This is a genomic window from Dongia sp. (assembly GCF_041905885.1).
Lineage (GTDB): Bacteria > Pseudomonadota > Alphaproteobacteria > Dongiales > Dongiaceae > Dongia.
The window spans coordinates 1-89003 of the sequence record NZ_JAYRKD010000024.1 but is presented as its reverse complement, the minus strand read 5'-3'; the positions used below and the strand labels follow the sequence as shown (position 1 = coordinate 89003).

The following is an 89003-nucleotide window of genomic DNA, read 5'->3' as shown; positions in this document are numbered from 1 at the left end:
CCCTCGCCCAAGGACCCGCCTTCGAACACGTCGAAGATCGAGACCGCGGTGATCAGTGCCTTGTCGGCCTGTTTCGCCGCTTTGATCAGCTTCTCGGCCGAGACATCGCTTCCCACCACGAAGGCGAAGTCGCGCGCCAGCGGCTGGAAGCTCGACGCGTCGAGCAGCGGCCGCGCCGTGCCTTTGGCGCGCGGCATCGGCACGCGGTCGAGGAAGATTTCGAAGCCGACCGCAGGGCCCTTGAGATCGAGCGCCTTCATCACCTTCGGGTGAATCTCGCCGAACACCGCGAGCACGTTGGGCCCGAGGCGCAACGAAGCCGAGCGGCCGGGATGGAAATACCCCGGCGCGTCCGAGGTGGCCTGTAGATTCTCGACCGGCGCGCCGAGGCTTTCGAGCAAGGCCACGGCATCGCCCTTGGCGTCGAAGGCATCGACGTTGCGCGGCTTGCCGCTCCAATGTCGCTCGGTGTAAGCGCCGACCCGGATACCGGTCGCGACGGTGAGCTGACCCTTCGGCGTTTCGTTGGCGTAAGCGGGGCCGACCTCGTACATCGCCGCGTCGGGGATGCCGCGCGCCGCATTGCGCCCGGCCGCCTGCAGCAGGTTGCCGAGGATCGAGGGCCGCATCACGTCGAGATCGGCGCTGATCGGGTTGGCGAGCGGGATCAGCGCATTGTCGCCGGCGAAGAGCGCAGCGACCGTGCCCGGCATGAAGCTGAAGGTGACCGCTTCCTCGATGCCGCGGCTGGCCAGGATCCGCTTCGCCACCTGAACCCGCTTCTGCGCGGGCGTCACCGCCACCTTCGGCAATGCGGCGTCGCGCGGCATGGAGACCGGCGCGATCTGGTCGAAGCCGTTGACGCGCAGCACCTCTTCGACGAGGTCGGCTTCGCCTTCGACATCGGCGCGCCAAGTCGGCGTCGTCACCTGCCAGGCGGCGCTGGCCGGAATCACCGAGAAGCCGAGCGCCTGCAGGAATTGCCTCTGCTTCTCGGTGCCGACCACGCAGCCGCCGAGCGATTCGACCCGCGCCGGGCGATAGGTGATGGTGCGGGTGCCCTTCGGCATCGTGCCCGCCGCGGTGACCTCGCTGGCCTCGCCGCCGCAGAGCTCGAGGATGAGCTGGGTGGCGATATCGACGCCCCAGCCCGCGGATTTCGGATCGACGCCGCGTTCGAAGCGATAGCGCGCATCCGACAGGATGCCGAGCTTGCGCCCGGCGCGCGCCACCTGGATCGGGTCGAACAGGGCGACTTCGAGGAAGACGTCGGTGGTCTCCAGCGAGCAGCCGGATTCCTCGCCGCCCATGATGCCGCCGATCGCCTCGGGGCCGCGGCTGTCCGCAATGACGATCATCCCGGCTTCGAGCGTGTAGTTCTTGCCGTCGAGAGCAAGCACGGTCTCGCCGTCCTTGGCCGCGCGCATGGTCGGGTCGCCCGCCACTTTCTTTGCATCGAAGACATGCAGCGGGCGGCCGAGGTCATAGGTCACGAAATTGGTGATATCGACCAAAGCCGAGATCGGACGCAGCCCGATCGAGGTCAGCCGGTCCTGCAGCCATTGCGGGCTCGGGCCGTTCTTCACGCCCTTGAAATAGCGCCCGGCCACATAGGGGCAGCCGGTCGCCGCCGAGGGGTCGATCCGCCACTGGATCGGGCTCTTGAAGGTGCCGGAGAGATGCGTCGGCGCGAAGGGCTTCAAGGTGCCGAGGCCGGCCGCCGCGAGGTCGCGGGCGATGCCGCGCACGCCCAGGCAATCGGCGCGGTCCGGCGTCACCTTGATCTCGATGACCGGGTCGTCGAGGTTGCGATACTTCACGAAGCTCATGCCGATCGGTGCATCGTCCGGCAGCTCGATAATGCCGTCATGATCCTGGCCCAGGCCCAGCTCGCGGGCGGAGCAGAGCATGCCGTTCGAGGCCTCGCCGCGGATGTTGCCGGCCTTGAGGTCGAGGCCGGTGCCGGGGATATGCGTGCCCGGCGGCGCGAACACGCCTTTCATGCCGGTCCGCGCATTGGGCGCGCCGCAGACCACCTGCACGTTACCCTTGCCGGTATCGACGCGGCAGACGCGCAGCCGATCCGCGTTCGGATGCTGTTTGGCTTCCGCGACGTAGCCGACCACGAAAGGCGCCAGCGCCTTGGCCGGATCGTCGATGCCTTCGACCTCGAGCCCGAGCGCGGTCAGCGCCTTGGCGATCTCGGCTGCGTCGGCGCGGGTCTCGAGATGGGTCTTCAGCCAGGAGAGGGTGAATTTCATCGGGTCAGCCCTCCCACCACCGAAGGCACGTCGAGCGGCAGGAAGCCGTAATGCTTCAGCCAGCGGAGATCGGCGTCATAGAAGGTGCGCAAGTCGGGGATCCCGTATTTCAACATGGCGATGCGCTCGATTCCCATGCCGAAGGCGAAGCCCTGGTATTTTTCGGGATCGAGGCCGCAATTCTTCAAGACCTTGGGATGCACCATGCCGCAGCCCAGGATCTCCAGCCAATCATTGCCCTGGCCGAGCTTCAGCTCGCCGCCGGAACGATCGCAGCCGATATCGACCTCGGCCGAGGGTTCGGTGAAGGGGAAGTAGCTCGGGCGGAAGCGGAGCTTGAGGTCATCGATGCCGAAGAAGGCGCGGCAGAAGTCCTGCAGGCAGCCCTTCAAATGCCCCATATGCGTCTTCTCGTCGATCACCAGGCCTTCGACCTGGTGGAACATCGGGGAATGGGTCATGTCGCTGTCGACACGGTAGGTGCGGCCCGGGCAGATCACGCGCAGCGGCGGCTGCTCGCTCTGCATGGTGCGGATCTGCACCGGCGAGGTATGGGTGCGCAGCACCATCTGGCTGCCGTCGGGCTTCTGCGGCAGGTAGAAGGTGTCCTGCATCTGCCGCGCCGGATGGTCCTTCGGGATATTCAGCGCCTCGAAGTTGTGGAAGTCGTCCTCGATGTCCGAGCCTTCGCGGACGCCGAAGCCCATCTCGCCGAAGATCGCGATGATCTCGTCGATGGTCTGGCTGATCGGGTGGATGCGGCCGACCTCGCCCGGTCGCGCCGGCAGCGTCATATCCAGCTTCTCGGTGGCGAGCCGTGCCTCGATCGCCGCGTCACCGAGCGCCGCCTTGCGGGTTTCGATCGCCGCGGTAACGGCGTCCTTCACCAGGTTCAATTGCTGGCCGAAGCTCTTGCGCTCTTCCGGGGCCAGGGTCCCGAGCGTCTTCATCAGCCCGGTGATCTCGCCTTTCTTGCCGAGCGCCTCGACGCGGATCGCCTCCAGCGCGTCCACGCTGCCGGCGGTCTCGGCGGCGCCCTTCCACTTGGTTTCCAGCTCGGTCAGGTTCTGCATGATCCCACTCGCGCCCCCTTGGCGCATTCCCCAATAAGAAAGGGGGAGGTCCGGATAACCGGCCTCCCCCAATCCCGTCAACAGGATGAAAGCCGGCCTATTCCAACTGCATCAAAAACAGGGCAAGGGCGCCGGACAGCATGTCCTGCTTCTTGCCGTCCACGATGGCGCCGTCGAAGGCCACCTTCTTGGTCTGCCGGTTGTTGATGAACTCGAGCTCGACTTCGTGTTTGTTGCCGTTGCTGCCGACGCGCTTGATCACGGCCTGGACGCCGACGATGTCGGAGCTCTCGTATTTCGGCGCGGCGCCGCCCTTCCACTCGACGGTGCCGCGGGCGCCGGCGATCTCGACCGCCAGCGCTTCGTTGCTCTTGCCGGGTAGGATGCTCTCGGCGCGCTTCACCGTGTCGATGTCGTCGGCGTAGCGGTCGCAGCCGGTCAAGGCCGCAACCGCGACGACGAGGATCAGGGCGAGACGTGCCGGGGCCACGCGGTCCAGCGCCTTACTTTACGAGCGCCTACTTTACCAAGGCCTCTTGGGCCTGGCGGCAGAGCTGCGCAAAGGCCGCCGGCTCATGGCCGGCCAGCTCGGCGAGGACCTTGCGGTCGATCTCGATGCCGGCCTTCTTGATGCCGTTCATGAACTGCGAGTAGGTCAGGCCGTGCTCGCGCACGCCGGCATTGATGCGCTGGATCCACAGACCGCGGAAATTGCGCTTCTTGGCGCGGCGGTCGCGGTACGCATACTGCAGGCCCTTCTCGACCTTCTCGATCGCGATCCGGTAGTTGGTGCCGGCGCGGCCGACATAGCCCTTGGCCATGTCGACGATTTTCTTGTGACGGGCGTGCGAGGTGACGCCGCGCTTGGTGCGTGCCATTTCTGATGCTCCTCTCTAGATCCGCGTTGCTTAGAGGCCGTTCGGGATAAAGAACCGACGAACCTTCTTGGCGTCGGGCTCGGCCATGACTTCCATGCGCCGGCTCTGCTGGCGCATGTCGGTCGGGCGCTTTGACATCCCGTGCTTCTTGTTGGCCGGCTTGAACTTGACCTTGCCGGTCGCGGTCAGGGAGAAGCGCTTCTTGGCGCCGCTCTTGGTCTTCATCTTGGGCATTTTGCTTCCTTCAGGTACGGGTTGCTCATCGGCGACATGGGCATGCCCTATCTATGAGCCGGTGCCGCCTTTCCCTCAGCTCTCAGGCCGGGGACGCGGGGTTATAGCGACTGGGGGCTTTGGAAACAAGGGGATAAGCGGGACAAAGCGCCGCTTGACAAATTTTGCCAACTGCCAATATTCTAATGATAACAATGGAGTAGCGCAATGCCGACGATGAATGTCAGCCTGCCCGCCGCTCTCGCCGAGTTCGTCGAGAAGGAAGTCGCCTCCGGCAACTACGCCACCGCCAGCGAGGTGGTCCGCGACGGCCTCCGAATGCTGCGCGAGGAGCGGGCGGTTTATGAGGAAAAGCGCGCCATCCTGCGTCGCGAGATCCAGATCGGCTTGGATGAGGTCAACGCTGGGAAGTATTCCGATAAGACGGTGATGGAAATTCTGGCTGAAGTTCAAGCCGAAGACGAAGACAAGCGCTGAGCAGCGCATGCGTCCGAGATATCGGTTCGCGCCACAAGCTGCCCATGATCTTGCGAACATCTTGCGAGATTCAACCCGAATGTTCGGGCCGCTGCAGCGGGACCGCTACGCTGAGCTGATTGATCGCGCTGTTCTGCTCATTGCGCAGAATCCCAAGCGCCCGGGATCAGTGTCACAAGATGATCTTGGTCCAGACCTTCGATCATTTCCGGTCTCACGCGCCGCCGCGCGCGACGGCGCGGCATCGCATATTCTCTACTATCGCGTTGAGTTGATGCATGACGGTAATCCCGGAATCGTGGTGATCCGCATCCTCCACAACCACATGGATCCCGGCCGGCACATTCCCGACGACTCCTAGCCCAGCAGCCCCAGCACCCGTGCCAGCCACAGCACGCCAGCGAGGCCCCAGAAGAAGGGATCGATCGCCAGAGCCGCGATCGCCGAGAGGATGCCGATCAGGCCCCAGCCCCATTGCCGTTTCAAACAGGCGAGCAGGCCGGCGATCAGCGCCAGAGGTGCCAGCAGCAGGGTCGCCTTGTAGAAGGCGGTGACGCCGAAAATGACGCTGAGCGCGCCGAAAACCGGCGGCGAGAAGCTCGGCCGCTGCGTCTCCGGCCCAGTCCAGGGCCGCAATTCTTCCAGCAAGGTGGGCTTGGGCGGCAGGGCGGGTGGCGCCGGCGTGAAGCCGGCATCCACCGCCTGGCCGAAGACCCGCGCCGGGAGGCGCGGGTTCTGGTCGTTTTCCGGTTCCGAAGGGGGGCGCGGATCGTTCATGTCTGCCTAACCCGCAGGGTAGGCGTTGGTGGCGCTATTTCGGCGCCACCACCATGACCATCTGGCGGCCTTCGAGCCGCGGGTGGGATTCCACCTTGGCCACCGCGTCGAGATCGGCGCGCACCTTGTCCAGCACCTTCATGCCGATTTCCTGGTGCACCATCTCGCGGCCGCGGAAGCGCATGGTGACCTTCACCTTGTCGCCTTCCTCGAGGAAGCGGTGCACCGAGCGCATCTTCACGTCGTAGTCATGCGTGTCGATGCCGGGGCGCATCTTGATCTCCTTGACCTCGATGACCTTCTGCTTCTTGCGGGCCTCGTTCTTGCGCTTCTGGGCCTCGTATTTGTACTTGCCGTAATCGAGGATCTTGGCGACCGGCGGGCTCGCCGTCGGCGAAATCTCGACCAGGTCGAGACCGATCTCCTGGGCCATCGAGATGGCCTCACGGGTCGAGATGACCCCGTGCATGGTGCCGTCCTCGAGCACGAGGCGGACTTGCGGAATGTTGATCATTCCATTGACACGCGGACCGGATTCCCTCGGCGCGTTGTCTTTCTCGGGTGGTCTGGCTATGGCCAACTCCTGTTTCGGTTCAGAAAAAATAAAAACGCCGCTCGCCGCGGGCGCTGAGAGGTCTCAGGCCCGACGGTAGGCGGCGCTCAAACGATGTCACTCAAAGGACGTCATCCAGCCCGTATTATGGCAGATGTCCCATAGGACTCGCAATTCGGGTCCTGGTGCTCTCAATGAGTATTTTCCAGCGGCGAGCGGGCCTGCTCGGCCAGGGTCCGGACCGCTTCGTCCAATGGCAGGACCTTCTGGCTTTCCTCGCCCAGATACCGCAGTGCAACAGTGCCGCCTTCCTGGTCGCGCTTGCCGACGGCGAGCACGACCGGGACCTTGGCGAGGCTGTGCTCGCGGACCTTGTAGCCGATCTTTTCGTTCCGCAGGTCGAGATCGACCAGGAGACCGGCCTTTTCCAGCGCCTCTTTGACCTGCTGGGCATAGCCGTCCGCATCCGAGACAATGGTGCAGACCACCACCTGGAGCGGCGAGAGCCAGAGCGGGAACTTGCCGGCGTAATGCTCGATGAGAATGCCGATGAACCGCTCCAGCGAGCCGAAGATCGCGCGGTGCAGCATCACCGGCCGGTGCTTCGCCCCGTCCTCGCCGACGTAAGAGGCGTCGAGCCGCTCGGGCAGCACGTAATCCACCTGGAAGGTGCCGCACTGCCAGTCACGGCCGATCGTGTCGCGCAGCACGAACTCCAGCTTCGGGCCGTAGAAGGCGCCCTCGCCGGGGTTGAGGCTGAACTCGACACCGGCCGCGGCCGTCGCTTCCTTCAGCGTTGCCTCGGCGCGGTCCCAGACCTCGTCGGAGCCGGCGCGCACTTCCGGACGATCGGAGAGCTTCACCTTCACATCGGTAAAGCCGAAGTCGCGATAGACCGAGAGCAGCAGGTCGCAGAAATTCTTGCACTCCGACCCGATCTGGTCGTCGGTGCAGAAGATATGCGCGTCGTCCTGGGTGAAGGCGCGCACCCGCATGATGCCGTGCAGCGCGCCCGAGGGCTCGTTGCGATGGCAGGAGCCGTATTCCGAGAACCTGAGCGGCAGGTCGCGATAGCTCTTCAGCCCCTGGCGGAAGATCTGGATATGGCCCGGGCAGTTCATCGGCTTCACGGCGAGCGTCTTGTCCTCGCCGTCCTGCACGATGAACATCGCGTCGCGGAACTTCTCCCAGTGGCCCGAACGCTCCCACAGGCTCCGGTCCAGGATCTGCGGCGTCTTCACCTCCTGGTAGCCGGCCTTGTCGAGCCGGGCGCGGAGATAGTTCTCGAGCTTGCGATAGAGCCGCCAGCCCTTGGGATGCCAGAAGATGGCGCCGACCGCTTCTTCCTGCTGGTGGAACAGCCCCATTTCGCGGCCCAAGCGGCGATGGTCGCGCTTCTCGGCTTCCTCGAGCTGTGTCAGATGGTCCTTCAGCTGCTTCTCGTCGGCGAAGACCGTGCCGTATATGCGCTGCAGCTGCGGGTTCTTCGGATCGCCGCGCCAATAGGCGCCGGAGACCCGGAGCAGCTTGAAGGCCTTGCCGAGCTTGCCGGTCGACGGCAGATGCGGGCCGGTGCACATGTCCAGCCACTGGCCCTGCTTATAGATCGAGATCTCCTCGTCGGCCGGGATTTGCGTCACCCATTCGGCCTTGAAGCGCTCGCCATGGTCCTCGAACCACTTGACGGCCTGGTCGCGCGACCAGATCTCGCGGGTGATCTTCTCGTCGCGATCGACGATCTCCTTCATCTTCGCCTCGATCGCCGCGAAATCCTCCGGCGTGAACGGCGCGTTCCTGAAGAAGTCGTAATAGAAGCCGGTCTCGATCGCCGGGCCGAAGGTGATCTGGGTCCCGGGGAAGAGCTCCTGCACCGCTTCCGCCAGCACATGCGCGCAGTCGTGGCGCAGCAATTCGAGCGCTTCCGGGCTGGTCTTGGTGACGATCGCGACCTTCGCATCCTGGGTGATGACATGCGAAAGGTCCTTCACCTCGCCATCGACGCTCACAGCGAGCGCCGCCTTGGCGAGACCCGGACCGATCGACGCGGCCAGTTCCGCTCCGGAAACCGGCCGTTCGAAGGGACGCTTGTCCCCGTTCGGCAGGGTGATCGTCGGCATAATCCCAGTCCTCAAAGACGAAAAACCGGCCCAAACGGCCGGAATCCGGGAATTTAGTGGGATTCAGGGGGGTGTCAAGGAAGGCGGGCGGACCCACCGGTCAGCAGAAGTAGTAGGGGCCCAAGAAGGAGGTCAGGCGAAGGGCCAAGAAGGCGATCGCGCCGCCAATGCAAATGCTCGTCTTGAAACCGACCCTCCCGCGGGAGTTCGCTGGCCAGCGAAGAGTTGCGACACTCAGAACAACGACGCCGACGAGTGGGAGAAACCGAAGTATGCGCCAGAACTCGGTGGTTGGCGTCGGGAGAAAAGACAGAATGCCGTCGCGCCAAAAAGGATAGGACGCAGGCCCCGGCGGCGGGATGTAGCCCGGTTCATGGAAGACGGGGCAAACAACATCCGTAAACGGCCGTTGCCAGAGGTCTTGGATGATTATACCGCCAAGCAAGATCACGGCCAGCGCGCCGAATCTTGCGGTGGCAACCCAAACTGTGCGCATGCGGGCTGCGCGCAGGCTACTCCCACCCGACGCAGTAGGGCTCCGGTCGCATGTCCTCCGGCTCGCCGATCTTGTCCGGCTGTGGGAAGCGCGCCTTGAAGGTGAAGGCCTCCGCCGTCGGCCCTTCGGCATTGAGCTTGGCGAGCTTGGCCAGGCCGTCCTCGACGGTCGGCTCATGGCCTTCCGGAACCCACCAGAGCACTTGGTACGCGCCTTCGGGGCGCTGGAACCACTCGCGGCGGCGGGCCATCACCAGGCGGTGGGCGCTCTTATAGGCGAAGTCGAACAGGCTCTCGACGTCGGCCCAGACCGACATGTTGACGATAAACCTGGGGTCGGCGCTGGCCTGGATGTCGGTGGCGTTGCCGCTGTCGCTCTGCAGCCGCCAGACGAAGCCCGGGCTGCCATCGGCCAGCGCATTCACCGCATCCAGCTGCGCCACGAAATCGGCGAGCTGCGGATGGTCCAGCGCCTCGACCGCGGTGGCGACGTTGATTTGTGCGATATGCCAGCCCATGGCTGCGCTCCCCCGAAAGGCTGCCTCGAATGGCAACTATATCGGGAGACCGCAGCAGATGGTCAAGTCTGGGCGGAAGCTAGGCCGCCAGCGTCTCGGTGGTCCAGCGGGTGGCGTGGCGTGGCTGGTGGAAGATCGGCGCCGCGGCATGCTCGGTCAGCCAGTCGCCGGTCTTGGCCATGCCCGCCGCTTCCAGGAAGGCGGCGTAGATGCCGGGATGAGCCACGACCAATACGGGCCCGGGATGGGCCAGCGCCGTGTTCATCGCGGTGATGCCGCGGTGGCGGAAGCGCTTCAGCGACTCCGCCCCATCCGGCGTTACGCCGAGGCGCCATTCGGTGAACCAGTCACCGGCCGCGGCGCCGTCATGGTCGCCGAAGCAGCAATCCTTCAGCCCCTCGATGGTCACGATCGGCGCATGGATCTGCGCGGCGACGATCTCCGCGGTCATCAGGGCGCGGTCCTGGGGGCTCGAGCAGATGGTGCGGATGCCGCTCCCACGCAGCATCTCGCCGGCGCGGCGCGCCTGGGCGAGGCCGCGGCCATTCAAGGGCGCGTTGATGCGGCCGGCGAGCTTGCCGTCGCGATCCCACTCGGTCTCGCCGTGATGCAGGAAGAAGAAACGGGTGCGGTGCAGGTTGGCGGCGATGGTCATTGCAATTCTCCCACTCTCGATCATCGTCTCATTTCGATCCCGGAGCGGATAACCATCCCCACCGTTCCGCGATCGCTGCAGTCCGGTCACAACGACCGCGGCCTGCATTGGTTTCCTACGCGATTGCGTGATCAACCATGCGCTTGAGATTATTCATCGAATGCGGCGCGAATGCGGCACAGGCTTGACGATGACGAGACATCGTGCGCGGCGTCACAGCCGCACGCAATGCAGCATCACGGAATGATTCGGAATGTTTCAGATACGCTGACGCGCAGCTGACTCTAGGCCGCGGCCGCGGCGCCGGGACGCAGGCGCTGATAGATGTCGAGTGCCGCGCCGCACATGCGCTCGCGGCTGCGATGCTCGCGCATAATATCGATGATATGCCGGCTCAACTCCTCGCGACGGTCGATGGCGAGGCCGAGCGCTTCGCGGATCGCCCAGGAGAGCGCCATCGCATCGCCCGGCGGGGCGAGCCAGGCCATCTCGTTGCCGGTGAGCATGTCGTGCATCACCGGGAAATCGCTGGCGACGATCGGCCGCCCCAGGGCCAGCGCCTCGATCACCGCGCGGTTATGCGCGCCAGGCTCGAGAGTGGGCGCCACCACCACGTCGGCCAACATCAGGGCGGCCGGCATGTCGCGGCATTCCTCGGCCAGCAGCACCCTGTCGGAGAGGCCCTGGGCGGCGATCTCCTTGCCGAGCTGGTGGCGGAAGGCGGGCCCCTCGGCATCGGGGCCGACCATGATGCAGCGCAGATCGACGTCGCGGATGAGGCTCAGCGCCTCGACCAGCACGCTGTGGCCGCGCGCCTTGGCGAAGCGCCCGGGCAGCATCACCACCGGCCGGTCGTCCGGCACGCGCCAGAGCTGGGCCTGCTGGATCACCCGGTGGGCGGAGACCTGGGCGGGATCGAAACGGCTGAAATCGATGCCGAACGGGATCACGCTGACGCGGTCCCTGAGGTTCGGGATGGCGCCGAGCAATTCGCGGGCGGCGAGCTCGGACAGCACGGTGACCTCGTCGGCGCTTTCGAGCGCCGCGCGCTGGCGCTTCGAGAGGCGCGCGACCCGTGCCGCATCCTCATAGAAACCGATCATCAGCTTCACGCCGGCTTCCGCCGCCGCGGCGCGTGCGATCAGCAGCAGATCCAGTCCATGCGCGTGGAGAATTTCGACATCGCTTTCGGCGACCAGTTTCGCCAGACGCTTCGCCGCGCCGAAGCCGCTGAACGGCGCGCGGCCGCCAAGCTTCACTTCGACCGGCTGGATGCCGTGCCGCTGCAATTCATGCGTCGCCGATGCGGCGTGGTAGGCGATGGCCGCGCGCCCGCCGATGTCGTTCAACGCGGCGGCGAACTCGATCGCCATGCGGGCCTCGCCGCTCTGGTCGAGCCGGCGCAGCAAATGGAGGACGGTGGCGGCGCGCGCCGGCCGCTTGGCCGAGCCGCGGCTGCTCAAAGCAGGGGTTCCGATGGCGCTGTCGATTGACATGGTGCTGAATTTCGCTGGTCAGGTATTTTACCGGGATGCCGGAGACCAATCCATTGCAAATCGATCCCGAGCCCACACGAAAAGGCGAGTCGGGCATCGCACAGTTGCAGATCGAACACGGTTGCTTTCTTGCCTATCGCCGACGTTTTGCCGTTGGGGACGGCGCAAAAAGCCCCGGAATCGTTTTCCTCGGCGGCTTCAAGTCGGACATGTCCGGCACAAAGGCTTCTGCGCTCGACGATTTCTGCCACGCGCGGGGCCTTGCCTTCCTGCGCTTCGACTATTCGGGTCATGGTGAATCGAGCGGCGATTTTCTCGACGGGACCATTTCTCGGTGGTTCGCCGACGCACTGGCGGCTTTCGATCGCCTGACCGAGGGCCCGCAAATCCTGATCGGCTCCAGCATGGGCGGCTGGATCATGCTGCTGCTGGCGCTGGCAAGGCCCGAGCGAATCAAGGGGTTGATAGGCCTGGCCCCGGCGCCGGACTTCACGGAAGACCTGATCTGGCAGGCATTATCGCCGGTCGAACGCGAGAAGCTCTTGCGCGACGGAAAACTCGAACAGCCTTCGGACTATTCGCCTGAGCCATACGTTATCACTCGGGCGCTCATCGAAGACGGGCGCAGACATCTGCTGCTCAGCGACAAACCTGGGGCCGCGATCGGCATCGATGTGCCGGTCCGGCTGTTGCACGGTCTCACCGATCCGGATGTGCCGCCTGCGGTGTCGCTGCGGTTGCAACAAAAACTGACCTCCGACGATGTCGTCGTCCAGTTGATCAAGGATGGCGATCACCGCCTGTCGCGGCCGCAGGATCTGCAGCGGCTCTACGCCGTGGTCGAGGAGCTGGTTGCGCTTTCCGTCGCGAGCAGCGCCGTCAATCCGGCGCGGTAATCCGGGTATTTCAGCGTGACGCCGAGCTCGCGCTTGATGCGGTCGTTCCGCACCCGCTTGTTGTCGTCGTAGAAGCTGCGCGCCATCGGCGAAAGCGCGGCTTCGGCGAAGGGCACCTCCGGCGGCGGCGCGACGTTCAAGAGCTTGCAGGCATAGGCCGTGACCTCGGCCGGATCGGCGGCGTCATCGTCGCAGGCATTGTAGGCAGCACCCGGATTGGGATGCGCGAAGGAGGCGAGCAGGATCTGCACGATGTCGTCGCGGTGGATCCGGCTGAACACCTGGCCGGGCTTCAGCACCCGCCGCGCCTTGCCGGCGCGGATGGTGTCGAGCACCGAGCGCCCCGGCCCATAGATCCCGGCGAGGCGGAAGAGATGCGCGGGTTGCGGCAATGCCAGCCAGGCGGTCTCGGCATCGAGCCGGCGCTGGCCGCGCTCGCCGCTGGGGGTGAGCGGGCTCTGCTCATCGACCCAGCCGCCCTGCCGGTCGCCATAGACCCCGGTGGTCGAGAGATAGCCGATCCATTTGAGCCGCGGCGCGGCCTCGGCGAGGGTGGCGCCATGCGCCTGGAGCACCGGATCGCCCGCGGCGCCCGGCGGCACCGAGCTCAGCAGATGGGTGACGCCGGCCAGGCGCTGTGCGAGACCTTCGACCGGATGATCGGGGTCAAAGATCACGATTTCGAGACCCAGCGCCCTGGCTTCCTCGGTGTTGGAAGTCGAGCGACAGGTCCCCGTCACCCGCCAGCCCTGTTGCTTCAACACGCGGGCCAGCGCCAGGGCCGTGTAGCCGAGGCCGAAGCAGAAGAGATGCGGCTGTTGCGTCATGTCCTTCCGGCTTGCTTTTTGGGCGCGCGGCCCCGATGTTCACGCCGCTGCTCAATATCCGGGCAGCCGGTTCCTGACAAGGAGTTGTCCCTGGAGGAGTTGTCCCTGAAGCCCATGCGTCGCCTTTGGATCGCCCTGCTGCTCGCGCTCGCCGCCGCACCGGCCTGGGCGCAGTCCGACAACCAGGACCAGGCCGCGCAGGAGAAGAAATACCAGGCCTGCATGAAGCTCGCGAGCAAGACGCCGAAGGCGGGGCTGAAGCAGGCGATGGAATGGGAAAAGTCCGGCGGCGGCGATGCCGCGCGCCATTGCGTGGCAGCCGCTTATATCGGCCTCAAGCAATATGACGACGCGGCGATGGAGTTGGAGCGCATCGCCCAGACCTTACCGCAGGTCAAGGCGCCGCTGATGGCCCAGCTCTTCCTGCAGGCGGCGCAGGCCTGGGTCAATGACGAGCAGCTTGACCGTGCTTTCAACGACGTCAACCAGGGGCTCAAGGTCAGCAAGAACAGTGTCGAACTCCTGGTGTTCCGCGCCCAGCTCTATGCCAACCAGGACAAATACTTCGAGGCTCTGGACGACCTCAACGCCGCCTACGATCTCACCTCCGATCGCGGGGCGATCCTGACGATGCGTGCGACCGCCTATCGCAAGCTCGGGCAACCCGATATCGCCCGGGACAATGTCGAAATGGCGCTGAAGACGGATCCCAACGATCCCGATGCGCTGCTGGAACGCGGCACGCAGCGTGCCGAGGCCGGCGACAAGGACGGCGCGCGGGCCGACTGGCGGAAGCTGCTGGAAGTCGCCCCGGATTCCTACGCCGCGGAAGAAGCGCGCGCTGGAATCGCGGCCATCGAAGTCAACGCGAACTAGAAATCCAGGTCCGCGTAATGCGGCGGGGGCGGGGCGCCGGGCAGGTTGTCGGCGAGCAGTGAGCGGAAGCTCGGCCGCGACTTCAGCCGCGCATACCAATCCTTGGCGCCTTCGTGATCGTCCCAAGGCACGTCGCCCAGATAGTCGATCGCCGAGAGCTGCGCCGCGGCCATCAGGTCCGCAAGGCTCAGGGCCGGGCCGGCCAGCCAGGCCCGCCGCTCGGTGAGCCAGGCGATGTATTGCAGGTGGATGGCGATATTGGCCTTGCCCGCCCGTATGGCACCCGAATCCGGGCCGCCGCCGGCATTCGGCATGAAGCGCTTGAATATCTTCTCGTGCAGCAGGTTGCGGGTGACCTCGCGCTCGAACTTGCCGTCGAACCAGTTGATTAGCCGCCGCACCTCGGCGCGTTCCTGCAGGGTGCGGCCGAGCAGCGGCATGCCGTTGCCGGCGGTGTCCGGATAGGCCTCCTCGAGATATTCGAGGACCGGTGTGAAACCGCAGATCGCCGTGCCGTTCTCGTCGATCAGCACCGGGACTTCACCGGCGGGATTGACCCGCAGGAACTCGTCGCGCCGGTCCCAGGGCCGCTCGACCACGAAATCGGCGTCCAGCTTCTTCTCCGCCAGTTGCAGGCGAATGAGGCGGGATTGTGGCTGCAGCGGATGATGAAGGAGGCATCGCATGATTCGCGGCGGAACATAGCAGCGGCGCGTGGCCTTCGCCAGTCCGCGCGCCCGCGGATTCGGGCCGGCGGCGCAACCGATCTCCGCTGCGGCGCTTGTTCCTGAAATGATTTCGATCCAGGAGACGCGGATGTCCGCCCAACCGAAACCGAAGCAGCCCGAGATGCCGGGACATACGCCGAAGCGCCCCGAAGTGACCGGCCCCGATAAGACCGGAAGGGGCAAGCCCGGAACGATGCCCGAGAATCCCGCCAGCATCGATCACGAGCATGAGCCCGCCGGCATCGACCCCGGCACCGACCGCACCCAGCAACACGACCAGAAGCGAGGCAGATCATGAACACGACCAGCAGCAAGATGGGCAACGGCATGGAAGCCGCCCGCGAAACCTTCTCCCACGCCAGCGCCCGCGTTGACGAAGCAACCCAGGATGCGCGCAAGGCGGCGTCGGAGAAGCTGCAGGAAGGTGCGGCTTACGCCCGCCAGCACGCCGGCGAAGCGCTGGACGCCGCCCAGGGCCTGGCCAAGTCGGCCAGCCGCTACGCTCGGGAGAATCCGGGACAGGCGATCCTGATCGGCCTCGGCGGGTTGCTATTGGCGAGCCTGCTGTTCCGACGCCGCTAGAATCTAGACGCGCAGACCCCGTGTGGTGAGCGAGAGGCCGGGAATGAGCCCGGTCCTCGCGCCGGGGAGGATCAGCCCACGCTGATGCGTGTCGCTCAAGTCCGCGCCGCGGAGATCGGCGGCGGTCAAATTGGCCTCGGACAGGTTGGCGCCTTTCAGATCGGTGGCGAGCAGCCAGGCATCCTTCAGGTTGGCCCGCGCCAGCAGGCAACGCACCAGCTTGGCCGCGCCCAGATTGACCCCGCGCAGGTCGAAGCCGGACAGGTCGAAGCCTTCGAGCTCCAGCCGCCGGCCGTTGCGACCGAGGCTGTCCACCCATTGCGCATGATCGCCCAGCCGCTTGCGGACATCGGTCTCGCTCAAGCGCGGCGCCGAGCCCACCGGCAGCGATGCGGCCAGCACCTGGTCGCGCGTCGCCTCATCGACCGCCGCGGCGGCGGTGAAGTCGGCACCTTCCAGCTCGGCGCCGGCCAACCGGATCCCCTGCAGCTGCGCCGAGGCGAAACTGGTGCGCCGGAGATCGGCGCCGGAGAAATCCGCTTCGAGCAGGAAGGCGCCGGCGAAATCCACGCTGATCAGCTTGGCGCCGACAAAGGCGGTCTGCTCCAGCCTCGCGCCACGAAACCGGCAGGCCGCGGTGGGGTTCTGCTCGGCACCCTGTGAAAAGTCCTTGCGCAGATCGGCGGCGCTCAGCGAAGCGCGCGTCATGTCGCTGCCGTGGAACACGGCGCCGCGCAAGTCGGCGCGCTCGAAAACCGCGCCGGTGAGATCCGCCTCGTCGAAGCTGCTGCCGGTCAGGATTGCATCACGGAAGACGGCGCCGCGCAGGCTCGCGCGCTCGAAATTGCAGCGCAGGAAATAGGCGTCGGTGAAATCCATCAGGCTCAGGTCGAGCTTCCGGAGATCGCAATCGGCCAGCATCATGCGCTGGCTGCGCGGTCGCCCGAGTCGCCAGTTGCGATGCAGCTCCTCGAGCCGGCGCATCGCGCCGACATCCAGAGCCAAGCCTTTGAGAACCTTTTGTCCCTGCGCTTCCAAGCTGGGCATCCTTAGGCGCCGAGTCCGATACGCCATCATGGTGCCGCCAGCGGCCCCGCAGCACAAGCCAAGAACGCACACGCGGATGCGCGTCGAGTCGCGAAGCTTTGTTTATGCAAGAGCATTCGAGTCGAGTTTTAGCGACTCGTCTCGCGCCCTAAGCCGTAATCGCCGAAGGCGGGGTGGGCTGGTCGCCGAGCAGCGTGATCCGCCAAGCCCCGCCGGAAGCCGCCGGCGGGTCGAAACGCGCGACCACGGCATTGGGCGCATGCGTGAGATCGGCAAAGCCGAGCAGCCGCTGCAGGGCCCAGAACACGCCGCCGTGTGCCACGATCAGCACCGGGTGTTCGAGGGTGAGTGCCGCGATCGTTCCGGCCAGCACCCGCTGCCTGAAATCGCCGAAGCTCTCCGGGCCTTCGACGGCGCCGTCGGCGAACCAGCGGTCCAGCCAGCTGCCGTCGGTGCTGCCCTCATAGGGGCCGACGTCGAACTCGCGCAAGGAATCGTAATGCGTCATCAGCAGGCCGAGATCGCGGTTGACGATCTCCGCGGTGCGACGCGCGCGGGACAGCGAGCTGACCGCGATCGACTTCAAGCCCAACCCCGCGGCGATCGCGCGCGCCAGCTCGGCCTGCGCTTCGCCGCGCGCATTCAGCGGCACGTCGGTCAGGCCCTGCAGCTTGCGCGCCTTGTTCCAGTCGGTCTCGCCATGGCGCAGGAAATAGAACGGCCGGCGCGGCAGCATCGCTAGAGCAAAGCCTCCAGGCGCTTCCACAGGCCGGCATCGGTGAAATCGGTGATGGCGGCCACCGCGCCCGAGCCCAGCAGTGCGTCGTCCGGATGCGCGGTGCGAATGCCGTAGGTCGCGATCCCGGCGCCATGCGCGGCGCGGATGCCCGGCAGCGAATCCTCGAAGGCCAGCGCGCGTCCCGCCGTGGCGCCCAGCCGCTGCAAGCCGGTGCGATAGGGCAGGGGATCGGGCTTGGCGCGCTCGAGCTCGTCGCCGATCACCAGCTCGGTCATGCGCCGGTCGAGGCCCAGCCCCTGCAGCATCATCTCGGCATTGGCGCGCGGTGCGTTGGTGACGACCGCATAGGGCACGCCGTTGGTATCGGCCCAGTCCAGCACCTCGATGACGCCGGGCGTCGGCGTCAGGGTCGCGAGCTGGTCGCGGAACAGCTGCTCCTTGCGGTCCGAGAGTGCCACGCGCCGTTCCGGCGTCTCGTCGGGAAACATCTCGCGCATGATCTCGTCGTTGGGATGCCCCATGATGCGCGCCTTGTAATGCTCCAGCGTGATCGAGCGGCCGAACTCCTGCAGCAGGATGCGGAAGGCCTCGAGATGCAGGTGGTCGGTGTCGGTGAGCGTGCCGTCTAGATCGAAGAGAAGCGCCGTGCCTTTGGTCATACTGTCCTCAAAATGCCGGCCGCTATGTGCCGCAGGAACACGGCCTTTTCAAGGCGTGATCCGTTGCAGCGGATCCGGCGCGCGCCCGAGGAAGTCGCGCCGGATCACCTCCAGCGCCGTCTTATGTCCGGCGAAGGTCAATTGCGACAGGGCCGCAGCGACGTCCAGCCAGGCAGAGGCGCTCTGCGCCGGGTCCAGTGTCACCTTCTCTTCACGCGCGATCATGAACAGGAAGACCGGCATCAGCTCGATCGTGTTCGCTTGCGGGTCATAGAAACTGTCGGTGACACCGGTCGTGTAGAGCCGGCCGTCTTTCAGGCCGGTCTCCTCGCCGATCTCGCGGAGCGCCGTCTGCCAGGCTTTCTCGCCGGCCTCGATCCGGCCGGAGACGGGGCACCAGGCGGCGACCGGCGGAGTCTTCCGCTTCAGCAGCAGCACCCGGGCCGCCTCGCCGGCGCCCGCGACAACAAAGGCGATGACGCCGCGGGATCGAATGGGGAGGTCGCTTGTTCCACCCATCCTATCACCTTGCCCCTGCATTCACTCCGGTGGAAGGCATCCGATGCGCCGCGCTTCGCGGATTGTCAGTGGGGCGATGAGGCATGATCCCATGAGGTGCCAATCGAAGCTCTGTTGCTCGCTCACCACGTCGGTCATTTGGCCCAGCTTGTTCATTACTTTGCCCTGCGCGCGTGCTTCTTCCTTCGCCTGCGCGGTGATTGAGTTGATTTCTCCCACGGTGAGCTTGCTCAGTTTGTATTCTCGCATGCTAATGACATCCGCTGGGGCTGACTCTGGACCAAGCTGATACCAAAGCCAGTAGATCGCCGCCAGCGCGCCCGCTGCGCCGATAACTGTGTGTATCTTCCCGCGCAGTCCCACCGCGTTAGCGTCACTCGGCCAGCTTCTTCTGCGCCTTGTCCGATAGCGGGTGTTCCAGCTTGCCGATCATCTCCTTCGGCGCCACCTGCCAGAAGCGGCCGCGTTCCAGTGCCCAGTCGCTCAAGAGACGCGCGGCGAACTTGGATTGCGTCTCCTTGGCATGCTCGGCGATCAGCGCTTTCAGATGCGTTTCCCAATGCGCGGATTCCAGGCGCTGCCAGACCACGCTCTCGCCGTTGACGTGGGTCGCGAAATTCTCGGCCGCGTCGTACACGAAGGCCATGCCGCCCGACATGCCGGCGGCGAAGTTGTCGCCGACGCCACCGAGGATGATGGCGGTGCCGCCGGTCATGTATTCGCAGCCGTTGGAGCCGCAGCCCTCGACCACCACTTCGGCGCCAGAGTTGCGGACCGCGAAACGCTCACCCGCTTGTCCAGCCGCGAACAGCTTGCCCGCCGTGGCGCCGTAGAGGACGGTGTTGCCGATGATCGTGTTGAGGTTGGTGACCAGCGGGCTCGACGGCAGCGGGCGGACCACGATCATGCCGCCGCTGAGGCCCTTGCCGACATAGTCGTTGGCATCGCCCAGGACTTCGAGCTTCAACCCCTGCACCGAGAAGGCGCCGAGCGACTGACCGGCCGAGCCGCGCAGGCGCACGGTGACATGGCCGGGCTTCAGCCCGAACATGCCGAACTTCTTGGTGATGTGCGACGAGAGCCGCGTGCCGATCGCCCGGTAGGTATTGCGGATGTTGTATTGCAGCTGCATCTTCTCGCCGGCTTCGAACAAGGCGGTCGCGTCCTTGATCATCTGCGCGTCGAGTGTGTCCGGCACCTCGTTGCGGCCTTCCAAGGTGCAATAGCGCGCCTGGTCGCCGGCATCCGCCTGGGCCAGAATCGGGTTCAAGTCGAGATCGTCCAAGTCGGCGGCGCCGCGGCTGACCTGCTCCAAGAGCTCGGTGCGGCCGATCACCTCGTTCAAGGTGCGATAGCCCAATGAGGCCAGGATCTCGCGCACTTCCTCGGCGATGAAGCTGAACAGGTTCACCACCTTCTCCGGCGTGCCGGAGAAGCGTTCGCGCAGCTTCGGGTCCTGGGTGCAGACGCCGACCGGGCAGGTGTTCGAGTGGCACTGCCGCACCATGATGCAGCCCATGGCGATCAGCGACGCCGTGCCGATGCCGAACTCCTCGGCGCCGAGGATCGCGGCGATCACCACGTCGCGGCCGGTCTTGATGCCGCCATCGGTCCGGAGCTTCACCCGGTGGCGCAGGCGGTTGAGGGTGAGCACCTGATGCACTTCGGAGAGGCCCATCTCCCAGGGCACGCCCGCATACTTGATCGAGGTATGCGGCGAGGCACCGGTGCCCCCGACATGGCCGGAGACCAGGATCACGTCGGCCTTGGCCTTGGCGACGCCGGCCGCGATCGTGCCGATGCCGGAGCGCGCCACCAGCTTCACACAGACCTTGGCCTTGGGGTTGATCTGCTTCAGGTCATAGATGAGCTGGGCCAGGTCCTCGATCGAATAGATGTCGTGGTGCGGCGGCGGCGAGATCAGCGACACGCCCGGCGTCGCATGCCGGAGCTGGGCGATCTCGACCGTGACCTTGAAGCCCGGCAGCTGACCGCCTTCGCCGGGCTTCGCCCCTTGCGCGACCTTGATCTCGATCTCGCGGCAGTTGGTGAGATATTCCGCGGTGACACCGAACCGCCCCGAGGCGATCTGCTTGATCGCGGAGTTGGCGTTGTCGCCGTTGGGCCGCGGCTTGAAGCGCGACGAGAACTCGCCGCCCTCGCCGGAATCCGACTTGGCGCCGATCCGGTTCATGGCGATGTTGAGCGTGCCATGCGCCTCCGGCCCGAGCGCGCCCAGGGACATGCCCGGGGTCACGAAGCGCTTGCGCAATTCGGTGATGCTCTCGACCTCGTCCACCGGGACCTGGTGGCCGGTCGGCACGAAGTCCAGGAGATCGCGGATCGCCACCGGCGGCGCCTTGAACACGCCTTCAGAATATTTCTTGAAGGTCTGATAGGACTCAGATGTCACCGCGCTCTGCAGCAAGTGGATGAGCTCGGCGGCCCAGGCATGAGTCTCGCCTGACTTCCGGAACTTGTAGAAACCGCCCACCGGCAGCGCCACGAAATCCTCCGACCAGGCCCGCGCATGCAGCGCCAGCACGCGGCGCTGGATGCCGATCATGCCGATGCCGGAGATGCGCGAGGCCATCGACGGGAAGTATTCCGCGACCAGGGTCCGCGACAGGCCCAGTGCCTCGAAATTGGCACCGCCGCGATAGGAGGAGACAACCGCAATGCCCATCTTGGACATGACCTTGAGGAGGCCCTGGTCCACCGCCTTGCGATACTGGTCCAGGCACTGGTCGAGGGTCATCTCGCCGAACAACCCACGCGCCCGCCGGTCCTCGATCGCGGCTTCCGCCACATAGGCATTGACCGTGGTGGCGCCGACGCCGATCAGCACCGCGAAATGATGCACGTCCAGGCACTCGCCCGACCGCACATTCAAGGAGGTGAAGGTGCGGAGCTGGTGGCGCAGGAGATGCACATGCACGGCGCCCGTGACCAGAATGGTCGGGATCGCGGCGCGGGTCGCCGAGACCTTCTCGTCGGTCAGGATCAGGTGCGTGGCGCCGCCGCGCACAGCGTCCTCGGCCTGGCGGCGGATCGACTGGATCGCGTCGCGCAGCGCATTGTCGCCGCCGTTCACGTCGAAGGTGCAGTCGATCTCGGCGCCGCTCTTGCCCATATAGGCGCCCATCGCCTGGAACTCGGCGGTGGTGAGGACGGGGCTGTCGAGCTGCAGCAACTTGCACTGCCCCTCGTCCTGGTCCATCACGTTGCCGAGGTTGCCCAATCGCGTCTTCAGGCTCATCACCCGCTTCTCGCGGAGTGAATCGATCGGCGGGTTGGTGACCTGGCTGAAATTCTGCCGGAAGAAATGCTGCAGGCCGCGGTAATGCTCCGAGAGCACCGCCAGCGGCGTGTCGTCGCCCATCGAGACGACGGCTTCCTTGGCTTCCTCGACCATCGGCTGGAGCACCAGCTCGAGATCTTCCAGCGAAAGGCCCGCGGCGACCTGGCGGCGCCGCAGATAATCCTTCTCGAAGATCGCCGGTTCACCGCGGCGCCGCTTGATCAGGTCGTCGATGACGGTGATGTTGCGCACCCAGGCGCCGTAATCCTCGCCGGATGAGAGATCGGCCATGATCTCGTCATTGCCGTAGAATTTGCCCTCGGCGAGGTCGAGCGCCAGCATCTGGCCCGGCCCCAACCGGCCCTTCACCCGGATCGCGCTCTCATTCAGCTTCACCATGCCCGCTTCGGAACCGGCGACCAGCAGACCGTCCTCGGTGATCGCATAGCGCAGCGGCCGCAAGCCGTTGCGGTCCATGGCGGCGATCACCCAGTTGCCGGCGAAGCCGCAGATCGCGGCCGGCCCGTCCCAGGGCTCCATCACCGAGTTGCAATAGCTGAACATGTCGCGGATCGGCTGCGGCATCGCGGTACGGCCGTCCCAGACATCGGGGATCAGCAGGCACTTCACCATCGGCAGCGACCGCTCCGAGGTGGTCAGGATCTCGAACACGTTGTCGAGCGCCGCGGAATCCGAGCCCGACGGCTGGATGACCGGCTTCAGCTCAGCCATATGCTCGCCATAGACCGCGGAATAGAGCCGGGTCTCGTGGGCGCGCATCCAGTTGACGTTGCCGCGGAGCGTGTTGATCTCGCCGTTATGCGCGATCACGCGGAACGGCTGCGCCAGGCTCCAGGTCGGGAAGGTGTTGGTCGAATAGCGCTGGTGATAGATCGCAAAGTTCGACTCGAAACGCTCGTCGGTGAGGTCCGGATAGAAGGAGTCGAGTTGCTCGGCGAGGAACATGCCCTTGTAGATGACCGAGCGGCAGGAGAGCGAGCAGATGTAGAACTCGGTGATGTGCTCGTCGAGTGCCGCCTTCTCGATATGCCGGCGGATGATGTAGAGGTCGGTCTCGAACTGCTCCTCGCTGACGCCGCGGTTGTTGGCGATCATGATCTGCTCGATCTCGGGCCGGCTGGCATTGGCCTTCTCGCCGATCACGCCGATATTCACCGGCACCTGGCGCCAGCCGTAGATCGTGTAGCCGTAGTTCAGGATCTCGCGCTCGACGATGACCCGGCAGCGCTCCTGCTTGCCGAGATCGGTCCTGGGCAGGAAGATCTGGCCGACCGCGAACTTGGCCGGGCCGATCTCCTGGCCGCCCTTGCGGATGAAGTCCTCGAAGAAGGCATGCGGGATCTGCACATGGATACCGGCGCCGTCGCCGGTCTTGCCATCGGCATCCACCGCGCCGCGATGCCAGACCGCTTTCAGCGCCTCGACGCCTTTCAGCACCACCTCGCGGCGCGGCTTGCCGTCGAGCGTCGCAATGAGACCGACGCCGCAGGCATCATGCTCATCGGCCGGGTCGTAGAGACCATGCGCCTGGAGATGGGCAAGGTTCTTCCGGTAGAGCTCAGTTTCAGATCCGCTCATGGCATTCGTCCTGGGAGTGAAATCTAGCGCGCGCAGCCGAGCCGGACGGCGCCGTCGGGAATCATGGCGCCGCCGTCCTCGTTCAGGGTCTTCTTGAAGCTGGCGACCGCCTCGGGAATGCCGTTGTTGCCGGGGAGCACCAGCCCCAGCTTCTCGCGTTCCCGGTCGGTCTTGATCAGGAAATAGGCGTAGTTGATGAAGGCGACCGCCAAGCCTTCGCTGGTGTACTTGCCCTTGGAGAGGCCCTGCAACTCGTCGGTATCGGTGCTCGAATTGTAGAAGACCTCGGAGACCAGGCAGAGATACTGCTCCTTGTGGGTGCGGGCATAAGGCAGCAGCGCCTCATTCAAGTAGCGCAGCACGCTTTCCTTGCGCTCCGGGTTCGAGGTCAGGGTCGCCACGGCAATCGCGCCGACGATGTTGTAGGGATCGTCCTCGCCGCCGACCGCCTTCTCGAAGCGCGCGCGGTCATAAGAGACCGGCAGCTTGTCGAGCCCGGCTTCGCGCCAGTACCGCTGCGCCAGCACCCGCGCGGCATTGGCGCGCTCGCGATCGATATCGGCGGCATCGACCTTGAAGGCGAGCACGACGATCGCGACCGCAAGGCCGCAGGCCATCGCCGGCCCGAACAGGGGCCGGCACCAGGTCGGAATAGCTTGGCGCCGCATCATTCTGCAGCCGCATGCTGCAACGCCTTCGAAAGGTAGTTGTCGATGCTCATGGCGGCGTCCCTCCCGTCGCGGATTCCCCAGACTACCAGGGAAGCGCCACGCACAATATCCCCGGCGGCAAAGACGCCTGGGATCGCGGTCATGAGGGTGCGCCAGTCGATCTTGATGGTGCCGGCCGCGGTCACCGCCAGCGCCGGCGAGTCGAACAGCTTGGGCAGCTCTTCGGCATCGAATCCCAGGGCCTTCACCACCAGGTCGGCCTCGACGTCGAAGTCCGACCCCTCGATCGGGGTCGGCACCTGGCGGCCGGTCGAATCGGGCGGGCCGAGATGGATGCGAGTCGTCCGGACCGCGCGGACCTTGCCCTCAGCGTCGTCGAGGAAGGAATGGGGCAGGGACTGCCAGAGGAACTCGACGCGCTCTTCTTCGGCATTGGCGACCTCGCGCTGCGAGCCCGGCATGTTGGCGCGGTCGCGGCGATAGAGGCACTTCACCGATTTCGCACCCTGCCTGACCGCGGTGCGCACGCAGTCCATCGCGGTATCGCCGCCGCCGATCACGACCACGTTCTTGCCGGCGGCATCGAGCGCGCCGGATTCGAAGGCGGGCACATGATCGCCGAGACCCTTGCGGTTGCTGGCGATCAGATAGTCGAGCGCCGGCACGATGTTCTTCGCACCCGAGCCCGGCGCCTGAAGCTCGCGCGCCTTGTAGACGCCGGTCGCGATCAGCAATGCGTCATGTTGCTTGCGCAAGTCGTCGAGGTTGGCATCGCGGCCGACTTCGAAGTTCGTTTTGAAAGTGACCCCGGACTCTTTCAGCAGCTCGGCGCGCCGCAGCACGATCGGCTTCTCGAGCTTGAAGTTGGGAATGCCGTAGATCAGCAAGCCGCCGACCCGGTCGTGCCGGTCATAGACCGTCACCTGATAGCCCTTGCGGCGCAGCAGGTCGGCTGCCGCCAGGCCGGCCGGCCCGGCGCCGATGATGCCGATCGATTCCTTGCGCTCGCGTGCCGGCTTCGCCGGCTTCACCCAGCCCATGTCGAAGGCGGTGTCGGTGATGTATTTCTCGATCGCGCCGATCGTCACCGTGCCGTGGCCCGACTGCTCGATCACGCAATTGCCTTCGCAGAGCCGGTCCTGCGGGCAGATCCGGCCGCAGATCTCCGGGAAGGTGTTGGTGGCGGAGGACATCTCATAGGCCTCCTCCAGCCGCCCTTCCGCCGTGAGTTTCAGCCAGTCCGGGATGTTGTTGGAAAGCGGGCAATGCACCTGGCAGAAGGGGACGCCGCATTGCGAGCAGCGGCTGGCCTGGGCGGTCGCGGCCGGGGCGGCGAACTCGGCATAGATCTCGCCGAAATCGCTGCGCCGGGTCTCCGATGCCCGCTTCTCCGGCATCGCCCTTTGCAAATTGACGAATTTCAGCAGTTTCTCGGCCATGTGCGGTCTCGTTCCATCCCGGCCGATGGTCTCGAAAAGGGCAGTCCAAGCCCGCGCCCAGGGCAGGCTGCCGCGCGGTCGGGAACAATTAACCGAAATCCCCGGCCCCATCGAGCGGAAAATGATAGTTAGGACAAAATATATGACCTATTATTCCGGAGCCTGTCGCGGTTCGGAGTCAAGTGAAGGGATGAACGTCCCGCCGAGGTCGATATTAGTACCATTCCGGTACTAATTTGAGTGCGTGAACCCTCCGATTCGCGATGTTATAAGTCCCGACCCCTACAGGTTGAGACGCGTCAGTGCCGAATGCCGACATCTTGATCATGGCGATCCTCCGCGGCGTGGCGGAGATCCTCCCCATCGATCCGGAGGCCCATTTCGCCCTGCTGGCGCGGCTGTTCTGCTGGGCGGCCGTGGACCACATGGCCGCCGCTGCGGGCTTCATCGGCCTCCTTTTGGCCCTCCTGGTCTATCTCTGGCGGGATGTCCTGCAGATGACCCGCAGCCTGCTCCGGATCCTCCGGGGCAAGCGCGACCCCGGCGGCGCCTTGATCCTCCACCTGCTGGTCGCCTCGGTGCCGGCCTTCGTCATCACCTTCGGCTTGCGCGGCTTGCTCGACGTTACGCTCCGGGAGCCGATCTATATCGCGGTGCTGCTGGTCGCCTTCGGCGTGGTGCTCTATGTCGCGGACCAGGCGGGGCTCACGGTGCGGCGTATGCATCAGATGAATCTCGTGCAGGCGCTGATCATCGGCGTGTTCCAGGGCCTGGCCGTCCTGCCCGGGGTCAGCCGCATCGGCATCGTGATCACGGTGGCGCGCACGCTCGGCTACGAGCGTCCCGACGCGGCGCGTTTCGCGCTGCTGCTTTCGATCCCCTGGATGCTGGCTTCGGCGCTCTACAGCTTCTGGCTCGGCATCGCCGCGCGGCAGATGGTGGATGACGAGCGCGTGCTGCTGACCGCCACGATCAGCGGCATCGTCGGCTTCCTGGCGATCGCCTTCCTGATGTACTGGGTGCGGCGCGGCAGCTTCACGCTCTTTGCGCTCTACCGCGTGGCCCTGGGCGGCGCGCTGATCTACGCGCTCTACCGCATGCCGGAGCTGGTCTGCAGCTGATTGGGGCTAACCGACCTTGCTGTAGAAACCCTGCGGCCGGTAGCGATCGAGATAAGTCGGCAGGATCGGTTCCAGCGCGCTCGGCGTGATGCCGAGCGCCGCCAGTCCCGCGGCCTGCGGCCCCACCACATTGTCGCGCTTCAGCAGCTTCACCTGGTCGGCGGTGAGCGGCGGCTTGATGAAGGGGATCGACTGGAAGAACGCACCCTTCAGCGCGGCAATCGCAAAGGGCACAGAGCAGAGGCAACGCTTGCGGCCGATCTCGGCGAGCATCAGGGTCAGCAATTCGCGGAAGCTGTAGATCCGCGGGCCGCCGAGCTCATAGGTCTTGCCGGCATGGGCTTCCGGATGTTCGATCGCGCGCGCGATCGCCTCGGCGACATCCAGCACATAGACCGGCTGGAACCGCGTCGTGCCGCCGCCGATCAACGGCAGGGCGGGCGAGAGCAGCGCCATCTTGGCGAAACGGTTGAAGAAGTCGTCCTCCGGCCCGAACACGATGCTCGGCCGCAGGATGGTGGCGCCGGGAAACGCCTTGGCGACCGCGGCTTCGCCGGCGGCCTTGGAGCGCGCATAGGCCGCGGGCGACTGCGCATCGGCGCCGATCGCCGAGACCTGGGCCAGCGCCCGCACCCCGGCCGCCGCGGCTGCGGCGGCGATGTTCGCCGCGCCTTGCGCATGCACCGCGTCGAAGCGCTGCGGCCCGGCCTGGAACAGGATGCCGACCAGATTGACCACGGCGGAAGCACCTGCGACCGCCGCGCGCACCGAGGCCGGGTCGCGCACATTGACCGCGACCGGGATCACCTGGCCGACATGGCCGGCGGTCTTGCAGAACAGCGCCTGGTCCGGGCGGCGCACTGCCACGCGCACCAGCCAGCCCTCTCGGGCCAGGCGCCGCACCACATAGCGGCCGATGAAGCCGGAGCCGCCGAACACCGTCACCAGTTCGCCGCGCATCTTCGCCCCCATCCCTTTGCCGAATAAGGGCTAGATATGTGCCAAAGGTCCCGGTTTGTAAACGCTCCGGCAGGCCGGAAATGGGTGGCCGTGCGGCGAAAAATCCACCGCTTCAAGAGCGCTCATTAGTGATTGACTTCAGGACGTTTCTGGACAGAATGCGCCGGCCAAAACGCCCGGGCGCTCCGGGCGACCGAACGGCCTGTGCCCAGGTGGCGGAATTGGTAGACGCGCTGGCTTCAGGTGCCAGTGGCCGCAAGGTCGTGGAGGTTCGAGTCCTCTCCTGGGCACCATCGCTCCGATGATTTATACCGGACTGATCCCGCGCCGAATCGGGGAAGGGGCGGAATCTTCGGGGTAACGCAATGAGCATCCATCTCTACAAAGGCGATCTGCCCGACGGGCTCGATCTCGGCCGCTCGGTCGCGATCGACACCGAGACCATGGGCTTGAACCCGGTCCGGGATCGGCTCTGTCTCGTGCAGATGTCGTCGGGCGACGGCGTCAGCCATCTGGTGCAGATCCCGAAGACCGAGCCGGGCAAGTTCCATCACGCGCCGCGGCTGGTGGCGATGCTGGAAGACCCGAATGTGCTGAAGATCTTCCATTTCGCCCGCTTCGACGTCGCGGCCTTGAAGGCCTATCTCGGCGTGCGCGTGGCGCCGGTCTATTGCACCAAGATCGCCTCGAAGATGACGCGGAGCTACACCGACCGGCACGGGTTGAAGGATCTGTGCAAGGAGCTGCTCGACGTCGAGCTTTCCAAGCAGCAGCAATCCTCGGACTGGGGCAGCCCCGATCTCTCCGAGGACCAGTTGCGCTACGCCGCCTCGGACGTGCTTCACCTCCACAAGCTGAAGGCGAAGCTCGACCCGCTGCTGGCGCGCGAGGGCCGTACCGCGCTCGCCGCCGCCTGCTTCGAGTTCCTGCCGACTCGGGGTGAGCTCGACCTGCTCGGCTGGGAAGAGCCGGACATCTTCGCGCACTGAGCCCGCCCGGTCCGCCGGTCCTGGCGCGCCCCGGCGGGTCCGCCGGTCTTGGCGAGCTCAACCGTAATTAACCTGCCCGGGCCACAGGTTGAGCCCGCTGTCACGCTCCGGTAAGGGGGCAGGCAAAGGCCGGGACGAAGCTGGGAAATCCCTTCTGTTTTCGAGGGATATCTGAGAAAATTGCTGCCCGGGGGAGACCCTTGGGCCAGGGGGAGACCTTGGGGGCAAGGGTTAGGAATCGATTGGAATGAACAAAGTGCCGAACGCCGCCGCAAGCGCCGAAGCATCGAGAGCGCCGGAGGCCCCGCTGAGCACGGCCGGGCGCGACGATCTCGCCGCGGCGAAGCGGGTGCTGGTTCAGGAGGCGGACGCGCTGCGCCGCCTCGCCGACAGCCTCGACGGCGCGCTGCTGAAGGCGCTCGACATCCTCGCGGCGGTCACCGGCCGGGTCATCGTCACCGGCATGGGCAAGTCCGGGCATATCGCGCGCAAGATCGCGGCGACCCTGGCCTCGACCGGCACGCCAGCCCAGTTCGTGCATCCCGCCGAGGCGAGCCACGGCGACCTCGGCATGGTGACGTCGAAGGACGCGGTGCTGGCGCTGAGCAATTCCGGCGAGACCGCGGAGCTCTCCGACATCCTCGGATTTGCCCGGCGCTGGAACATCCCTGTGATCGGCATCACGATGAAAGCGGAAAGCGCGCTGGGCAACGCCGCCGACGTGACCCTTGCCTTGCCCAAGACCCCGGAAGCGGGTGCAATGGGGCTGGCCCCCACGACCTCGACGACGATGATGCTGGCGCTCGGTGACGCATTGGCGGTCGGCCTCTACGAGCGGAAGGGCCTTTCCGCCGAGGACTTCCATGAGCTGCATCCGGGCGGCAAGCTCGGGCAGATCCTGATCCGGGTCGGCAACCTGATGCATGTCGGCGACGAGGTGCCGCTGATCGGCACCGACGACGTGATGTCGCACGCCCTGCTGATCATGACCGCGAAGACCTTCGGCTGCGTCGGCGTCGTCAACGCCGGCGGGGATTTGGTCGGGATCGTGACCGACGGCGACTTGCGCCGCCACATGGGACCGGATCTCCTGCGCGAGCGGGTCGGCGACGTGATGACCAAGGGTCCGCTCACCATCCGTGCCAACGCGCTCGCCGCCGAGGCGGTTCGCGTGATGAACGAGCGTTCGATCACCAGCCTGTTCGTCTGCGACGGGATGAAGCCAACCGGCATCGTCCGCCTGCACGACTGTCTGAAAGCGGGGGTGGCCTGAGGCGATGACAGATCGTTCCGACATGCCGGAGCTGGTGGCGCCGCGCCGCGTCTTCAAGCGCAAGCGCAACAAGGGCCTGATCACGGCACTGAAGATTCTGCTGCCGCTGATCGCGGTCGGCTGCGTCGCCTACATCGTCATCTACCAGCGCCAGGTGAAGGTCATCACGCCGATCGACATGGTGGGTCCGAAGGCCAGCACGCCATCGCAGAGCGACGTGACGGTGAAGCAGGTCCAATATAACGGCGTCGATGCCAGCAATCGGCCCTATTCGATCACCGCGGAATCCGCCTCGCAGCCGCAGAAGGTCGAGCCCGCGCCGGCCCCCGCCAATACGGCCGATGCCGACGGCGAGGGCGAAGCTGCGCCGGCGCCCCAGCCGGCGCCAGTCGCGGCGGCGGACGAGTCCGACAACGTGGTCAACCTGCAGACGTTGACGGCCGACATGACCATGAGCGACGGCGCCTGGGTGGCGCTGAAGGCGGATCACGGCGTCTTCCACCGCGACCAGGGCACCGTGGATCTCTCCGGCAACGTGACCTTGTTCCACGACACCGGCCTCTCCTTCGAGACCGATGCGGCCACGGTCGATCTGAAGAACGACTGGGCCAGCGGCAACCAGCCGGTCGAGGGGCAGAATGCCGACGGCCAGCTGGCGGCCCAGGGCTTCGAGATCAAGGACGACGGCAAGACCATCCTGTTCACCGGCCGCTCCTACCTGAAGCTCTACCCGAAGAAGTCCGGAGGCGGATCATGATGCCGTTCCGCCGGGTCCCGTTCCATCTGGCCGCGCTGGCCGCGCTGCTCACACTTGCGGCGCCGCTCGGCGCCCACGCCCAGGAGCAATCTTCCGGCTTCGATTTCGGCGGCGGGCAGCCGATCGAGATCAGCGCCGACAACGGCATCGAATGGAACCGCGAGGCCCAGACCTATACCGCGAGCGGCAACGCGGTCGCAGTCCAGGGTACGTCGGAGCTCCACGCCGACAAGCTGATCGCGACCTACGGCGGCGGCGGCAACCAGATCGATCACGTCACCGCCGAGGGCACGGTGCGGATCATAAGCCCGTCGCAGACGGCCTACGGAGACCGCGCGGAATACGACCAGGTGAAGCGCCTGCTGGTGATGACGGGTTCGGGGCTGAAGATCGTCAACGCCGACGAGACCGTGACCGCGCGGGATTCGCTCGAATACTGGCAGGACCAGGACGCGCTGGTCGCCAAGGGCGACGTCGTCATCCTGAAGAGCGACGGCACCAAGATCGACGGCGACCAGGTGACCAGCTATTTCCGCAAGAACGCCGAGGGCAAGCGCGAGGTCTTCCAGGTGAAGGCCGAGGGCAACGTCAAGATCGATACCGGCAAGGAGATCGCGACCTGCCAGCGCGCGGTCTACGATCCGGCGACCAGGATCGCGGTGCTGACCGGCAACGTGGTGCTGACCCAGAACAAGAACGTGTTCCGCGGCGCCCGCGCCGAGATCGACATGGCGAAGGGGATCAGCCGCCTGCTGCCGGGCGAAGGTCAGCGCGTACGCACCACGATCCAGCCGAAGCAGAACTCCAATCAGGGCTCGGAAGCGCCGGCGTCTTCCGGCAACGACACGCTGGCACTCGACAGCACGGCGTCGGTGCAATGAATCCAGCGCATGCCCCGGAGCCTGAAGTCGACGAGAGCGCCTCGGTGGAAGTGAAGCCAAGCGGCGGCGGCGTGAGCCTCAACGGCAACGCGCCGGATCCGGTGCCCTTCACCAAGGCGGCCGACGGTCATCCGCTGATCCATGTGAACGGCGTCACCGTCGACCCGCGCGGCGTCGAAGGCCTGGTCGCCTATCATATCGGCAAGCAGTACAAGGGCCGCCCGGTGGTGCGCGACGTCTCGATCGGCGTGCAGCGCGGCGAGGTGGTCGGCTTGCTCGGCCCGAACGGCGCCGGCAAGACCACCTGCTTTTACGTCATCACCGGCTTGATCAAGGCCGACGCCGGTGCCATCTATCTCGACGGCGAGGAGGTCACCGATCTCCCGATGTATCAGCGCGCCCGCGGCGGCATCGGCTACCTGCCGCAGGAAGCATCGGTGTTCCGCGGCATGTCGGTCGAAGACAATATCATGACCGTGCTCGAGGTGACCGAGCGGGATCGCAGCAAGCGCAAGCCGCTGGTCGATCGCCTGCTGGCCGAGTTCTCGATCGAGCATTTGCGCCGCACCCCGGCGATGGCGCTGTCCGGCGGCGAGCGCCGGCGCGTGGAAATTGCGCGCTGCGTTGCCATGCGGCCGAATTACGTTCTGCTGGATGAGCCCTTGGCCGGCATCGATCCGATCGCGGTCGGGGACGTGCGCGACATCGTCACGCACCTCAAGGACCGCGGCATCGGCGTGCTGATAACCGACCACAACGTGCGCGATACGCTGGAGATTGTCGATCGCGCCTACATTCTCCACGAGGGCCATGTCCTTCGCGAGGGCACGCCCCGGGAGATCGTCCGCGACCCGCAGGTCCGTCGCGTTTACCTTGGAGAAAGATTCTCCCTGTAGTACCGTGCCCTATGGCCGTTACGCAGAGGATAGATCTCCGGCAGGCACAAACCCTGGTGATGACGCCGCAGCTCCAGCAGGCAATCAAGCTGCTGGAATTGTCGAACCAGGATCTCGTCGCTTATGTCGAAACCGAGCTCGAGCAGAATCCCTTGCTCGATCGGGGCGACGATGACCGCAGTGGAGAAAATTCTGCCGAGCGAGCGGAAGATTTTTCCGACAACGCGGAATCTTCTGCCGAGACATCCGACCGCATGCTCGACACCGCCGAGTACAACGCGCGGGAGTCGATGCCCGACGAAAAAGATTCACCGCTCGACACCGATTACGACAACACCTATTCCAGCGCCGCGGCCGAAGCCCCGGCCGGCGGCGATCTCTATGACGGCGCCTGGCGCGGCACCGGCGGGCGCAGCGATTTCGGCGACGGCGAATACGGCATCGAGCAGACCGCGCAGCGCCCCGAGACCCTGCGCGAGCATCTGGAAGCGCAGCTCCACCTCGACATCACCGATCCGACCGAGCGCATCATCGGCCTGCAGATCATCGACATGCTCGATCCCGCCGGCTATGTCAGCGGCGATCTCGTCCATCTCGCCGAGCGGCTCGGCTGCCCGCAGGCGCTGGTCGATTCCGCCTTGGCCAAGCTGCAGCAATTCGAGCCCTGCGGCGTGTTCGCCCGCGATCTCGCCGAATGCCTGGGGCTGCAGCTGAAGGAACGCGACCGGCTGGATCCGGCCATGCAAACCATGCTCGCCAATCTCGGCTTGCTCGCCAAGCACGACCGCAACCAGCTGATGAAGCTCTGCGGCGTGGACGCGGAAGATCTCGCCGACATGGTGACCGAGATCCGCGCGCTCAATCCGAAACCGGGCCTCTCCTTCGAGACCGAGGAGGTCGAGACCGTCATTCCCGACATCCTGGTCAACCGGCGGCCCGACGGCTCCTGGTCGGTGGAACTCAACACCGACACCCTGCCGCGCCTGCTGGTCAACCAGCAGTACCACACGCTGGTCTCGTCCAAGGCCTCGAGCAAGGCCGAGAAGGAATACATCAGCGACCGCCTGGCCGCCGCGAACTGGCTGGTGAAGACCCTGCATCAGCGCGCGACCACGATCATGAAGGTCGCTTCCGAAATCATCCGCCAGCAGGAGATGTTCCTGCTGCACGGCGTGCAGCACTTGAAGCCGCTCATTCGCCGCGACATCGCCGAGGCGATCGGCATGCACGAGAGCACCGTCAGCCGGGTCACCACCAACAAATACATGGCGACCCCCCGAGGCCTCTTTGAGCTGCGCTATTTCTTCAGCGCCGCGATCCAGGGCGCCAACGGGGCGGACAGCCATTCCGCCGAGGCCGTCCGGTCGAGGATCAAGGATCTGATCGATTCGGAGCCGGCCAACGACATCCTCTCCGACGACAAGCTGGTCTCCATCCTGCAGGGCCAAGGCGTGGATATCGCCCGGCGGACCGTCGCTAAGTATCGAGAATCGTTGAAAATACCTTCGTCGGTCCAACGCCGGCGCGAGAAAGCCTTGCGTTCGGCCTGATCATCGCCACATGCTTTCCAGGGGCATCCTTCCGGGGATCCCCTGAAGAGACTGGGGCGGTATTGACTTCGCCGGGAACGGTTCCTATGGTCCCGGCCGTTTTGCGGGGGCGCGTTCGAGCCTTGACTGCAATGTGCCCAGTTGGAATGGAGACGCGGCACGCGGAAACGGTGCTGCCGTGGACTTGTTCGGCGCCCACCCTGGAGGCGCCCCTGTTTCCCCATCATTGGCAAGCGGACGAGAAGCGATGAACCTGACCGTCAACGGCAAAGGCATCGACGTTGGTGAAGCGTTGCGGACCTACGTCGCCGAAGCCCTGGACCGGATGTTCGAGAAGTTCTTCTCGAACCCGATCGAAGCGACCGTGACCTTCTCCAAGCAGGGCTACCGATTCCATTGCGCGATCTCGGTGCATGTCGGCCGCGGCATTCTCATGCAGGCGGAAGACGACGGCGGCGACGCCTATGCCGCCTTCGACATCGCCGCGGAGACCATCTCCAAGCGCCTGCGCCGGCATAAGCGGCGCCTGCGCGATCACCACCGCGCCGAGACGGATTCGTATGCGGCGCGGTCCTTCGTGCTGGCGCCGGACATGGGCGAAGAAACGACCGAGGACAGCGGCGGCGCCGACCACGCCAACGGCCACGCGGCGCTGATCGTCGCCGAGCTCGAAGCGGACATTCCCACTCTCACCGTCGGCGAGGCGGTCATGCGCCTTGACCTCGCCGAGACACAGGCGATGCTGTTCCACAATCGCGCGCATGGGGGGCTGAACATGGTTTACCGCCGCAACGACGGCAATATCGGTTGGGTTGATCCGGCGTCGAAGCCGGATGTTGCGGAGCCCCGCAGGGCCGGATCGCCGGCGCGACGCTAGATCGCGACGAACCTCCCGCCACGCCGATCCGACACAGTCATGGGATCGGCGCCAGCCGAACGGAGCACGAGGGATCATGGAGATCGAGGATCTACTGTCGTCACCGGCGCAAGTCATGCCGCGCCTCAAGGTCTCGAGCAAGAAGCAGGCGCTGCAGGACCTGGCGCGCCGCGCCGGCGAGATCACGGGCGTCCATGAGCGCCAGATCTTCGACGTGCTGCTGGAGCGCGAGCGGCTCGGCACCACGGGCGTCGGAAACGGGATCGCGATCCCGCACGGCAAGCTCGCCGACGTGAAGCAGATGTTCGGCCTGTTCGCCAGGCTCGACCACGCCGTCGACTTCGAGGCGATAGACGAGCAGCCGGTCGACCTGATCTTCCTGCTGCTGGCGCCGGAAGGCGCCGGCGCCGACCACCTGAAGGCCCTGGCCCGGGTCTCCCGGCTGCTCCGGGACCGCCCCATCTGCGAGAAGCTCCGCGGCGCCGACCAGGCGGAAGCGATCTACGCGCTCCTCACCGACCGCGCCCACAGCCACGCGGCTTGAGCGGCGGAGATCGCGCAGCCCCGCTGTATCGCGCCTGCAATCTTTGATAGATTGGCCCCCTGGGAAAGCTTTGGGGGCGTGGATGCTGTTCGCGTTGTTCTCGTGGGGCAGCCGCATGGGGCGGCTGAGCTATTTCGGCTATTCGGTGCTGCTGGGCATCGTGCTGGTGGTGCTCGGCTTGATCCTGCTCCTGCCGTTGCGCAATGCGACGAATGCGCAGGGGGTGACCATTGCGATCGTTCTCATCCTGGTCGCGATGGCAATCTGGGGCGGATTTTGCCTGGCCGCGAAACGGCTGCATGACATCAATCTCTCCGCCTGGCATTACGCCTGGATGATCGTCGTGCCCGCGATCTGCAACGGCCTTGGCGCGGCGATGCAGGAGACCATGAAGGTCCCCGGCCTGACCCTGATCATCATCGGCGGCGTGATCTCGCTCAGCGTCGGCCTGTTTTTGCTGCTCTGGCCGGGGACCGACGGCCCCAACGACTACGGCGAGCGCGAATAGGTCCGCCCGCCCACCCCCTTGGACCATGGTCCATCTGTGCCGCCCAGGCCGCGGGCGTAGATTTGCACGGGTTGAATTCCCGCAAACGCGAGGGGGCAGGAATGCTGGTTCGGGCTTTGATCATGGCTATGGCGTTGAGCAGCGCCTTGTTGCTGTCGGGCTGCGGCGGCGGCGGTGCCGATTCGACCGTCAACAACACCACGGTCAGCAAGGGCCAGGCCCTGATCGACCTGAAGAAGGCCTATGACGCGGGCGCCATCAGCGAGCGCGAATACGAGAAGCAGCGCGAAAAAATCCTCGACGAGGACTGAGGCCGGCGATGAAGAAATCCCCCGCTTCTAAACTGATGGCGGCAACCGCGCTGCTCGCGGCCGCCTTGCTGCTCGCCTCCTGCGGCTCCAGCCAGACCGTCCACAACCGCATGGTTCCGCCCGAACAGTCCGCCGCGGATCTGAAGCGGGCGCTCGATGCCGGCATCATCAGCCAGGACGAATACGAAGAAGAGATGGAGAAGCTGCAAGACGCCCATTGAGAGGCGGCTGCCGCTCTACCACCGCGCGCGTTTCTGCTAGGCTCCGGCTCCCCGCTTTTCGCGGGACAGGGGGCGCGGCGGACAGATCATGCTGGAAGGCTATTTCGCTCTCAGCGGCCGGATCCGCCGCTGGCGGTTCTTTCTCTATTCGCTGGTGCTTTGGATCATCATCATCCCGGTCGTCTCGCTGCTCGCGATCCCGGCCGTCAACAACGCGCGCCACCCGAGCGGGGCGGCGGTGATCGCGGTCGTTGCGATCGGGGCGTTCTGGATGTGGGCATTCTTCGCGCTGGTCGTGAAACGGCTGCACGACCTCGACAAACCCGGCTGGCACTATCTCTGGATGTTCCTGTTGCCGGGCCTGCTCATGGGCGGCTTTTCGATCCACTGGTCCGGCAGCTCCAGCGGGCAGTGGAGCATCGGCTACTCGCAGACCACGGGAATCGTGTCGCTGATCGCGACGCTCTATCTGATCCTGGCACGGGGCAGCGATGGGCCGAACAAATACGGGTATCCGCCATGATGCGGATACCCGTGCAAAGCAATTGAGCGCTAGTGCAGGGTGACCGGGGCGAGGCCGTTCTCGACGGCGGCGGCGATCGCCGCGTTGCGGTCGGGAAGAAGCGCGAGCTGCTGGCCGTTGGCGGCGAAGATGCCGACGGCGGTGCTGCCATCGACCTCGACGTCCTTGAGATAGGCGACGTCCTTCACGCCCAGCGAGAGCAGGTCTTCGGTCGTGATCTTGCGGATCTGTTCAAGCGATACCATGGCTGTTTCTCCTGGGATGCGCCCAAGGGAGCGACCCCTATCGTTCTTCTCGAATTCGAATGCGTGGTCCGCGATCAGCTCTTGGCGCTGCCGGTGACCGCGATCTCCGTGGGCCCGGCCCCCGGATTTCCACCGACCCGGTCACTCGTCCGCTGTGCTGCCTTCTTGATCGGCACGGTGCGGACCTGGGGTTCCACCTTGGGCCGCGCGAGCTCGATCGAAAGCAGGCCATTATCAAGGCTGGCGCCGGTCACTTCGATCCCTTCGGCGAGCACGAAGCTGCGCTGGAACTGCCGCGCCGCGATCCCGCGGTGCAGGTAGATCCGATCCGCATCGTCTTTCTGGCGGCCGCGCACGACGAGCTGGTTGTCCTCGATCTGGATCTCGAGGTCCTCGATGGCGAAACCGGCGACGGCCAGCGTGATGCGCAGGGCCTCGTCGCTGATCTGCTCGATGTTGTAAGGCGGGTAGCCCTCGGAACCGGTCTTCGAGATCCGGTCCAGCGTGCGTTCGAAATGATCGAAGCCCAAGAGCAGCGGGCTGTTGAAGAGCGATAGTCTCGACATTCCTGCCCCTCCATGCGAGCGAGCCTTTAGAGCAATGCCGCGATGCCCGTTCCCGGCCCATCGCGGTGGCCCCGCCCGGGGTGTCCCCGGGCCCGGCGCCATGAACAGTAAATGGTCCGAGAAATTAACTTTTCAAGCGGCTCCCTGTTCCCCCGGAATGCCCGGTGGCGGCGGCGGGGATCGCCCCGCGCAGCGCCCCAACGGCCGCTGGGTTAATTCACACTCTTTCCACAGGCCTATCCACAGCAGACAATCGTCCTTTTGTTGAAAAAAGCCTGTTGTCGCCGGAGCTTGGCGAGCAAGCCCGGTCCGCTGCCGCGGAACGGCTAAGAAGCTCATTCCAAAGTTGTGCCGGGATACAATATGCGACTGAGTTTCGCCGCAGGTTTGGCGGCTTCTTGGGGTGCCGCGAGGCCGTCCTCCAGGGTAGACAATGCCATTGCCGCGTGTAAGGTTGCGCCCCGCAAAGTCCAGACGAGGCCCCCAGGGCGAAGCCAAAAGGCGGGGAGGGGCTCCAGCAAGGAAGCGCGATGGGGGCGACATCGGCAGGCGCGGCGCAGGTTGAAGCCGGCAAGCCCGAGGCGGCGAAGCCGGGCCAGCCCGGCGCGATCCGCCTCGACGGGCATTTCGGCCGCGGCCGACGGGCTGCGGCGCCTCAGCTGGACGCGATGCAGCTGCGGCTCGACGACCCGGATCTCGATGCCGATCTCAAATTCGCGCTGGATTACTGGTTCCGCAAGCGTGCCGGACGCCTGGCGCCGAGCCGGGCCGACATCGATCCGGTCGAGATCGCGCCGCTGCTGCCGCGGGTGATGCTGGTCGATGTCAGCCTCGATCCGGTCGATTTCCGCTTCCGTCTCGCCGGCACCGGCCTGTTCAAGATCCACGGCGCCGAGCTCACCAACAAGCGTGCGCTGGACCTCGAGCCGCCTGCCTACGGCGCGCTCATTCATCGCCTCTATTGCGATGCGCTTTCCGGCCGCGCGCCGATGGCACACCGGCTGCTGATCGAATGCGAGACCCGGCGCAGCGCCTTTCTGCGGATCATCCTGCCGCTCTCGGAGGATGGCGCGACCATCAACCGCCTACTAACGGTCGAAAGCTACGCCGACGCCGCGCAGGACCTGCGCGACTGCTTCGAGGAAGCGCGTCTCAGCGCGAGTCGTTCGTAATCAATCCAGGGTGCGGCCGATATCCAGCGCGGCGCCGCGCAGCCGCGGCAGGTGCTGCAGTGCCTGCGTCAGGTCGAGCCGCGCCTTTGCCGCATGGCAGGCCACGGCGCCGATCAGGCGGCCCTTCGGATCGGTGACCGGCACGGCGATCGCGACCAGGCCGAGGATGAATTCTTCGTCGTCGGTGCCGTAGCCGCGGCTGGCGATCTCGGCGAGCTCGGTCTCGAGCTTGCTGCGCGAGGTGATCGTCTTCTCGGTCAGCGCCGCGAGGTTGAGCGTGTCCAGCAGGCGCCGGCGGCGCTCCGGCTCCATCATCGCCAGGAACAGCTTGCCGCTTGCGGTGCAGTGAATCGGCACGCGCGAGCCGGTCTCGAGATGAATGCGTAACGGCCAGCGCGATTCCACGCGCTCGACATAGACCACCTCGTTGCCGGCGAGCGCCGTGAAGTTGCAAGTCTCGCGGATCTCATCGACCAGCTTCTCGAGGATGGCGCGCCATTGCACGCTGGCCGAGCCGCGGCGGATCGCGTTGAAGGCCAGGCGTTCGGTCGCCGGTCCCACCCGATAGCGATAGCGCCCGGGCTCGCGCGTCAGGTACTTCGATTCCTCGAGCCGGACGCAGAGCCGGTGCACGGTCGGCTTGGGCAGCTTCAGCTGCGTGCCGATCTCGGCCAGGGTCATGGGTTGCGGCGAGGCCGCGACAAGCTGGATCAGGTCCAGCACGCGAAATACGACCGAGCGCCGGCCTTTGCCGCCGCGTTCCATCGCATCGGCCAGGGGTTCGGCCAACGGGTCGTTGGGTTCCATCTCTCGTGACATGGAACCTTTGTAGCAGCGAATTCCTAAAATTCGCTGAATTTACGTTGTTAACCTCCACAAACTCGTGTGTGGCCGTGTGGATCGTCCCGCAGCCTGAACCCCAGGGAAGTGGGAGGCCGCGGGCAAAGAAAAACCCCCGCCGCAGTCGCCTGCGGGCGGGGGTTTCGTCTGGTGGACCCAAGCGGGATCGAACCGCTGACCTCCACAATGCCATTGTGGCGCTCTCCCAGCTGAGCTATGGGCCCGAACTCGATACCCGCGGGCTGTCTGGGAACCCGGGGGCTAAAAGCGGCTGGAAGCTAGAAGCGACCCGCCGGTATTTCAAGCGAAATCAGTAGGCGACCGGGCAGCGCTCAGCGCTCCCCTTCCTCCTCCGGCTCGATCGTCTCCGGAATGTCCTCGTCGTCCTCGCCGAGCTCGGAGGTATCCTCGATCACGTCGTCGGATTCCTCGGCCGCGTCCTCGGTCTCGACATCCGTCTCGGGATCGGGGAGTTCCGGCTCCTTCACCGGCTTCACCGGCACGACCTTCTCGGGCGCGCGGCGGCGGCTCTTCAGGATCGCCTCCGGATCATAGGTGGCGCCGCATTTCGGGCAGACGATCGGGTCTTTCCGGAGATCGTAGAAGTGGGCGCCGCAGCTCTGGCAGGTGCGCTTCGTGCCCCATTCCGGTTTGGTCACTTCGGCCTCTCCATATTCGATTTCGGGGAGGCCGGTTTCCGAAGCGCCGCACCCCCGCGGGTCGGGGTGCCGTTTGCCATGTGACACTGGCGCTGTCAACACGGGATCAAGAGCGAAAAACCGGCAAAATGCCGCCGGTTGTCGCGGTTCGGAATTTCCATCCCGCCCGGCCTTTGTGCTAGAGAGGCGCGCCTTCCAGGCCGCACCTGACATAAGAGCCCATGAGCAAGACCCATTCGCTGCCCCGGCCGCTCCAGTCCGGCACCGCTTCCAAAGGCCTGAAGGGCCGGATCCGGGTGCCCGGCGACAAGTCGATCTCCCATCGTTCGCTGATGCTGGGCGCGCTGGCCCTGGGCGAGACCGAGATCCACGGCCTCCTGGAAGGCGAGGACGTGCTGCGCACCGCGGCGGCGATGCGCCTGCTCGGCGGCGAAGCCGAGCGGGGGCCGGACGGGGTCTGGCGCGCCCGCGGCCGCGGCATCGGCGGCCTTCGCGAGGCAGCCGAGGTGCTGGATCTCGGCAATGCCGGCACCGGCACGCGCCTTTTGATGGGCCTGGTGGCTGCATACCCGATGGTGACCTTCTTCACCGGCGATGCGTCCTTGCGCTCGCGCCCGATGGCGCGGGTCTCGGATCCCCTGAAGCTGATGGGCACCCAGATCGTGGCGCGGTCCGGGGGGCGCCCGCCGCTCGCCGTCATCGGCACCAAGGATCCGCTGCCGATTACCTACAAGCTGCCGGTGGCTTCCGCCCAGGTGAAGTCGGCGATCCTGCTCGCCGGCCTAAACACGCCCGGCGTCACCACGGTGATCGAGCCCGAGCCGACCCGCGATCACACCGAGCTCATGCTGAAGGGCTTCGGCGCGCAATTGTCCGTCGAGCAGACCAAGGAAGGCCGCGCCGTCTCGCTCACCGGCCAGCCGGAGATCACCGGTCGCAAGATCGTGGTGCCCGGCGATCCTTCCTCGGCGGCGTTTCCGATCGCCGCGGCGCTGGTGGTGCCGGGCTCCGAGCTCACCATCGAGAATGTCTGCCTCAACCCGCACCGCATCGGCCTCATCGAGACCCTGCTGGAAATGGGCGCCGATATCACCGTCGAGAACGAGCGCGTCGAAGGTGGCGACCGGGTCGGCGACTTGCGCGTGAAGCACGGCAGCTTGAAAGGCGTCACCGTCCCGCCGGAACGCGCACCCTCGATGATCGACGAATACCCGATCCTCTCCGTCATAGCCGCCTATGCAGAGGGTGAAACCCGGATGCTGGGCCTGGGCGAGCTCCGGGTAAAGGAAAGCGACCGCCTCGGCGCGATGGCGCGGGGCTTGAAGGCCTGCGGTGTCGACGTCTCCGAGGGTCCCGACTGGCTCAGCGTGAAGGGCAACGGCAAGCCGCCGGCGGGCGGGGCCGAAATCGCGGTCAACCTCGACCATCGCCCGGCGATGTCCTTCCTGGTCCTGGGCCTGGCCGCCAAGCGGCCGGTCAGCATCGATGACGGCTCCCCGATCGACACCAGCTTTCCGACCTTCGTCGATCTCATGAACGGCATCGGCACCGGCATCCGGCTCCGGAATCGATGATCCTGACCATCGCCATCGACGGTCCCGCCGCGGCCGGCAAGGGCACCTTGGCCCGGCGCCTGGCGGCCGCCCATAACCTCGCCTATCTCGATTCCGGTTCGCTCTACCGCGGCACCGCCCTGACCCTGCTGCGCGACAACTTGCCCGAGACGGATGCGGTGGTGGTGGCGCAGAAACTCCGCCCCGAGCTGCTGACCGACCCGGAGCTCCGGGCCGAGGCGACCGGGCGGCTGGCCTCCAAGGTGGCGGCCATCCCCGCGGTGCGGGCCGCCCTGCTGGACTGGCAGCGGGACTTCGCCAAGCGGCCCCCCGGGGGCAAGCAGGGGGCGGTCCTGGACGGCCGGGATATCGGCACCGTGGTGCTCCCCGACGCCATGGTTAAGCTCTTCATCACCGCCTCCGACGAAGCCCGGGCGATGCGCCGATTCAAGGAGTTGCAAGAGAAGGGCGAGGCCGCTATATACGCGCGAGTTTTGGAGGATATGCGGGAGCGGGACGCCCGGGATACGGCCCGTTCGACAGCTCCCATGCGGCCGGCGGAAGACGCCCTGATCATCGACACTTCGGCACTGGATGCCGATCAGGTCTTCAGCCTCGCCCAAGATTACATCGCGCAGAAAATCTGAACCCGCACCGGCGTGCAATCCCGCACGTCGTGCACCCACCATTCAAGACCACCGGACACAACCGGTCGGCCTGAATAGTTTTCGAAAGGAACTTGAACCACATGGCTAAATCCGCAGCCGCCCGCGTCACCAAGGAGCGCGCCCAGAGCGACAGCTTCGCGGCACTCCTCGAAGAAACCTTGGGCGCCGCCCAAGGCCTCGAAGGCAGCGTCCTCTCCGGCACCGTCGTCTCGATCGACGGCGAGTTCGCCCTGGTCGATGTCGGCCTGAAGTCCGAAGGCCGCGTCGCGCTGAAGGAATTCGCGCTGCCCGGCCAGAAGGCCGAGCTGAAGGCCGGCGACGTCGTCGAAGTCTATCTCGAGCGCATGGAAGACAAGAACGGCGAAGCCGTGCTGTCGCGCGACAAGGCGCGCCGCGAGGAAGCCTGGACCCAGCTCGAGAAGCAGTTCAAGGACAACCAGCGCGTCAACGGCGTGATCTTCGGCCGCGTGAAGGGCGGCTTCACGGTCGACCTCAACGGCGCCGTGGCCTTCCTGCCCGGCTCGCAGGTCGACATCCGTCCGGTGCGCGACGTCGGCCCGCTGATGGGCACCCCGCAGCCGTTCCAGATCCTGAAGATGGACCGCGCCCGCGGCAACATCGTGGTCTCCCGCCGTGCCGTGCTCGAGGAGAGCCGCGCCGAGGCCCGCAACGAGCTGGTTGCGAACCTCAAGGAAGGCCAGGTCCTGCAGGGCGTGGTGAAGAACATCACCGATTACGGCGCCTTCGTTGACTTGGGCGGCGTCGATGGCCTGCTGCACGTCACCGACATCGCGTGGCGCCGCATCAACCACCCGTCGGAAGCGCTGCACATCGGCCAGACCGTCAACGTCCAGGTCGTGCGCTTCAACCCGGAAACCCAGCGTATCTCGCTCGGCATGAAGCAGCTCGAGGCGGATCCCTGGGAGGGCGTGCAGGCGAAGTATCCGGTGGGCAGCCGCTTCAAGGGCCGCGTCACCAACATCACCGACTACGGCGCCTTCGTGGAGCTGGAGCCGGGCATCGAGGGTCTCGTCCACGTCTCGGAAATGAGCTGGACCAAGAAGAACGTCCATCCGGGCAAGATCGTCTCCACCTCGCAGGAAGTGGAAGTGATGGTGCTGGACGTCGATCCGGTGAAGCGCCGCATTTCGCTCGGCCTGAAGCAGTGCATGGAGAATCCGTGGTCGGGCTTCCTCGAGAAGAACCCGGTCGGCGCCGAGCTCGAGGGCGAGGTGAAGAACATCACCGAGTTCGGCCTGTTCGTCGGCCTCACCCCGGAGATCGACGGTATGGTCCATCTCTCCGACCTCGACTGGGAGCGCCCGGGCGAGGAAGCGGTGCAGGACTACAAGAAGGGCGACATGGTGAAGGTGAAGCTCCTCGACGTCGATATCGAGAAGGAGCGCATCAGCCTCGGCATCAAGCAGCTGAAGAAGGACAATTTCGCTGAAGCCTCGACCGCGCTGAAGAAGGGCTCGGTGGTGACTTGCACCGTGACCAGCATCAACGAAGGCGGCATCGAGGTCTCGGTCGGCGACGGCGTCACCGGCTTCATCAAGAAGAACGACCTGAGCCGCGAGCGCAGCGAGCAGCGTCCGGACCGTTTCGCCGTCGGTGAGAAGGTCGATGCCAAGATCACCCAGATCGATGCCAAGACCCGCAAGGTCTCGCTCTCGATCAAGGCCCGCGAGGTCGAAGAGGACAAGCAGGCGATGGCGGAGTTCGGCTCGTCGGATTCCGGCGCCAGCCTGGGCGACATCCTCGGCGCGGCCCTCAACAAGGCCAAGAAGGGCGGCAAGGACGAAGAGTAAGGCCGGCGGCATAAGCCTCTCGGTCAGCAACAAAATTACAAAATAGTGCCTGTTTGGGCCGGAAGGGCAACCTTCCGGCCCTTTTTTGTGCCGGAATCCGGGGTGAATCGGGTTAGGGCCCAAAAAACGTATTAAAATGAGCGACTTATCCTTGACGGCGCTCGATTCCCTTGGCACGCTTTTGAAACTCCTGGGGTCGGCCCCCCGGGGTGACCAGGGGAAGGCCGGTCGCGGGCAAGTTTTTTGCCCCACGCGGCGGGCGTGCGGGGACAGGGATGACGAAATCCGAACTTATTCTGCGGATCGGGGAGCTTAATCCGCATCTTTATCATCGCGATGTCGAGCGGATCGTCACCACGATCTTCGAAGAGATCACCAACGCCTTGGCAAAGCGCGATCGGGTCGAACTGCGCGGCTTCGGTGCCTTCTCGGTGAAGCAGCGCGACGCCCGCAAGGGCCGCAATCCCCGCACCGGCGAGACCGTCGCGGTCGACCAGAAGGTGGTTCCTTTCTTCAAGACAGGCAAAGAGTTACGCGACCGGCTCAACTCGAAGATCGAGTCCGCCACGCCGGCGAAAGCCCCGGAATCCGCGCCGGCCGCCAGCAAGCCGCCGGTTTCCGGCGAATAACGTCCGCCAGCTTAGACAGGCCTCTCCTGTAGAATGCGTCAGCCTGCCTGCGGCATGGTTAAGCTTGCCATCCCGGCACGCCGCATTTAGACCGCGTGGATAGGAATCAACCGGGGTTCAATCGGGCAGGAATCGACATGCGCCGTTTCGCCTGGATCGTGACGCTTCCGATCATCGCCATCGTCACCGCCTTCGCGGTGATGAACCGCCAGGAGGTGGCGCTCAATCTCTGGCCCTTGCCCTGGGATTTCGCGGTGCCGGTCTTCCTGCTGACGCTGCTGCTGATCCTGTTCGGCTTCTGCTTCGGCGTGCTGGTGATGTGGTTCACCGGCGCAAGGCAGCGCCGCCAGCTGCGCGCAGTGAAGCGCGACCTCGACGAAGCGAAGATGGAGCTGCACACGCTCCGCCGCGCTCCGCCGCCGCAGCGTGCCACCGGCACCGCGCTGGCCACCACGCAGACCAGATTGCCGGCGGCTTAGAACTCATTGTTGCTGACGAACTAAGTCGTCATCCCGTGACTTGGTCACGGGATCCACGCCTTTCTTTCTTCAGTCGCCAAGGCGTGGATCCCGGCACCTCGTGCCGAGATGACGGATAGAGGAAGCCGCGGGACGAAGAGAGCGCCTTACGGCACCCATTCCATATTGGCGCGCCAGAGCTCGGCGCGTTCCTGAGCCGAGGCGATCTCGGTCTTGGTCATGCGCGGCGCGATCGCCTGCATCTCGGTGGTGGCGGCGATCGCATCGCCGCTCCCTGAGAGCATGAACCACTTATAGGCTTCGACCCGGTCGGTCGCGGTGCCGATGCCGTTGGCGAACATCAGGCCGAGATTGTGCTGGGCCATGGTGTTGCCCTGGTCGGCGGCGCGCTTGTACCAGGTGATCGCCTTGTCGTAGCTCTGCTTGGTCAGCGTGCCTTCGTAATAGATGACCGCGAGGTTGTACTGCGCGTACAAGTCGCCGGCATCGGCCGAACGCTTGAAGTAGTCGACCGCGCGCCACTTGTCGGCATCGACGCCGAGCCCCTCGAGATAGATCAGCCCCATGATGCGCATCGCCCAGGGATCGCCCTGGCTCGCGGCCTTGCTCGCCCAGGAGCGCGCGTTGCGGTAATCCTGCTCCAGGCCGGTGCCCTGGCCGTAGCGGATGCCGAGCTCGCGCTGCGCGTCGGCCCGGCCGGCATCGGCCAGCTGCTGGATCTCGGCCAGCGGCTCGTCGCGCAAATCTTCAGCGCAAGCCATCCCGGCCTGGAGGCCGAGGGCGGCCCCGACGAGGGCGCCGAACTTCCATGATCTCATTCTTTCCGTCTCCCGCTGGGTCGGTCTTCGCGCCGCGCCAGCTCCCCTGGGATTCGTATCCGGAAGCATCATCGCCGCGTGTTCGGCGGCCATGCAACCTTTTTCGGGTTAAGATTCGGAAAACCGCTGCGCCATAAGGGGTTAGTTAACTCGTGCTGCGACAATTCGCGCCCTTCGGCGGTCCGCGGTGTGAGCCTATCCGGGCGGTGACTCGGGGTTTTGCAAATTGCAGACGACGCTTTTGCCCGGCTTTTCGGGCTTTTTTGGCGCGGCCGCGGCCGGTACGATCGCGGATCCGGCGTTTCGATGTAACCACCTGCGCTGCAACGCCTTTTCGTCGCATCGGCCGCGGTTGACTTACGCCGGCCGAACCCCTAGTTTCCGCCCCGCTTAACCCAGGAATTGTTAGGCCGCTGGCCCCGAGGGGCTCCGTCCGTCCACGAGTTTCGTGCGCGGGCGCATTCATGTTTTGGGCATTTGGAATCCCAGGGACTTTAAAGGGCGCATGTTCGAGAAGCTTTCCGAACGTCTGAGTGGTGTCTTCGACAAGCTGACCCGGCGCGGTGCGCTGTCGGAAGCTGATGTCGACGAGGCCCTGCGCGAAGTCCGCGTCGCCTTGCTCGAAGCCGACGTGGCGCTGCCGGTGGTGAAGGACTTCATCGAGCGCGTCCGTGTCGGTGCGGTCGGCGAGAAAGTCATCAAGTCGGTCACGCCGGGCCAGATGGTGGTGAAGCTCGTCCATGACGAGCTCGCGCGCACCCTCTCCGCCGGCGAGAGCCAGGAACCCGGCATCTCGCTCAACGCCCCGTCGCCGGTGCCGATCCTGATGCTGGGCCTGCAGGGCTCGGGCAAGACCACGACCACCGCGAAGATCGCCAAGCGCCTCACCGAGAAGCAGAACAAGAAAGTCCTGATGGCGTCGCTCGACGTGCGCCGTCCGGCCGCCCAGCAGCAGCTCGCCGTGCTCGGCGAGCAGACCATGGTGAAGACGCTTCCGATCGTTCCCGGCGAGCCGCCGGTCGCCATCGCCAAGCGCGCGATGCAGATGGGCCGCCTCGAGGGCTTCGACGTCGTCATCCTCGACACCGCCGGCCGCCTCGCCATCGACGAAGAGCTGATGGCCGAAGTGAAGGCGGTCAGCGACGCCGTCCATCCGCATGAGAGCCTGCTGGTCGCCGATGCGATGACCGGCCAGGACGCGGTCACCGTCGCCAAGTCCTTCCGCGAGAAGGTCGGCGTCACCGGCATCGTGCTGACGCGCATCGACGGCGACGCCCGCGGTGGTGCGGCACTCTCGATGCGCCAGATTTCCGGCGCGCCGATCAAGCTGCTCGGCACCGGCGAAAAGCTGGACGCGATCGAGGATTTCCACGCCGACCGCCTGGCCGGCCGCATCCTCGGCATGGGCGACATCGTCAGCCTGGTCGAGAAGGCGATCGAAACGACCGAGGCCGAGGAGGCCGAGCGTCTCGCCAAGAAGATGCAGAAGGGCCAGTTCGATCTCGACGACATGGCCTCGCAGTTGAAGCAGCTGCAGAAGATGGGCGGCCTCGCCGGCGTCATGGGCATGCTGCCCGGCATCGGCAAGATGCAGAAGCAGCTCGAAGGCAAGGTCGACGAGAAGCATGTGAAGCGCTCGCTCGCCATCATCTCATCGATGACGCCGAAGGAGCGCCGCAACCCGGATCTCATCAAGGCCTCGCGCAAGAACCGCGTCGCCGCCGGTTCCGGCACCAGCGTGCAGGAAGTGAACAAGCTCCTGAAGCAGCACCAGGAGATGCAGCGCATGCTGAAGCAGGTCTCCAAGCTCGGCCAGAAGGGCCTGATGCGCCACGGCCTCGGCGCCCTGATGAAGGGTGGCATGGGGGGCCCCGGTGGAATGGGTGGCGGCGGCGGCATGGGTGGGATGCGATGATCGATCATCTCTCGGTCGGCGTTTCCGATCTCGCGCGCGCCAAGCGTTTCTACGACGACGTGCTGGCGACCATCGGCTGTGCCTGCATCTTCACCGTCGATGTGCCGGGCGTCGGCGTCGTCACCCATGGCTACGGCGAGATCGGCAGCGACCATCCGCGCTTCTGGATCGGCCTGCCTGAGAAGCGGGTCGATGCCGGTGCCAATGCCGAGGGCGGCGCGCATATCTGCTTCGCCGCCAAGCGCCGCGCCGATATCGACGCCTTCTACGCCGCCGCCATCAAGGCCGGCGGCAAGGACAACGGCAAGCCGGGCCTGCGTCCGCAGTATCACCAGAATTACTACGGTGCCTTCGTCATCGATCCCGATGGCAACAAGATCGAGGCCTGCAGTCACCATCCCGAATGATTCCAGTTTGACTTCAAAGGAGAGACCAAAACCATGTCGTTGAAGATTCGTCTGGCCCGCGGTGGCGCCAAGAAGCGCCCGTTCTACCGGATCGTCGTGGCCGAGAGCCGCTTCGCCCGTGATGGCAAGTTCGTCGAGCGCATCGGTTCCTACAACCCGATGCTGACCAAGGAAGACCCGCTGCGCATCGTGCTCGACACCGAGCGCGCCAAGTATTGGATCTCCAAGGGCGCGACCCCGTCGGAGCGCGTGCAGCACTTCTTCCACAAGGCCGGCCTGATGGAAGCGCCGAAGCGCCACGAGCAGACCAAGCAGGATAAGCCGAAGGCGAAGGCTCAGGAGCGCGCCAAGGCCCAGGCCGACGCGGCTGCGAAAGCCGCCGAAACCCCGGCCGCCTAAGCTCTTTCATCCCGAGTGGTGAAGGATAAGAAGCAGATGATCCTGTTGGGCGCGATCGCCGGTGTGCATGGCGTCAGGGGCGAGGTGAAGGTGAAGTCCTTCACCGCCGATCCCCTGGCGATCGCCACCTATGGTCCGCTCTACGACGACGACGGCCGCCGCTTCGATCTGAAGCTGACGCAGAAGGCGGCCAAGGACACGATCGTGATCGCGCGGATCGATGGCATCGTCGACCGCAATGCCGCCGAGGCGCTGAAGGGCAAGAGGCTCTATGCGCCGCGCGACGCTCTGCCGGCGATCGAGGACCAAGACGAGTTCTATGCCACCGATCTGATCGGCCTTCGGGTCGAGGATCGCAACGGCAAGAACTTGGGCAAGGTCGTCGATCTCGCCGATTACGGCGCCGGCGACATCATCGCGATCGCGGGCGGTCCGGACGGCGATTTCGAATTGCCCTTCGCCGATCGCTTCGTGCCGGTCGTGGATCTCGCGGCGTCAAAGATCGTCGTCGATCTGCCTGAAGACTTCTTCTTCACTCCGGCCCGCGATGCGGAGGAAGAGGGAGGTGACTGAGCGCAAGCCCTGGACGGCGCGCGTGCTGACCCTTTTCCCGGAGATGTTTCCGGGCCCGCTGGGGCAGAGCCTCGCGGGCAAGGCCTTGGAAAAGGGTTTGTGGCGGCTGGAGACTTCGGACATCCGGAGCTTCGCCACCGACAAGCACAAGACCGTCGATGACACGCCGTTCGGCGGCGGGGCGGGGATGGTGATGCGGCCCGATGTGGTCGATGCGGCGCTGGAAGCGGCGACGCAGGACGGGTTGGGTCCGGCCATCTACCTCACGCCACGCGGCCAGCGGGTCGAGCAGGCGCTGGTGCGGGACTGGGCCGCGGGACCGGGAATGGTTCTGGTCTGCGGCCGCTACGAGGGGCTCGACGAGCGGGTGATTGAGGCCCGCGGGCTCCTGGAGATCAGCCTCGGCGACATCGTCCTTTCGGGCGGCGAGCCGGCGGCTCTGGCGATGATCGATGCCTGCGTCCGACTGCTGCCCGGTGTCATGGGCGCCGAGGAGACGCTGGAGGAGGAGAGTTTCGAGCGGGGGCTGCTGGAGTACCCGCATTACACAAGGCCCGCGGAATGGAAGGGCCGGATGGTGCCGGAGGTGCTGCTCTCCGGCCACCACGAGAAGATACGGGCCTGGCGTCACGCCGAGGCCGAAGCAGTGACGAAATTGCGGCGGCCCGATCTTTGGGCCGCTTACGAGAAAACGAGCCCCCGGGCTCTGAAACACAAGAATACGAGACGAAAGGAAGACTGAAATGAGCACCCTGACGAAGATTGAAGAGGCGCAGGTCGCCAAGCTGAAGGAAACCGCGAAGCTGCCGGACTTCCGTCCCGGCGACACCCTGAAGGTCAACGTGAAGGTCGTCGAAGGCGACCGCGAGCGCGTGCAGGCCTTCGAGGGCGTCTGCATCGCCCGCAAGAATGCCGGCTTGAACTCCAGCTTCACCGTGCGGAAGATCTCCTACGGCGAAGGCGTCGAGCGTATTTTCCCGCTCTACTCGCCGCGCCTGACCTCGGTCGAGGTGGTGCGCGCCGGCGACGTCCGCCGCGCGAAGCTCTATTACCTGCGCGGCCGCCGCGGCAAGGCCGCCCGCATCTCCGAGCGCGTGGACAACACCCAGGCGACCTCCGAGTAACGCGTCCCGCTCATGGCAGCACTGCCGTGAGCGAAGTTTGATTCTCCGCGCCGGCGCTAAATACTGGCGCGAGCGATACGGACCCCCACCCTGACCCTCCCCCTGAAGGGGGAGGGAGAAGAGGGCGCTCTCGCTTACCCCCTCCCCCTTCAGGGGGAGGGTAGGGGTGGGGGACGAATCACTAGATCTCAACCGGACACAGAACCTGCCATGCCGAAAACGCTCTTCGACAAGATCTGGGAAAACCATCTGGTGCACCGTCAGGACGACGGCACGTGCCTGATCTACATCGACCGCCACCTCGTCCATGAGGTGACCAGTCCCCAGGCCTTCGAAGGGCTGCGCAACGCCGGCCGCAAGGTGCACCGGCCGCATGCGACGCTCGCCGTGGCGGACCATAATGTGCCCACCACCGACCGCTCCAAGGGCATCACCGAGGAAGAGAGCCGGATCCAGGTCGAGACCCTGGAGCAGAACTGCCGCGACTTCGGCGTGCCCTATTTCTCGATGGACGACATCCGCCAGGGCATCGTCCACATCATCGGCCCGGAGCAGGGCCTGACCCAGCCGGGCATGACCATCGTCTGCGGCGACAGCCACACCGCCACCCACGGCGCCTTCGGCGCATTGGCTTTCGGCATCGGCACCTCGGAAGTCGAGCATGTGCTGGCGACCCAGACGCTGATCCAGCGCCCGGCCAAGAACATGCTGATCCAGGTGAACGGCAGCCTGGGGCTCGGCTGCACCGCCAAGGACATCGTGCTCGCCATCATCGGCAAGATCGGCACCGCGGGCGGCACCGGCTATGTCATCGAATATGCCGGCGACGCGATCCGCGGCCTCTCGATGGAAGGCCGCATGACGGTCTGCAACATGTCGATCGAAGGCGGCGCCCGCGCCGGCCTGATCGCCCCCGACCAGGTCACCTTCGATTACCTGAAGGGCCGCCCGATGGCCCCGAAAGCCGGCGCCTATGAGCAGGCGGTCTCCTACTGGAAGACCCTGCCGAGCGATCCCGGCGCCAAATACGACACCGAGATCAAGCTCAACACGGCCGACATCGCGCCGCAGGTGACCTGGGGCACCAGCCCCGAGGACGTGCTGCCGATCACCGGCAAGGTGCCGAACCCGGGCGACGTCGCCGACGAGAACAAGCGCCGCGCCATGGAGCGCGCGCTCGACTATATGGGCCTGAAGCCCGGCACCAAGCTGACCGATGTCGCGATCGACCGCGTCTTCATCGGCTCCTGCACCAACGGCCGCATCGAGGACCTGCGCGAAGTCGCGAAGATCGCTGAGGGCAAGAAGGTGGCGTCCAACGTCAACGCGATGGTCGTGCCGGGTTCCGGTCTGGTGAAGCAGCAGGCGGAAGCCGAGGGCCTGGACAAGATCTTCATCGAAGCCGGCTTCGAATGGCGCGAGCCCGGCTGCTCGATGTGCCTGGCGATGAACCCGGACAAACTGAAGCCCGGCGAGCGCTGCGCCTCGACCTCCAACCGCAATTTCGAAGGCCGCCAGGGCCGCGGCGGCCGCACGCACTTGCTCAGCCCCGCGATGGCCGCGGCAGCCGCCATCACCGGCAAGCTCGCCGACGTGCGACAGTTGGGGAAGTGACGAGTCAGAGCTTCTTCTGAATCGTTACACGCGTTTCTCACTGTGCCGGCCGTCAGCTTGCTTGCCGCGGGACTTGCGAATCAATTAGCTAGGGTATCCTGGCGACGCGGTGGCCGCCGAGTCGCTTCCAGTCCGATGACAGGAGCCCAACCATGCTGAGCCAACTCGCCCCCCACGCCCCCAAGATGCACGGCATTCTTCGCATCATGTCGGGACTGCTGTTCCTGGCCCACGGGACCCAGAAATTCCTCTCTTTCCCGGCGGGGGAGATGGCTGGCTACGGTTTGACCTTCTCGAGCCCAGCCGCCTTTGCCGGCATCGTCGAACTGGTCTGCGGCGCGCTGATTGCACTCGGCCTGTTCACCCGCCCCGCCGCCTTCCTCGCCTCCGGCACCATGGCAGTCGCCTACTTCATGGCGCATATGCCGCAGAACTTCTTTCCGGTGAATAACGGCGGCGACGCCGCCATCCTCTACTGCTTCGTCTTCCTCTACTTCGTCTTCGCCGGCCCGGGCGCGTTCAGCCTCGACAGCCGGCTGCGGAAGTAAGCGGCTCCGCTCTACGCGGAGGATGACGAAGAAGCGGTCACCGGAATCCGCGCCACCACCTTGATCTCGAAGTCGAAGCCGGCGAGCCAGTTGACCCCGATCGCGGTCCAGTTCGGATAAGGGGGCTCGCCGATTTCCTCGGCGCGCACCGCCATGAAAGTTTCGAACTGTGCCGCCGGGTCGGTATGGAAGCTGGTGACATCGATGACGTCGTCGAAGCTGCAGCCTGCCGCCGCGAGCACCTCGCGCAGGTTGGCGAAGGCCCGCCGCACCTGGTCGGCGAAGACCGGCTCCGGCGAGCCGTCGGCGCGGCTGCCGACCTGGCCTGAGACGAACAGCAGATCGCCGGAGCGGATCGCCGCCGAATAGCGGTGCAGGTCGTAGAGCGCATGGCGGTCGGCGGGAAAGACGGCATCGCGCTTGGAAATCTGTGACATGGGCTGGGGTCCTTTGTGCCTGAGCGGAGAGAAGGCAGAAATAGGCCCTCGGCATTCCGTCGATTAGACATTGAAATCCGTATAGGCTGCTGCAATATCGCCAGCAATGCCGAAGCCCTCGCTCAACGACCTCACCGCCTTCGTGGCGGTCGCCACCCACCGCAGCTTCCGCGGGGCGGCCGACGAGCTCGGCACCGCGCCCTCGACCCTCAGCCACGCGATGCGCGGGCTGGAGGAGCGGCTGGGTGTGCGGCTCCTCAACCGCACCACCCGCAGCGTCGCGCCGACCGAGGCCGGCTTCCGCCTGCTCGGGCATCTGCAGCCCGCCCTGGCCGCGCTCGACGACGCGCTGAACGGTGTCGCATCCTTCCGCGGTAAGGTCGCCGGCACGGTCCGCCTCAACGCCCCGCGCCTGGCGGCGGCGCTGCTGGTCCGCGGCGTGCTGCCGGCGATGGCCGAGCGCCATCCCGATGTCACCGTCGACCTCGTCGCCGAAGGCAAGCTCATCGACATCGTCTCCGGCGGCTTCGACGCCGGCGTCCGCCTGATGGGCTCGATCCCGCGCGACATGATCGCGGTCCCGCTGGGCGCGCCGCTCCGCTTCCTCTGCGTGGCGTCACCGGCCTATCTGAAACGCGCCGGCATCCCGAAGACGCCGGACGACCTCAGGCATCATCGCTGCATCGGCCATCGCCTGCCGGGCGGCAGGCTCTACCGCTGGGAATTCGAACGCGCCGGCCAGGCGCTGACGATCGACGCCCCCGCCGCCGTCGTGCTCGACGACGAAGACCTGATGGTGGAGGCCGCGGTGCGGGGCTTGGGTATCGCCTATGTCCTCGCGCCCGCCGCCGCCCCGGCACTCAAGGCCAAGCAGTTGCGCGAAGTCCTCTCGCCCTGGCTGCAATACGCCGAGGGCGTTGCCGTCTACTACCCCGGCCACCGCAAAGTCCCGCCGGCGCTGCGCGCCTTCCTGGACGTGGCGCGCGAGGTGGGGAAGCGGCGGTAGTACGCGGTGTCGGATCTATGCCAAATGGGGTAGAGCCGCGCCCTATTTCGCCATGGAACTCCGCCGGCGAAGACGATACTTTCGCAACAGCATCTCGCGTTTCGCTTGTAGTCGTGCCTCGGCGTCGCAAAGGGGAATCGGATGTCTCCAGACGTGGACGGGATCATTGAGCGGATCTACGGCGCGGCCGTCGATCCCGCCGGGTGGCAGGATGTGATCGATGCCCTCGGCGCGCATTATCCGGAAGGCCACGGCACGCTTCTCAACCACGATCTCTCGCTCGGGGACGGGTCGTTCACCGTGGTCTCCTCGAACTGGCACCCGGACTGGGTCGGAAAGTACAACCAGCACTTCGCCAGGGTGAACCCTTGGCTGCGCAACCTGCCGCGCCGCCCGGTCGGCCTGGCGGTTCCGGCGGAATACATGCTGGACCGCGCCGAGCTCAAGAAATCCGAGTTCTTCGCGGATTTTCTCCGGCCGCAGAATATGGTCACCGGCATCGGCGTCACCATCCACCAGGACCGCGAGCGCTTCCTGGCGGTGAGCTACCTGCTGCCGGACCGCGAGGATGATCGGGTCACGCGCGATGTCTCCCTGCTGCAGCAGCTGGCGCCGCATTTCCGCCGGGCGATGCAGATCAACCACCGGCTGGAGCGGGCGAATATCGAAGGCGCCGCGGCCGAGATGGTCCTGGATCAGCTGGCGACCGGATTCATCCTGCTCAACGCCGCCGGGCGCGCGGTGTTCTTCAACCGGTCGGCCGAGAGAATGCTGCACCAGGAAGACGGCATCCACCTGGAGCGCGACGGAACCGTGCAGTCCCTGGACGCGCGGCTCGCCGTCTGCGTCAGCCGCGTGCTCGAGCAGAGCGACGAGCCCGCCCAGGAAGTCGCCGGCGCGCTGCGCATCGCGCGCCCGTCGGGGCAACCCGCCTGGTCGGTGCTGGTGGTGCCGATGATCCCGCGCATGGGCGCGATCGAGGCGATGCGCGGCATGGCCGCGATCCTGATCAGCGAGGAGGGTCGCAAGTCCAGCGTGACGGCCGACCTCGCCTCGGCCTTCGGCTTCTCGATGGCCGAAGCGCGCGTCCTGGAGCGCCTGGTCGAAGGCCGCAGCGTGACCGAAGCGGCCGGCGAGTTGCAGATCTCGGTCGGCACCGCGCGGGTCCACCTGAGGAACATGTTCGCCAAGCTCGGCGGCGGCCGCCAGTCGGAGCTGATCCGCCTGGTGCTCAGCCACCCGCTCTGGATGATCCGCCGCGAATAGCGCTGCCCGCTAAGTCGCCAACCGCTCCATCACCGACCACGCGATTTTGGTCCGGACCTCGTTCGGATAGAACCGGTTCGCCAGCAGCACGATGCCGAGTTTCTGCTCCGGCGCGGCGAAGAGATAGGCGCCGAAGCCGCTGGTCGAGCCGGTCTTGTTGAAGATGATATCGCTGCGCGGCGGCATCGGCGGCGTGATCGCCGTTGTCGGATTGGCTTTCATCGACATCTGCTGCGAATTCCCTTCGGTCATCGCCTGCAACGCGACCGGCATCGCATACTGTTCCCAGATGAGGTCCTGGATGAACGGACCCGAGCGGTAATAGCCGACATGGGTCGCGGCGACGGCGCGGGCAACCGCGTCCTGCACCGGCGCGCCGACGCCCATGCTCACCTCGAGATAGCGCAGCATGTCGTCGCTGGTCGAGACGACGCCCCAGGCCTCGGCGGCGATCGGCCCGCGGCCTGCACGCACCGGCTTGCCATCCTTGTTGGTGCCCCAGGCATAGGCCTTGGCATCGAGCAGGTTGACGAAGGTGCGGGTGAGGCCGAGCGCTGGGAACAGGCGGCCATCGGCGAGCTGGGCGAAACTCTCGCCCATGGCCCGTGCGGTTACGATGCCGAGCAGCGCGACGCTGGGATTGGCGTAAGTGCGCTTCGTGCCGGCGGGGAATTCCGGCTTCCAGGCGCGGTACCAGCCCATCAGCTGGTCGCGCGTCTTCACATTCTCCGGCAGCTGCAGCGGGAAGCCGCCCGGCGTGTGGGTGGCGAGATCGAAGAGCCGCACCGCGCCGATCGGACTGCCCTTGAGCTCGCTGATGTGTTCGCCGACCGTGTCGGTCAGCTTCAGCTTGCCGTCGATCTCGGCCAGGGCCGCGAGGGTTGCGGTGAAGGTCTTGCTGATGGAGCCGAGCTCGAACAGGGTCGCGCGCGTCACCGGCAGCTTCTGCTTCGGCGAGGCGCTGCCGAATTCCGCGAAATGCCGGCGCCCGTCGATCGTGACGCCCACTGCCATGCCCGGAATGCCATACTGCGCCATCACCGGCTTCACCGCGGCGTCGATCGCCGCTTTGACCGTGGCGGGCTCATCGGCATTCGCGGCGAAGGCACGGCCGATCCGCCCGAGCGTGAGAGTCGAGAGTGAGCCGGCCAGCAGGAGCCATTGGCGACGGTTGATCATCACGCGGGTTTCCATCTCTAAGGGTGCGGCGTCAGCCGCTCACTCATTGCCGGCCCAATCGGCCGCTTCTGCGGCGGAAGCGGGGAGATTTCGCGGAGGTCATGTTGAACCGCGAGAACAAAAGGAATACAATGCGTTTCAGCGGCTTGAGGCGGAACCTTTACAGGGCCTTTACGCAGGCCGGATGAGCGCGGGCCACTGAATAGGGATTTTCATATTGATTCGCAATGGCTTGCAAGCCATTGACGGATCCAGCCCGTAAAGGTCGGAAAGCCTACTCCGCGGCCTTGATCGGGGCGGCTTCGGGATCCTGCGGCGCCTCCAGCGCTTCGGCGAAGACCGCGCGGCCGCGGCCCATCTGCTTGGCGGCATAGAGCGCCTCGTCGGCGGCGCGCATCACCGCCGAGCCGGTGATGCCGCAGAGCGGCGCCTGGGCGACGCCGAGGCTGACGCCGACATCGGTCTCCTGCCCGTTGTCGACGCGGATCGGCTTCAGGATCGCGTCGATGATGCCGGTGCAGAGCAGGTTCAGGCGGCGCTTGTCGGTGAAGGCATGGACCAGGATGATGAACTCGTCGCCGCCGGTGCGGCTGACCACGCCGCTCTCGCCGACTTCCTTGGCGAGCCGCTCGCCGACGGTGCGGATCACGATGTCGCCGGCCCCGTGCCCGAAAGTGTCGTTGACCGCCTTGAAGCGGTCGAGGTCGCAGGCGACGACCGCGAAGGCCTTGTCCGGCAGGCCGGCCACCGCTTCCTCCAGCGCCTCGCCGAAGGAGAGGCGGTTGGCGAGGCCGGTCAAGGCGTCATGCCGCGACAGATGCCGGGTGCGGCGCTCGCTGGTCTCGAGCTGGTTGGACATCTTGCCGAGGCGCTGCGCCATCAGGAGCGCTGCGGCGGCGACCAGCGCGCCGATCGCGCCGACGATCGGCAGGATCACCGACCAGATATGCGCGCCCGGCAAGGCGTTCTGCCAGACGAAGGTGCCGACCACCTGGCCGCTCAGGGTCTTGATATCCTCCCGCGTGCCAGTGGTTGCAGCAGCGTCGCCGGCGGCCACGAAATCCAGCGACTGGAAGCCGAGCTGGCTGCGGAGATAGGAGACCTCGTCGGTGTCGATGAACTTGGCGTTGACCAGGATCACCGGCGGCCCGTCGGGCAGCGCCACCTCGTTCTCATAGGGCACGATGGCGGTGGCGCTGACCAGCGCCGGCTTGCCTTCGATGGTCTGGAACGCACCGGAGAAGATCTCGCCGATCTCGCTCAGCATGATGGCGCGGTCGCCGATCGTCGCCGCCCGGGCGCTGTATCCGCCCTTGATGGTGATGCGGTTCTTCATGTATTGCGCGACCGCCTTGTCGATCAGCGCCTGCATGTCGGCGTCGAGCGTGAAGGCGGTCGGGCTGAAATCGACCTCGCTGCCGCGCGCATAGGCCAGCAGCTTCTTGTCCGGCCCGACCAGCAGGGTGCGGTCGAGGCCGTAGTTGTACCAGAGCGCCGTCGCCGTCTCGTCGCTGACGAAATCCGGGTCGAAGTCGAGGCTGATGTTGCGGACCGATTCGTCCCAGATAGATTCCTGGGTCTGGTCGCGCGCCAGCATGATGAAGCGGCTGGCCAGCACGTGGCGGAACAGGTTGACCTCGCTGGCCCGCGCCTGCTGGTCGGCTTCCTCGGACGAGAGCTTGCCGACATAGAGCATGGCGCCGGTGAAGGCCGCGATCAGCACCGCGGCGAAGATCAGGATCAGCGACGAGATTCGCAGCGGCAAAAGCCGCCTGGTGACGCCTCGCTCCTCGCTCGCCCGCGCGCTGCGGTTCATGACCCCGATCTCCCCGAAAATCGCAGAAGCTTGCGGGTCAGATCGTTAAGAGAGGGCTAATGCCGAAACGGGCCTGCAGACCGGGGGTCGCCGTCTCCGCACCCGGCTCGACAGGGGGCCGGGGCGGAGACCCATGGGCTTCTTCAGCGGTCGGGTTTGGACCCATGGATGCCCGCGGACTTGGGGGGCGGGCATGGCGAAGCTGTTTTTCTGCTTCTACCGCCGCGCGACCCCCTTCATGCGCTCCGGACTGCGGCGCTGCAGTCGCTGTTATATATCGTAGAGCGATATAATATGGAGACGAATTGGAAGAGCGTCGCGGCAAGCCCGTACCCCAATATCCACCATTGCGCCGCAACGCCGGGCCGGGCACTTATGAAGCATGGGGAAACGGCCGGACGGCGAGATGACGGAGATCAAGGGGAAGGGGGCGGCGGGCGAGCGGGGCAAGCCGCAGACCGCGGATTATCAGGCCCTGGCCAACTTCCGCTACACCTTGCGCAAGTTCCTGGAGTTCAGCGGCAGCGCCGCCAAGAGCGTCGGCCTCACCCCGCAGCAGCACCAGGCCATGCTGTCGATCATCGGCGCGCCGGACGGGCAGGCGGTGACCGTCGGCTTCCTGGCCGAGCGCATGCTGCTCAAGCATCATTCGACGGTGGAGCTGGTCGACCGCCTGGTGGAGCTCGACCTGGTCTCCCGTCAGCCCGATACCGCCGACCGTCGCAAGGTGCTGCTGGCGCTGACGCCCAAAGGCCGGCGCCTGCTCACCAAGCTCTCGACCGCGCATCTCGAGGAGCTGCGCCGGATCCGCCCGGTCTTCGCCGAGCTCCTGGAACGGCTCGATGTCTAACGGGCGACCCGCTACCGCGCGAACTGCGCCGTCGCCAGGATCAGCTTCATCGCATCGAGGCCCGACTGCCAGGCGCCGTGCGCGGTCTGGAAGGCATCGGGCGAGGTCGCCTCGCCGGCGAAGAACAGTTTGTCATCGATCGGCTGCGCCAGCGCCGCGCGGGCCTCGCCGCCGCCTGGCACCAGCACCGAATAGGCGCCGCCGATGCAGGCATTGGTGGTCCAGCTGGTGGCCCGCGACTGGCGGATGTCCTTGAGGATCTCCGTACCGAACAGCTTCGCCAGCGTGTCGCGACCGTATTCCAGCATCGCCGCGTCACCGGCCAGCGCCAGGTCGCGACACTGCACGCCGCCGAGATAGAGCGTCGCCATCGGCCGGTCGAAGGGATGGATGTGGAACGAGCCCATCGGCGCGTCGGGCCAGTCCATCATCGCAAAATGCGTCTCCAGCCCGACGAAGGGATCGCCGGCAAACTCGAAGGCGATCTTTTCGGCGAAGCCCAGGGGCAGCTGGGCGATCGCCTCGTGCTTCCAGTCGGGCAGCAGCGGGAAGAATTTCAAGCGCTCGCCGGCCAGCACCGCGGTCGAGACCGTGACCAGCACGGCCTTGGCGAACAGCATGCCGTCCAGCGTGCCGACCATGACCGCGTCGCTGCCCCAGTCGATCGACTTCACCGGGCAGGAAAGGCGAATCTCGATCGCCCGCCGCACTTCCTCGGCCAGGCTCTTCACCAGCGCGCCGAGCCCGTCTTCCACCGGCCAGTTCTCGCCGGTGTCGCGATAGCGCGCGAGATTGAGCGTCGAGGCATTGCGCGGCTCGGTCGAGATGTATGGCGCGAAGCTCTGGCGGAACAGCTGTGCCCAGCGGCTGGCCGGATCGATGCAGCTCTCGCAGGAAACATCCTCGCCGGCCTCACCGGTCGCGTGGATCCGATCATAGGTCGCGGTGTACATCGCGGCGTATTCGGCGGCGATCGAATCGTTCAGCCACCAATGGCCGTCATGGATCCGGAAATCGATCTCGCCGCGCCGATAGCGGAAGCCCAGGCGATCGGCGATCGGCCGCAGTGGATTGATGCTGGCGGCATGCAGCCATTGGCAGCCGTGGTCGAAGGGCTGGCTAAAGCTTTCGAAATCGGTGAAGGCGCGGCCGCCGACCCGGTCCTGGGCCTCCAGCACGATCGCGTTCAGGCCGGCATCGCGCGCCGCATGGGCCGCGGCGATCCCGGCGACTCCGGCGCCGATGATGATCAGGTCGAACTCGTTGCTGGTGATGGGCGGCCGCCGATCGATCATGGCTTACCGCACGATCTCGGCAAGAAACGCGTCGGCCAGGCTCACATAGCGCGCGATGTCTTCGGCGCTGTGGGCAAAGGAGACCTGCGGCCCGGCCGAGACGACCGCATCCCAGACCTCGCGGTTGGCCATGAAGACCCGGCGCGCATCGATCATCTCGATGTCCATGGATTCCGAGGCTTCTTCCGCGTTGGTCGGGAAATCCGGCTTCAGGCAATAGCCGGAGCGGGGCCCCAGGTGGAAGGCGCGCCAGTCGAGCCCGTGCTTCCTGAACACGGTCTCCAGCCCTTCGGCCAGCGTCTTGCCGAGGCTATCCACCCGCGCATAGTTCTCCGGGGTCAGCACCTGTTCCAGCGCCGCCTTGGCCGCGGCGACGGCAATCGCGCTGCCATAGGTCGTGCCGCCGGTCGCGAGCCCCTTCGACCCGATGTCGAGGCCGATATCGCTGTCGAGATGCTTCTCCATCACGTCTGCGATGGCGCGGGTCATGCCGTAGAGCGCGAAGGAGACGCCGGTGCCGAGACCCTTGCCGAGGGTCACGAAGTCGCAGTCGAGCTTGCGGCTCCCCGCCATCCCGCCATATTCGAACTGGAAGGTATGCGCTTCGTCGAGGCAGAGCAGGGCGCCGTATTGCCGCGCGAGTGCGCCCAGGCCTTCGATGAAGCCCGGCTTCGGCTCGACCAGCAGGCAATTGGTAAGCGCGGGCTCGGTGATCACCAGCGCGATCTCATGGGCCTTGAGCGCCGCCTCGGCGGCGGCGAGATCGTTGAACGGGACGATGATCGATTCCTTGGCGGTGCGCGCCGAGAGGCCGAGCTGGATCGGCACCGTCTCATTGCCGCGCTGGGTCACCAGCGATTCCTCGATATGGCCGTGATACTGGCCATCGAAGATCAGGATCTTGGTGCGGCCGGTCATGAAGCGGGCGATGCGCATCACCTCGGTGTTCGCCGCCGAGGCCGAGAGGGTGAACTGCCAGGCCGGCAGGCCGACGCGGCGGGCGAGTTCCTCGGTGACCGCGCGGGTGTCCTCCACGGCCAGCAGGAAATGCGCGCCGTTGGCGACCGCGCGGCTGACCGCCTCGACGATCGGCGGCGGGCCATAGCCCATGGTCATGGCGAGATCGCAGACATTGAAGTCGCAATACCGGTTGCCGTCGATGTCGCGGAAGAAGGCGCCTGCGCCGCCGCCGGCGACGATCGAGTTGTGCCGGTAGAGCCCGGCCATCCAGGCGACCGGCACGCCGTTCGGCATGCTGGCGCGCGCGGCTTCGAGCCAGGCGCGGGATTTCGGAGTCCGTGCCGCGAAGGCGGCTTCTTCCCGCTTGCGCAGTGCCGCGAGGGCGGCGCGATCGACCCGGCCGTTGAGATGGGTTCCTGTATCCATTTGAAGTTCATAGCAGGCGGAGTCCGGCTTGTCCCTCCAGGGCCTGGCCACGCTGCCGATCGCTAAAATACGCGCCAAATTTCTTCTCGTGATTTCAGCGTGTTATTCGGGTTTTTCGGCGGCGGAATTAATTCGGCCTTAAGCGTTTGCTGGGACAATTTACCCCGTAGAATCGGAACTGCCGCAATCGCCGCAAAGGCGCCCAGGGGTTCCGCAGTCAGATAGGAAACCCAAGATGCGACGCCGCCAGAAGACCCGGTTACTCCCGCTGCTGATCGTCGGCTTTGTATTCGCCGCGCTCAGTGCACCGGCCCTGAATGCCAGCCAGACCGGCGGCTGGTCGGTGGTGGTGGCGAACAACGCCTTCGTCGATCACGGCAACGGCGATGCGCCCACCGCCGTCGTGATGGGCGGCAACGTCGCGCCGGGCGATCGCCTCACCACCGGTGACGGCGGCGCCTTGGTGCTCAGCCGCGGCGAAGACCTCGTCACCATGGCGGAGAACAGCCGGATCGAAATCGTCGATCCGCAACCGACCTCGAACACGCTGATCGACCAGCCCTACGGCCATGTCGAGTATCACGTGACCAAGGAGAAGGTGCCACATTTCCAGGTCGATGCGCCGCTGCTGGCGACCATCGTCAAGGGCACGACCTTCTCGGTCGATGCCAGCGATCAGAAAAGCTCGGTCAGCGTCAGCGAAGGCCGCGTCGAGGCGAAGAACCGCCGCACGGGCGATTCCCAGTCTGTGGGCGCCGGCGAGCGCGGCACCGTCGAGACCCGCGACCGCGGCGTCGAAGTCGGCGCGGCGCCCAGCAAGGCCGCGTCCGAAGCCCCCGCCGGCAGCAACCCTTCGGGCAATTCCGGCAATGGCAATGGCAACGGCAATGGCAACTCCGGCAGCGGCAACAACGGCAACGGAAATGGCAACGGCAACAATGGCAACGGCGGGGGCCATGGCAACGGCAATAACGGCAACGGTAATGGCGGCGGCAATGGCAACGGCAATAATGGCAACGGTAATGGCAATGGTGGCGGCAACGGCAACGGCCACGGCAACGCTTTTGCCCGCGGCCGCAACTGATCAATCCGGCGCCAGGATGCCCCGCCGCCGTGCCTGACGATGCCCGCCAAGGCTTGAAGCGAATCCGGGCCGCGCTCTCCTGGCGCGGCCTGATGCTTTTCGGCTTCGGCCCGGCGCTGGCGCTGCTGACCCTCGCGGGAGTCTTCGTCCCCGCCGATCGCCTGATCGGCGATCTCAACTACTCGCTCTGGTCGCGGCCGGCCGCCGACGATCTGGTGCTGGTCGAGATGGATGGCGCCAGCTTGCAGAAGATCGGGCGCTGGCCATGGCCGCGCGCCTATCATGCGGCGCTGATCCAGCGCCTGTCCCAGGCAGGCGCCGAGACCATCGCCTTCGACGTCGATTTCAGCACGCAGCAGAAGCCGGCCGACGACGCGGCGCTCGCCCTGGCCATTGCGGGGTCGAAGAGCCGGATCGTGCTGGCCTCCTTCCGGCAGGCGAATGGCGACCTCAAACCGCTGCTGAATCTCCCGCTGCCGGCCTTCCGGGCGCATGCGCAGCTCGGCTTCGTCAACGCGGTCGCCGATGAGGACGGGATCCTGCGTGGCTACCTGCAGGACGACGACAGCATGGCAACCGTGCTCGCGGGCTGGGTCGCCGCGGGACAGAACGCATTCCTGGTCGACTACAGCATCGATCCACGCTCCATCGCACGGATCGCCTACGTGGACGTCTTAAGCGGGCGATTCGATCCCGCGGTGGTGGCGGGCAAGAAGGTTCTGATCGGCGCCACCGCCGCCGAGATTCCCGATCGCTTCAACGTGCCGAAGTATCACACGCTGAACGGGGTCGAGTATCAGGCCCTGGCCTATTCCAGCGTGGTCGGCGATCGCATGATCCATACCGCCGGCGACGCCTGGGTTCTGCTCGGTCTCGGCGTCGTTCTGATCGCCGGCGTCTGGCTCGATGGCCGGGGTTGGCGCCGCCAGCTGTTCGTCGCAGGTGCGGCGGCGGCGGCGGCGCTGGGACTGGGATTCGTGCTGCAAACCGCCTTCGCGATTGCGCTGCCCGTCGCGCCCTGGCTTGCCGCGATCGCCGGCTGGGCCCTGCTCACGCTGATCCGGAGCGTGCGGCGCCATTCACGCGCCGCCGCGCTCCACCGCGCCGCCGCCGCGCGCCAGAAGGCGCTGATGGAAGGCGTTTTCAACGACAGCTCCGACGGCATCCTGATTGCCGGCGACGACGGCCGCGTGCTGGTGGCAAACGGCGCGGCCGAGCACATGCTCGAAACGGCGAAAGCCGCGCTGGCCGGGCAAGCGGTTGGCGCCATCCTCGACGGTCTCGCTCTGATGCCGCAGGCCGCGGCGGAGGTCACCGTCGCGACAGGAAGCGGACGTGCACTGGGCCTGGCGGTCTCCGTCACCCGTTCGCAGTCCGCGGCCGGCAACGGCGACGACCAGTCGGTCTGGATCGTCACCTTCCGCGACGAGAGCGCCAAGCGCGCCCTGGAAGCGGCGCGCGACGCGACGATCCGCGAGCTGCAGGCGGCGACCGCGGCGAAGAACGAGTTCCTCGCGCGGATCAGCCATGAGCTCAGGACGCCGCTCTCCGCCATCATCGGCTTCTCGACAATGATCGGCGACCAGAGCCTGGGCGCGGTCGGCAATCCGAAATACGTGGAATATGCCCGCGACATCCACAGCGGCGGCAAGCGGCTGCTGGAGTTGGTCAACGACATCATCGACATCACCCGCATCGAGGCCGAGCAATACGAGATCCGGCCAGACGTGTTCGAGGTCCGCAGCCTGCTCGGCGCCTGCTGCTTCGCCGCCCGCGAATCCGAGGCCTGCGGCGAGAAGAACATCCGCTTCGAGGTCCTGCCCGGCGCCGAGGCGATCCAATCCGACCGCCAGGCGCTGGCCAAGGTCATTGCGAAGCTTCTCTCCAACGCGATCAAGTTCACCGGGCCGCAGGGCGACATCCTGCTGCGGGCGGCGGCGGCGGTGGATCGGACCATCGTCTTCGAAGTCGTCGACAACGGCATCGGGATCGCGCCGGCGGCGTTGAAGAACGTGACCTCGGCCTTCTCCCAGGTGCGCGGCGGGCTCGACCGGCATCATGAGGGCGCCGGCCTCGGGCTCTATCTCGCCCACCGCATGATGCTGCTCCTGGGCGGCAAGCTCGAGATCGAAAGCCTGCCCGGCCAAGGCACCACGGTGCGGCTGTCCATTCCCGGCGCGTTGATCGAGGCCTCCCAAGCGGCATAGCGGAAGCGGCGGCGTAGCCCTCGCATTCGCGAGCCTGTAGACTCGCCAACCATGACCCCGGGTGCTTCCCGAACCAGCGACGTCGATGACCTGATCGCCTGGCTGGCGGCCGGATGCCGCTCGGCCCAGGACAACGCCGACGTGCTGACCGAACTCTGCGAGCGGCTGGTGGCCTGCGGCGTCCCGCTGGCACGCGGCGCGCTGTTCATCCGCACCCTGCATCCGGAGATCATGGGACGCCGGCTGCTGTGGAAGGCGAGCGAGGGCACGGTGGTCTCCGATGCGCCGTTCGAATATCTGCAGGATCCCGGCTATACCGGCAGCCCGATCGTGCGGGTCTACGCGACCGGCCAGGGCCTGCGCCGGCGCTTGAGCGATCCCGCCTGCCCGATGGACTTCAGCATCCTGAAGGAGCTGAAGGACCAGGGCCTCACCGACTACGTCGTGGCGCCGATCCATTTCAGCAACGGCGACATCCATGTCTCGACCTGGTGCAGCGCCGCGCCCGAAGGCTTCTCCGACCGGGCGACCGAGATTCTCGAGCGCATCGAGCATCCGCTGGCGCGGGTCGCCGAAGCGCGGGGCCTGAGGCGCGTCGCCATCAACCTGCTCGACACCTATGTCGGTGGCCAGGCGGGCGCACGGATTCTCGCCGGCCAGATCCGGCGCGGCGATATCGACACCATCCGCGCCGCGATCTGGCTCTCCGACATGCGCGACTTCACCGCCCGGGCCGACCGCATGCAGGCACAAGACCTGATCGCGCTGCTCAACCGCTATTTCGACTGCCAGGTGCCGGCGATCCGCGAACACGGCGGCGAGGTGCTGAAGTTCATGGGCGACGGGCTGCTGGCGATCTTTCCGATCGAGGCCGCGGCTGTCTCCGAGGTCTGCGACCGCGCGCTCGCCGCGGCGCGCGCGGTCGAAGCGGCGGTCGCCGGCGCCGACTGGGCCGGGCTGGAAGCGCCGGCCGCGGTGAAGTTCGGCGTGGCCCTGCATGTGGGCGAGGTGCTTTACGGCAATGTCGGCAGCAGCAACCGCCTCGACTTCACCTGTATCGGCCCCGCGGTCAATCTCGCCGCCCGGATCGAGGCCTTGAGCGGCGAGATCGGGCGCACGATCCTGGCCTCGGCGGAGTTCGCGGCCGCCTGCGGCGGCGCGATGACACCGCTCGGCGCCTTCGCGCTGAAGGGCGTAGCGGCGGAGCAGGTGGTCTACGGCGTCGGCTAGGCCGTCTCTGCGTTGGTGCCGGCGGCGGCGCTCTGCCTTGCGCGGATGATGGCGTCCAGCAGCGATGCCGCGTTGTAGGGCTTGGCGATGATCTCGAAGCCGGCCTGGTGGACCTCGGCGGCGGGCTTGGCATAGCCGGTGGAGAGCAGGATCGGCAGCCAGGGGAAATGCTGACGGACTTTCTGTGCCAGCTCGAAGCCGCTCATGCCGCCGGGCATCACGATATCGGAAAGCATGAGGTCGAAGCGCCCGCCGCCGATCAGCAGCGCCAGCGCGGTGCCGGCATTCGGCACATGCTGCGCCTTGTAGCCGATCATGCCGAGGATGGTCATCGCCGCGATGGCGACGTCCTCGTCGTCCTCCACCAGCAGCACCATGCCGGTGCCGGCCGCCACGGGATCGTTGGCGGCCTGGCGCTCGGTCGCCTCGGTTTCGGCTGCGACGGTGCAGCGCGGCAGGATGATCGACACCGTGGTGCCGACCCCGATCGCACTCATGATCTCCGCGGCGCCACGGGCCTGCTGGGCGAAGCCATAGACCTGGGAGAGGCCGAGGCCGGTACCCTTGCCGACCTCCTTGGTGGTGAAGAAGGGTTCGAACACCTTCGCCAGCACTTCCGCCTCGATGCCGGTGCCGGTATCCGTCACTGAAAGCCGGACATGATCGCCGAGCGGCGCACCATCGGCATTCGGCACCAGGCCGCCGACGCGGTTGCCGGGCGCGGCGGCATCCGGCGCGATGCCGTCGGGACAGTTGCAGGCATGGACCCGCACCAGGCCACCCGAGGGCATGGCGTCGCGGGCGTTGACGCAAAGATTCATCAGGGCCAGTTCGAGCTCGGCCGCATCGCATTCGAACGGCCAGAGATCCGCCGGGAAATCGGCGACGATGCGGATATCGCCGCGGGTCGAGCGGCGCAGCATATCGACGAGCTCGGTCGCGCGTTCGTTGAGCGCGATCACCTCCGGCTTCACCGCCTGGCGCCGCGAGAAGGCGAGGATCTGCCGCACCAGCCGCGCGCCGCGCTCGGCGGCGCGCACGATGGTGCCGGCCGCCTGGCGTTCCGGGCCGGGAACCAGCCGGTCCTCGAGGAAGCCGGCATTGCCCATGACCACGGTCAGGAGGTTATTGAAGTCATGGGCGATGCCGCCGGCCATCTGGCCGATCGCTTCCAGCTTCTGGGTCTCGCGCATGGATTCGTGGATGCGCTGGCGCTCGGCGACCTCGGCCTCGAGCGCGCGGCTGCGATCTTCGACGCGCTGCTCCAGGGTCTCGTTCAGCTGCCGCAGCCGTTCCTGGCTCTCGCGCAAGGCGGCGTTGCGCCGCTCCAGCGACCCGGCGAGACGGGCGAACAGCGCGCGGGTTTCCAGGAGCAGCACCAGCAGGATGAAGCTCGCCGCCATCAACCCGTAGATCCGGCCGGCATAGAAGCCGAGATCGAAGCGCCGCTGGTTCAGCATCGCGCTCAAGGCGATGTCGAAGACCCAGGCGCACATCGTCACCATAAGCCAGATGTCGAGCACCGAACGCGCCTTCCGGCGCCAGAGCGCCAGCAACGCCAACAGGCTCAGGCCGGCGATGATCCCGACGACAACACGATAGGCCGTCGTGTAGTTGGGCGGCGCGCCCTCAGTGATCTCGAGCAGCACCGGCATCAGGCCATGGCCGAGCGTGGTGAGGGCGATAATCGCCAGCACCGCCGCCAGCACCGCGCCGACCGCCTGCGGCACGCCGGAGCCGCCGGTCTCGGCATCGCCCTTGAGCGCATAGGCCAGCACCATCAGCGGGAAGCCGCCATGCCAGAACATGTAGAGCCAGACCGTGGTCTGCGTGCCGCCGCTGAGGAGGCCGGTCGGCGTCAGCAGGCCAGGGAAGGAGAGCAGATGGCCGAGCGCCATCAGGCTGGTGAAGAGGTAGCCGCAGGCGAGAAATTTGAGGCCGCGCTTGCCGAGCAGGGTGAACTGGCCGAACAGCAGGGCGGTGGTGATCAGGTCGTTGATCGTGACCGCGGATTCATAGGCCGGGATGAAGGCGTCGATGGGCTTGAGCGCGGTCTTCGCGAAGGGCACGCAGAGTGCGAAGACGCCCAGCGACACGCCGAGGATGATCAGCGCCAGCCGGCGCTCCGCAGCGCTCGCCGGCATGATCGATAGGAAGATGCCTCGGTCTTGCACCATGGTACTGGAGCGATTGGTTGCGTTGATCCCCAGGGCTCGCGACACCGTTCAAGTTATAACACGTAGTACGGCGGATCGATGCCGCGACGCCGACCACAAAGTCCCATGCCAGTGTGGGATGCGATGGTAAACGATACGTTAACGCGTCCTGGATCAAGCGGCAACCGAAGCGGCTTTCTCGCCGAGAACCTGGCGAATGGCGGTGACGGCCTGGGTGAACCGCGCGGCCCAGTCGCCGCGGATCGTGATGAAAGGCGCGCCGAGATCGCGATAGGCCTGCTCGAACTCCGAGGTGCTGAACTGGCGCTTGTCGATGCCGTAGCGCAGCGGATCCGCCGCATAGGGCACGTCGTCGCCCATCACCAGGCGAAGGTCGTAGCGGCGCTCGCGGACCAGCCGGTCCACGAACGGATCGGCGAAGTTGTTGAGCCGCTCGGCCGCGATCTGGGTGCAGACGGCGTCGGTATCCGAGATCAAGACGCGCGTCGCCTGCTTCGCCAGCGCGTCCTCGGCGATCGCATGGGCCTTGGCGATCAGCGGATAGTCGGAATCGACCGGATACCGATTGCCCTCCGCCTCCAGGAACATCCGCGCCCATTCGGGGCACCATTCGGTCTGGAAGTGCTTGGCGAGATCCCGGCAGAGCTCGGTTTTGCCGCAGCTCTCCGGGCCGACGACCGCGACGCGCGCAACGAAGCGCGACCGGAAGGTCGGCATCACATAGGCCCAGTTGTCGAAGATCGCCTGCCGGACGATGGTTGCCGAGATCTGGATCGCACGCCGCCCGATATTGACCGGGACGAACTGGGCCTCGAACTCCTGCGCGAGACGCGCGCCATAGGCATCGGACGCGAACACGAATCCGAACCGGTCGCGGCCGGTCGCGCGTTGCAGCGTCCGGCGCCAGTCGGTCCAGAAATCCGGATGCCCTTCCAGCGCGTCGGGGAGATCATGCTCGAGCAGCACGACATCGGCATCCGGATAGGCCTCCTTGATCGCCGCGAAGCGGTCAACGGCGGAGATCGGATCGCCGCGCTTGGCGCAAACCACGATGGTCAATTCCTCGCCGCACCAGCCGTGGGCGAAGTCCAGGAGGTATTGGTGCCCCATGGTCGGCGGCATGAATCTCCCGATCACCAGGCCGGTCGGCATGCGTCCTCCTATCAGGTGACTGACGATGAGTCTGATGTAGGTCAGTTAGTGTAATTTGTCAACTAAGTTAGTGCGTAATTGCATCTAAGACAACTTTAGGCTAAGTCTTGCCGGGACATGGCAAAGCAGAACCCGGAATCGAATGCCGCATTTCCGCGACCGCAAGTGACGGTCGATGTGGCGATCCTGACCTTGCGCGTGGGCGCGCTGCAGGTGCTGCTGATGCAGCGGGGCGCAGCACCCTTTGCCGGCGCCTGGGCCTTGCCCGGCGGTTATATCCATCCGCAGGAGGATGCCGACCTCGACGCTGCGGCGCGGCGGATCTTGCGCGACAAGGCCGGGATCGAGACCCCGTATCTGGAGCAGCTGCAGGGCTTTGGCAACGCCAAGCGCGATCCCCGCGGCTGGACCGCGACCTTCGCCTATTTCGCCCTGGTCGCGGCGGAGACGCTGGCGCCGCAACATGGCGCCAATGCCGATGCGGTCGCTTGGCGCAACGCGACGGACAAGCAGAAGCTCGCCTTCGACCATGCGACGATCCTGGCGACGGCGGTCGCGCGGCTCCGCAGCAAGGTCGAGTACACCTCGCTCCCCGTGCATCTGCTGCCGCCGAAATTCACCCTGCCGGACCTGCAGCGGGTCTATGAGCAGATCCTCGGGCGTAAGATGGACAAGTCCGCCTTCCGGAAGCGCATGGCCGAGGCCGATTTCGTCGAACCGGTTCCCGGCGAGCGGCGACTGGCCAGCAACCGCCCGGCCCAGATCTACCGGGTGAAGCGCGGTTTCAAGACTGCTTTCTTCGATCGCACCCTATGAGCACACCCGAACCGCCGAAAGCCCATGCCCGGCGCCACGACGCGGAAGGCGTCGCCCAGCGCTATTGGGAGGGCATGGATCGCTCGATGCCGCAGAAGCTCGCGCTTATGGCGGGCCTGATGCTGCTCGACAAGGGTGCGCTGGTGGTCGATGCCGGCTGCGGCTCCGGTGCCGCTGCATATTACCTCGCAAGGCTCAACCCGCAGGTGCGGGTGGTCGGCATCGATCTCGACCCGCAAGCGATCGAGGCCTGCCGCAAGCGCTACCCGGCGCCGAACCTCTCCTTCCAGGTCGGCAATGTGGCGGAGCCGCTCGGCCTAGAAGCGGACGCGATTCTGAGCTCTTCCACCTTGCACCATGTCTTCACCTTCGCCGATCCGGCCTATTCGACCGATGCAGTGAAGGCGGCGCTCGCCGCGCATGCGCAATCCCTGAAGCCCGGCGGCGTGCTGGCCTTGCGCGATTTCGTGGTGCCGGACGATCCCGATGGCCTGGTGGTGCTGACGCTGATCTCCGGCCCGTCCTCGGACGCGCCGGCGCAGATGGACGAGCCCAATCTGCTGCTGGAGTTCTCGCGCACGGCGCGGCCGCTCGACCGCAAGCTCGGGCCGGGCTTTCCGGTCGAAGAGCTGACGCCGCCGGCAGCGGGACGGCGGCGCTTTCGGCTCGCGCGCCGCAACGCCGCCGAGTTCCTGCTGCGCAAGGACTACCGCGCCGATTGGCCGGCGGAGCTGCAGGAGCAATACGGCTATTTCACCGTCGAGGAGTTTCTGAGCGCCTTTGCCGCAGCCGGCCTGTCCGATGCCCGCGCGGTGCCGGTGCTCAATCCCTGGATCCTGGCCAACCGCTGGTCCGGCAAGGCCGAGCTCAGCGAGGAGGACGGCCGCCCTGCGCCATGGCCCGACACCAACCTGCTGGTCTCCGGCCGCAAGGCGCCACAGGGTTCATCGGTGTGCGTGCGCTGGCAGCAGGCGATGCCCTCGGCCGGCTATCTCCGGGTCTCGCATTGGCGGCGCGCGCAGGAGGCGGAGACCTGGACCATCGCCGAACGCCCGGCGCGGGCCATCGAGCTGCTGCCCTGGGCGATGGCGAATGGGCGGCTGCGCATCCTCGCGCGCGACGGTTATCCGCGGCCGATCGCCAGCGCGGCGGACCGGCACCATCCCGGCCGCGCGATCGAGCCGATCGCTTACACCGGCGATCCCGCGTCGCTCGGCCCCCTGGTGGCGAAGCTCGGCCTGAAACCCGGCGCAGCACCCGTGCATCACCTTTCCTTCCTGCCCTCCGCGGGCGGCATCGCCGAACGCGCGGAGTGCTATCACCTTGAGCTCGCCGACCTGCCACCGCCGCAGCCGAGCGCCGGCCCGTTGCAGCGCGCCGGCATCGTCCGTTCCTTCGACGCGCAGGACATCCTGCGCGCCGGACAGGTCGGCGCGCTGGACGAGGCGCGGCTGGAAATCGCGACCGCTTTCCTGCTGCGCGCCCAAGGTATCGCGCTCGATGCCTGGGTCGGGGAGGTCCCCGCGCTGACCGCGACGGATCAATTCCCGGCCGTGGACTTTGCTGCCTTGCTGGCGCGCAGCGAAAGCGGCTTTGCCGCCTGCACGGCGCCGGCGCGGCCCTGGTTCGCGATCCGGCGCGGCCTGTTCAAGGATGTCGATGCCGCCGGCAACGCGGTCGACGCGGCCAGCCTGGAATGGGCCGAGCCTTTCTCCGGCTCGCCGGCCAGCGCGTCGATTCTCGCCGTCGCGAGACAGGCTGACGGCACGATCCTGGTCGGCATCGAAATGCGCGCGCTGCCGGCGGCGCAGGCGCTCACCGGCAATGCGATGCTGCCTTGCGTGCCGGCCTGGCGGCTCCCGACTCGCGCCCCCGGGCCTGCGGCGGCGCGCGATATGCTCGCGAAACGACTCGATCTCGCGGAACAGGCGAGCCTCACGGCCTTGGGCGGCGGCTATTTCTCCAGCCTCGGCATCACCACCGAGCGTGTATATCCCTTCATCGCCGAGGCTCGGATGCTGCCGCGCCGGATCGCCGATGGCCTGGTCTTCTGCCGCTTGAGCGATGTCCTAGCTGCACCCCACCGGATCGCCGATGGCCATCTGCTGATCGCCGCATCGCGGGCGGGACATCTGTTCGCCGCTGCATCGGGCGGATAACGAAAAATCCAACTCGACAACCAGGACGATTGTCAGCGTTTGCCCGGATGCGCGGCCCTGTGCTATGCCCGAGGGATGGAACGCAGCGAAACCGTCGTCACGATCAACGGCGAGGAGCAGCGCCCGGCCGGGCGCAAGGCGCCGCGTGTCGTCGCGCGCGAAGGCAGCGCTCAGGATCTCTGGCTCGGCCAGCAGATCCGCGCCCTGCGGCGGGCGCAGAAACTCTCCCTCGCGCAGCTCGCAGAGCGCTCCGATCTTTCGATCGGCAACCTCAGCCAGATCGAGCGCGGCGTGCGCTCGCCCTCGGTGCGTTCCCTGCAGCGCCTGAGCGAATGCTTGAAGGTGCCGATCGCCGATCTGTTCCAGACCCGCGCGCTGCCGCCGGCCGCGGAACTCGGCACCATCCTGCGGCGCAAGGCGCGGCCGACCCTCAATCTCTCCAAGCACGGCTGCCACAAGGAACTGCTGACCCCGATGATGCCGGGCACGCTGCAGCTGCTGCTGGTGACGCTCGATCCCGGCGGCACCTCGGGCGCCGAGCATTACGTCCACAAGGGTGAGGAGGCGGGGGTGGTCATCGCCGGAGCGATGAAGCTCTGGATCGAGGACCAAGCCTATATCCTCAAAGAGGGCGATTCCTTCCGCTTCAAGAGCACCCGGCGGCATCGCTTCGAGAGCGCCAGTAAGCAGACCACCCGGGTGATCTGGGCCATTACCCCGCCCATCTACTAAACCCTCGTTCCGCCACGGGAATCTGTCGCGTCACGCCTGGGCCGGCGTGAAACTCTTGTGTGGAATTTCACTGCTAGTAATAATGCTGACCAGAGCGCGCGGCTTCCGGCTCCAGGGGCCGCGCGGACAAACAACGGGGGCAGCAAGACAGGGACGAGAATCATGCAAAAGCATCTCTTCGGCGCGGCCGTCGCGGTCGCGTTCTCACTCGCCGCGGGCGCGGCTTCGGCCCAGGAGAAGATCGTCATCTCCAACTGGGACGCCTACATGCCGCCGGAACTGCTGGCGAATTTCACCAAGGAGACCGGCATCCAGGCCGAGCTGTCGGTCCATGCCACCAATGAAGAGATCATGGGCAAGGTCACGGCCTCGGGCGGCAAGGGCTATGACGTGCTGTTCGTCTCCTCGCCGTTTGCCGAGGCTTTGCACAAGCTGGGACTGGCGGCGGAGCTCGACCACGGCAAGATCCCCAACCTTTCGAACTTCTATCCGGAAGCGATGCAGCTGCCGCATGATCCGGGCCTGAAATTCTCGGTGCCCTATTCCTGGGGCACGACCGGGCTTTGCTATCGCAGCGACAAGGTCGGCGCCGAGCCGACCAGCTGGAACGACCTCTTGAAGCCGAACGACACGGTGAAGGGCAAGACCACCATGCTGGCGACCGATCGCTGGCTGATGGTTCCCGCGCTGCTTTCGCTCGGCTATTCGATCAACACGCCGAAGGAAGACGAAGTCGCCAAGGCCAAGGCGCTGCTGATCGATACCAAGAAGACCCTGCTCGCCTATGACGACACCACTTTCTATTCGAAGCTGGTTTCGGGCGAGGCCCTGCTGGTCGAGGCCTGGGACGGCTGGTGCAACTACGGCATCGCCGAGAACCCGGCGATCAAATACGCGATCGCCAAGGAAGGCAGCGACATGTGGGTCGACGCCATGGTGGTGACCGCGGCCAGCGAGCACAAGGACGCGGCGCAGGCCTTCATCAACTACATCCTGCGTCCCGAAGTGCATCGCTGGGTCGCCGAGAACATCCTCTACAAGGTGCCGAACAAGGCGGCGATGGATGCCCTGGATCCGGCGCTCGTCAAGCAGTATCCGAACCTCGGCATCACGCCGGCGGAGCTGATGAAGTTCGAGCAGATGCGCGACCTCGGCGATGCGCAGAAGCTCTGGTCGAAGACGGTGACCGAGATCACGTCTTCGAATTAGAATTGTCGCACTTCATTCACCGTCATCGCGGCGCTAGGCGCCGGGATCCACGCCTTGGGGTTCGAAGGAAGGCGTGGATCCCGGGACCAAGTCCCGGGATGACGGCTGTTTGGCGTCATCGTCCATGACCTCCCGCCGCGCACTTCTGCTCGGACCCGGCCTCGCCTGGCTGACCGCGCTGCTGATCCTCCCCTGCGCGCTGATCTTCGTGCTCGGCTTCTTCGAGCGCGGAGTCTATGGCGGGATCGACTACACCTTCACCACCGAGAACTTCGCCCGCGCCGCCGATCCGCTCTATGCCGGGATCTTCCTCTATTCGGCGCGGATCGCGCTCAGCGCCGTGCTGGTCTCGCTGCTGATCGGCTACCCGGCTGCCTATTGCATCGCCCAGCAGCCGAAGTCGCGACAGATCCCGTTGCTGATCCTGGTGATGATGCCGTTCTGGAGCAACTTCCTGATCCGCACCTATGCCTGGATCGTGCTCTTGAACCGCGAGGGCCTGATCAACAGCGCGCTTACCGGCATGGGCGCGATCGCCGAGCCTTTGCCGCTGCTCTACAACGACTTCGCGATCGTGACCGGCCTGGTTTACGGCTATGTGCCCTTCATGATCCTGGCGCTCTATTCCTCGATCTCGAAGCTGGGGCCGGAGCTGGCCGAAGCCTCGACCGATCTCGGCGCCGACGGGTTGCGCACCTTCCTGCGCATCACCCTGCCGCTGACCTTGCCCGGCATCGCCGCCGGCTCGGTCTTCGTCTTCGTGCTCTCGATCGGCAATTTCGTGACGCCGGATCTCCTGGGCGGCGGCAAGCGCACCATGCTCGGGAATCTCATCTACGACCAGTTCCTGACCGCGCGGGACTGGCCGTTCGGCGCGACCCTCGCCTTCCTGCTGGTCGCCCTCATGATGCTGCTGCTCACCCTGCAGGCGATCTTCGTGCATCGCGCCAGCGGCAACGAAGAGGCGCGGGCATGAACTGGCTCAGGGCGCATCTCGGCCTGGTCTATCTCTTTCTCTATGGCCCGATCCTGGTGCTGATCGTGCTCTCCTTCAACCGCGCCGGCTTGCCGACCGCCTGGACCGGCTTCTCGACCGAGTGGTACGGCAAGCTCGCGGCCAATGAGAAGATCCTCAATGCGGTCCAGAACTCGCTGATCGTGGCCTTCGTCTCGACGATCATTTCGACCGTGGTCGGCACCCTGCTGGCGATGGGCATGGAGGAGCGCCGGCCGCATCCCGCACTCGAGGCATTGGTGGCAGCGCCGATGATCATCCCCGACATCGTGCTGGCGATCGCGCTGCTGTCCTTCTTCTCGCTGCTGAAGATGACCCTGGGGCTGCATTCGATCATCCTTGCCCACGCGGTCTTCAACATCGCCTTCGTCTGCACCGTCGTGCGCACCCGGTTCAAGCATTTCGACCGATCCATTGTGGAAGCCTCGATCGACCTCGGCGCCAACCAGTTCACGACTTTCCGCCGCGTCACCCTGCCGGTGATCGCGCCCGGCGTGATCGCCGCGGCGTTGCTCGCCTTCACCCTATCGATCGACGAGTTCATCATCGCCTATTTCACCGCCGGTGCCGGCTCCAGCTCGACCACCTTCCCGATGCAGATCTACGCCATGATCCGCTTCGGCGTGACGCCGGAGATCAACGCCGTCGCCACCATCGTCATGGGAGTCTCCTTCGTGCTGGTCTTCCTCTCGCAGCGCCTGAACCGCGAGGCCGAAGCATGAGCGCTCTTCTGGAGATCGCCGGCGTCGCCAAGAGCTTCGGCACGATCCGCGCCGTCGATGGCATCGATCTCGCCGTGGCGCCGAACGAGTTCTTCGCACTGCTGGGTCCGTCGGGCTGCGGCAAGACCACCTTGCTCCGCCTGATCGCCGGCTTCGAGCATCCCGACCGCGGCGCCATTCGCCTCGATGGCTTGGACATCACCGCGGTCAAGCCGAACAAACGGCCGATCAACCTCATGTTCCAGTCCTATGCGCTGTTCCCGCATATGACGGTCTTCGCCAATGTCGCCTACGGGCTGGAGATGGAAGGTCTGCGCGGCGCCGAGCTCAAACGCCGGGTCGAGCAGGCGCTCGCCCTGGTGCAGCTCTCCGACCAGGCATCGCGCAAGCCGCACCAGCTCTCAGGCGGGCAGAAGCAGCGCGTCGCCCTGGCCCGGGCCCTGGTCAAGCGGCCCAAGCTCCTCCTGCTGGACGAGCCCCTGGGCGCGCTCGACAAGAAGCTGCGCGAGAAGATGCAGATCGAGCTGAAGCGGTTGCAGCAGGAGACCGGCATCGCCTTCCTGGTCGTGACCCATGACCAGGAAGAGGCGCTGACCATGGCCGATCGCATCGCGCTGCTCGATCATGGCAAGGTCGCACAGTTGGGCAAGCCGCGCGATCTCTACGAGCGTCCGGACAGCCGCTTCGTCGCCGACTTCGTCGGGCAGATGAATTTCTTCGAAGGCCATCGCCGCGGCGGCGGCTTCGAAGCCGCCGGGCTGGGCGTGTTGCCGGCACAGGATGTCGACGCCCTGCCGGACGGTGGCGCCGCCAGCCTCGCGGTCCGGCCGGAGCGAGTCGTCCTGTCGGAGACCGCGCAGCGGGGGGCGCTTGCGGCGGAAGTGATCGGTTCGGCCTATATGGGCCAGGACATGATCGTGCATCTCTCGCTGAGCGGCAGCGGCCTGCCGCTGGTGGCGCGGCTGCCGGCGGCGCACCGCCTGGCGGCGGGCGTGGAGAACGGGCGCAAGGTGCATTGCAGCTGGGCGGCGGAGCATGCGCGCCTGCTGGTGAAATGACGCTTCTTTCGACTATTGTACCGGCCCGCCGGGGATGCTCCGGGGGCCAGAAGGGGAGACCGAATGGGTAAGACGATCGTGCTGTTTCCGGAGGCCGCCTTCGGCCCGGCGCTGAATTGTGTCGGCATCGCGCAGAAGCTGAAAGCGGAGGGCCACAACCCGGTCTTCGTTTGCGACAAGGGCTTCAAGGGCGTCTTCGCCAAATACGGCTTCGAGGAGAACCTGGTCGATATGTCGGGCGGCATGTCCGACGAGGAGATCGCCAAGTTCTGGGCCAATTTCATCGCCGAGAAACAGCCGCATTTCCGCCTCTCGCCGATCGACCAGCTGCCGACCTATGTGATCCCGGTCTGGGAAGCGATCGTCGATTCCGCGGTAATCGCCGAAGACGGCTTGAACGCGCATCTGCAGCGGATCAAGCCGGACCTGGTCGCGGTCGATAACGTGATCCTCTTCCCCGCGATCAAGCGCGCCGGTTGCCCCTGGGTGCGGATCATCTCCTGCTCGGAGAACGAAATTCCCGATCCCGATATCCCGCCGCATCTCTCCGGTTGCCATGAGAACGACAAAGCCGGCTTCAAGGCCTTCGACGACCGCTTCCTGGAGCTGGTGAAGCCGGTGCATGCGCGGTTCAACGAGTTCCTGGCCAAGGTCGGCCATGCGCCTTATCCGCTCGGCCAGTTCTTCGAGGCCTCGCCGCATATGAACCTGCTGCTCTACCCGAAGCCGCTCGCCTTCAAGCGCCGCACGCCCTTGGACCCGAAACAGTTCCAGTATCTCGAGGGCTGCGTGCGCGACGAAGGCAAATACGAGGTGCCGCAGTTCAAGATCAACAACGACAAGCCGCTGATCTATGTCTCCTATGGCTCGCTGGGCGCCGCCGATGTCGATCTCTACAAGCGGCTGATCACGGCCTTCGCGAAGCTGCCCTATCGCTTCCTGATGAATGTCGGCGACTATATCGGCGAGTACAGCGACGTGCCGGGCAACGTGCACCTGGAAAGCTGGTATCCGCAGCCGGCGGTCATTCCGCATGTCGATCTCTTCATCCATCACGGCGGCAACAACAGCTTCAACGAGGCTTTGTTCTTCGCCAAGCCGGCGATCATCATGCCGTTCTGCTGGGACGGCCTCGACAACGCCGCGCGCATCCACGACACCGGTTACGGCGACCAGCTCCCGCGCTATACCTGGACTGAGGCGGATCTCGCTGCGATGATCGACCGCCTGCTGAAGGACAAGGCCATGGCGGCGAAGCTCGCCGACGTGTCGAAACACATGCAGGCCGCCAAGGGCACCGACAAGGCGGCCAAGATCCTGGCCGAGATTGCGACCACGGGGACCTACAAGCCGTGACCAATCTCGCATCAAGCGCCCCGCACATCACCGACGCGACCACCTTCGACGATCTTGCGGACTGGGGCGTCCAGCCGGACGGTATCGAAGGGGTGTCCAAATCCTCCGGCCGGCTGCTGTACAAGCGGCCGGATCCATCGGTCGGCGGCAACTCGCCGGAGACCGGTCTCTGGGTCTGCACGCCGGGCAAATGGCCGCTGACGATTCCGCGCGATGAATTCTGTCATTTCATCGCCGGCCGTGCGACCTATGTCCGCGATGATGGAGAGACGATCGAAGTCCGCCCCGGCACCTGTGTCCATTTCACCGCGGGCTGGTCGGGCGTCTGCACCGTCCATGAGACCATCCGCAACGCTTACATGCTGCGCTAGGAGTGAAACCTGTGACCACGCCTGTTCTTTACGACCCGAAGACCGCCGCCCCGCTGAAGGATTGGGGCCCGGTGCCGACCATGATCGAGGGTCAGTCGATGACCTCGGGCGTGCTGCTCGCCAAGGGGCCGAACGGCGAGAACGAGACCGGCATCTGGGTCTGCACGCCGGGCTATTGGAACTGCCACGTCACCCGCGACGAGTTCTGCCACTTCCTCTTGGGCCGCTGCACCTACACCCACGAGAGTGGCGAAGTCATCGAGATCAAGCCGGACACCATCGCCTTCTTTCCGAAGGACTGGAAGGGCACCTGCCGCGTCCACGAGACCGTGCGCAAGGTCTATATGATCCGCTGAGCCGGCGATGAAGCATCTCTACCACCCGACCGCGCTCGATCCTGCGACGCCGGCGCCGAGCTGGTGGCGCGATTCCGTCGCGTCTCCACCGGCGGCGTACGCGCCGCTGCAAGGCGAGATCGAGGCCGAGGTCGCGATCATCGGCGGCGGCTATACCGGGCTCTCCGCCGCCTACCATCTCGCCAAGGACTACGGCATCAAGGCGGTGGTGCTGGAACGCGCCCATCCCGGCTGGGGCGCTTCCGGACGCAACGGCGGCTTCTGCTGCATGGGCGGATCGAAGCTCGGCTGGAAGAAGGTCATCACCACCTACGGGCTCGAGGCGGCCCGCGGCTTCTACCAGGCGCAGGCGGATTCGGTCGGGCTGGTCGCGGATCTGCTGGCAGCGGAAGGCATCGACGCCGATCGCACCGGCACCGGCGACGTCGCGCTGGCGCACCGCGAGTCGATGGTGGCGGAACTCGCCACCGAAGCCAAGTTCATGGCCAATGCCTTTGGCGCGAAGTCGACGCTGCTCGACCGCGACGGCCTGAAGGCGCGCGGCCTCGCCGGTCCGCATTTCCACGGCGGCGTCGCCGGCGAAACCGGCTTCGGTCTCAATCCCTTGAAGTATGTGACCGGCCTCGCCCGCGCCGCGGCCGCGCGCGGCGCGATCCTCATGTCGCAGAGTCCGGTGATCGGCTGGAAGCGCGAGACCTACGGCCACCGGCTCACCACGCCGCAGGGCAGCGTGCGCGCGGCCAAGGTGCTGATCGCCACCAACGGCTACACGCCGGAGGATCTGCATCCGGAGTTCGGCGGGCGGCTGCTGCCGGCGCTCTCCTCGATCGTGGTGACGCGGCCGCTGACCGAAGCCGAGCGCGCCGAAGCCGGCTGGACCTCGACCGCACCGAGCTACGATCTCCTCAATCTGCTGCATTACTTCCGCCTGCTGCCCGATGGGCGCTTCATGTTCGGCGGCCGCGGCGGCGTCTCCGCCGAGCCCAGGGCACTGGCGCGGCAATCGGCGCGGATCGAAGCGGCGTTCCGGCGCTACTACCCGGCCTGGTCCTCCGTCGAGATCACCCACCGCTGGTCGGGCTTCGTGTGCTTGGCGATGGACCTGGTGCCGCATGTCGGCGCCTGGGAGGACGAGCCCGGGACCTATTATGCGCTGGCCTATCACGGCAACGGTGTCGCGTTCGGCACCTGGTCCGGCCGCGCCATCGCCCGGTTGATCGGCAGCGGTAATGCGGAGGCGCCGGAGATGCTGCGCCGGCCGCCGCCGCGCTTCCCGCTGCCCTACCTCCGGCCGGTCTATCTGCGCGGCGCCTACGTCAAGTTCGGCCTGGAAGACGCCTTCGGCCGCTGAAGCCCGGCGGAGTGACGCGGATCACCGGGCTATGCATTAGCGGCGCGGTCGCCTTGCACCCCTTTGAACGAAGTGAGATGGTCCCGCGACCCAACGGAGCATTCCACTTTCGGGGACTATCATGTCGCGCTCTTCCGCTTTCCGGGCCAGCTTGCTCGCTTCCGTCCTGATGCTTTCGGTCCCGGCTTTTGCCGAGGACCTGGTCAAGGAACAGGCGCCCTCGGACATCAAGATCACCGCCAAAGGCGACGTCTTCGACATCGCGATCACCAACCGGCGCTATGAGACCAACATCATGGCGTCGACGCTCGGCGGGCCGGAGATTCTCTATCAGCTGCTGCTGATCGAGGAGGCGCATGAGAGCAAGGAAGGGCTGGTCGCCGAGCCGGAGCCGGTCTCCGACAAGGTCAAGGTGACCGCCTTCCCGATGACCAAGGACGGCAAGAGCGCCGCCAAATTCACCATCGAAGCCGACGGCAATGCAGCGAAAGCCAGCGGACCCTATCTCACGGTCACGCGCTACGGCTGCTGCGTCGAACAGCCGACCTATGCGGTCTACAGCCTGGAGAACGGCGCCTATCTCTTCAACGCGACCGGCACCGGCGAATCCGGCCAGTGGGCAACCCTGGGCGCGCAGGGTGGCTGGAAGAACGAGCGCATCCTCGCCTATCACGCGGCGCCGACCGCCGCCGACGACACGGTGCTGAAGGGTGCCGAGAACGCGCAGATCGTGATCTCCTACGCGACCACGACCAAGCCGCTGCAGCGGGTCCTGGTGACCATGCCGAAGGCGCTGATCGAAAGCGATGCCGCACTGGAATGGGCGCCCAAACTTGAATTGGTCTCCAAGGACCAGCCGGACGGCACCGACCGCGTCTTCATCGATCGCAAGGACGACGATCCGGCAAAACTCTTCACCGGTCTCACCGTGCGCCTGACCCTGGACGAGAACACCAAAGTCGAGATCCCGCTCGAAGGCGATCAACTGAAGCTCGACGGCGCCAGCCTGCCGGAAGGCTTCGCCCTTGTGGCGGTGAAGCCGTAAGGGCGCCGCTTGCGGCAAGCCGCGCTTGCGGCCTCATTTGCTCTCGTCACCCCAAGGCCAGTGCCTGGAATGACGAAGCGTGATGTGGAGACACATCAACACGGGGTGGCGCAAATTTTCAGGGGAGGAAAAGATCGCCGGCGGGCGATCGGGGGCTGATGCCCGCCGGCGGGGATTTGCGCTTCAGGGTCCTTCCAGAGACCCTTTCACCAAACCCGCATAGTCAATCGCAAACTTAGGGAACACTCACTCTGCCGGGCGGCGCACACCGCCCGACCCCTCTGATTTTGGTATTCCCCGGGCGGATATCCAGTGACGGTGGTCACAAGCCCGCGTTCGTCTCTAAGTGGCTGATTTTCCGACGATTTTATCCAAACCACAGAAGCTGGCGGTGAGCATGATGCGGCTGCCGCCGAGCGGTTGGCCCCGGCGCGCCCGCTCGATCGCCGCGTCGAAGCCGGCGGCGTCGAAGGCGTCGGCGCTTTGCATGAAGCGGCGCAGCCCGGCGATGAACGCGCGGTCGAAGGCGATCCAGCGCGGCCATTGCACCGCATTCACCCGGCCGAAGCGGAGATTCCGCCCGCTGATCAGCGAAGCGCGGAAGCTCGACGTCTCCAGCCCATAGCGCAGGATGCGGGCGATGACCTGCGCGGCGTTGGGCGCGCCCGGCGGCAGCAGCGAATCGTCCAGCGGCACTCTGGCGATCCGTGGCAGCTGCTCACGATAAAGCCGGCGATAGAAGCGCTTGCCGGCGGCCTGGGCGCTGCTGATCCGCGCCGCCACCGCCTGGACGTCGCGGTCGAGGAAGGGATAGATCGTCTCCACATCCGGCCGGCAGACCCCGCCCTGCAGCGCCACGTCGCGCCGCATCCGGTTGCGGATTGCAAAGCGGATATAGCGGCGGTCGAAGGGCAGGCCGGGCTCGCAGTTCGGGAACTCGCGGGCGATGTCGTCGAGCGCCGCGGGCTTCAGCGCTTCTATCGCCCGTCTCGCCTCGGCAGTTAGGGCCGGCAGGGTGCCGTCCGGCACGCGGATCTGGTTGAAGATGATCTCGGCGGCGCCCTCGTTCGAGACATCGGGGCCGAGTGAGGGCCCCGCCATGCCGAAGACATTGCGGACGGTGGCGCGCAAGCCGCCCTTGCGTTTAAGCGCGAGGCCGCCGAACAGCACGTCGCCGGCGAGGCCGTCGAGGGCGCAGTCGATGCCGGCTTCGCGCATCCGCGGCGTCAGCGCCTGGTGAAAGAACTCGGCCAGCGCATGCTTCGGGTAGAGCGGCGCGTGCAGGCTGGAGAAGAAGTCGCCTTCCACGATCACGGTTTGGAGCGGAATCGCCAGCGCGCGGGCGAGCCGCCCAGTGATCCGCTCCTCGATCGTGTCGGGCGCCGCATAGGTGAAAGCGCGCAGGCCGGGATCCTGCCAGCTTCCGGCGATCAGCCGGCTGTCCATGCCGCCGCTGAGCTTGATGCCGTAGCGCCGTTCCGGCGTATAGAGACGGTGGCAGGCGGTGCGCATCGCGGCGACGAGGTCCGCGGCGACTTCGCAAAGTTCATCAGGACCGGCCGGGGCGGGCTGCGGCGCCGGACTGGCCCAGGTCTCGGTCGTGATCCTTCCGTCGCGCCAGTCGATGGTCAGGATCGATCCGGGCGGCGTGCGATAGATATCGCGGAAGATCGTGCGGTTGCCGATCTGGTAGCCGAACCAGTAGAGCTCGGCGCAGCCCAGCGGATCGCGCTCAAGCCGCGGCGAGATCGCCTGCAGTCCGGGAAAGTCGTTGGCGAAGGTGATGGCATCGCGACCGACATGTATGTAGAGCGGCAGGCATCCGGTCGGATCGTTGGCGATGACGGTGATCTTGCGGTCATGGTCATGCGCGACGATGTTGCAGCAGCCGTTGTCGATGCCCGCCAGGAAAGCATCCGGCCTGGCGCGGAAGGCGCGAGCGACGTCGCGCGCTTCGTCAGCGCCGCCGATTAGGAACTTTCCGTCATGGACCAGATAGCCGTCGACCGCGAGGCGGAGGTTGGAATCCTCCACGATCTCCGGCCAGAGCCGACCGACCGCACGGCGAAACAGCGCGGGCGCCGCGGCGGAGCCGATCGCAATCCGTCCGGCGAGGCTGGTGCCGCCTTCCTGCAATCGCAGGCGTTCGTCTGGCTGGAACCCGTCGCCGGGTTGGACTTCCCCCAACATGCCGGTGCTCATCGCTCGGGGTGTCGGACGATGCTGTCGATCGGCTGTCGGGGATCGATCCGCGGGGTCAGGATTCCGGCGATCATGCCGGCGGTGTGGAAATTGATGAGTGCCACCGAGTAGAGGCCCATCACCGCGCTGCGCTTGCGCCAGCACTGCGCCAGGATCGGCACGGTCAGCACCAGCGCCAACACCGCGCAAGAGAGCTCCAGCACCGGCGAGAACAGCGCGCCGGCCAGCAGCCCGAGCAGCGCCAGCCACCACAGGATGACGCCGCAATAGAGCCAGGCGCCGCGCATCGAGCGCCACCACAGGCCGGTGCCGAGCTTGGCCCGCACGATCTCGCCATGGCCGTGGAGATAGCGCGTCTTCCAGCGCCGGAACAGCAGCGGGAAGGCGGCGGTCGAATGGCCGTAGTGATAGACCGAGGGCCGGTCGAGCCGGCGCAGGCGCCAGCCGGCTGCCGTCAACCGGATCCCGAGCTCGAGCTCCTCGCAGGCATGGAGATTCCGGTCGGTGAAATAGCCGAACGGGCGGATCGCCTCCATGCGGAACAGACCGCCGCCGTTCAGGTGATCGTGGAGGCCGGGCGTGTCGCTGCCGGATTGCTTGCCCTTGCGGCGGCGGAACTCCAGGGTCATGACCCGGTCCACCACCATGCCGGCGACGCCGGCAAGCTTCGGGTCGGCGTCGAGCGCCGCGTTGGCCTCAGCGAGAAAGCCGGGGTCGAGCTCCATATCGCCGTCGAGCAGCAGCAGGCGCTTGCCGCGGGCATATTGGAAGCCGAGCTGCGCGGCGCTGCCGCAGCCGCGATCCTCGATCCGCGCCAGCTGCACCACTTTCACCGGGAAGCGCGACGCGATGGCGACGGTTGCATCCTCCGACAGGCTGTCGGCGACGATGATCTCGGTGGTAGCGGGATCGGTCGCGGCCATGACCGAACGCAGGCAGGCCTCGATCTTCTCCGCCTCGTTCAGCGCCTTGATGACGACGGAGAGTTCCGGCTGCGCAAGCCCTGGATGGAGTGGGGGCGAAGCTGCGGCTTCCGCGCCGGGGAGAGGCGCCGTTGCAACGGGACTGGCCATCAAATAGGGGTCCGCTAAAGGTGGCGGTAGATCCAGGACGGAATGTAGTGCTTGCGCCGGTTCAGCACCACGCCCTGGAGCTTGCCGCCGGCGGCCTCGATCTCTTCCATCGCCCGCTTCACCACCGGAATGCGGGTGCGGCCCGCCTCGACCACCAGCAGGCAGGAATCCGCGAGGCCGGAGGCGCTGACATAGCTGGCGCCGGTCATAACCGGCGGGCAGTCGATGATGATGATGTTGAAGACATTGCGCAGCCGGTTGAACAACGAAGGCAGCAGCCGGAGGTCGATCTCGCTCGGATCATTCGCGCCGTCGATCGGCAAGGTGGCGAGGTCGAAGGCGCCGCCCCGCGGCACCGTCAGGCGCACGGTGCGGATCGGCGCGCCGCGCGCGGCCGCCCAGAGGGTTTCGGAGGAGGTCAGCCCGAAATGCTTGAACTGGTCGGACGGACCGGTATTGCCGTCGATCAGCAGCACCGAATTGGTGGGCGAACGACAGACCGAGACCGCGAGCTCGCGGGCGGCGATCGAGGCACCCTCGCCGGCCTGCGAAGCGTAGATCGCCAGGATCAGCGAGCCCTTTTCGATGGCATAGGCGTTGACCGCAGCGGTGACGCTCAGCAGGTGCCGGCCGATATCGCTCAGCGCCTCGCGATCGACCTGCTTCTTCTCGATGATGGTGTGGCGTTCCCGGAACTGGGGAAGCTGCGCGCCGGCCGTGGTCGCCACCTGGTTGCCACCGGCGCTTTGGGTCATCGGCAGATGCGTCTCGTCGGTCATGTCAGACCACCTGCCGCAATTCCGGTGGCTGCGACCGGTCGGACTTCGCCGAGAGCAACTGGTCGAAATAGGCGACGGTCGCCGCGATGCCCTGGCGGAGCTGAACGGTCGGCTCCCAGTTGATCAGCTGGCGCGCCAGCGTGATGTCGGGCTTGCGCTGCCTGGGATCGTCCTTCGGCAGGGGCAGCTCGACGATCGGCACGGCATTGCCGACCACTTCGCGGATCACGTCGGCCAGCTGGCGGATGGTGAACTCGTTCGGGTTGCCGAGATTGACCGGACCGGTCACCGCGGGATCGGTCGCCATCAAGCGCACGAAGCCGTCGATCAGGTCATCGACATAGCAGAAGGAGCGGGTCTGGGCGCCGTCGCCGTAGAGCGTGATCGGCCGGCCCTGCAGCGCCTGCATGATGAAGTTCGAGACCACGCGACCATCCTGCGGATGCATGCGGGGCCCGTAGGTGTTGAAGATGCGTGCCACCTTGATCTTCAGGCCGTGCTGGCGGTGATAGTCGAAGAACAGGGTCTCGGCGCAGCGCTTGCCTTCGTCGTAGCAGCTTCGTGGGCCGATCGGGTTGACGTTGCCCCAATAGGTCTCCGGCTGCGGATGGACGCTGGGGTCGCCATAGACCTCGCTGGTCGAGGCCTGGAAGATGGTCGCGCGCACGCGCTTGGCCAGGCCCAGCATGTTGATCGCGCCATGGACGCTGGTCTTGGTGGTCTGCACGGGATCGAGCTGGTAGTGGATCGGCGAGGCCGGGCAGGCGAGGTTGTAGATCTCGTCCACCTCGACATAAAGCGGGAAGGTAACGTCGTGGCGCATCAGCTCGAACAGCGGATTGCTGAGCAGATGCGTGACGTTGGAGCGGCGCCCGGTGAAGAAGTTATCGACGCAGAGCACTTCCGCGCCGTCGGCGAGCAGCCGTTCGCAGAGATGCGACCCGAGGAATCCCGCCCCACCGGTGACCAGGACGCGCTTGCTCTGACTACTCACGCGAACCTTCCCCTCGGCGTACTTTGATTGCCATCGTGAAAAGCTTTATATCCGTTCGACCCGGCTTGGCCAATCGCGGTGTGCGTTTGCGAAACAATGACTTCCAAACGAAGCCTGCTGTAAAATAATGAAATTTTCGATACCGGCCACCGCCCAAGCGCAAGCTTGGGCGCAAAGTGAAGTTCTGCACACCATCGTGGAAATTTCCCTTACAACTCAATGACTAGAGGGCGTTTCGCGCCCCGTCTCGACCGCAGAAAGAAGCCGATCGCTCCATGCTCCGCGACAGCGCCATCTACATCCTGAGCCGGGTGGTGCCGAGCGGTCTCGGCTTCGTCACCGGCATGGCGCTGACCTGGCTGCTGACGCCGCATGCCTTCGGTCTCTACGGGCTCGGCCTCACCATCGTCGTGCTGGTGGCCGGCATCTTCTTCGACTGGCACGGCTTGAGCTTCATGCGCTTCTTCCAGGCCAATGCCGAAGACCCGCGCTTCATGCCGACGGTGGTGCAGACCTTTCTCTTGCTCTGCCTCGCCAGCCTGGTGATCGTGCCGCCGGTGCTGCTGGTCGGCGCCGCGATCTTCGGCGCGCCGGACCGCGAGTATGAATGGCTGATCGCGATCTCGCTCCCCGGCTGCTGGGCCTATGCCTGGTTCGAGCTGGCGGCGCGAGTCCAGGTCGCACGCTTCAACCCGACGCGATATTTCTGGATGAACCTCATCCGCAACATCCTGATCCTGGCCTTCGGCCTTGGCGTCGCCTGGGCCTGGCACAGCGCCTATCCGGTGCTGGCCAGCAGCTTCCTGGCGATGCTGGTCGCCGGCCTGCTGTTCCGCATTCCGCATCTCAGCCTGTTGCCGAAGCGCTTCGACATGGAAATGGCGCGACGGCTCTTCGTCTTCGGCTGGGCGATGGCGTTGGTGCGGGCGCTGGGTGCGGCCTCCTTCGCGGCTGACCGCTTCCTGCTCGAGTTCATGATCGGCACTGATGCGGTCGGCTTCTACACCGCGGCCTACCAGTTGGCGCAGACTACGATCATCACGATCGGCGCCGGGATCGGCTCCGCCACCTATTCGCTGGCGGTGCGCGCGGTCGAAAGCGGCGACGCGGCGGCCGTGGACCGGCAGCTCTCGCGCAACAGCACCTTGCTTCTGGCGCTGCTGCTGCCGGCATCGGTCGGTGCAGCGATGGTCTCGCCGACCTTGGCCAAGCTCTTCGTCGGCCCGGAATATGTCGGGCCGGTCGCCAGCATGACCGCCTGGATGGCGCTGGCCGCCTTCTTCTTCGGCTTCCGTGCCAACTATCTCGACCATGCCTTCCAGCTCGGGCACAAGACCCATCGTCTGCTGGCGGTGGTGGCACTCACCGCCGCGGTCAACCTGCTGCTCGAGATCCTGCTGATCCCGGGCTTCGGCGCGGTCGGCGTCGCGATCGCCAACCTGATCGCGGGTGCGATCGGGCTCATGGCGGCGGCCTGGGCGGCGCGATCGGTGATGGCGATGCCGATCGCCTGGCGCGACGCGGCGAAGATCGCCGTCGCCGTGCTGGCGATGGCGCTCTTCCTCTGGCCGTTCTATGGGCGCGACGATCTCCTGTCGCTGGTGCTCGCCGTGATCGGCGGCGGCGCGGTCTACGGCGCTGTCCTGCTGGCGCTCGATGCGATGAACTTGCGCGGCGTCGTGAAGCGGCGCCTGGCGCGCTTCGCCTAGGTAGTGGACTCATAAATACCGGGTCCAGAGGCGGGTTGAGGCGAGAGCGACGGCTGCGAGGAAGTTCCTGGCGAGCTTGTCGAAGCGAGTGGCGATGCGCCTGAAGTGTTTGAGCTTGCAGAA

The 89003-nt window shown here is 66.0% G+C and carries 90 protein-coding genes, 2 tRNA genes and 1 pseudogene; 53 read left to right on the top strand and 40 right to left on the bottom strand.

What is annotated here, in order from left to right:
* The 5 genes from pheT to rpmI all read right to left on the bottom strand — a co-directional run.
* On the bottom strand, positions 1–2261 hold a 2261-nt coding region (pheT, locus tag ACH2CY_RS21265), incomplete at its 3' end, for a phenylalanine--tRNA ligase subunit beta (RefSeq protein ID WP_395021518.1).
* Positions 2258–3334, bottom strand: coding sequence for a phenylalanine--tRNA ligase subunit alpha (pheS, locus tag ACH2CY_RS21260; RefSeq protein ID WP_395021515.1), 1077 nt, complete (start codon positions 3332–3334; stop codon positions 2258–2260). The genes pheS and pheT, both read right to left, overlap by 4 nt.
* A gap of 97 nt (positions 3335–3431) precedes the next feature.
* Positions 3432–3824 (bottom strand): hypothetical protein, encoded by a 393-nt coding sequence (locus ACH2CY_RS21255; RefSeq protein ID WP_395021513.1) that lies wholly within the window; start codon positions 3822–3824, stop codon positions 3432–3434.
* A 28-nt stretch (positions 3825–3852) separates the two neighbouring features.
* Positions 3853–4212 carry a 50S ribosomal protein L20 gene (gene rplT / locus ACH2CY_RS21250; protein ID WP_395021512.1) on the bottom strand — a complete coding sequence of 120 codons (360 nt, stop codon included), beginning with the start codon at positions 4210–4212 and terminating at the stop codon, positions 3853–3855.
* A 30-nt stretch (positions 4213–4242) separates the two neighbouring features.
* Positions 4243–4446 (bottom strand): 50S ribosomal protein L35, encoded by a 204-nt coding sequence (gene rpmI, locus ACH2CY_RS21245; protein WP_395021510.1) that lies wholly within the window; start codon positions 4444–4446, stop codon positions 4243–4245.
* A gap of 207 nt (positions 4447–4653) precedes the next feature.
* On the opposite strand from rpmI, the gene ACH2CY_RS21240 reads away from it, so the two are divergent.
* Both ACH2CY_RS21240 and ACH2CY_RS21235 read left to right on the top strand, forming a co-directional pair.
* A complete protein-coding gene (locus tag ACH2CY_RS21240; RefSeq protein ID WP_395021508.1) occupies positions 4654–4923 on the top strand; it encodes a type II toxin-antitoxin system ParD family antitoxin in 270 nt (89 codons plus the stop codon).
* Between the two features lie 7 nt (positions 4924–4930).
* Positions 4931–5284 carry a type II toxin-antitoxin system RelE/ParE family toxin gene (locus ACH2CY_RS21235; protein WP_395021507.1) on the top strand — a complete coding sequence of 118 codons (354 nt, stop codon included), beginning with the start codon at positions 4931–4933 and terminating at the stop codon, positions 5282–5284.
* On the opposite strand, the gene ACH2CY_RS21230 is transcribed toward ACH2CY_RS21235, so the two are convergent.
* The 6 genes from ACH2CY_RS21230 to ACH2CY_RS21205 form a co-directional block, all read right to left on the bottom strand.
* Entirely contained in the window at positions 5281–5700 is a 420-nt protein-coding gene (locus ACH2CY_RS21230; protein WP_395021506.1) for a hypothetical protein, read from the bottom strand. The two genes, ACH2CY_RS21235 and ACH2CY_RS21230, sit on opposite strands and share 4 nt — an antisense overlap.
* A 34-nt stretch (positions 5701–5734) precedes the next feature.
* Positions 5735–6274: a translation initiation factor IF-3 gene (infC, locus tag ACH2CY_RS21225; RefSeq protein ID WP_395021521.1), complete on the bottom strand. Its 540-nt coding sequence runs from the start codon at positions 6272–6274 to the stop codon at positions 5735–5737.
* 170 nt (positions 6275–6444) lie between these two features.
* Positions 6445–8370 (bottom strand): threonine--tRNA ligase, encoded by a 1926-nt coding sequence (gene thrS / locus ACH2CY_RS21220; RefSeq protein ID WP_395021505.1) that lies wholly within the window; start codon positions 8368–8370, stop codon positions 6445–6447.
* Positions 8371–8882: 512 nt separating this feature from the next.
* Positions 8883–9383 (bottom strand): DUF3291 domain-containing protein, encoded by a 501-nt coding sequence (locus ACH2CY_RS21215; protein WP_395021504.1) that lies wholly within the window; start codon positions 9381–9383, stop codon positions 8883–8885.
* Positions 9384–9462: 79 nt separating this feature from the next.
* Complete coding sequence (locus ACH2CY_RS21210) at positions 9463–10038, bottom strand: histidine phosphatase family protein (protein ID WP_395021503.1); 576 nt, start codon at positions 10036–10038, stop codon at positions 9463–9465.
* 284 nt (positions 10039–10322) lie between these two features.
* Positions 10323–11534 carry a glycosyltransferase gene (locus ACH2CY_RS21205; protein ID WP_395021502.1) on the bottom strand — a complete coding sequence of 404 codons (1212 nt, stop codon included), beginning with the start codon at positions 11532–11534 and terminating at the stop codon, positions 10323–10325.
* A gap of 35 nt (positions 11535–11569) precedes the next feature.
* On the opposite strand from ACH2CY_RS21205, the gene ACH2CY_RS21200 reads away from it, so the two are divergent.
* Positions 11570–12430: an alpha/beta hydrolase gene (locus ACH2CY_RS21200; protein ID WP_395021500.1), complete on the top strand. Its 861-nt coding sequence runs from the start codon at positions 11570–11572 to the stop codon at positions 12428–12430.
* Here the strand turns inward: ACH2CY_RS21200 and ACH2CY_RS21195 are convergent.
* Positions 12364–13257, bottom strand: coding sequence for an SDR family oxidoreductase (locus ACH2CY_RS21195; RefSeq protein WP_395021498.1), 894 nt, complete (start codon positions 13255–13257; stop codon positions 12364–12366). The two genes, ACH2CY_RS21200 and ACH2CY_RS21195, sit on opposite strands and share 67 nt — an antisense overlap.
* Positions 13258–13371: 114 nt before the next feature.
* Between ACH2CY_RS21195 and ACH2CY_RS21190 the strand changes: the two genes are divergently transcribed.
* Positions 13372–14133, top strand: a complete 762-nt coding sequence (locus tag ACH2CY_RS21190) for a tetratricopeptide repeat protein (RefSeq protein WP_395021497.1) — start codon at positions 13372–13374, stop codon at positions 14131–14133.
* Here ACH2CY_RS21190 and ACH2CY_RS21185 read toward each other — a convergent pair.
* Positions 14130–14819 (bottom strand): glutathione S-transferase family protein, encoded by a 690-nt coding sequence (locus ACH2CY_RS21185; protein WP_395021496.1) that lies wholly within the window; start codon positions 14817–14819, stop codon positions 14130–14132. The two genes, ACH2CY_RS21190 and ACH2CY_RS21185, sit on opposite strands and share 4 nt — an antisense overlap.
* A gap of 130 nt (positions 14820–14949) precedes the next feature.
* Between ACH2CY_RS21185 and ACH2CY_RS21180 the strand changes: the two genes are divergently transcribed.
* Complete coding sequence (locus ACH2CY_RS21180) at positions 14950–15159, top strand: hypothetical protein (RefSeq protein ID WP_395021494.1); 210 nt, start codon at positions 14950–14952, stop codon at positions 15157–15159.
* The gene (locus ACH2CY_RS21175; RefSeq protein ID WP_395021493.1) at positions 15156–15443 is read left to right on the top strand and encodes a hypothetical protein; all 288 of its coding nucleotides are present in this window, start codon (positions 15156–15158) and stop codon (positions 15441–15443) included. The genes ACH2CY_RS21180 and ACH2CY_RS21175 overlap by 4 nt, the downstream gene beginning before the upstream one ends.
* 3 nt (positions 15444–15446) lie before the next feature.
* On the opposite strand, the gene ACH2CY_RS21170 is transcribed toward ACH2CY_RS21175, so the two are convergent.
* The 8 genes from ACH2CY_RS21170 to ACH2CY_RS21135 form a co-directional block, all read right to left on the bottom strand.
* Entirely contained in the window at positions 15447–16427 is a 981-nt protein-coding gene (locus tag ACH2CY_RS21170) for a pentapeptide repeat-containing protein (RefSeq protein WP_395021491.1), read from the bottom strand.
* A gap of 211 nt (positions 16428–16638) precedes the next feature.
* Complete coding sequence (locus ACH2CY_RS21165; RefSeq protein WP_395021489.1) at positions 16639–17226, bottom strand: histidine phosphatase family protein; 588 nt, start codon at positions 17224–17226, stop codon at positions 16639–16641.
* A 2-nt stretch (positions 17227–17228) separates the two neighbouring features.
* Positions 17229–17888: an HAD family hydrolase gene (locus ACH2CY_RS21160; protein ID WP_395021488.1), complete on the bottom strand. Its 660-nt coding sequence runs from the start codon at positions 17886–17888 to the stop codon at positions 17229–17231.
* A gap of 48 nt (positions 17889–17936) precedes the next feature.
* The gene (locus tag ACH2CY_RS21155) at positions 17937–18407 is read right to left on the bottom strand and encodes an NUDIX pyrophosphatase (RefSeq protein ID WP_395021486.1); all 471 of its coding nucleotides are present in this window, start codon (positions 18405–18407) and stop codon (positions 17937–17939) included.
* A gap of 21 nt (positions 18408–18428) precedes the next feature.
* Positions 18429–18656 (bottom strand): hypothetical protein, encoded by a 228-nt coding sequence (locus ACH2CY_RS21150; protein WP_395021485.1) that lies wholly within the window; start codon positions 18654–18656, stop codon positions 18429–18431.
* Positions 18657–18780: 124 nt separating this feature from the next.
* Positions 18781–23307: a glutamate synthase large subunit gene (gltB, locus tag ACH2CY_RS21145; protein WP_395021483.1), complete on the bottom strand. Its 4527-nt coding sequence runs from the start codon at positions 23305–23307 to the stop codon at positions 18781–18783.
* Positions 23308–23330: 23 nt separating this feature from the next.
* Entirely contained in the window at positions 23331–23975 is a 645-nt protein-coding gene (locus ACH2CY_RS21140) for a hypothetical protein (protein ID WP_395021481.1), read from the bottom strand.
* Positions 23975–25417 (bottom strand): NAD(P)-dependent oxidoreductase, encoded by a 1443-nt coding sequence (locus ACH2CY_RS21135; protein WP_395021480.1) that lies wholly within the window; start codon positions 25415–25417, stop codon positions 23975–23977. Before ACH2CY_RS21135 ends, ACH2CY_RS21140 begins: the two co-directional genes overlap by 1 nt.
* Before the next feature lie 302 nt (positions 25418–25719).
* Between ACH2CY_RS21135 and ACH2CY_RS21130 the strand changes: the two genes are divergently transcribed.
* On the top strand, positions 25720–26538 hold the full coding sequence (locus ACH2CY_RS21130) for an undecaprenyl-diphosphate phosphatase (protein WP_395021479.1): 819 nt from the start codon (positions 25720–25722) through the stop codon (positions 26536–26538).
* A 6-nt stretch (positions 26539–26544) separates the two neighbouring features.
* Here ACH2CY_RS21130 and ACH2CY_RS21125 read toward each other — a convergent pair whose 3' ends face one another.
* Positions 26545–27498, bottom strand: a complete 954-nt coding sequence (locus ACH2CY_RS21125; protein WP_395021477.1) for a complex I NDUFA9 subunit family protein — start codon at positions 27496–27498, stop codon at positions 26545–26547.
* Positions 27499–27704: 206 nt separating this feature from the next.
* Here ACH2CY_RS21125 and ACH2CY_RS21120 point away from each other — a divergent pair.
* The 13 genes from ACH2CY_RS21120 (at position 27705) to ACH2CY_RS21060 (ending at position 36828) form a co-directional block, all read left to right on the top strand.
* Positions 27705–27791 (top strand) — tRNA-Leu (locus ACH2CY_RS21120).
* A gap of 72 nt (positions 27792–27863) precedes the next feature.
* A complete protein-coding gene (locus tag ACH2CY_RS21115) occupies positions 27864–28487 on the top strand; it encodes a ribonuclease D (protein WP_395021476.1) in 624 nt (207 codons plus the stop codon).
* A gap of 247 nt (positions 28488–28734) precedes the next feature.
* Positions 28735–29760: an SIS domain-containing protein gene (locus ACH2CY_RS21110; protein ID WP_395021475.1), complete on the top strand. Its 1026-nt coding sequence runs from the start codon at positions 28735–28737 to the stop codon at positions 29758–29760.
* A 4-nt stretch (positions 29761–29764) separates the two neighbouring features.
* A complete protein-coding gene (lptC, locus tag ACH2CY_RS21105; RefSeq protein WP_395021473.1) occupies positions 29765–30517 on the top strand; it encodes an LPS export ABC transporter periplasmic protein LptC in 753 nt (250 codons plus the stop codon).
* Positions 30514–31398, top strand: a complete 885-nt coding sequence (locus tag ACH2CY_RS21100) for an LptA/OstA family protein (protein WP_395021471.1) — start codon at positions 30514–30516, stop codon at positions 31396–31398. The genes lptC and ACH2CY_RS21100 overlap by 4 nt, the downstream gene beginning before the upstream one ends.
* Complete coding sequence (gene lptB, locus ACH2CY_RS21095) at positions 31395–32294, top strand: LPS export ABC transporter ATP-binding protein (RefSeq protein WP_395021469.1); 900 nt, start codon at positions 31395–31397, stop codon at positions 32292–32294. Before ACH2CY_RS21100 ends, lptB begins: the two co-directional genes overlap by 4 nt.
* 11 nt (positions 32295–32305) lie before the next feature.
* Positions 32306–33844, top strand: a complete 1539-nt coding sequence (gene rpoN, locus ACH2CY_RS21090; RefSeq protein ID WP_395021467.1) for an RNA polymerase factor sigma-54 — start codon at positions 32306–32308, stop codon at positions 33842–33844.
* 247 nt (positions 33845–34091) lie between these two features.
* Positions 34092–34721: a ribosome hibernation-promoting factor, HPF/YfiA family gene (gene hpf, locus ACH2CY_RS21085; RefSeq protein ID WP_395021466.1), complete on the top strand. Its 630-nt coding sequence runs from the start codon at positions 34092–34094 to the stop codon at positions 34719–34721.
* A 76-nt stretch (positions 34722–34797) separates the two neighbouring features.
* On the top strand, positions 34798–35265 hold the full coding sequence (ptsN, locus tag ACH2CY_RS21080) for a PTS IIA-like nitrogen regulatory protein PtsN (protein WP_395021465.1): 468 nt from the start codon (positions 34798–34800) through the stop codon (positions 35263–35265).
* A gap of 82 nt (positions 35266–35347) precedes the next feature.
* Positions 35348–35773 carry a DUF805 domain-containing protein gene (locus ACH2CY_RS21075; protein WP_395021464.1) on the top strand — a complete coding sequence of 142 codons (426 nt, stop codon included), beginning with the start codon at positions 35348–35350 and terminating at the stop codon, positions 35771–35773.
* 101 nt (positions 35774–35874) lie between these two features.
* Positions 35875–36084 (top strand): SHOCT domain-containing protein, encoded by a 210-nt coding sequence (locus tag ACH2CY_RS21070; RefSeq protein WP_395021463.1) that lies wholly within the window; start codon positions 35875–35877, stop codon positions 36082–36084.
* Positions 36085–36092: 8 nt separating this feature from the next.
* On the top strand, positions 36093–36305 hold the full coding sequence (locus ACH2CY_RS21065) for an SHOCT domain-containing protein (RefSeq protein ID WP_395021461.1): 213 nt from the start codon (positions 36093–36095) through the stop codon (positions 36303–36305).
* An 88-nt stretch (positions 36306–36393) separates the two neighbouring features.
* Positions 36394–36828 carry a DUF805 domain-containing protein gene (locus tag ACH2CY_RS21060; RefSeq protein ID WP_395021460.1) on the top strand — a complete coding sequence of 145 codons (435 nt, stop codon included), beginning with the start codon at positions 36394–36396 and terminating at the stop codon, positions 36826–36828.
* Positions 36829–36857: 29 nt separating this feature from the next.
* Here the strand turns inward: ACH2CY_RS21060 and ACH2CY_RS21055 are convergent, their stop codons facing one another.
* Positions 36858–37073, bottom strand: coding sequence for a DUF1150 family protein (locus tag ACH2CY_RS21055; protein ID WP_395021459.1), 216 nt, complete (start codon positions 37071–37073; stop codon positions 36858–36860).
* Between the two features lie 74 nt (positions 37074–37147).
* Positions 37148–37639: an Hsp20 family protein gene (locus tag ACH2CY_RS21050; RefSeq protein WP_395021458.1), complete on the bottom strand. Its 492-nt coding sequence runs from the start codon at positions 37637–37639 to the stop codon at positions 37148–37150.
* Positions 37640–38169: 530 nt separating this feature from the next.
* On the opposite strand from ACH2CY_RS21050, the gene ACH2CY_RS21045 reads away from it, so the two are divergent.
* Positions 38170–38811 (top strand): PAS domain-containing protein, encoded by a 642-nt coding sequence (locus tag ACH2CY_RS21045; protein WP_395021457.1) that lies wholly within the window; start codon positions 38170–38172, stop codon positions 38809–38811.
* Here the strand turns inward: ACH2CY_RS21045 and ACH2CY_RS21040 are convergent, their stop codons facing one another.
* The 3 genes from ACH2CY_RS21040 to ACH2CY_RS21030 form a co-directional block, all read right to left on the bottom strand.
* On the bottom strand, positions 38812–39618 hold the full coding sequence (locus ACH2CY_RS21040) for an IclR family transcriptional regulator (RefSeq protein ID WP_395021455.1): 807 nt from the start codon (positions 39616–39618) through the stop codon (positions 38812–38814).
* Positions 39619–39799: 181 nt separating this feature from the next.
* Positions 39800–39875, bottom strand: a tRNA-Ala gene (locus ACH2CY_RS21035).
* 108 nt (positions 39876–39983) lie between these two features.
* Positions 39984–40310: a TIGR02300 family protein gene (locus tag ACH2CY_RS21030; protein WP_395021453.1), complete on the bottom strand. Its 327-nt coding sequence runs from the start codon at positions 40308–40310 to the stop codon at positions 39984–39986.
* A 221-nt stretch (positions 40311–40531) separates the two neighbouring features.
* Here ACH2CY_RS21030 and aroA point away from each other — a divergent pair, with 221 nt between their 5' ends.
* The 5 genes from aroA (at position 40532) to ACH2CY_RS21005 (ending at position 45450) form a co-directional block, all read left to right on the top strand.
* Positions 40532–41884 carry a 3-phosphoshikimate 1-carboxyvinyltransferase gene (gene aroA, locus ACH2CY_RS21025; protein ID WP_395021451.1) on the top strand — a complete coding sequence of 451 codons (1353 nt, stop codon included), beginning with the start codon at positions 40532–40534 and terminating at the stop codon, positions 41882–41884.
* The gene (gene cmk / locus ACH2CY_RS21020) at positions 41881–42510 is read left to right on the top strand and encodes a (d)CMP kinase (protein WP_395021450.1); all 630 of its coding nucleotides are present in this window, start codon (positions 41881–41883) and stop codon (positions 42508–42510) included. Before aroA ends, cmk begins: the two co-directional genes overlap by 4 nt.
* A gap of 101 nt (positions 42511–42611) precedes the next feature.
* Positions 42612–44342 carry a 30S ribosomal protein S1 gene (rpsA, locus tag ACH2CY_RS21015; protein WP_395021449.1) on the top strand — a complete coding sequence of 577 codons (1731 nt, stop codon included), beginning with the start codon at positions 42612–42614 and terminating at the stop codon, positions 44340–44342.
* Between the two features lie 275 nt (positions 44343–44617).
* Positions 44618–44971 carry an integration host factor subunit beta gene (ihfB, locus tag ACH2CY_RS21010; protein WP_395021520.1) on the top strand — a complete coding sequence of 118 codons (354 nt, stop codon included), beginning with the start codon at positions 44618–44620 and terminating at the stop codon, positions 44969–44971.
* 137 nt (positions 44972–45108) lie between these two features.
* Positions 45109–45450, top strand: coding sequence for a lipopolysaccharide assembly LapA domain-containing protein (locus ACH2CY_RS21005; RefSeq protein WP_395021447.1), 342 nt, complete (start codon positions 45109–45111; stop codon positions 45448–45450).
* 146 nt (positions 45451–45596) lie between these two features.
* Here the strand turns inward: ACH2CY_RS21005 and ACH2CY_RS21000 are convergent, their stop codons facing one another.
* The gene (locus ACH2CY_RS21000; RefSeq protein ID WP_395021446.1) at positions 45597–46268 is read right to left on the bottom strand and encodes a tetratricopeptide repeat protein; all 672 of its coding nucleotides are present in this window, start codon (positions 46266–46268) and stop codon (positions 45597–45599) included.
* Positions 46269–46773: 505 nt separating this feature from the next.
* Between ACH2CY_RS21000 and ffh the strand changes: the two genes are divergently transcribed.
* The 8 genes from ffh (at position 46774) to ACH2CY_RS20960 (ending at position 52848) form a co-directional block, all read left to right on the top strand.
* Positions 46774–48183 carry a signal recognition particle protein gene (ffh, locus tag ACH2CY_RS20995; protein WP_395021445.1) on the top strand — a complete coding sequence of 470 codons (1410 nt, stop codon included), beginning with the start codon at positions 46774–46776 and terminating at the stop codon, positions 48181–48183.
* The gene (locus ACH2CY_RS20990; RefSeq protein ID WP_395021443.1) at positions 48180–48590 is read left to right on the top strand and encodes a VOC family protein; all 411 of its coding nucleotides are present in this window, start codon (positions 48180–48182) and stop codon (positions 48588–48590) included. The genes ffh and ACH2CY_RS20990 overlap by 4 nt, the downstream gene beginning before the upstream one ends.
* Positions 48591–48623: 33 nt before the next feature.
* Positions 48624–48989 (top strand): 30S ribosomal protein S16, encoded by a 366-nt coding sequence (gene rpsP / locus ACH2CY_RS20985; protein WP_395021441.1) that lies wholly within the window; start codon positions 48624–48626, stop codon positions 48987–48989.
* 36 nt (positions 48990–49025) lie between these two features.
* Positions 49026–49562, top strand: a complete 537-nt coding sequence (gene rimM / locus ACH2CY_RS20980) for a ribosome maturation factor RimM (RefSeq protein ID WP_395021439.1) — start codon at positions 49026–49028, stop codon at positions 49560–49562.
* Positions 49537–50304, top strand: coding sequence for a tRNA (guanosine(37)-N1)-methyltransferase TrmD (trmD, locus tag ACH2CY_RS20975; RefSeq protein ID WP_395021438.1), 768 nt, complete (start codon positions 49537–49539; stop codon positions 50302–50304). The genes rimM and trmD overlap by 26 nt, the downstream gene beginning before the upstream one ends.
* 1 nt (position 50305) lies before the next feature.
* On the top strand, positions 50306–50686 hold the full coding sequence (rplS, locus tag ACH2CY_RS20970) for a 50S ribosomal protein L19 (RefSeq protein ID WP_395021437.1): 381 nt from the start codon (positions 50306–50308) through the stop codon (positions 50684–50686).
* Positions 50687–50896: 210 nt separating this feature from the next.
* Entirely contained in the window at positions 50897–52300 is a 1404-nt protein-coding gene (gene leuC / locus ACH2CY_RS20965) for a 3-isopropylmalate dehydratase large subunit (protein ID WP_395021436.1), read from the top strand.
* 152 nt (positions 52301–52452) lie between these two features.
* Positions 52453–52848, top strand: coding sequence for a DoxX family protein (locus ACH2CY_RS20960; protein ID WP_395021435.1), 396 nt, complete (start codon positions 52453–52455; stop codon positions 52846–52848).
* Between the two features lie 11 nt (positions 52849–52859).
* Here the strand turns inward: ACH2CY_RS20960 and ACH2CY_RS20955 are convergent, their stop codons facing one another.
* The gene (locus tag ACH2CY_RS20955) at positions 52860–53285 is read right to left on the bottom strand and encodes a RidA family protein (protein ID WP_395021434.1); all 426 of its coding nucleotides are present in this window, start codon (positions 53283–53285) and stop codon (positions 52860–52862) included.
* Between the two features lie 106 nt (positions 53286–53391).
* Here ACH2CY_RS20955 and ACH2CY_RS20950 point away from each other — a divergent pair, with 106 nt between their 5' ends.
* Positions 53392–54291: a LysR family transcriptional regulator gene (locus ACH2CY_RS20950; RefSeq protein ID WP_395021433.1), complete on the top strand. Its 900-nt coding sequence runs from the start codon at positions 53392–53394 to the stop codon at positions 54289–54291.
* A gap of 153 nt (positions 54292–54444) precedes the next feature.
* On the top strand, positions 54445–55557 hold the full coding sequence (locus ACH2CY_RS20945) for a helix-turn-helix transcriptional regulator (RefSeq protein WP_395021431.1): 1113 nt from the start codon (positions 54445–54447) through the stop codon (positions 55555–55557).
* Between the two features lie 9 nt (positions 55558–55566).
* On the opposite strand, the gene ampC is transcribed toward ACH2CY_RS20945, so the two are convergent.
* Both ampC and ACH2CY_RS20935 read right to left on the bottom strand, forming a co-directional pair.
* Positions 55567–56736 (bottom strand): class C beta-lactamase, encoded by a 1170-nt coding sequence (ampC, locus tag ACH2CY_RS20940; protein ID WP_395021430.1) that lies wholly within the window; start codon positions 56734–56736, stop codon positions 55567–55569.
* A gap of 274 nt (positions 56737–57010) precedes the next feature.
* Complete coding sequence (locus tag ACH2CY_RS20935) at positions 57011–58552, bottom strand: diguanylate cyclase domain-containing protein (protein ID WP_395021428.1); 1542 nt, start codon at positions 58550–58552, stop codon at positions 57011–57013.
* A gap of 406 nt (positions 58553–58958) precedes the next feature.
* Here ACH2CY_RS20935 and ACH2CY_RS20930 point away from each other — a divergent pair, with 406 nt between their 5' ends.
* The gene (locus ACH2CY_RS20930; protein ID WP_395021427.1) at positions 58959–59402 is read left to right on the top strand and encodes a MarR family winged helix-turn-helix transcriptional regulator; all 444 of its coding nucleotides are present in this window, start codon (positions 58959–58961) and stop codon (positions 59400–59402) included.
* An 11-nt stretch (positions 59403–59413) separates the two neighbouring features.
* On the opposite strand, the gene ACH2CY_RS20925 is transcribed toward ACH2CY_RS20930, so the two are convergent.
* Positions 59414–60697: a flavin monoamine oxidase family protein gene (locus ACH2CY_RS20925; RefSeq protein ID WP_395021426.1), complete on the bottom strand. Its 1284-nt coding sequence runs from the start codon at positions 60695–60697 to the stop codon at positions 59414–59416.
* A gap of 3 nt (positions 60698–60700) precedes the next feature.
* Entirely contained in the window at positions 60701–62083 is a 1383-nt protein-coding gene (locus tag ACH2CY_RS20920) for an aminotransferase class III-fold pyridoxal phosphate-dependent enzyme (RefSeq protein ID WP_395021425.1), read from the bottom strand.
* Positions 62084–62318: 235 nt separating this feature from the next.
* Between ACH2CY_RS20920 and ACH2CY_RS20915 the strand changes: the two genes are divergently transcribed.
* The 3 genes from ACH2CY_RS20915 to ACH2CY_RS20905 are packed head-to-tail and all read left to right on the top strand — an operon-like array spanning position 62319 to position 66604.
* Positions 62319–63167: a FecR domain-containing protein gene (locus ACH2CY_RS20915; RefSeq protein WP_395021424.1), complete on the top strand. Its 849-nt coding sequence runs from the start codon at positions 62319–62321 to the stop codon at positions 63165–63167.
* A 29-nt stretch (positions 63168–63196) separates the two neighbouring features.
* On the top strand, positions 63197–65374 hold the full coding sequence (locus tag ACH2CY_RS20910) for a CHASE2 domain-containing protein (protein WP_395021421.1): 2178 nt from the start codon (positions 63197–63199) through the stop codon (positions 65372–65374).
* Positions 65375–65425: 51 nt separating this feature from the next.
* Positions 65426–66604 (top strand): adenylate/guanylate cyclase domain-containing protein, encoded by a 1179-nt coding sequence (locus ACH2CY_RS20905; protein ID WP_395021420.1) that lies wholly within the window; start codon positions 65426–65428, stop codon positions 66602–66604.
* On the opposite strand, the gene ACH2CY_RS20900 is transcribed toward ACH2CY_RS20905, so the two are convergent.
* Together ACH2CY_RS20900 and ACH2CY_RS20895 are read right to left on the bottom strand one after the other, a co-directional pair.
* Positions 66601–68781, bottom strand: coding sequence for an MASE4 domain-containing protein (locus tag ACH2CY_RS20900; protein WP_395021418.1), 2181 nt, complete (start codon positions 68779–68781; stop codon positions 66601–66603). The two genes, ACH2CY_RS20905 and ACH2CY_RS20900, sit on opposite strands and share 4 nt — an antisense overlap.
* Before the next feature lie 153 nt (positions 68782–68934).
* Positions 68935–69933, bottom strand: a complete 999-nt coding sequence (locus ACH2CY_RS20895; protein ID WP_395021417.1) for an AAA family ATPase — start codon at positions 69931–69933, stop codon at positions 68935–68937.
* 117 nt (positions 69934–70050) lie between these two features.
* Here ACH2CY_RS20895 and ACH2CY_RS20890 point away from each other — a divergent pair, with 117 nt between their 5' ends.
* The 12 genes from ACH2CY_RS20890 (at position 70051) to ACH2CY_RS20835 (ending at position 82123) form a co-directional block, all read left to right on the top strand.
* The gene (locus tag ACH2CY_RS20890) at positions 70051–70749 is read left to right on the top strand and encodes an NUDIX domain-containing protein (RefSeq protein ID WP_395021415.1); all 699 of its coding nucleotides are present in this window, start codon (positions 70051–70053) and stop codon (positions 70747–70749) included.
* The gene (locus tag ACH2CY_RS20885; protein WP_395021414.1) at positions 70746–72908 is read left to right on the top strand and encodes a class I SAM-dependent methyltransferase; all 2163 of its coding nucleotides are present in this window, start codon (positions 70746–70748) and stop codon (positions 72906–72908) included. Before ACH2CY_RS20890 ends, ACH2CY_RS20885 begins: the two co-directional genes overlap by 4 nt.
* A gap of 75 nt (positions 72909–72983) precedes the next feature.
* Entirely contained in the window at positions 72984–73640 is a 657-nt protein-coding gene (locus tag ACH2CY_RS20880; protein ID WP_395021413.1) for a cupin domain-containing protein, read from the top strand.
* Between the two features lie 162 nt (positions 73641–73802).
* Entirely contained in the window at positions 73803–74849 is a 1047-nt protein-coding gene (locus ACH2CY_RS20875) for a spermidine/putrescine ABC transporter substrate-binding protein (RefSeq protein WP_395021412.1), read from the top strand.
* Positions 74850–74973: 124 nt separating this feature from the next.
* On the top strand, positions 74974–75825 hold the full coding sequence (locus tag ACH2CY_RS20870; protein WP_395021410.1) for an ABC transporter permease: 852 nt from the start codon (positions 74974–74976) through the stop codon (positions 75823–75825).
* Entirely contained in the window at positions 75822–76586 is a 765-nt protein-coding gene (locus tag ACH2CY_RS20865) for an ABC transporter permease (protein ID WP_395021408.1), read from the top strand. Before ACH2CY_RS20870 ends, ACH2CY_RS20865 begins: the two co-directional genes overlap by 4 nt.
* Positions 76583–77644: an ABC transporter ATP-binding protein gene (locus tag ACH2CY_RS20860; protein WP_395021407.1), complete on the top strand. Its 1062-nt coding sequence runs from the start codon at positions 76583–76585 to the stop codon at positions 77642–77644. Before ACH2CY_RS20865 ends, ACH2CY_RS20860 begins: the two co-directional genes overlap by 4 nt.
* Before the next feature lie 63 nt (positions 77645–77707).
* Positions 77708–79000 carry a glycosyltransferase gene (locus ACH2CY_RS20855; RefSeq protein ID WP_395021406.1) on the top strand — a complete coding sequence of 431 codons (1293 nt, stop codon included), beginning with the start codon at positions 77708–77710 and terminating at the stop codon, positions 78998–79000.
* A complete protein-coding gene (locus ACH2CY_RS20850) occupies positions 78997–79371 on the top strand; it encodes a cupin domain-containing protein (protein WP_395021405.1) in 375 nt (124 codons plus the stop codon). Before ACH2CY_RS20855 ends, ACH2CY_RS20850 begins: the two co-directional genes overlap by 4 nt.
* Positions 79372–79382: 11 nt before the next feature.
* On the top strand, positions 79383–79727 hold the full coding sequence (locus ACH2CY_RS20845; RefSeq protein ID WP_395021404.1) for a cupin domain-containing protein: 345 nt from the start codon (positions 79383–79385) through the stop codon (positions 79725–79727).
* Between the two features lie 7 nt (positions 79728–79734).
* Complete coding sequence (locus tag ACH2CY_RS20840) at positions 79735–81078, top strand: NAD(P)/FAD-dependent oxidoreductase (protein WP_395021403.1); 1344 nt, start codon at positions 79735–79737, stop codon at positions 81076–81078.
* 121 nt (positions 81079–81199) lie between these two features.
* Positions 81200–82123, top strand: a complete 924-nt coding sequence (locus ACH2CY_RS20835; protein ID WP_395021402.1) for a hypothetical protein — start codon at positions 81200–81202, stop codon at positions 82121–82123.
* 342 nt (positions 82124–82465) lie between these two features.
* Here ACH2CY_RS20835 and ACH2CY_RS20830 read toward each other — a convergent pair whose 3' ends face one another.
* From ACH2CY_RS20830 to ACH2CY_RS20815, 4 genes are read right to left on the bottom strand one after another with little or no spacing between them, the layout of a single operon-like run.
* Positions 82466–84313 carry an asparagine synthase-related protein gene (locus tag ACH2CY_RS20830; protein ID WP_395021401.1) on the bottom strand — a complete coding sequence of 616 codons (1848 nt, stop codon included), beginning with the start codon at positions 84311–84313 and terminating at the stop codon, positions 82466–82468.
* Positions 84314–84321: 8 nt separating this feature from the next.
* Positions 84322–85398, bottom strand: coding sequence for a glycosyltransferase family 2 protein (locus tag ACH2CY_RS20825; protein WP_395021400.1), 1077 nt, complete (start codon positions 85396–85398; stop codon positions 84322–84324).
* Between the two features lie 14 nt (positions 85399–85412).
* The gene (locus ACH2CY_RS20820) at positions 85413–86177 is read right to left on the bottom strand and encodes a hypothetical protein (RefSeq protein WP_395021398.1); all 765 of its coding nucleotides are present in this window, start codon (positions 86175–86177) and stop codon (positions 85413–85415) included.
* A 1-nt stretch (position 86178) separates the two neighbouring features.
* A complete protein-coding gene (locus ACH2CY_RS20815; RefSeq protein WP_395021396.1) occupies positions 86179–87171 on the bottom strand; it encodes a UDP-glucuronic acid decarboxylase family protein in 993 nt (330 codons plus the stop codon).
* Positions 87172–87446: 275 nt separating this feature from the next.
* On the opposite strand from ACH2CY_RS20815, the gene ACH2CY_RS20810 reads away from it, so the two are divergent.
* Positions 87447–88880 (top strand): lipopolysaccharide biosynthesis protein, encoded by a 1434-nt coding sequence (locus ACH2CY_RS20810; RefSeq protein WP_395021395.1) that lies wholly within the window; start codon positions 87447–87449, stop codon positions 88878–88880.
* Between the two features lie 9 nt (positions 88881–88889).
* On the opposite strand, the pseudogene ACH2CY_RS20805 reads toward ACH2CY_RS20810, so the two are convergent.
* A pseudogene (locus ACH2CY_RS20805) lies at positions 88890–89003 on the bottom strand (IS5/IS1182 family transposase); the annotation flags it as partial.

Coding starts and splice junctions, on each gene's coding strand:
- trmD (WP_395021438.1), top strand. CDS start 49,537: ATGCGGAGGAAGAGGGAGGTGACTGAGCGCAAGCCCTGGACGGCGCGC.
- leuC (WP_395021436.1), top strand. CDS start 50,897: ATGCCGAAAACGCTCTTCGACAAGATCTGGGAAAACCATCTGGTGCAC.
- ampC (WP_395021430.1), bottom strand. CDS start 56,736: ATGATCAACCGTCGCCAATGGCTCCTGCTGGCCGGCTCACTCTCGACT.
- ACH2CY_RS21170 (WP_395021491.1), bottom strand. CDS start 16,427: ATGCGCCGGCTCGAGGAGCTGCATCGCAACTGGCGACTCGGGCGACCG.
- ACH2CY_RS21190 (WP_395021497.1), top strand. CDS start 13,372: ATGCGTCGCCTTTGGATCGCCCTGCTGCTCGCGCTCGCCGCCGCACCG.
- ACH2CY_RS21150 (WP_395021485.1), bottom strand. CDS start 18,656: ATGCGAGAATACAAACTGAGCAAGCTCACCGTGGGAGAAATCAACTCA.
- ACH2CY_RS21055 (WP_395021459.1), bottom strand. CDS start 37,073: ATGGTATCGCTTGAACAGATCCGCAAGATCACGACCGAAGACCTGCTC.
- pheS (WP_395021515.1), bottom strand. CDS start 3,334: ATGCAGAACCTGACCGAGCTGGAAACCAAGTGGAAGGGCGCCGCCGAG.
- ACH2CY_RS20930 (WP_395021427.1), top strand. CDS start 58,959: ATGACGGAGATCAAGGGGAAGGGGGCGGCGGGCGAGCGGGGCAAGCCG.
- thrS (WP_395021505.1), bottom strand. CDS start 8,370: ATGCCGACGATCACCCTGCCGAACGGGGACAAGCGTCCCTTCGAACGG.
- ACH2CY_RS21060 (WP_395021460.1), top strand. CDS start 36,394: ATGCTGGAAGGCTATTTCGCTCTCAGCGGCCGGATCCGCCGCTGGCGG.
- ACH2CY_RS21115 (WP_395021476.1), top strand. CDS start 27,864: ATGAGCATCCATCTCTACAAAGGCGATCTGCCCGACGGGCTCGATCTC.
- ACH2CY_RS21180 (WP_395021494.1), top strand. CDS start 14,950: ATGTCCGCCCAACCGAAACCGAAGCAGCCCGAGATGCCGGGACATACG.
- ACH2CY_RS21125 (WP_395021477.1), bottom strand. CDS start 27,498: ATGCGCGGCGAACTGGTGACGGTGTTCGGCGGCTCCGGCTTCATCGGC.
- ACH2CY_RS20920 (WP_395021425.1), bottom strand. CDS start 62,083: ATGGATACAGGAACCCATCTCAACGGCCGGGTCGATCGCGCCGCCCTC.
- ACH2CY_RS21215 (WP_395021504.1), bottom strand. CDS start 9,383: ATGGGCTGGCATATCGCACAAATCAACGTCGCCACCGCGGTCGAGGCG.
- gltB (WP_395021483.1), bottom strand. CDS start 23,307: ATGAGCGGATCTGAAACTGAGCTCTACCGGAAGAACCTTGCCCATCTC.
- ACH2CY_RS20960 (WP_395021435.1), top strand. CDS start 52,453: ATGCTGAGCCAACTCGCCCCCCACGCCCCCAAGATGCACGGCATTCTT.
- rimM (WP_395021439.1), top strand. CDS start 49,026: ATGATCCTGTTGGGCGCGATCGCCGGTGTGCATGGCGTCAGGGGCGAG.
- ACH2CY_RS21135 (WP_395021480.1), bottom strand. CDS start 25,417: ATGGCCGAGAAACTGCTGAAATTCGTCAATTTGCAAAGGGCGATGCCG.
- lptC (WP_395021473.1), top strand. CDS start 29,765: ATGACAGATCGTTCCGACATGCCGGAGCTGGTGGCGCCGCGCCGCGTC.
- rplS (WP_395021437.1), top strand. CDS start 50,306: ATGAGCACCCTGACGAAGATTGAAGAGGCGCAGGTCGCCAAGCTGAAG.
- ffh (WP_395021445.1), top strand. CDS start 46,774: ATGTTCGAGAAGCTTTCCGAACGTCTGAGTGGTGTCTTCGACAAGCTG.
- ACH2CY_RS21185 (WP_395021496.1), bottom strand. CDS start 14,819: ATGCGATGCCTCCTTCATCATCCGCTGCAGCCACAATCCCGCCTCATT.
- ACH2CY_RS21050 (WP_395021458.1), bottom strand. CDS start 37,639: ATGTCGAGACTATCGCTCTTCAACAGCCCGCTGCTCTTGGGCTTCGAT.
- ACH2CY_RS20825 (WP_395021400.1), bottom strand. CDS start 85,398: ATGGCCAGTCCCGTTGCAACGGCGCCTCTCCCCGGCGCGGAAGCCGCA.
- ACH2CY_RS20885 (WP_395021414.1), top strand. CDS start 70,746: ATGAGCACACCCGAACCGCCGAAAGCCCATGCCCGGCGCCACGACGCG.
- ACH2CY_RS20855 (WP_395021406.1), top strand. CDS start 77,708: ATGGGTAAGACGATCGTGCTGTTTCCGGAGGCCGCCTTCGGCCCGGCG.
- ACH2CY_RS21165 (WP_395021489.1), bottom strand. CDS start 17,226: ATGCTGCCGCGCCGGCCGTTCTATTTCCTGCGCCATGGCGAGACCGAC.
- rpmI (WP_395021510.1), bottom strand. CDS start 4,446: ATGCCCAAGATGAAGACCAAGAGCGGCGCCAAGAAGCGCTTCTCCCTG.
- ACH2CY_RS21065 (WP_395021461.1), top strand. CDS start 36,093: ATGAAGAAATCCCCCGCTTCTAAACTGATGGCGGCAACCGCGCTGCTC.
- ACH2CY_RS21070 (WP_395021463.1), top strand. CDS start 35,875: ATGCTGGTTCGGGCTTTGATCATGGCTATGGCGTTGAGCAGCGCCTTG.
- ptsN (WP_395021465.1), top strand. CDS start 34,798: ATGGAGATCGAGGATCTACTGTCGTCACCGGCGCAAGTCATGCCGCGC.
- aroA (WP_395021451.1), top strand. CDS start 40,532: ATGAGCAAGACCCATTCGCTGCCCCGGCCGCTCCAGTCCGGCACCGCT.
- ACH2CY_RS21230 (WP_395021506.1), bottom strand. CDS start 5,700: ATGAACGATCCGCGCCCCCCTTCGGAACCGGAAAACGACCAGAACCCG.
- ACH2CY_RS21175 (WP_395021493.1), top strand. CDS start 15,156: ATGAACACGACCAGCAGCAAGATGGGCAACGGCATGGAAGCCGCCCGC.
- ACH2CY_RS20895 (WP_395021417.1), bottom strand. CDS start 69,933: ATGCCGACCGGCCTGGTGATCGGGAGATTCATGCCGCCGACCATGGGG.
- ACH2CY_RS20955 (WP_395021434.1), bottom strand. CDS start 53,285: ATGTCACAGATTTCCAAGCGCGATGCCGTCTTTCCCGCCGACCGCCAT.
- ACH2CY_RS21075 (WP_395021464.1), top strand. CDS start 35,348: ATGCTGTTCGCGTTGTTCTCGTGGGGCAGCCGCATGGGGCGGCTGAGC.
- ACH2CY_RS21155 (WP_395021486.1), bottom strand. CDS start 18,407: ATGGGTGGAACAAGCGACCTCCCCATTCGATCCCGCGGCGTCATCGCC.
- ACH2CY_RS20865 (WP_395021408.1), top strand. CDS start 75,822: ATGAACTGGCTCAGGGCGCATCTCGGCCTGGTCTATCTCTTTCTCTAT.
- ACH2CY_RS20900 (WP_395021418.1), bottom strand. CDS start 68,781: ATGGTGCAAGACCGAGGCATCTTCCTATCGATCATGCCGGCGAGCGCT.
- ACH2CY_RS20935 (WP_395021428.1), bottom strand. CDS start 58,552: ATGAACCGCAGCGCGCGGGCGAGCGAGGAGCGAGGCGTCACCAGGCGG.
- ACH2CY_RS21100 (WP_395021471.1), top strand. CDS start 30,514: ATGATGCCGTTCCGCCGGGTCCCGTTCCATCTGGCCGCGCTGGCCGCG.
- ACH2CY_RS20835 (WP_395021402.1), top strand. CDS start 81,200: ATGTCGCGCTCTTCCGCTTTCCGGGCCAGCTTGCTCGCTTCCGTCCTG.
- ACH2CY_RS21160 (WP_395021488.1), bottom strand. CDS start 17,888: ATGACCAAAGGCACGGCGCTTCTCTTCGATCTAGACGGCACGCTCACC.
- hpf (WP_395021466.1), top strand. CDS start 34,092: ATGAACCTGACCGTCAACGGCAAAGGCATCGACGTTGGTGAAGCGTTG.
- ACH2CY_RS21200 (WP_395021500.1), top strand. CDS start 11,570: ATGCCGGAGACCAATCCATTGCAAATCGATCCCGAGCCCACACGAAAA.
- ACH2CY_RS20860 (WP_395021407.1), top strand. CDS start 76,583: ATGAGCGCTCTTCTGGAGATCGCCGGCGTCGCCAAGAGCTTCGGCACG.
- ACH2CY_RS21205 (WP_395021502.1), bottom strand. CDS start 11,534: ATGTCAATCGACAGCGCCATCGGAACCCCTGCTTTGAGCAGCCGCGGC.
- ACH2CY_RS20820 (WP_395021398.1), bottom strand. CDS start 86,177: ATGACCGACGAGACGCATCTGCCGATGACCCAAAGCGCCGGTGGCAAC.
- rpsA (WP_395021449.1), top strand. CDS start 42,612: ATGGCTAAATCCGCAGCCGCCCGCGTCACCAAGGAGCGCGCCCAGAGC.
- ACH2CY_RS20830 (WP_395021401.1), bottom strand. CDS start 84,313: ATGTTGGGGGAAGTCCAACCCGGCGACGGGTTCCAGCCAGACGAACGC.
- ACH2CY_RS20915 (WP_395021424.1), top strand. CDS start 62,319: ATGCGACGCCGCCAGAAGACCCGGTTACTCCCGCTGCTGATCGTCGGC.
- cmk (WP_395021450.1), top strand. CDS start 41,881: ATGATCCTGACCATCGCCATCGACGGTCCCGCCGCGGCCGGCAAGGGC.
- ACH2CY_RS20950 (WP_395021433.1), top strand. CDS start 53,392: ATGCCGAAGCCCTCGCTCAACGACCTCACCGCCTTCGTGGCGGTCGCC.
- ACH2CY_RS21195 (WP_395021498.1), bottom strand. CDS start 13,257: ATGACGCAACAGCCGCATCTCTTCTGCTTCGGCCTCGGCTACACGGCC.
- ACH2CY_RS20870 (WP_395021410.1), top strand. CDS start 74,974: ATGACCTCCCGCCGCGCACTTCTGCTCGGACCCGGCCTCGCCTGGCTG.
- ACH2CY_RS20840 (WP_395021403.1), top strand. CDS start 79,735: ATGAAGCATCTCTACCACCCGACCGCGCTCGATCCTGCGACGCCGGCG.
- ACH2CY_RS20990 (WP_395021443.1), top strand. CDS start 48,180: ATGATCGATCATCTCTCGGTCGGCGTTTCCGATCTCGCGCGCGCCAAG.
- ACH2CY_RS20890 (WP_395021415.1), top strand. CDS start 70,051: ATGGCAAAGCAGAACCCGGAATCGAATGCCGCATTTCCGCGACCGCAA.
- ACH2CY_RS20810 (WP_395021395.1), top strand. CDS start 87,447: ATGCTCCGCGACAGCGCCATCTACATCCTGAGCCGGGTGGTGCCGAGC.
- ACH2CY_RS20875 (WP_395021412.1), top strand. CDS start 73,803: ATGCAAAAGCATCTCTTCGGCGCGGCCGTCGCGGTCGCGTTCTCACTC.
- ACH2CY_RS21045 (WP_395021457.1), top strand. CDS start 38,170: ATGGGGGCGACATCGGCAGGCGCGGCGCAGGTTGAAGCCGGCAAGCCC.
- rpsP (WP_395021441.1), top strand. CDS start 48,624: ATGTCGTTGAAGATTCGTCTGGCCCGCGGTGGCGCCAAGAAGCGCCCG.
- ACH2CY_RS21000 (WP_395021446.1), bottom strand. CDS start 46,268: ATGAGATCATGGAAGTTCGGCGCCCTCGTCGGGGCCGCCCTCGGCCTC.
- ACH2CY_RS20880 (WP_395021413.1), top strand. CDS start 72,984: ATGGAACGCAGCGAAACCGTCGTCACGATCAACGGCGAGGAGCAGCGC.
- ACH2CY_RS21110 (WP_395021475.1), top strand. CDS start 28,735: ATGAACAAAGTGCCGAACGCCGCCGCAAGCGCCGAAGCATCGAGAGCG.
- ACH2CY_RS21040 (WP_395021455.1), bottom strand. CDS start 39,618: ATGGAACCCAACGACCCGTTGGCCGAACCCCTGGCCGATGCGATGGAA.
- ACH2CY_RS21005 (WP_395021447.1), top strand. CDS start 45,109: ATGCGCCGTTTCGCCTGGATCGTGACGCTTCCGATCATCGCCATCGTC.
- ihfB (WP_395021520.1), top strand. CDS start 44,618: ATGACGAAATCCGAACTTATTCTGCGGATCGGGGAGCTTAATCCGCAT.
- ACH2CY_RS21140 (WP_395021481.1), bottom strand. CDS start 23,975: ATGCGGCGCCAAGCTATTCCGACCTGGTGCCGGCCCCTGTTCGGGCCG.
- rpoN (WP_395021467.1), top strand. CDS start 32,306: ATGGCCGTTACGCAGAGGATAGATCTCCGGCAGGCACAAACCCTGGTG.
- ACH2CY_RS20905 (WP_395021420.1), top strand. CDS start 65,426: ATGACCCCGGGTGCTTCCCGAACCAGCGACGTCGATGACCTGATCGCC.
- ACH2CY_RS21240 (WP_395021508.1), top strand. CDS start 4,654: ATGCCGACGATGAATGTCAGCCTGCCCGCCGCTCTCGCCGAGTTCGTC.
- rplT (WP_395021512.1), bottom strand. CDS start 4,212: ATGGCACGCACCAAGCGCGGCGTCACCTCGCACGCCCGTCACAAGAAA.
- ACH2CY_RS20925 (WP_395021426.1), bottom strand. CDS start 60,697: ATGATCGATCGGCGGCCGCCCATCACCAGCAACGAGTTCGACCTGATC.
- lptB (WP_395021469.1), top strand. CDS start 31,395: ATGAATCCAGCGCATGCCCCGGAGCCTGAAGTCGACGAGAGCGCCTCG.
- ACH2CY_RS21210 (WP_395021503.1), bottom strand. CDS start 10,038: ATGACCATCGCCGCCAACCTGCACCGCACCCGTTTCTTCTTCCTGCAT.
- ACH2CY_RS21235 (WP_395021507.1), top strand. CDS start 4,931: ATGCGTCCGAGATATCGGTTCGCGCCACAAGCTGCCCATGATCTTGCG.